We start from the raw sequence: 115,343 nt of genomic DNA, 5'->3' as shown, positions 1-115,343 counted from the left end.
GGGTCGCGGTTCGTCGCCGATCCCTTCGCCGGACCGGGACAGCGGATGTATCGGACCGGGGATCTGGTGCGCTGGTTGCGGTCACCGCACGGCACTCCGGCGCTGGAGTATGTGGGACGGGTGGATTCCCAGGTCAAGGTCCATGGTGTCCGCATCGAACTCGGCGAGGTCGAATCGGTGCTCGGGGCCGCTCCCGGTGTCGCCGCCGCGGCGGCGGCCGTGCACCCGGACACCGCGACCGGCGGCCGGTTGATCGGTTACGTGGTGCCCCGGCCCGGCGCGGACGTCGACCCGGCCACGGTCCTGGCACACGCCGAAGCGCAACTGGCTCCGGCTACGGTGCCGGCGAAGGTGGTGGTGCTCGACGCGCTGCCGGTGACCGCGAACGGCAAACTCGACCGCACCGCGCTGCCCGAACCCGAGTTCGCCACGGGCCGAGCCGATTTCCGGGCGCCGGCGACCGAGGTGGAGAAAACGCTGGCGGGATTGTTCGCGGAGGTGCTGGGAATCGACGAGGTCGGGCCGGACGATTCGTTCTTCGCGCTCGGTGGGGACAGCATCATGTCGATCCAGCTGGTGACCAGGGCGAGAGCGGCGGGGGTGCTGTTCTCCACCAGCGAGGTGTTCGACCACAAAACAGTCGCCGGGCTGGCCCGGATCGCGGTGCGCGACGAGGGTTCGGCGGTGGCCGCCCGGCCGGCGGAACTCCCCGGCGGCGGGATGGGGCCGGTACCGCTGACACCGATCATGTGCTGGATGTTCGAGCGCGGTAGTTTCGACCGCTTCTGCCAATGGGTGCTGCTGACACTGCCGTACGGTATCGATATCGCGGGTATCGGTGCCACCGTCCAGGCGGTGATCGATCACCACGACATGCTGCGGGCCCGGCTGGTTCCGGACCCCGGGCATCCGTCGGGCCGGGGGTTACGGGTGCAGCCGACCTCGATGTCGGCCGCCGGACTGATCCGGCATGTGCCGGTGGACGTGGCGCCGGACAGTGCCGCGTTCGCCGCGATCGCCGATTCCGAGGCGAACGCGGCGGCCGAACGCCTCGACCCCGACGCGGGAATCGTGCTGCAACTGGTCTGGTTCGAGTGGTCCGGACAGCCGGGCCGGCTGCTCGTGGTCGCACACCATCTGGTGGTCGACGGTGTGTCGTGGCAGATTCTCGTGCCCGATCTCGCCTCCGCATGGGCTCAGGTCAGTGCCGGGCACCGGCCTCGGCTCGCGCCCGTCGGTACGTCGATGCGCCGCTGGTCGGCTGCGTTGCAGACCGCCGCCGAGAGCCACGACGAACTGGAACTCTGGCGGTCCACCCTCGCCGCCGACGATCCACCGATCGGCTCCCGTCCGCTCGACCGGGATGTGGACGTGCAGGCCACCGCCGCCGCAGTCACGGTTACGTTGTCCACCGCGGTGACCCGCGACGTACTCACCACCCTGCCCCGGGCATTCCACGCCAATGTGGACGACGCCCTCGTCGCGGGGCTCGCGCTGGCGTTGACGCGGTGGCGCCGCGACCGCGGCGAAACCGGTTCCGAGACCCTGCTCACCGTCGAAAGCCACGGCCGGCACGACACCGTCCTGCCCGGTGCCGACCTGACGCGCACCGTCGGCTGGTTCACGACCACCTATCCCGTCCGGCTCGACCTGTCCGGTACCGATATCGACGACGCGTTCGCCGCCGGGCCGGCCGCCGGGACGGCTGTCAAAACCGTCAAGGAACAACTCCGGCAGGTACCCGGACACGGAATCGGCTACGGGCTGCTGCGCTATCTCGACCCCGCCACCGCCCGCGTCCTGAGCGCGCTGCCCACCCCGCAGGTGAGTTTCAACTATCTCGGCCGGTTCGACATCCTGCCCGCGGCCGCGCGCGACGCCGGGTGGATGCCGGCCGGCGACACTCTCTCGGCGGGCGGGGTGCAGAACCCGGACGCGCCCGTCGCGGCCGTGCTGGGCATCAACGCCGTCACCACCGATACACCCGACGGACCGACACTCACCGCCGTCGCGGACTACCCGACCGGACTGCTCACCTCGGCCGAGGTCACCGACCTCATGGACCGGTGGCGCGACGCCGTGACCGCGCTGGCCGTCCACGCGGCCCGACCCGGGGTCGGTGGGCTGACTCCCTCCGACCTGGATCTGGTGGATCTCGACCAGGCCGCGATCGACCGGCTCGAGGCCCGGCAACCGGGACTGGACGATATCTGGCCGCTCACACCGCTACAGCAGGGACTGCTGTTCCACGCCGAGCTCGCCGCCGGCGATCTCGATGCCTATGTGGTGCAACTCTGCCTGGAACTGGGCGGGGACGTCGACGCCGACCGGCTGCGCCGTGCCGCCGGGACTCTCGTCGGGCGGCATCCGAACCTACGGACCGCATTCGTGCGCGACGGTGCCGGGGAACCGCTCCAGGTGGTGCACCGGCACGTCGAGGTGCCGTTCACCCGGATCGACTCGGCCGACGATGACGAGCCCGCGGCCGCACTCGAACAGATCATGGATGCCGACCGCCGGGCCGGCTTCGACACCGGATCGGCGCCGCTGCTCCGCGTCACCCTGATCAGCACCGGTCCCCAGCGGTACCGGCTGGTGTTGAGCATGCATCACATCCTGATCGACGGGTGGTCCACACCCCTGCTGATCCGGGAACTACTGATGCTCTACGCCGGCGACGGCGATTCCGCGGCGCCGGCCCCCGTCCGCCCTTACCGCGACTACTTGACGTGGCTGCGAACGCAGGACCAGCACGCGGCGGAAGTGGCATGGGCGCGGGCACTTTCGGGCACCACCGAGCCCACCCTCCTGGCGCCCGCGGACCGCGGTCGTCGGCTCGCCGTCGGCGCGCGCGAGGTTGATCTACCGCTGAGCGAGGAACGTACCGCGGAGTTGGTCGCGACCGCCAACCGGCAGGAGATCACACTCAATACCCTCTTCCAGGCCGCCTGGGCGATTGTGCTCGCCACCGAGACCGGCCGCGACGATGTCGTTTTCGGCGCCACCGTCTCCGGTCGCCCGGCACAGATCCCCGGTATCGAATCGATGATCGGACTGTTCGTCAACACGGTGCCCGTCCGGGTCCGTCTCGATCGCCGGGAAACCCTCGCCGGGTTGTCACGGCAGATCCGAAGCGAACAGACCGCATTGCTCGACCAGCACCACCTCGGCCTCGCGCAGATCCAGAACACGGTCGGGCCGGGCGCGATGTTCGACACGGTGACCGTCTTCGAGTCCTACCCGGTCGATCGGGCCGGGCTGTCCGAATCCCTCGATATCGCCGGGATGCACGTCCTGGACGTGCACGGACGCGACGCCGCGCACTATCCGCTCGGCCTGATCATCCATCACGAGGCCGGCCTGCACCTGACCTTCGAGTACCTGCCCTCGTTGTTCACCCGCTCCCGGATCGAGGCCCTCGCCGACCGGGTACGGCGAGTACTCGACGCCTTCGTCGACGATATCGATCGCCCGCTCGGGCACCTCACCCTGCTGTCACCGGAGGAGCACACCGCACTGGTACCCGCTCGCGGTCGGCCCGGCGTCGTGACTTCGGTGCTACCGCAGGTGCTGACCGCTGCCATGACCCCCGACACCGAAGCGGTGGTGTGCGACGGTGTCGGCCTGTCCTACCGCGAACTCGACGCGACCTCGAACCGGTGGGCGCGGGTTCTCATCGATACCGGGATCGGACCGGAATCGATGGTGGCCCTCGCATTACCGCGTTCCCTCGACGCCGTAGTCGCCGTATGGGCGGTCGCGAAAACCGGCGCCGCGTTCGTGCAGATCGACCCCGCGCACCCGCGCGACCGGATCGCGCGAATTCTCGCCGATTCCGGTGCCGCCACCGGGTTGGCGCTCGACGCCTGCCGAGACCGGCTGCCGGAGAACATCGAATGGCTCGTCCTCGACCGCCCCGCCTTCGCCGCGCAGGCGGCAGCGGCATCCGCCGTCGCCGTCACCGACGCCGAGCGCACCACGGCGCTACGGCCCGAGCACCCGGCGTACCTGGTCTACACCTCGGGCTCCACCGGGACCCCCAAAGGGGTGGTCGTCACCCATACCGGGATCGCGAACCTGGCCGCCGAGGAGCGGGAACGCTTCGGTCTCACCGCGGCCGCCCGGGTACTCGCCGCCGCCTCGCCGAGCTTCGATGTCTCGATCCTCGAATGGCTCGGCGCCGCGGCCGCGGGAGCCACCGCGGTGCTCGCGCCCGCCGCGGTGCTCGCGGGCGCCGAACTGGCCGAAACGATCGCGGCCGGACACGTCACCCATGCGGCTCTCACACCGACAGTCCTCGCCTCCCTGGACCCGGGCACCGTCGGCACGCTCGGCACAGTGATTCTCGGCGGCGAGACCTGCCCACCGGATCTGGTCGCCCGATGGGCACCGGGTCGTACGGTGATCAACAGCTACGGGGCCACCGAAACCACGATCATGAGCTGCGCCGCCGCCGCGCTGACCACAGCTCCGGACGGTCCGATGACGATCGGTGGTCCGGTGCGTGGGTTCACCGCCGTCGTACTCGACCGCGGATTGCGCCCCGTCCCACCAGGAGTGGTCGGCGAACTGTACCTGTCCGGGCCGGGTCTGGCCCGTGGTTACCACCGGCAACCCGCCACCACCGGAACCCGGTTCGTGCCGGACCCGTACGGGCCGCCCGGGACCCGGATGTACCGCACCGGCGACCTGGTCTCCTGGACCACCGACCGGACACTGCACTACCGCGGCCGCAACGACCTGCAGATCGAGATCGGGGGCAACCGCATCGAACCCGGCGAGGTCGAGGCCGCGCTCCGCGGCCATACCGACGTCGCCCAGGCCGCCGTCACGGTCCGCACCCGCCCCGATGGTACCGACCAGCTCGTCGGCTATGTGGTGCTCGAACCCGGCGCCACGCTCGACACCCCCGCGCTGACCACCCACCTCGCTGCCCGGCTTCCCACCCAGATGATCCCGACCGGCCTCGTCGCTCTCGACCGGATCCCGCTCACCGCCAGTGGCAAACTCGACTACCGGGCACTGCCCGTGCCGGGCCGGCCGTCCGTCCCGTTCCGGTCGCCGTCCACTCCGCTCGAGGCCACGGTCTGCACGGCCTTCGCCGATACGCTGGATATCGAACGAGCCGGTATCGATGACGGCTTCTTCACGCTCGGCGGTAACTCGCTGGCCGCTGCCCGACTGGTGGTCCGACTGCGCGAATCGACCGGTTTCGACGTCCCGGTCCAGTGGATCTTCACCGATCCGACGCCGCAGGCGCTGGCCCGCCGCATCGAGACCCGCCGCCGCGGCCTCGACGAACCGGAATCCGGTGACGGACTCTCGGTCCTGCTCGCGCTACGTGCCACCGGCGGCAGTCCACCGCTGTTCTGTGTGCACCCGGCCATCGGCCTGGCGTGGTGTTTCAGCGGACTCGTGCAGCACCTCGACCCCGACCGTCCCGTCCACGGGCTGCAATCCCCGGTATTCACCGAACCCGACACCCGGTTCGCCACCCTGGACGAACTCGCCGCCCGCTACGTACAGGAGATCCGCTCCGTCCAGCCGCGCGGTCCGTACCATCTGCTCGGTTACTCGCTCGGCGGCACCATCGCCCACGCGATCGCCGTCCAGCTCCGCCGGGACGGTGACCGCGTCGCCACGCTGGCCATGATGGACACCCGGGTCGTCACCGCCGACAGCGTCCGGGCTCCCACACCCACCATCGGGGAGATGCTCGCCGAGGTCACGGGCCTTCCTGTTCCCGAGGACTCCGCCGAGCCCGCCCTGGCCGCCGTGGCCGATCCACCGGCCCGGTACGACGGACTCGGCGCAGCCCTGACCCCGGAGCATCTCGAGGTCCTGCACCGCGACTACACCCGGCTCGTCGACCTCACCTGGAACCACCGGCCGGCGCCGTTCGACGGTGACCTGATCTACTTCAGCGCCGCCCCGGGCGACGAAGACAACGAAGACACCGGCTCCTCTCCGGCTCTCGAATGGGCCGACCACATCACGGGTCGTATCGCCGAGCACCATATTTCCGCCCGGCACGACCGGATGACCGCCCCCGACGCACTGCGCGCAATCGGACTCGTCCTCACCGAACACTTCCGCTCCACCCCGACTCCTGCGTCGGAGACCCCGACTCCAGCAAGGGAAACCCGATCATGACCACCGACCCCGCTGTAGGTACCCGTTCCGGCATCGAGCCGGTCAACCTGTTCGCTGCCGATCCGGTGAGTGGTGTCACCGAGCATCCGATCGCCGCCGAACTACGACAGTGGACAACCGAGTACCTGTGCCGGTCCCATCCGGATCTCGGCCGCCACGGCCCCGTCTGCCCCTATATGAGCCACGCCGTCAACCGCCGGTTCCTGTGGGCCGCATTCCTGGCCGGTCGACATTTCGAGGTCGAGCGGATAGCCGACGTCGTCGACGACCTCTACGACCTGTACCCCGCCCTGCCGCCCCAGGACCCGCCCGATTCCGGTTTCAAAGCCGTACTCGCGGTCTTTCCCGATCTCACCGAGTACGGCGGCATCGAAGCCGTGCAACGCGATCAGAAATCCCGGTTCGTGGAACACGGCCTGATGCTCGGCCAGTTCTATCCGGGTTGTACCGTCTCCGGGCTGCACAACCCCGACTTTCCGGCTCTCGATTCGCCGCTGCCGCTGCTCGCCGTCCGCCATATGGTCCCCACCGATTTCCCCTTCCTCAAAACTCGCCCCGACTGGATAGACGCCTACCTCAAGATCTTCGCCCCGGCGATACCCGAGGTCATCACCACCGCCATGGCCGACGAACTCGCGCACAGCGCCGACGGCGCGTAAGAAATCCGATCACCGCGATGCTCCCACCCGTAACCACGGCCGGAGCAGGTTCTCCTCGGTGGACGGACCCGGCTGCCATTCGGCGATCCACGGACCGGTGCCCTCGCTCGAGTCGAGCACCCCCTCCTCCAGCCATCGGTAGCGGCCGTCGAGCACGTTGAGTGCCGCGCGCACATCCGCGTCGTCGGTGTTGTCCCACAGTCCGTCGAACAGCTGCCGCACCCGAATGCGTGCCTGGCGGCAGAAGATATCGGCCAGTTCTCCGGCGGCATCCGCTTGCGGCGTGCCGTCGACGCGCTCGGCCTGCGCTCGTACGCAGGCCGCCGACATCGCGAAGAGTTCCGCGCCGATATCGACGAGGCGGCCCAGGAACACCTGCCGGTACTCGAGTTTCGCCTGCCAGCGCGCCATCCCGTACATCAGGGCCCGGGCCTGTTTGCGGGCCATCCGCTCGACGAAGCGCAGATGGTGCGCCAGTGGTCCGAAATCACCGAACGCGCCCGGTGCGCTGCCGGGGCCGACGGCCAGTTGCGGGAACCATTTCGCGTAGAAGCCACCCGCGCCCACCGCCGCTCTGGCCTTGTCCTTGAACTCCGCGTGCCGGTCGACGAGGGCGCCGGCGGCGGCCATATGCGCATCGGCCATCTCCCGGGCGATGAGCAGCCGCATGATCTCGCTGGAGCCTTCGAAGATCCGGTTGATCCGCAGATCGCGTACCAGCTGCTCGGCGCCGACCGCACGTTCGCCCCGGGCTCGTAGCGACGCCGCCGTCTCGTATCCGCGCCCGCCGCGAATCTGTACGAGTTCGTCGGCGATCCGGCAACCCATCTCCGAGGCCCACAGCTTGGCGAGTGCCGCCTCGATCCGGATATCGTTGCGATTCTCGTCGCACATGGCCCCGGAGAGGTCGAGTACTGCCTCCAGGGCGTAGGTCGTCGCGGCGATATAGGACACCTTGGCCGCCACCGCGGCATGTTCGCCGACCGGCCGTCCCCACTGCACCCGCGCGGAGCTCCATTCGCGTGCGATTTTCAGCGACCATTCGGCGGCCGCGGTGCACAGTGCCGGGATAGCGAGACGTCCGGCGTTCAACGTGGTGAGAGCGATCTTCAACCCGTCGCCTTCCCGGCCGATCAGATTCTGCACGGGTACCCGCACGTGGTGCAGGCGGGTGACGCCGTTCTCGAGGCCCCGCAGACCCATGAACGAATTGCGCCGCTCCACCGTGATGCCCGGGCTGTCGGCTTCGACGACGAAGGCGGAGATACCGCCGCGGTGTCCATCGCTCTTCGGTACCCGGGCCATCACCACCAGCAGTTCCGCGACCACGCCGTTGGTCGTCCACAGTTTGACGCCGTCGAGCTCGTAGGCTTCGCCGTCGGTGGTGGGGGTCGCGGTGGTGGCCATCCGGGCCGGATCGGAGCCGACATCGGGTTCGGTGAGCAGGAAAGCGCTGATCGCGCCTTGCGCGCAACGCGGCAGGAATCGGTTCTTCTGTTCCGGAGTGCCCGCCAGCTTCAGTGGTTCGGGGACGCCGATCGATTGGTGCGCGGACAACAGCGCCCCCAGGCTCGGGTGTACGGAACCGACGAGCATCAGCGCCTTGTTGTAGCCGACCTGGGACAGCCCCTGCCCGCCGTATTCCTCGGGAATCTTGAGGCCGAAGCAGCCGAGTCGGGCGAGGCCGCGTACGTACTGCTCCGGAATACGGTCCTGCGCCTCGATCACGCTGCCGTCGAGGGTCGCGCAGTAGTCCCGGAGCCGGGTCAGGTACGCGTCGGTCTTCGCGGTGTCCTGCGCGCCGGGTCGCGGAAACGGATGAATCAGATCCACGCGGTAGCGGCCGAGGAACAACTCTTTGGCAAAAGACGGTTTGGACCAGGTGACTTCGCGAGATTCCTCGGCCAGGCGGCGGGCCTGTTCCTCCGTGGCGTCGACTTTCGCGGCAGTGGACATGCTGTCCTCCTCGGAAGTGGTGACAGTCACATCCGAGTGTAGGAGTTCTTGTTACTCGCCGGTAGTTTGGATTGACGAATACGCCGCGGCGTCGGGTCCGGCCGCGTGGGCGTTACCGCGGTGCTCGGCGTTCGCGGGCGCGTCCTGCGTAGATACGGAGTATTGCGGCGTCGAACCCGTCCGGCGCATCGGTGTGGGCGGCGGTCTCCATCGCCCGCGAACCGAGCCGGTCGGCTATTCCGGACCCATTCGGCCCGTCCCGCACATCCGCTCGGGATCCAGCCAACCGGCCACCGCGATCCAATCGGCAGTGGTCATCCGTTCGGAAACACGTTTCTCCCGTCCGGCGCATCTCGCGTGCAGCAGCCGATGTCGATCGAGACTCGAGCGCAACGCCCCGCCACACCGCGAGCATTTCAACTCAACCATTTCTCGTCTCCGGGTTCACATCGTTGTGACCACTTCCGGCGCCGTTGCCGGACGGCGCGGAATTGCTTTCCGCGCCCGGGGCGAGTGCATGAACTGCTGGGCGAGGGCGAGTCCAACTCTGTTCGAGTAGCTCCGTTCCGATCGTGACCGTCTGCTCGGGACCGACTGTGCCGCGTGAACCTCCCGAACGGATGCCGGGGCCGTCCGGGGGATGTACCCGCGACCGTGGCCGCTGCACGATCATGCCCACACCCGACACTCGGTGACCGGCCTCCGCGGCGGGATGAGTTCGCCCCAGAAGGCGTGCCGGACTGCATCCCACAGCCTCGCCAGTTCCGGATGAAGTTCACGTGCTTGCGCGAGATCCGGATAGTTCCCGGGCCCGAAGCGCAGCACCGAACAGGTATCCGAGGTGTTCTCCACGGCCGCGATCGCGATCCGGTGCGGCCGAATCACCCACCACGTCGCATAGAGACCGTCGACTTCTGTTCGCCGTAGGTCAGCCATTGCCGGTGCGCCGTCGTTGTCCGAGTGCCTCGTTTGTCCGGTGACCGCTGTCGACCGACCTCGCGCGGATGCGCGCCGACGTCCCGGTCGGGAACCCGGCGCGACGGCGGATGCGCAGCCGGTGGCCACCTGCATGGGGCGGGTTCTCGCGCATGGGACGTTCTCCTTCGATCGTGACTTCCTCTGAAGGTGTCTGGGGGTGATGTACGTCCCTAAAACTAATACATTAGAGTTCATAGTTCAATGGTTCAGAGCGAGCTTCTTTTCGATCCCGGTGGGCCGGCATCGCCCACCCAGGCGACAGCCGGCTGAAACGGATCGGTATATCTCTGACTTGATAGTTCATGTTTCAAGGTTTTCGGACATAGAATCGGTACTCGTAGTGCCACCCGAGGAGTCGCGTTGTCCCAGCAAGAACGCGCCGGCCTGTCCGCGCTCGGCGTCGTGCTCTCACCACTCGAAGGCAGTGGTCCGAAAACCGAGGCCGTGGTGCAGCGGCTGTCCGCCGCGATCAGCCTCGGTGTGATGGCCGACGGCCAGCAGTTACCGAGCGAGTCCGATCTCGCCGGCCAGCTGGGCGTATCGACGATGACCCTGCGAGAAGCGCTGGCTGTGCTTCGGCAGCAGGGAATTGTGCGCACCACCCGCGGCCGTGGCGGCGGCAGCTTCGTCTGCGCTTCGGGACAGGCCCTCGAGCACTCGTCGCAGGCGCGCCTCCAGCAGATGAGCCTGGCCGAGTTGCGTGACCTGGGGGATGAGCAGTTCGCCGTGGTCGGCGCCGCCGCCGTATTCGCCGCGCGCCGCGGGTTGCGGGCCGATGTGGCCCGGCTCCGCGCCTTGGCCGACCGGTTGAAGGTGAGCGCCGAGCCGGTCGCGGCCCGCCGGGCCGACAGCCGTTTTCATATCGAGATGGCGGTCTGCGCGCAGTCCACCAGGCTCACCCGCACCCAGGTCGGCCTGCAGGCCGAGCTGTCCGCACTGCTCTGGCTACCCCGCCTGGAACTGGATCCGGCCGCAGAGGCCATTGCCCATCATGACCTGGTGGACGCCATCGAACGGGAGGATGATGGCCGGGCGCGAGAGCTGGCAGAATCGAATACGGAGAATCGTATCCGCCGACTCGTCGCCCTGCACGTGGAGCTCAATGAACAATGAGTGGCACCGACAATTCTTCCACCCCGGGAACCATCGAGTCGCTCGCATCGGTGATCACCGAGCTGGTCGATGACATATACGCGTCGCTGACATCGATCGGGGCCGCGCTGACGAGCCTGTGGACCGATCTCACCGGGCGGCCGCAGCGGCCTCCCCGATCCACCGACCTCGCACCCTTGCGCGAGACCATCGTCGGCGAACTCGAGCGGCGTGGACGACTGTTCGACGGAGCCGGTGTGGTGATGGCCGACGGAGTTCTCGCCGACCGCCCCAGGTACCTGCAATGGTGGCTTTCCGACCCGGTACGCGGACCGCAGCTCCATAAGCTGGAATTGAATCCGCAGAGCGAATATTTCTACGATTACACCGCAATGGACTGGTATGTGATCCCACGCGACCAGGGACGGCGATGGGTGCACGGTCCGTACATCGATTTCGCGTGCACCGATCAGTATGTGTGCACCTTCGCGATCCCGGTGGGCGCCGGATCGGGCCGCTTCCTCGGAATCGCCGGCGCCGATGTGCCGGTCGGCGCGATGGAAGAAGTCCTGCTTCCGCGATTCCGGGCATCGAGCCGGCGGGTCGCCCTGGTCAACGACGAGGGCCGAGTCATCCTGGGGACCGATTCCGCATACCCACCCGGATCGAGGGCAATCCGGGGAGGCGGCTCCGGCGCCGAAGTGCCCATCGCCGCTCTACCCTGGTCGATACAACAACTGGGACCCACAGCGCCGCCGCGTGCGCCATGAGGGGTGAGAATCACCGCCGAGCCCTTCGGTGCCGGTTACGCCGCCTCCGCCGGTGTGGCGGAGGCGTTCGTTCCGGTGCGGTCAGCGAGTGAACAGTTCGAACCGGTCACCGGACTGACGGCAGAACCAGGTTTTGCCCAGCCCTTCCTGACCGAATTTGCCCACCCCATTCGCCACACATGCGCCTTGTGTGGGGTAATAGTCAACGGTTGTATCGGCCGCCGCGATGCCGGCCGCGCCGAAGGTGAAGGCCGCGATCATCGCCCCAGTGATCAGATGCTTCATCATGGCGGGAAGTCTATAGCGGGAGGCCACCGTTCCGCTCTCGAATTATATTGGCCGGCCGCGAGATTCGCAGTTCGCGAGGGTGGCGCCGCGTGGGGGTCCGCTGTACCGGACCCCGGACTCACTGGGCCTTCGGGTGTTGTGGTGCTGATTCACTTCGGCGGGCGGTGGTTGTGAAAGTTTCGCTACGCCGGTCTCTTTCATCCGATTCGTCAGCTTCTGTCCACACTCTGGATGTGGTGGCCGAGTGGAGTCTGCTCGGTGAGCCGGCGGAGGCGACCGTTCGCTGTCGCCGTAGTCGCCGACAGCCCCGTTCCTGCCCGGGAACGGGGCTGCGCTGTACCGTCGGGGATGGAAAGATGGACCGGAACATTCCCGCGGTCGACCAGTGGAGCTCAGGAGAATCCATGCCTACATCAGAAGAGTTCCCCGGCATCGGTATGCCGAATATCGAAGCGTCCTCGTCTTTGGACGGCCTGGGGCCGGTGGAAATGGAATCACCCACCCAGGATCTCGTCGTCGACGGCATACTCGATACCTTCGTCACCACCGGTCCCGATTCGATGAGTGTCTGGACCGATACCGATCTCGACGGATACGCCGACCGGCTGAGCGTGGTGGAGAACGACGGCGACTACTCGGCTTGGGAATACCACCGCAATCCCGACGGGACGGGCGAGTGGCGGCAGACCGATCAGGGGAAAGTGGGGGAGTGAGCGGGCGCCGGCCGCGCGGAGCGAGATGGAACCGGTGCCCGAGCCGCCCGTCGAATCGGGTTGATATGCAGGACATGTCCGCCCGGTGAGCGCGTGGGCGTAGTGGTCGATTCCCCCTCCGGACACAGTATTTACGCAGTTCAGGGGAATCTCTGAGCACAGTCTCCGCTCTGCGTCCACAGCGAGGTCCCGAAACAGGGAATCCGAGGGGACTCGGCCTGACGCAAGGACCTATGTCACGGCTACTACTCCCCGCGTGCGTGTGCGCAAGGACGGCACAACGTACAGCCGAGTGCGCTTCCGGGTGCCCCGCGCCGGCAAGACCGTTCGATCCTCGCAATCGTTCGACGACCACAGCGCCGCTCCGCTTCCGATCCCGCCGGCGGATACCTCGACGGATCCGCGGCCTTCGGGGCGAACCGGTCACCGTGTCGGATCCGTTGCCGCGCCCGGTAGTTCCCGGCGGCATCGACCGGGCTGTCACCCCGGCCACGGCAGCGCCGGCCGGTGCCGTAGGACGCCGGGCGTCCCCTCGAAGAAGGGCTCCTGAGCAACGCTCGCTGAGTGCGCTGGGACGGGATGAGACCATAACAGCCGTGACAGCACCGCTTTCCGGACCGGTGCCGCAGTCTGCGTCCAGGGTAGTGGTGAGGTCCGAGTGAGCAACGGTGTAACCAGGGTCCTGGCCCGGGTCCTGAACGATTTGAGACGCCTGACCGGTCAGGGATCCGGCGGCCTCGCGGAGTACCCCAGGGGCGCGGCACGCATTGCCCGCCGCGATGTCGATGAGAAGGTGCCCGCCGACCAGCGCGGCGAGGACGAGGTCGACAAGGCAGTCGAGGCGCTGAGCACACCGGAACAGCGGCGGGCGGCCCCGCTCGACTCCCGTGCGGGCGAACACGGTGGTTCCCCGGCGACTTACCGGGAGTATTCGCTGGATGAATACATCCGAATGCTGGAAGAGCGGGAAGGCCGGGCGGTGAGCCCCGAGCGGCGAAAAACTCTTCGCCGGGGATGTGTCGGTCTCGTACAGGACCGTATCGGCAGAACCGACGGGCTGCCGCCGATGCATATCGCGTTCGGCGATGTCGAGTCACACGGCAGGATCGCGGACCTCGGGAAGGCCCTGGCACATGTCGAGGCCGCCGAGAAAGATGTTCTGCATTGGCAGCGACAGCTGGATATATCGGAAGACGCAACGAGGAAATACGGAACCAGGTGGTCGGCCGAGGATCCCTACACCGGAATAACGCGAAACGCGACCGAGAACATGGAATGGATCAGAGAAAATCTCGATACAGCTCAGGAGAACGCGCGGACAGCGTTGGCCCGCGTGCCGGAGGGTCATAATCTGGAAGAAATGAAGGATGCCAAGAGCGCGGCAAAGCTCGAAGGCAACAGGCGGGTGTTCGACAGGGTCTCCGGCTATTTGGATGAGTTGAACAAAATATTCGCGGCGAATCCCGGAGACGCCGCAGAAGTCGCCCGCCTGATCCAATCGCACCCCGACCTCGGTCCGCTGCAGGGTATCGAGCGATTCCTACCCACCGGCGGCAGGCCCGAAGAATTCGAAGCGGTGATCACCTACAAAGATCTGTGGTCCGGTCAAAAGGATTCCGGTGTTCGCACGATAGACCTCGGAAACGGCGCATTCAATTACGACGACGGCACTGATACCCCCGATCCGAGCAGATTCCGGCCGAATCCCGAGACGGGCCGGGTGGATATGTCTCGCGACCTGCACCAGGGCAGGCCGAACAGCATGAACTTCAATTACGCATACTACGACCGGGAAACGAACAGCTGGTGGGGTGCGGATCAAGGTGATCACGATCCGAACCGTCCGATGCGTGTCAAACAGATGACACCGGAATATCTGTGGGCCGATCGTCTGGAATACGATACACCGGTATTCGGCGTCGATATCGTCGACAAGTCACGATGACGGCATCTGAATAAAAACTGTGGACCTGCGGTCACGTCGATAAATGTCGGCGTTTTCTACGGTATTGCCGATATCGCTACGGCCGGTGCCATTATTCCATGCGGAGCCGGCTCCGGGACGGCTTCTCGATGCGCTGTGCCCCCGTCCTCTGTCTGATACGCAGGGCTTGTTTCCCGGTGAGCGCGTGGGCGTAGTGGTCGATTCCCCTCCGGACATGAGCTACCGGGGCCACGGCAGACCGAAATCGATACCGGCCGTTGAACTGTCGCCGCTGGGTGGGCGCGGGCGTGCTATACCGAGCCTGCCGAACTGCTTTCCCCTGAAACAGAAGTCAGATAATCGGACGCTTCGGCCAGCGAACAGACTTCGCCGACCTTCGCGGCGATATCGCGCAGGTTCGATTCGTGGGCGTCGGGATGGCGGTCTCCGACGCATTCGCGTACCACGATCGGGACGAATCCGTTCTGTAGCGCATCCAGGGCGGTCGCCCGGACGCATCCGCTGGTCGACAGGCCCGCGATCAGGACGGTGTCGATTCCCCGCACGGTCAGCGACGCCGCGAGGGAAGTGCCCGCGAAAGCGCTCGGGTAATGCTTGGTCACGACCGTTTCTCCGCGGCGTGGTGCGAAACCGTCGACGAACTCGGCGAGGGGATTGCCGGCGACGAAGCATGTCAGACTCGGGACCTTGCGGAAGAACAAGCCGCCGAGCGCACCGTCGGCGTGGTCGTAGCGGACCCGGGTGAGGTATACGGGAATTCCCGTCGCGGTGGCCTGCTCGCGGAACTCCAGCATGGCCGCCACGGCGTCTTCGACGCCCGCGTACAACGGTGAGGCGGGATCGGTGTACGCGCGGGCCGGGTCGACGACGACGAGCGCAGGCCGCGTACCGGGTTCGAGGTGCCCGCCGAACGCGTCGTCCGCGGCGAGCGTTGTGATGAGCGGAGCGTCGGTCATGCCACCGCTCTCTCGTGCGTGCGTACCGTGTCGTCGTCGTACTGCACGAACGCCTTGGCGGCGAGTACCGGCGCGATGTGATCGCTGATCACGGCGAGATGCGCGGGATGGGCGCGGTACGCCTCCCACGCCGGCTGCCCCGCGAATCGCAGGTGGAAGCGTAGTGACGCGTTACCGTCGGACAGTCCGGCATCGCGCACGACCTCGGCGCGGACCAGTCCGTCGATCCGGTCCGGAAGGGTTAGCAGCGCGGCGGCGATTCCTTCGATCTGCGCGTCGGTGGCTTCGGGGATCAGGGTCAGATGACCCACGTGATTGAACATGTCTTCTCTCCTCGATTCGTCAGAATCGCTCGAGTAGCGAACCGTGACCGACGATCCTGTCGTCGATCCCGTTGGTGCGCAGCGCGTGCCACACCGTCGCGGCATTGATCGCTATCACCGGTTTGCCCAACTCGCGCTCCAACTCGGCGGCGACCGCGACAGCCTCGAGGTTGGTGCCACATTGGATGAGTGCGTCCACGTCGGGACCGTCCACCGCGCGGAACGCGGCCCGGATGGCGTCGGGGGATTCGTCGGCGATGGAGGTCGCGGACGCCGACTTCAAACCGTGGATGGCCGCGACCTCGAAACCGAGTTCGGTGAAGTAGGCCACCACCTGCTCATCGCCGACCGGCTGGTACGGGGTGACCACCCCGATCTTCCTCGCGCCGAACGCCTGTAGCGCGCGGCCGGCCGCGGTCGCTCCGGTGGTGACCTCGAGCCCGGTGAGCGTGCGCACCAGCGATTCGAACTCGGCGTTGCCGGCCACCCCACCCCAGAAGGTCTCGGCGGACATCCCCATCACGACATAGTCGGGCAGCGCGGTCATCACCGTCTCGAGTGCCGCCGGCAGCGCCGCGTTGAGATTCTCCCGGAACCTGCCGAAGGCGTCCGCCGAGTCCAGGGCTACGGCGTTGATCATGATCCGGCCGGTGTGCCAGGAGCAGTCCTGTGGGCGCAGCCGGTGGAATTCGCGCTCGACCGAGGTATTGGTAGAGGGAATGATCAGTGCGAACTTGAGTCCTTTGCGGGTGGGCGAGCCCGCGCCGGTCAGGGTTGGTGCGGTCATACGAAGCTCCTCTGATCGTCGATACCGGAAGTGATTCGGCCGGCTGCGTCACCGGACAACGCGTGTGCGGCGACGGCGGCGTACTCGGCGGCCGCCAGCCGATCGCCCTGCCCGAGCAGTTCGGTCAGGGCCTGCCACTGCGCACCACTGTGACCGGACGCGCCGGTGGCGCGGATTCTCCGATAGGTATCGGCGACCGCTTCGGCCGCGGCCAGCAGGGGCGCGACCGGGTAGATCAGCACGGCCACACCGCATTCGGCGAGGACCTCGGCAGGGGGAAGCTCGGAGTGATCACCGGCTTCGGAGAGATTGACCAGCAACGGGACACCGGGGACGGCGTCCCGCACCCGCCGTAGCGCCTCCTCCGAGTAGACCCCCTCGACGAAGAGGAGGTCCGCGCCCGCCGCGGCATAGGCGCGGGCACGAGCGAGTGTGGCTGCCTCTCCTTCGACCGCGAGTGCGTCGGTGCGGGCGATCACCAGTGCCGAGGTCCGTCCCGATACGGCGGCCCGCACCTTCGCGATCATCTCCTCGACCGGTACGAGCTGTTTCCCGGCGAGGTGCCCACAGCGCTTGGGCGCGACCTGGTCTTCGAACTGCACCGCCGCGGCGCCGGCCGCTTCGAATCGGGCCATCGTCTCCTCGACTTGCAGGATTCCGCCGTAGCCGGTATCGGCGTCCACGATCAGCGGCAGCTCGCTGACCGAGGTCATCCGACGCACCTGCTCGGCCATCTCCGCGAGACCCAGATAGCCGAGGTCCGGCCGGCCCAGCGCGGTAGCCGATACGGCTGCGCCCGAGACATAGGCCGCGCCGAAACCCGCTGCCTCCGCGGCGCGAATCGTCACACCGTCGTAGACGCCGGGTGCGGCGACCGTTCCGTAGCACAGCATTTCCGACAGCCGCCGCCCGGCGGGGCGGGCCGTATCGGGAACCGCACGCAGTTCCCGTGCGAGTCGCCCGCGAGTGATTCGCAGGGAGGTGAACATCGCGGCCCGCCTCTGATGTTCCCGCTTGTCGAACAGGTCGCGGTCCAGTGCCGACAGCGATTCGGCGCGTGCCTCACGGGCCGCCGAATCCGATTGCCGCATACCGTCGTAGTTGTTCTGCGCGCGCGCCTGCACATGGTTGAGCGCGGCGTCACGGCGGAGTTCGCTGTACAGCCGGCCCACATGGGCGTCATCGGTGCCGGTGAGGGCGGCGTCGATGCACCGGGCGGCGGCCCACGCGTCGTGGATACCGCTGTTCATTCCCATCCCGCCGAGTGGGTTGTTGACGTGGGCGCTGTCACCGGCGAGCAGGATGTGGCCCACCGTGAAAGTCGCGGCGACACGCATGTTCACCGAGTAGACGTTCGCGTGGGCGATCTCGTAGGCGCCGGGCTGTGCGGCGACCCGTTGCAGACGCGCCTGCAGCGAAGCGGGGTCCAGCGCCTGCTCGTCGGATTCGTCGTCGCCGATCGGGAACAGTGCCCGCCAGTGTTTCGGTGTCCGCAACAGCACACCCCACTCCTCGGGGTCCGATATATAGGACACGTAGGCGAGGTCGGGGAAGTCGTCGCGGAACTCGTGTGTGGTCGATGCGACCAGGAAACGCTCGTCGTAGGTACGTCCCTCGAAGGAGACGCCCAGCGACTTCCGGATCACGGAGCTCGCTCCGTCGGCGGCGACCAGCCACCGGGCCCGTATCGGATGGTCGCGATCGGTATCGGGCAGGAAGATCCGCACGTGGGCATCGCCCTGCTCGACCCGGACGACCGGCGTGGAGTACCGCAGCGTGACATTGGGCATCGTCACCAGGACATCTCTGATGATCCGGGTCAGGTTGTCCTGTTCACTCTGCAATCGGTAGGGATACTTCGTCTCCGGCGCGAGTAGTCCCATATCCATCTCGGAGAGCACGGCGCCGCTGCGTTCGCGGTATTGGTACACCGGTGCTTTCAGCCCGACCTCGTGCAGTGCGTCGACCACTCCGAGCTCCTCGAGCAGTTCGAGGGTGGACGGGTGGAAGGTCGAGGCGCGCGATTCGGTGGACAGTTCGCTGCCGGCTTCGAGTACCAGGACCTGGTGACCCAGCTGCGCGAGCGTGAGCGCGGCAACCATTCCCACCGGGCCCATACCGGCGACGACCACGGTGTTCATCCCGGCGTTGTCGGGGTCTGTCATGGTCGAATCACGCCTTCTCGGTCAGCAACGGGCCGTACAGTTTCGGCTGCCGGGTTCCGACGGGGTCGAGGTGGTAACCCATCATCTTGTTATGCGATTCGCGCAGGTCCAGGCGCACGATCAGCTGCTCCTCGAACCCGTGCCGGGTCCACTGGGCAGACGGATAGCGCATCAACGCAATCGGCTGGCCGGGGACGAACGGATCGGCCCGCACGATCTGGCTGCCGACCTTCGCGGGACTGTCGAGTCGATTGACCGACACCAGATGCACCCGGTTCTCCTCGGTGCGCTCGGTCGCCGCCATATCCGCCGCTTCGCGACGGTCCCAGCTCGTGGGGTGGGCGACGATCTCCGCACCGCGCAGGGCGAGCAGCCGCATCACCTCCGGAACCCACACCTCGTTTCCGATCATCACACCGATGGCGCCGATCTCGGTGTGGGCCACCTCGATCGCGTCACCCGCACTCGCCCAACGGGATTCGACAGCATCGAGATGGGTCTTGCGATAGGTGAACGCGATCTCGCCGCCCGCATCGATCAGGTATGCGGTCGAGTAGAAGGCCGTGTCCGCGTGTTCGACGAGATGGGCGACCACCCACAGGCGGTGCTCGCGTGCCGACTCGCCGATTCTGTCGAGTACGCGTCGCGAGACGGCCGCGGCGGCCGCGGGATCCGCGGCGACCTCGCCGGGCCGGAAGCAGAACAGCTCCGGCAGCACCCCGAGCGTGGCGCCCCGGCGGGCCGCGTGGGCGATCTGCCCGAGGGCGCGGGTGATCGTCCAGTCCTGGTTGTGGAACCACGACACCTGCAGAGTGGCCACATCGAGTGGTTCGGCGGGTATCTCCGGATCGTCCGGGCCGAGCATGGGTGCGACGGGAAGGCTCTCGTGCGGGGTCATCAGGTCGCCGTAGAGGTCCGGTCGGCGCCAGCCCATGACATCGGCGAACCCGGGAACGTTCTTGTCGTCGGCGGCGGCCGGTTCGATATCCGCCCAGACCAGACCCTCCTGGACCTCGCCGGCCGCGGCGAGTACCGCACCGCGTGGGGAGACGATCTGCGAGCCGCCCATCCACGGGTAGGCGTCGGCGGGCCCGCCGACGGTGTTGGCGGAGATATGCCAGACATGGTTCTCGAGGGCCCGCAGCGGAACGTGCACCCGCACCTCGTCGGGGCCGCGGGAGTTGAGGGAATTGCACAGGATCTGGGCGCCGAGTGTACCGAGCACTCGCGGTACATCCGGCACGATTCCGTCGGCGCACATCAGCAGGCCGAGTCGGCCGATCGCGGTGTCGACCACCTCGAGGGCCCGGTGCCCCGGCACGAACAGGGTGTATTCGTAGTCCCAGAGCACGGTCTTGTGGTGGATGTGCAGGATCTCGCCGTCGGGTCCGATCAGAACCGAAGCGATCCGCACCTCCGGTGCGGTGGCGGTGCGCAGGTCCACGCCGACGACGGCATGGATACCCGCCGAGCGGCATGCCGCGCGCACTCCGACGACGAACTCGCCTTCGAGTTCTTCGCAGCGTGCGTAGCATTCGGCGCGATCCGCGTAGTCGCGGACGCGATTGCTGTTCTCCGGCAGGACGATCAATTGCGCACCGGCCGCGGCGGCGGCGTGGATGTAGCCGCTACAGAGTTCGGTGTTGGCCGCGACGTCGGGGCCCGAGAAGAATTGCGCGGCGGCGACACGCACGACGTCACCCTCGCGTTCACAACTGTCCAGTGTCTTCATGCTGTGTCACATGACCTTCCGCGGTACGGACGAACTGTCCGGAAGTAGGTGGTCGGCTGCCCTCGCCCGTCAGGCACTTCGATCGACGGTGAGCACCGCCGACAGCAGTCGGCGGGTGTACCGGTTGCGTGGATCCCGCCGGACCTCACGCCACGGACCGGCCTCGACTACGCGCCCGCGGTAGAGCACCGCGACGTCGGTGGCCAGCGCCGAGACAGTCGACATATCGTGGGTGATCAACAGGTAGGACACGTTCGTCGCCTCCTGGACCTCGCACAGGGTGTCGAGGATCCGCGAGCGCACCGACAGGTCCAGCGAGGCGGTGGGCTCGTCGAGCACCACGAAATCGGGTTCGGTCACCATGGCGCGTGCGATTCCGACCCGCTGCTGCTGACCGCCGCTGAGTTCGGACGGGTAGCGGTCCCACAGGGCCGGGCTCAGATGCGCGAGTTCGAACGCCTGCTCACCACGGGCCCGTCGATCGGCCTTCGACATATCCCGGAAATGCACGTCCAGCGGCTCGGACACCGATTGTCCGATGGTCCGGCGCGGGTTGAGCGCGAGTTCCGGCTCCTGCAGCACGATCGAACTACGTCGGCGCCACCGGCCGAGACCGGCCTTGTCCAGCGTGGCGAAGTCGATACCGTCCATGACGATCCGGCCGCTGTCGGCGGCCTCGGCGCCCAGGCAGATGCGGCCCAGGGTCGACTTCCCCGAACCGCTCTCACCGATCAGCCCGAGAGTGGAGCCCGCGGCGACGGAGAACGAGACATCGTCGACGGCCTCGACCCTCCGGTCGCCCCGGCCGTAGACCTTGTGCAGATGCTGAACTTCGAGCCTGCTCATGCCACACCGGCTTCCGTCGCGGTGCCGGACGGTTCGTCGAGGTAGCGGGTGGACGCCGCGACCAGCAGCTGGGTGTACTCGTGTTGCGGTCGGGAGAACACCGAGCGGGTCGGTCCGCTCTCGAGCACCCGGCCGTCGCGCATGACATAGATCCGGTCGCAGTAGGTCGACACCACGCCCAGGTCGTGGGTGACCATCAGGATGGCCTTGCCGTCTTCCCGGCAGATGCGGCTCAGTAGATCGAGGATCTCCTTCTGCACGGTCACGTCCAACGCGGTGGTCGGTTCGTCGCCGACTACCAGGTCGGGTTGCAGCATGAGCGAGAGGGCGATCACCACGCGCTGTGCCATACCACCGGACAGGGCGCCGGAGTGGCCCGCCAGTACCCGCTCCGGGTCGGCGATCTCCACCCGGCGCAGCATCCGGCGCGCGGTATCGCGGATCCACGCCTTGCTCTTACCGTGTGAGCGGCCGACCGCGAGGAACTGCTTCTCGATGGACTGCACCGGATTGAGCGCACTCCAGGGCTGCTGGGGAATGAATCCGATATCGTTGCCCTTCACCGCGCGCAGCCCGCGGGTGCCGAGCGCGTGCAGATCGCGGCCCTGGAACAGGGACCGGCCGTCGACCATCCGGCCGGTCGCGGGCAGCATCCCGAGCGCCGCCCGCAGGGAAACGGATTTGCCCGACCCGGTCTCGCCGATGATGCCGACGAACTCGCCCGCGCGTACCTCGAAGGACACATCGTGTACGACTCGGGCCGCGGTATCGCCGCGGCCGAATTCGACGGCCAGATCGGTGACCTGGAGGAGCGGTGGTGCTGTCTCGGTGCTCATTTGACCTCCTTGGCGAAGTGGGCGTCGAGGCTGTCGGAGATCAGGTTCAACGCGACGATCGAATACACCAGTGCGAGCGCGGGGAAAGCGATGGGCCACCACTGGCCGGTGGTGAGCCCGGCGGAACCCGCCTGGATCATCGATCCCCAGCTGGGGATCGGCGGGGCGATACCCAGCCCGAGGAAACTCATCGCACCGACCGCCGACAGGGCCAGTGCCGCACCGGTACTGGCCTGCGACAGGATGGTGCCCGAGATATTCGGCAGGATATGGGTGCGCAGCCGGTAGAACACCGAGGTACCGATCACCTGCGAGTAGAACACGTAGCGCGACTCACGCAGGTGCATCGACTCGGCGCGCGTGAGCCGGATGAAGCGCGGGATGTTGAGAATCGCGATGGTCGCCAGCAGCACGGTGGTGCCACCACCGCTGATCTGCACGATCACCAGGATCAGGATGAGTAGCGGGAAGGCGTCGAACCCGTCGACTATCCGCATGATGTAGCCCGAGCCGCGCCCACCCGAACCGGCCAGCAGGCCGAGCGCGGTACCGGCGATCATGGCGACGGCGGTACCGCCGAGCGCCAGCGGCAGATCCGCCGCGGCCGCGGCGAAAGTACGCAACAGAACATCGCGGCCCGCCGAATCCGTTCCGAACAGGTGCTCGCCGCTGGGCGCCGTGAGCACCGACATCGGGTCGATACGGCCCGGGTCGAGGAAGAATCGGCAGACGATCGCCGCTACGGCGAGCGCCACCAGCATCGCCGCGCCGATATACGCGCCGGCGAGTCCGCGGCGGCGAGTCTTCTTCCGCGCCCGGTCCGCGCGGTCGGCGGCCGGATCGGTGACCCCGCCGGCCGCAGTGGTATCCGATGAAGTGCTGGGGGCGGCGCCCGCCCCGCTATGGCTGGTCATGGTGGAGGCCTCAGGACTTGTGACGGACGCGCGGGTCGAGGAGCAGGATGAGGATGTCGATGACGAGGAACGCCAGTACGGTCAGGCCACCGAGCACGATGACGATTCCCTGGATGACGGGTAGATCGAATTTGAAGATGGAATCGACGCCGAACGCTGCCGCGCCGTCGAGGTTGTAGATCTTCTGCATGATGGCGCCGCCACCGATGATGGCTCCGGTGATCACCGCGATCGTGGTGAGAACAGCGGTTCGTGCGACCGTGAACGCCGACCAGAACACCCGTAGCGGGGTCAGTCCGCACGCTCGCGCGTACTGGATCTGCGGAGACGACAGCACGGTGGCGAAGTTCGTCCGGGTGACCCGGGCGAAGACCGCGGAGAGCACCAGTCCGAAGCTCAGTACCGGGAGTACGAGCTGCTGCGCGGCTTTACCGAAGGTGGCTGTATCGCCCGCGAGAAGCGCATCGATGACCACCACCCCGGTCGGGCCGTCCGGAACCGCGGTACGCAGGGATACCTGACCCACCGGGGCGGGTGCCACACCGAGAAGGTAGAAGAACACGTACACCAGGACGAGGGCGAATACGTATTCCGGTAGCGACTGCAGCACACTGACGATCACCCGGGTCGTGTGATCGGCGGGCCGGGTGCGGAAATAGGCGCCCACGGCTCCCATACCGACGCCCACGACGATCGCCACCACGAGGGCGAGCAGGCCGACGGTGAGGTCGAGCGGCAGCCGTCCGAAGACCTCCGCGGAGACCGGTCGGCGGGTGAAATACGACGTACCGAGGTCACCGCGCACGAGGCCGGTGAGGAAATCGGTGTACTGCGACCACAGCGGCCGATCGAATCCCAGCTCTCGCTCGATCCGGGCGATGGCCTCCGCGTCGGCGTACTCGCCGCCGATCGCGGCCGCGGCATTGGTGCCGGGCAACCGGACCAGCCAGAACGCCAGTGTCGCGACCGCGAAGATGGATACCGGAATCGCTACGAGCCGACCGAGCAGCATCGTCACCGGAATTCGGCGGGGCGCCCCCGCGGAGCCCGGTGCGGGCTCCGCGGGCGATGTACCGGGTGCGGAGGTGGTTTCCGTCCCGTCGGAGCCCGCGGAAACGGACCGGGTCTCTACTGGCATCGGGTGTTCGCCTCGGTGTAGTCGGTGCCGAACGACGAGGCAGGTACCTGCTCGGCGCAGACGCCGCGAATATTGATCGTGGAGCGGTCGGCGAGATATACGGCGGGTTGTTGTCCGGCGATCAGTGCGGCGACGGCGTCCGTTTTCGCCCGGGTCTCGGGTCCGGTGCTGTCGGCCATCAGTTCGGCGGTCAGCGCGTCGAACCCGGGATCGCAGTAGCCGGCGTAGTTCTGCAGACCCGCGCAACCGTTGGTCAGCCAGCCGGAATAGCCCGCGTTGGCGAACGCCGGGGTTTCCGCCAGCAGCCAGGACTGAATGGTGTGCGCCAAGCCGTCGGAACGGAACTGCACCGCCGAGGGCACGGTCACCACGTTGACGCGGATTCCCACCTCGCCGAGCTGCTGCTGGACGATCGCGGCGAGGTTCGCCGAATGCGGTCCCGGCTGGGCGGGGGAGACGCTGAGATTCAGCGTGAAACCGTCCGGATGTCCCGCCGCGGCGAGCAACTTCCGGGCTTTGTCGAGATCGCGAGTGTACGGGTCGGGATTCGGTGTCGGTGCACCGAACTGGGCCGACAGTCCGCTCGCGGACGGCGCGGCGAACCCGCGGTAGACGGTCTGGTTGATCGCCTCGCGGTCGAGGGCGTACGAGATAGCCTGCCGAACTTCGGGTTTACCGACGATCGGATCGGCGGCGTTGAGTCCCAGCCAGTCGCGGGCGGGGTTGGCGCATTCGGCGAGATTGACGGCGTCGCTGTCGCGGAGGTGCTCGAGCTGGGTGTAGTCGAGGTTGGTCACCTCGGCCACCTGCCCGGTCTGCAGCAACTGGATCCGCGACGAGGCGTCGGCGACGGTCTGGAGCAGGATCTGGTCGATATTGCCGCGCGCACCGGCGAAGTTCGGGTTCCGGTCGAAGGTGAGCTGCTGGGAGGTGAATCCGGTCAGGTCCCACGGACCGAAGTTGGCTGTGTTATCGGTGAGATAGTCCTTGCCCCACTGGTCCGTGGGGGTGGAGTGGGCACGCACATCGGTGCTGTCCAGAATGATGCCCGCGACGCTGGCCAGCACATACGGTGCCATCGCGTTGGGTGCGACCAGGTTCATCCGCAGGTGCGCCGGATCGAGTACCGTGACGGGTTTCGCCCGGTCGAAGCCGCCGACTTTGAAGAACAGGGTCTGGGCCCCGGCGTCGATGGCCACGGCCCGATCGAGGGTCCACTTCACGTCTTCGGCGGTGAGTGTGTTTCCGGCCGAGCTGAGTACTCCGTTACGGAGGGTGATGTCGATGCCGAGACCGTCCTGGGTCACCGCCCACTGCTCGACGAGAGCGGTCTGCGGCTTCAGCGGGGTGGGTACCTCGGACAGGCAGGAGGTGGGTGTGCTCGCGTCGGTCTCGAACTCGAGCAGCCGACTCTGCATGACATCGGCGAGGACCTTCGACGCCTCACTGGAGTAGGCGGCCCGGTCGACGCCCTGGAAATCCTGCGGGATGGCGATCACATAGGTGGAGGACCCCGGCAGGTCGCCGCCGGTGGCGGGTCCGCCGCCACCGCCACACGCGGACAGCAGGAGCGCGGCTGCGGCGGCGGTGGCACCGGCCACCGCGAGTCCGGCGCGACGAGAAGTTCTGGCGTACATGGATTGTCCTTGGTCTGACTCAGCGGAGAAAAGGGGGCCGATCACTTCGAGGTTCCGGCGCGGCTGTCGTCGCGCAGCGCGGTCAGGTAGTTCAACGCCACCGGGATATCGGCGACGACCGTGCCGTGGGCGGGCGCCAGCATCGACGGCTGGAACTCTTCGATCAGCTGCGTGAACCGCTGGATCCGCGATTCGACGTCGAGATGTCCGATGCCGCTGACGATCTCGGTCATCACCGAATACATTTCGGCGGTCGGCTCGATACCGGACTCCTCGGCGGTGAAGCCGCAGGTGTCCTCCCGGTGCCAGTGGAAGAAGGCGAACCCGTCGGCGGGGAACAGCACCCGGGAGCCGTGGTCGAATCCCCATATCGTGTTCGGCAGATCGCGGAACACCGAGTCGACGAACTCGAACTCACGGCCCCCGAGCTCGAGCTTCGTCCCCGGTGCCATCGCCTGATACGCCGAATCCGGTACCGCCGGGTGGTAGAGGAAGTAGTCCCGGACGTCACCGACCACCTTCAGGTCGGGATACGCGTCGTGGAGCATGGACAACGAACCGCCGTGCGGGATCTCCGGGTGGGTCGGCATCACGTAGTCGAGCGGGCGTCCGCCGAGCGCCTTTTCGAGCGCGGGGCGGTAGGTGTTCCACAACCCCGGGTGCCCGGTGTCGACCAGCAGGGTCTTGTCGGACCCGGTGATCAGGTAAGTGTTCAGGGCCGAGTGCACGAGGTCCTGGCGTTCCTCGTCCATGAACAATGCGGAACAGCCGCCGATCCATTGCACGCCGTCGGCGATCGGCCGTGGGAACCGCTCGTGGACGAAGTAGGTGCCGAAAACATCGAGCAGGTCGTCGAGATCAGGCATGGTGGGTGCTCTCCTGCGTCGAAGTCGGGGCTGCGGCGGGTGCGGAGGGGGAGGCGAGCACATCGAGTGCCATTCGCAGATGACGACGGACCTGATCCGCGCCCTCGATGACTGTGCCGTGACAGGGAGCGAGACGGTCGATCTCGACGCCGTCGAAGAACTTGTGCAGGTCCTCGATCAGCGGCCCGGTATCCGCGTCGGCCATCCATTCGAACCGGGTGTGGATGTGATCGCGTACCTGGTCGAGAGTCACTCGCTCGTCGGCGGACATCACGGGGGAGCTGTCCGCGGTATCGAGTTTGCCTTCGGAGAAGAAGTCACTGCAGAACAATGTCCTGGTCCCGCGATCGTAGAGCCACGCGAACCCGAGCACCGTCAGCCGCGTGTTCATGAGTGTCAACTGGTGGCCCGGATCGAAGGCCACTTCGCTGGGGCGGTTCAACTCCCGGATCAGCGTCCGGCCCGGGTTGTCGGACGGCATCATGAAATGCATGGTCACCTGGTCGGCACCCGGTGCGGATCCGCCGAAGTCGTCGTGTTCGAACCATTTGAGCAGATGGCCGGCCCCGGCGAACCAGATGTGCCCGACGCCGAATTCGCTGACGAGTGCGGCCAGGTTGCCGATCTCGTCGGCCTCGTTGCGGTCGGCGTAGAGGTGTAGTGCGCGCTCACCGAGGAGTTCGCGGATCTGGTCGATGATCAGCGCGCGATGCAGTTTGACCCCGGTGCCCACGAGGAGTGCGTTGTTCTCCGCGAGCAGTAGGTAGGCGCTGATCGGTTCGAATCCCGTGACCTCGGGGCGGCGCCAGCTCAGCCGGCCGTCGATCGGCACTACACCGCCCAGCCGGTAGAGCTTGTCCGGTACGAGCTCGACCGCCGGAGCAGCCACCGTCGTGGAACGAGTAGGCATGGGTCGTCCTTTCTTGTGCGGCATCCGGGACACCCGAAGTCGCAGCCGAGAACCGGGGCGCGGGAATACCGGGCCCTGTCGCATCCCAGGGGCGGAGCTGTTGTGGGAGCGGTACTTACCCGCCGGGTGCTCCGATCGGAGCCTGCCCGGTGCTGCGGACCGCCGGCCCAGCCCGAATCCTTTCTCTCATATTGTGAGAGATAAGAACCTGCAATGTGGGAATGAGATTATGCGAAGTGCGGGGGGTCGTCAAGAAGTCGATGAGGTGTTAATCACGTGTTTCGTGGAGGTTGCGGCGCCGGTCTGGTCGCCGCGATGCGCTTCCGGGGTTCTCAAATTTCCTGGCAGATTCCATATATTGACTGGTAGAAGCAATTCATCCGCGCTGTTCGGTGCCGCGGGGCGGTTGATTGATCGGCGCTGCGGCCTCTTCACTTCCGTGAAGTGAGGGGCTGGTAATCGGTGCGGAATTCAGCTGTCGCGCAATCGAACTTCCATGTACTATTCTCACATAGTGAAAATCGAGCATTGAGGGGATGAGTATGGTTCGACCTCGGGAGTCCGGTCAGGTGGCGGGGGCGGAGAGCGGACGCCGCGTGCTGGCCACCTTGGGCGCCTTCACCGCAGCGAACTCGGTCTGGACCGCCACCGAGCTCGCGGATCACCTCGGGTACAAGCAATCGACCGCCTACCGCTATCTCGGAATCCTGCGTGAGACGGGCTTTCTGGAGACCTGTCCGAGTGGCGGCTACCGGCTCACCGACAAGGTCCTGGCGCTGGCCGAGGCGCACGACGAAGCGCGAAACACTCTGGTCGAAGTCGCCCGGCCGATCATCACCCGGCTGCGTGACACTGTCGACGAGACCGTCCTCATCGCCCGGCGCCGAGGCGACTTCGCCTTCTGCGTCGATCGGGTCGAATCCACCCGGCCGGTCTCGTTGCAGTTCGACCGAGGGCAGCCGATGGCGCTGCATTCCGGCTCCATCCCCCGACTGCTGCTGGCCACCATGCCCGGACCCGAGCGGGGCGAGTACCTCGACCGGACCCGGCCACTACTCGCGGCCACGCACGGACGGCTGATCTCCGACGAGGCGCTGCGGGCGGTGCGCGAGGCCGGTTTCAGTCAGTCCAGTGAGGAGATCGATCAGGGTATCTGGGGAACCGCCGCGCTGATCCGCCGCGCGGGCAGGCCGATCGCCGCAGTCGGTACGGCGGCGCCGGTGTCCAGGTTGACCGAGCAACGCCGGGCGGAACTCACCCGGCTGATCATCGGCGCCGCGGAGGAGATCTCGGGTCGTCTCGCCGATGGATACTGACCGCCGCGGCGCCGGGAATCCACTCGCCGGTATGCGGTGCTCCGCCCGCATCGAGGCGGGGTCTCATATCGGCCGGATACTGATCGGCCGCATAGCGGCGGCAGCTGCGCACGCACTACGTGACGGGGTCGCGTAGCCATTTGTTGTGTTCAGCGCATCGCCGGGCGGTGACGAGGACATTGGCAATGGCGGGCGAGGGATCGTTCGCGGGCCACAGCATCGAGAGTTCCGCCAGGATCGGCGGATCGACGACATCGCGAACAACGATACCGGCGCCGGTCGTCGCGATGTGTTCGGCGAACGAGGAAGGAGCCAAGCCGATCTCGCGTCCGCCGGCGAGGCGGGCGAGCATGGCGTACACCGGAGGCTCGTCGAATGCGCAGATCTCGGGTGCGAAGCCCGCTGCGCGGAAGGCGGCGACGATGCCGTCGTAGTAGACCGGCGCGAGGTGGCGCGGGAACAGCAGCAGCGTCTCGTCGCGGAGGGCGGTCACCGGGATCCTCGCTCTGTCGGCGAGGCGGTGGCGAGTGCTGAGGAGCGCGGCGACCGGTTCTTCGCGGAGGATCTCGCCGGCTACCCCGTCGACGGGCGGTGGTGAGAGCGCGAGACCGATATCCAGGTCGCCGGCCCGGAGCCGTTCGGGGATCTCGGCGCTGAAGAACTCGCGCGGGTCGACCACGAGATCGGGGTGGTCTTCCCGGAGCGTGTCCAGAAGTGTTGTGAGTGTGTCGAAGCCGGTGACCGGGGTGTAGCCCAGCCGAATGGTCGTCGCGATCCCCGCTCCGGCCAGGCGGGTGCGTTGCACGGCTCGCTCCAGGGCCGCCAGTGCTTGCGGCGCCTCGCGGACCAGCGTCCGGCCGGCGGCGGTGAGCTGCACCTGGCGGCTCGAACGCGCGAACAGTGGGGTTCCGAGGGTCTCCTCGAGTTTGCGGATCTGATGACTCAGGGACGGCTGGGCGATGTAGAGACGTGTGGCCGCGCGACCGAAGTGGAGTTCTTCGGCTACGGCCATGAAATAGCGGAGCAGGCGCGGGCTGATATCGATAGACAAATCCTACCGATGGGCGTCCGGATAGGTCTTGGACGTCCGCCGGGCGGCGGCCGTACGGTCGTTTCCGGGCCGCGGGAGATGCTCCGGCCCACCCCGTCGACCCGGTCGGAGCCGGTCTCTGTTCGCGTGACCGGCCGCCGTCGCCCGTCTGCAAGGCAAGGAGACCGACTCCGACCTGTCACCGTCGAATGTTCAACCATCACACAGAAGGAACAGCGTGACGCGCACCGCGAAGGTCGGACTCGAAGCACTGCTCACCCCCGAGGAGAGCGTTCTGGTGCTCATCGACCATCAGCCCTACCAGTTCGCGAATCTCCACAGCCATGAACCGACCATGATCGTCAACAACGTCGTCGGTCTGGCCGAGCTGGCCAAGGTGTTCGACGTCCCGACGGTGCTGACCACCGTTATCGAAGAACGCGGCGGTAACCTCATCGAGGGTATCCAGGACGTCTTCCCGGAGCAGAAGCCGATCAACCGCACCTTCATCAACACCTGGCAGGACCGTCGCGTCGTCGACGTCGTGGCGGAGACGGGGCGCAAGAAGCTGATCATCGCCGGGCTGTGGACGGAGATCTGCGTCGCCATGCCCGCTATCCAGGCGTTGGACCAAGGGTACGACGCGACACCCACCCCCGATGCCGCTGCGCGGTAGCGCCCGGCTGCCGAGCCGGGGCCGGTGTACGCCCGGCTCACGATTGTTTCGCTGAGGGAGTTACATGATGGATGTTTCGCAGATCGAGTTCGGTATCGACAGTTTCGGCGACCGGCCGCGCGACGACCGGGGTGAGATCGTCTCGCACGCGCAGGCGATCCGCGCCGCGGTGACCGAAGCGGTCCTGGCCGATGAGGCCGGCATCGATGTGATCGCGCTCGGGGAGCACCACCGACCGGAGTACGCGATCTCCAGCCCGGAAACGGTACTGGCCGGCATCGCGACCGCCACGAAGCGCATCCGGCTCGCGTCGGGCGTGACGGTGCTGTCCTCGGACGATCCGGTGCGGGTCTTCCAGCGGTTCGCCACTGTGGACGCGCTCTCCGGCGGCCGGGCGGAGGTGATCCTCGGACGGGGGTCGTTCACCGAGTCGTTCCCGCTGTTCGGGTACGACCTGAAGGATTACGAGGTGCTGTTCGAGGAGAAGATCGATCTGTTCCACCGGCTTCTGGACGAGACGCCGGTGACCTGGGAGGGCACCACCCGTGCCGCCCTACGCGATGCGGATGTGTTCCCGAAGACCGAATCGGGACGTCTCGATACCTGGGTCGGGGTCGGTGGAACACCCGAGTCGGTGCTGCGCACCGCCCGCTACGGCTTCCGGCTCATGCTCGCTGTCATCGGCGGTGCCCCCGGTCGCTTCGCCCCCTATGTGGACCTGTACCGGCGGGCGAGCCAGGAATTCGGTACGACCGCGCGACCGGTCGGGATGCACTCGCCCGGTTTCGTCGCCGCGACCGACGACGAAGCCAGAGAGCTCTTCTACCCCGGATACCGGGAGATCCGCGACCGTATCGGTGCGTTGCGCGGCTGGCCGCCGCTGCGCCGGGAAGAGTTCGACGCCGAGGTGGACCACGGGTCGCTGTATGTCGGTTCGGTGGACACGGTCGCGACCAAGATCGCCGAGGCGATCCGGGCGCTGGATGTCGGCCGGTTCGACATGATCTACTCGGCCGCCGGCACCGTTTCCGCGAGCGCCCGGCTACGTTCGGTCGAGTTGTACGGCACCCGGGTCATCCCCCGGGTCCGCCAGATTCTGGCCGAACAGCCCACTGCCACTGCTGGGACGACACGATGACCTGGGGATCGATCGATAACACCGGGGCCTCCGTGACCGTCGAACTCGATATCGCCGATCCGATCAGTTCCTACATCGTGAGCCTCGCCTACGGATCACCGGCCGGCCGGGCCGACTTCGTCGACTCCGGAGACGACGCCGAGCGGATCTTCTTCCACACCGAGGTAGATCAGGAGTTCGGCGGACGAGGTCTGGCCGGGGTGCTGGTACGCGAGGCGCTCGCCGACAGCGTTCGCAAGAAGCTCACCGTCGTGCCGGTATGCCCGCTCTTCGCTCGCCATCTGAGCACGCACGGCGATGAATTCGTCGCGGCCGGCGGTGTGTTCCGGCGGCCGACCCGTGCCGATATCGCCCTGGTCACGCGCGCTTCTCGGAGCGGGGCATGAGACAGTGCCGGCGATACCGAGGTCACGATCCGATCGATCTCCGAGCAGAGTGAACTCGACTCGATGACACCGTTCGAACAGGGCCGGGCGGCCGGCGCCGGGCTGCCGAACACGAGCCTGATCGCAGTCGGCGACGAGAGCGTCCACGGCGTCTTCCCCTACGGCACCGCGGAGGGGACCGTCCGGTGATCGACTTCCTCCTCGGCGGCGATCGGCCCGCGCAGACGATCGCCGCCATGGGTGAACCCTTGCCTCTGGAACGGGTCACGTACGAGTCGTGGACACCGCTCGACGAGAATGCCGAGCACACCACCGAAACCCCCGTGTTCACGGATCCGACGCAAGTCGCGCCAGGATAGATGTACCGGAGAGCGGAAGGCGGACGTGTGCTGTCACCGCGGAAATGGAGACACCATGCGTCCGTCCTTGGACAAAGTCGTGCCCGAGGCATGGAAGGCCGCGGAAGCGTTCGCGTCGGCGATCCGCGAGGCGGCAGCACAGCGCGGACTCTCGATCCAGGAGGCCGAGTTCATCAAACTCCGTGCGTCGCAGATCAACGCGTGCGCGTTCTGCGTGGATCTGCACTCGCGCGAGGCGAGACGGGCCGGGATAGCGCAGCAGCAGCTGGACCTGCTGCCGGCATGGCGGGAGAGCGGATTGTTCGATGACCGGCAACGAGCGGTGCTCGCGGTCGCCGAGGCCGCCACACTACTTCCCACCACCGAAGAGTCGGACGCCGATCTCGCAGGCGCCCGGTCGGTGCTCGGTGAGGAGGCATTCGTCGCCGCCGAATGGGTGGCAGTCACGATCAACGCGTTCAACCGGATCTCGATCCTCAGCCGGCATACGGTGCGTCCGCGCGATACCGAAGGGAAGATCATCCGATGACCAACCTCGACCGACGCCCTGATCTGGAAATCCTGGATCACGGGCAGCCGTGCACTGCGATCGAGGTCCTCGAACCGCGCCTCGTCCCCCTCGGCGGCGTGCGGGAGATGACCGTGTACCGGACCCTCCCGCAGCGGCAGCGGTCACTGGTGGGGGCGTGGTGCTTCCTGGACCACTACGGTCCCGACGACGTCTCGCGGACCGGTGGCATGCGGATGCCGCGGCATCCGCACACCGGTCTCGCGACGGTCTCGTGGCTGTTCACCGGACGTGTCGAGCATCTCGACTCGGGCGGCAACGCGGCCTCGGTCGTACCGGGAGAGCTCAACCTGATGATCGCGGGCCGGGGCATCACCCATCAGGAGATCAGCGATCCCGGGACGAGCACCCTGCACGGCGTGCAGCTCTGGTACGCGCTGCCGGACGAGACGCGATTCAGCGAGAACGCATTCGCGCACTACGTACCCGAGCCGGTGACACTGCCCGGCGTCACCGCGCGCGTGTTCATCGGAGCACTCCTGGGATCGGTCTCCCCGGTCGGCACGCGAACACCCGATCTGCTCGGCGCCGAACTGATCCTCGATCCCGGCGCCTCGGCACGGCTCACCGTACGGGCCGATTTCGAGCACGCCGTCCTCGCCGAGAGCGCCGAGGTGACGGTGAACTCGGCTGCCGTCGCCCAGCGATCCCTCGCCTACATACCTCCCGGATCCGAGACGTTGGTGATCACCGCGACCGGCGCCGGAGCCCGCGTCGTCCTGCTGGGCGGCGTCCCGTTGCGGGAGCGGATCGTGATGTGGTGGAACTTCATCGGCCGCGATCACGACGAGATCGTCGAGTACCGGCGTCGCTACCAGGCCGAGCTCGGTTTCGAGTCTGCCGATCCCGGGGATGCCGGCAAACCTGCCCTGTTCGGCGAGTTCCCACCCGGTGTACTACCGCCACTGCCGGCTCCGCCGCTACCGAACACCAGGCTCCTCCCGCGCGAGTAACACGCGCGGGAGCCCGTTCGCTCGGTGAGCGGGCCGGTACGCCGGCGGTGTCGCAACGGTCGTACCCGTGAAGCCGGTTGCCCGCCGGAGCCGTGTTTCCCGTTGGGCCACGAGCGTGCAGGCTTCTGTACCGAAGCCGACGTTCGCGGCGGGTCCGAAACTTCGGTAACGAGACGGGAGCCGGCGGAGATCAATCAGCCGAGGCCGCACCGGAGCCCGGCGTGCAAGGGAAGGCCAGCAGGCGCCCTATGCCTCACCACGACTGGAGGAGGTAGGCGTCACCGTGTCCTGTACCGATCTGAGCGCTTGGTCGAGCAACTTCTCGGTTCTCGGGGAAATGCTCGACGACTACGAGACCGAGGCGGCCGAGGTCGACTCACCGGTCCCGAATCGTGGTACCGGCCAGCTGGTCGGGTTCCAGTACGGAACCGCCCTGGATATGCTCGGTTTCGCTCCGTGGGTCCGGAAGCCGTCGTGGCTGGACGGACCCGACTTCGGTCCGACCGCGGGGGCCGAGTACAAGCTCCTCGCCTCTCACTATGTGCTGAGCGCGATCGTCCAGTACGTGAACGATGTGCCGCTCGACGAAGCGCGGGCCGACCTGCGGGATCTCACCGATCGGCTCTCGGTCCTGGCGGCGACGTGGGCCGAGGACGGCGTGGACCCCGCCGAACTCCGACAGATCCTCGCCGAGCGCAAGGATCTCGCTCAGCAGGCTGCTGCTGCCGTGGCCTTCCAGTAGGCGTTCTTTCCGCCACCAGCGCCGCTGCGCGGATCTGGTCGCGCAGTCCGCGACCGACGCACGTCTCACTCGCCGATGATTCGCGTTGTTCGGCCGGTTACCTTCGAGTCGGCACCCGATGCGCTGCTCTCGGCAGACACCTGCTTGCATGGGTTCGACAGGAGGTCGACGACGACAATGCCGAATTCAGTGGGTGTGCTGCGGAACCGCCCCATCGGTGCCGAGCTCGTTCGCGGTGTGGCCGAGCTGGAGCGGACCGAGCGCGGGTGGCTTTCGCACCGACTGCCCGCAGCGGCCCGAGCACAGTGCGACGATCCGCAGCTGGCGGCCGCGGAGGCGCAGCCAGCGGGAGTGCGGCTCGTCTTCCGGACTTGCTCGACTGTTGTCGAGGTCGACCTGCTGCGGACCCGCAGCCGCATCGTCGGGGTACCGGATCGCCCGGACGGCACAGTGGATCTGCGGGTGGACGGGGAGCTGGTCGCCGGCGCGCGGACCAGCGGCGGTGACGTGGTGTCGACCGATCTGGTGTCGGGGGCGACCGGGTTGCAGCGCGGTCGCGTCGGCACCGTACGTTTCGCCGGATTGCCCGCGCGAGAAAAGCTGGTCGAGATCTGGTTGCCGCACTATGAGCGCATCGAAATCGTCGCGTTGCGAACCGACGAAACACTCGTGCCCGTCCCGGCGGGAGAACGCCGGGTCTGGTTGCATCACGGCAGCTCGATCAGCCAGGGGTCCAATGCCGCGAGTCCGAGTACCACCTGGCCCGCGCTGGCCGCCGGGCTCGGCGGTGTCGAGCTGATGAACCTCGGGCTGGCCGGTAGCGCGATGCTCGACCCGTTCACCGCGCGCACGATGCGCGATACGGCGGCCGACCTCGTCAGTGTCGGCATCGGCATCAATCTCGTCAATGCCGACGTCATGCGGTTGCGCGCCTTCGGTCCCGCGGTCCACGGATTCCTGGACACCATCCGTGACGGACACCCCGATGCACCGCTGGTCGTCATCGGTCCGATCTACTGTCCGATTCACGAAAACACTCCGGGCCCGGGCGCGTTCGATACGGCGGCCTTGCGTGCGGGGAAAGTCCGGTTCGTCGCGACAGGCGATCCGGCGGATGTCGCGCACGGCAGCCTTACCCTGTCGGTGGTCCGGGACCGGCTCGCCGACATCATCGAGGATCGAAAAGCCCACGACCCCCACCTGCATTACCTCGACGGCCGCGATCTCTACGGAGCCGACGACAGCGCCGAACATCCCCTGCCCGATAATCTGCACCCCGACGCCGCGACACACGAGCTGATCGGTACACGCTTCGCCCGGCTGGTCTTCCGGGACCACTTCGACGGCGGCATTTCCGGCGATCGCTCTCGACAGGTTCGGGTGTGGGGCCGGTGAAGGTGATCGCGAGCGCGTCGACCGCGAGTGCCCAGCGCATGGTGCTCCGTCCCCCGGCCGGCAGCGGTGAGCGGCTACCGATCGTGGACCGGATCGGAGCAGCACAGGAGCTCGGCGACCGTCCGGGGGCTCCGTGGTGCGAGAGTCAGCGCAGTCGGGCCGGCCGGTCGGCATCGGCGACGCGCAGTTCGAGTACGACCGTGATCTCGTCGAGCTCGAGGGCGTGACGGAGAGCGGTTACGGCATCGTCGGCGATGCGGCGCCGCACAGCCGCCGTATCCGCGTCGGGTTCGGTGGTCACGATCAGATACAGCTCAGGGGTTTCGCGGTGGCCGGTCAGCCGAGCGGAAGCCGATCTGACACCGGGGAATTCCGCGATATCGGCGGCCACCGGGTCTGCGGCGGTTCGCGAGGCCAGCGTCGTGTGGCCGGCTGCACCGGCGGTTTCGATACGCCACATCCGGGAGGCCGGCATCCGGAAGGCCTGGGCGAACAGCCAGCGCAGGCACAGCAGGGCGAGCACGGTCGCGGCGGCGATGACCGCCACGAATACCCAGGTCGGTGGGGCGGCGGTTCCCGGCACCAGTCGGGCGTCGGTGTCCACCCAGTTCAACCCGTCGAAATGGGCGGCCAGCGCGAGGCCGCCACCGGTGGCCAGGACCACGCCGAGCAGGGCGAGCACGGTCCTGTTGGTGACTGCAGGGTGGTTGGACCGAGCCATCGTCATGCTCCTGTTCGCGGTGACGGTACGCCGGTTGTGGGTGGCCCCGTAGCGGTGGAGGTGCGCACGGTCTCGCCGGACTGTCGATCTCTCCCGCGCTGCTGTGCCTCGGGTTCTGGTCCGCGCAGCCTGACACCCACCTTCTTCACGGGGCGTCCTATCTGCTGTATTCGCGTACCGACCACATCGCAGATCTCCTCGGCCAGACCTTCGCGGTCGTGGAGGTCGGTGCGTGCGACGACGGTCACCCTGGCGCGGCGGATCTGCACGTGCGCCGAACGCACCCCGGTGACCGAAACCGCGGCGACGCGCAGTATCGACCGCAGGTCCCGGCGGGCGACTCCGGCCTCGATACCGTCGTCGGCGGCGGCGTTCAGCGGCAGCACCAGCGCCCGACCCGGGATCACCGCGGCCAGCAGCATCCCCGCGCCGAGCGCAATCGCGGCCACGGCCACCGCGGCGACCAGCGGGTCGTCCCAGGTGAGCCCGTGCAGGTAGCCGGCGATGTCATCGTAGGAGAGGTATTCGCGAGTGCCGGTCAGCCGCTGGACCAGCGAGACGATCACCGCGATGCAGACGGCCAGCAGCGTTCCCGCGATCAGTGTCGCGGGAACGACCCGCCGCGGCCGGCGGATCACCGCACCCTCCCGGTCGCCGGGGCCGATCTGGTCATCTCGCTGACGACGATATCGACGCGCGCCACCCCGAGGCCGGTGAGTTCCTCGGTGCGCCGGATCAGGTGGTCCCGGCAGTCCCGGGTGACTCGTCCGACCGGTTCGGGGTAGCGCACGGGCAACCGGACCTCGAGTGCGGTGCGGTCACCGGAGACCGTCGCGTTCACCCGGGGGTGCTCACCGACCCCGCTGACCTCGCGTGCGGCTTCGGCGGCGATACGCCCGATCGCCCGTTCGCTGACGGTGGTTTCGCCGGGGAGCTCGGCGGCCGTCGCGGTCACCGCCGCTCCCTGTCACGCCTGATATTGCGTCCCAGGGTGTCGAGGTCGATCGCACCGTCGAGCCACCGGCCCACCAGCAGACCGGCCGCGGCGAATACGAGCACGATCGCGAAGGCCCCGAATCCGCCGAAGGCGGCGGCGAATCCGAGCGCGAGACCGACAACAAGGCATATCGAAGTGGCATTCACGACTCGACTCCTCTCCGCGGCTGCCGGGCCGGCTACTGGACCCGGCCGCTGGGAACGTCGGCCTCGTCGTCGTCACCGGGAACATAGACATCGTTGACATTGATATTGACCTCGACGACCTCGAGCCCGGTCATCTGCTCGATCGCGGAGATCACGTTACGGCGTACCACGCGTGCTACTTCGGCGATGGCGACGCCGTATTCGACGACGATCTGCAGATCGACCGCAGCCTGGGTTTCGCCGACCTCGACCGAAACCCCCTGCCCGATACTGGCGGATGCGCCGGGAATCCGATCGCGCAGCGCGCCGAATGCCCGCGCGGTGCCGCCGCCGAGTTCGTGGACACCGTTGACCTCGCGCGCAGCCAGGCCGGCGACTTTCTGCACCACGATATCGGCGATGGTGGTGCTGCCCTGTTCGGTAACCAGGGCATTCTTGCGGACAGGTTCGCGTATCTCGGGTGTCTTCGCCGTCTCGGGCGTTGCGGTGGAGTTCTTTTCGCTGGTCGGAGTGGTCATCGTTGCTCCTGTCGTGTAGCAGACCCACTGTGGCGCACGCGGATCCGGTTATCCCTGTTTGTGTTGGACACTTGCGGGTCGGAAACCTCACGCTCCGATAGAGTGATCTGGGTCACCTCCGATGGTGAGGGCGGTGGCATCGAGTTCGGTGACCACCAAGCGCAATTCGGCCGATTCCCATCGTGTGCCCGGCAACAGCGGGCGGATGGCGGCGGCGAGGCTGTCCAGGAGCGGAGCCAACGGCAAGCCGGTGGCGACCACCCGGACTTCGACTACGGTCGCGGACAATCCGACCGCGTATCTGCGCGGGTCGAGGGGCCACCAGCCGGCGTGCTCGCAGATGATCGGTGCGGCCGGGCGCAGCTCCGGAGTGGCCGCCACAGCGTCGATGATCTTGTCGCTCAACTCGGTGTCGGCGGTCACGGCTGTCGTCCCGTGATATCGATGATGTTCACGCATACCCGATCCACCTGCTGGCCCGTATGCTCGAGCACGGCCTGGGCGATCTGTCGTTGGACGGCGTGCCCGATCGCGATCGCCGGTCCGTCGGCGGTGATCGTGATGTCGGCGGTGACGACCAGCCCGGTCGGCGTCCGCCGGATGCGTACCCCGTCGGCCGGTGCCGGGTCCGTATCCGACCACCGTTGCCGGCCCGCGCGGACGAAACTGTTCAGCAGACCTCGGACCCCGGGCTCCAGTCGCACCACACCGGGTGTCCGTGCCGCCGCGTGGGCCGCGACCGCGGCGATCACCGGCGCCTCCACCACCGTGGTGTGCTCAGCGGTCATCGGTCGTCTCCGGGATCGGAATAGAGGTCGGCGATATGTACGTCGAGTCGGCGCAGGCCGACTCCGATGCGGTCGGGCAGCGCCGCGGCGATTCGGGCCCGCACCAATGGCAGCAACTCACCGACGGGCGGTCCGTCGGCGCGGATGGCGATACTCATCTCCACATCGACCAGCCGCCCACCCGACTCGCTTTCCGCCTCCTGGATCCGGCATCTCCGGGCTCGTACGCCGGATACCGAATCCGCCGCGTACCGCAGGACCGCGGCGACAGCCTGTTCGCTGATCTCCACCGTGCCGGGATGTGGTGTCGGAAGGTCCAGGGTGCGTCCGCGCCGAATCTCGGCGCGGACGGCGGACATGATGCGGCCGGTGAGATCGGGCGGGGTCGGTTCGGGTGCGGCGATCAGCTCCTGTGTTGCCGTTCGCAGCGCGAGCAGGCTTTCGCGTGCCGTGCGGCAGTGGGGGCATATCGCTTCGTGGGCGTCGGCGTGTCCGTCCTCGACCGCGTCCAGGCGTTCCCACACCTGTTCCAATTCGCGACCGCACGGAAGCCGGTAGTCCTGTTCGGTCGAGTTGTTCACCGCCATGGCCTCATCACCTCGGACAGTTGGGCGCGCGCCCGCGCGATACGACCGCGGACGGCGGTGACGTTCGCGCCGACGATGTCGCCGATCTGTTCATACGACAATCCGTGCACCTCCCGTAACAGCCAGCAGGCGCGTTGTTCGGCAGTCAGCGTCTGCAACGCGTTGTTGAGCGCTTCGAGCTGGGTGCTGATCTGTACCGCGTGTTCGGGCTGGATCTCGGTGCGCGGCGACTCCGCGGTCTCGAGATCCACGTCGACCTGTGGGCGGCGGGCGCGGATGACATTGAGACAGCGGTTCGTCGTCGTCCGATACAGCCAGCCCACGAAGGCCGCGTCTTCGTGGAGCTGCGGTAATCCTCGCCAGGCGCGGAGGAACACCTCCTGGACGACATCCTCGGCCTCGCCTCGATCGGCCAGCATCCTCGTGGCCAGCCCGAACATCTGCCCCTGATAGCGCACCACCAGTTGCTCGTAGGCATGCACATCGCCGTCTCGGGCGCGGCCGACGAGAGTCCCGTCGTCCAGCCTCGCGATCGGCGCGGGTCCGAGCGCGGTCACACCACCACCTCCTCCCAGAACAGCCGCACATACGAAGGACACCGCAGCCCGGCGATCGTCACGCACGAATATCGCATGATCAGGGTCACAACGACTGCGATCGTTCATGACTTACCCATTCGGGCGCGTCATAGGCGTACCGGCCCGCCGGGATCCGTGCGCAACTGTCCGTTGCAGACCGGAGTCCCTGTCTTCGCCGGCGGTGAGGGGATGCTGTCGCCGTGACCGGCGTCGCCACTGCGGTCTGCTACACGTGACGACGCTCACTACGAAACGGGCGTGCCGTTTCGCGCGCGACCGGGTCGTTATGTCCAAGCACCGAAACGGGTGCGGAACGGACACGGAAGGTTTCCGACATGGCTCTCCGTATCACCTCCCGGGATCGAAATGCGCGCCCGCGGCCGGTACGGGTCGCGGGCATGGAGTGGGGCACCGCTGTGCTCGCGGCCATTGCCTGCCTCGTCGGCGCCGTAGGAACCGCCGTACTCACCGGCTCGATCGTCGCTGCCGTGCTCGCCACCGCCGTCATCGCGCTCGGGCTGGCTCTCACACTGCGAATACTCCGTTTTCCGGGCTGACTCACTCGCTGCGGGTCGACTCGAGGAAGGTGTGGATCGCCGTATCCGCCGCGGCCCGGCCTTCTCCCTTGGTGATCGCGAGCTCGAAGAGCAGGCCACGTGCCATCGCGAGTGTCATCCGGGCCAGTAACGTCGCTCGGTCCCGGCTGCGGCCGACCCGGATGAAGAGCGTTTCCAGAACGGTCTTCCATTCCATGACCCATTGCCCGAGGGGCGCGGCCCATGACTTGCCCTGCATCGCGGCCGCCGCTACTTCGAAGAACAGCGGCCCCAGCCGCGCCGCTTGATCGGCCATCCGGTCCCAGAGCTCGTAGGCCGCGGTGTAGGGGTCGATGGGTGATTCGAGGAGTTCCGCCAGAGCGCGATATTGCTGACCCCATGTCGCCGTGACAACGGCGGTGAGAAGTCCCTCACGAGAACCGAAGTGATAGTGCAACATTCGATGACTGGTATCGATGCCATCGGCTATAGTGCGCAAACTCGTGTCGCCCACACCGTGCTCGGTGAACCACTCGACCGCGCGTTCGAGGAGGGCTTCACGCGGGTTGTTCATACCGCTGGGTCGCCATCGGTGGACAGCGCGAGGGTGTGGCGGACTTCAGCGGCTTCGCGTCCGCGATAGGCCAGGTAACCGTCGGGACGGATCAGAACGAACTCTCCCCTGCGTATCGAGTATCGGTCGCGCGCCTCGCCGGTCGGGTCCGTTTCGTCATCGATCGGAACCACGGTCATCCGCGCGGTCGAGCCGATCATATCGAGGGATTCGTTCGACGCGTCCACCCGGTGTCCGGAGCGGAAGTGCAACAGTGTGAAGTGATCGACGCCCAGGCGGTCGTGCACAGTTCCCTCGGCGAGGGTTGCGTCGGGCGCCCGGTCACCGATCCCCGGGCGGCGCGACAGCGGCCACCGTGGCCCGCCGCCGTAGCCGATCGCGAGTTGCGAGTTCTGCAGACTGGCTCGGCGGGCGGCCCCGGGGATGCGGGTCCCGAGCCGGAGAACGCCGTCGCGCACCGATCGGGCGAGCGGATGACGGAGCGCATACATGCGCCGTCGGCTTTCGACATCGCGGATGGTCGACGCGGCAACCGGCCGGCGCTCGGTTTCGTAGTCGTCGAGCAGCTCGGGCGGTGCGCCCGATTCCGCCCGCGCCAGCCGCCACGCCAGGTTGACCGCATCCTGAATCCCGAGATTCATGCCCTGGCCGCCGAACGGAGGGAAAATATGGGCGGCGTCGCCCGCCAGGAACGCTCTGCCGCGTCGATACTCATCGGCCAGGCATACGCGGGTACGAAATATCGACGTCCACTGGAGCTGCGCGATCCGCATACCGCTCGCGCCGCGTTCGTCGAGGAGCCGTTGCAACTCCAGGAGGTCCGGCTCGGGCAACTCGGTGCGCCGCGCTCGATCGGTCATATCCGCGAAGATCCGCCAGAGTCCCGCTCCGCCGGGTAGGCGCATCAGCATCAACGGGCCCGCGGGACCGAGCCACATGGCACTGTCCTGGAACGGCACCGTCGACTCCAGAACGATATCGGCGAGATAGTAGGTTTCACCGGTCGCGCCACCGGCGAACGGGATCCCGAGAGACCTGCGGATACTGCTGCGCGCGCCGTCGGCGCCGACCAGCCACCGGGCATCGAGGCCACGCCCATCGGTGAGTTCGACGCCGATACGCTCATCGTCGCGGACAACCGCACGTACTTCCGCGCCGTACTCGATGTCCACCCCGACTGCACGCAACCGGCTGCGCAGTATGTCCTCCAGCCCTGGCTGCGGAAGGACATACGTATAGGGATACCGACTCCGCGGGGGTACCCAGGTCAAACGGGAGAATTCGGTGCCACCACGCATGATGGAGGCCCCGCTGAGGGGGTATGCCACGCGCTCCAGCTCTTCGGCAAGCCCCAGTTCGGCGAGCAGTTCCATCGACCGGGCCTGCAGCCCGAGAGCTCTGGAGCCGCCGCTGGGGTGAGTCTGTCGTTCCAGCACGCGGCACGGCACACCGTTGGCGGCCAGAACCAGTGCTGTCACCATGCCCGTCGGACCGGCACCCACAACGAGAACGCTCATCGCACACTTCCCCGGACTCGGCCCCTGGGGGCAATACGTTTCGGCATGTACCAAATGGTACATGCCTGATCGTATTCGCGGTCCGGAACTCATCAGGGCGCTGCGGGCGATACCCGATCGAGTTTCGGTGGCGCGAAAAGCCTCGGCAGGAAGAGCTTTCGGATGAGGGGTCGTGGATCCCGGCGTGGGGTCGGCCGAACATCGTTGTAGCTCGGGACTTTCGCAAATCCGGTGGTCGACGACAGCTCCGCGGAGTCGGCGACAGCGCCGACGCTACTGATTTCTTCTGCGGCACATCGGGTGGGCCGGCGGTTGCAGAAGATCTCGAAGGTTACGGGGTGGACGGCATGCTGGATATCGGCGGAGTTGCCGACGGCGGTCCGGTCCCGACGGGGATGTCGCCGAGTGGGGTCGGCTGCGGGTCGGTCCAGTCGCCGGGTCGGTCGGGTAGGAGTTGAGCCGCGAGTGATCGTGCCGTGGCTGTGAGTGTGGCCGTGTCCAGCCGGGCCGACCAGGCTGATGCGACGCAGGCGGCGGGCCTGATCCACCGGGTGGTTGAGCAGTTCGGAAAGCTGGACATCCTGGTCAACAATGGGGCATCACCGTCGCTGCCCCGATCGACAGTGAGTCCGCCGACGAGTCCGCGCTCGACCGCCAGCTCGCTGTGAACTACACCAGCGTGGTGGCCGCGATCCGGGCGGCGTTCCCACTCCTACCCGACGGCGGGCGGATCGTGAGTATCAGCTCGGGCGTGGCAACACGCGTGGGTTTTCCCGGGATGACCGACTATGCGGGTACCAAGTCGGCGCTCGAGGGCTACAGCCGGGGCGCCGCCCGCGATCTGGCCCACCGAGGTATCACGGTCAACATCGTCCAGTCCGGGTTCGTCGACACCGAGATGAATCCCGCCGACAGTGCGGCGGCACCGGTATTCCTTCCGACAACGGCGATGGTGCGGTACGGCAGGCCGGAGGAGATCGCCGCGGGCGTAGTCTTCCTCGCCGGCCTCCTATGTCACCGGCGCAGTGCTGCGAATAGATGGCGGATACGGCGCATAGCGCGACCGTGCAGTCGACGGCGGGCGGCCACGAACGGCGTCGGTGCAGGGGTAAGTGACACCTACGGGCAAACCCTCCTGGATGCGCAGATCTGCTTCGGGCTCGACGCCGCCGGGCGGGATTCGTATCCGCGCCGTGCGCGCCCGCCGCGCCCCCGACGCAGTCGGCGCCGGGGGCGCCCTGTCGCGCAGGAGATTTCCTCCACTGTGGCGATCCGTGGTGCCGAATTCGATCTGCGGGTGTCGGCCTCCGGCTTCATCGCGGGGTCAGCGCAGACGCGGGTTCGGGCGGCCGCGCTGTGGCCGGCGCGCCGCTTCGTCACGTACCTGGGCTTGCCGGTCGGCGGGTACGAGGGAGCCGATGGCCGATCGGGAGTCGATCATCAATTTATGTAGTACAGAGGCCATCTGAGCGTCGACGGTTTTGGAGGAGCTGCCGCGCCGGGCGGCAATGGCGGTGTTGGTCCAGCCCGCCGCGGCGAGTACGGCGACCTCCTGCTCGGCCGCCGACAGTTGCTGCCACGGCGAGGGGCGGGTGCGCCGGATCGGATGTTCGACCGGCAGTCTGTCCATGGACAGGTTTCCCAGTGCCAGCTGCGCGACTTCACCGAGTTCGGGCCGCAGCAGCGCACCCTCCCGCTCGGCCTCCGCGAAAGCGTTGTCGTTCAGTATTCTCCGGGCGGTATTCGCGGCGAATTCGGTTTCGGTGGCGAACGGGCCCAGGTGGGCGATATCCACCCCGAGCCCTTCGCGGAGCGTGGCGGCGCCGCCGATCAGGCGGGCGATATCGCGCGCCCGGGCCGCCACAGCCGCGGCGGGCTGGTCGCCGGGGGCGCCGATCAGGCGGGCCAGGGTCCATGCCTGGATATGGACAGCCCACACCGCGCCCCACCGGTCGCGCATCGCGAGCTGATCCGATAACGTCTCGCGTCCCACGGCGAGCGCCTCGTCGGCGTCGCCGTGTTTACTCGACGCGATCACCCAGGCCATCCGCGCCCAGCAGATCGCCCACCGGGCACCGGAACGTTCGGCATTGCGGAGGTGGGCGCGGGAGGTTTCCAACGCTTGTTCGGGTGCACCGAAGAACGCGGCCGCCAGCGCTTCGAACAGTTCGCTCATCGCGGCACCGCCCGCGTCGCCCGCGGCGTCGAAACGTGCCCGGGCCCGGGCCAGGACGGTGATCGCCTGGGTGTCGCGGCCGATCAGCATCAGCTCGGCACCTCTGGCGAAGTCGACCGAGGGGGGCAGACCGAGGTCCACGTCGGGGTCCTCGCGCCACCGCAACCGGTCCGCGGCATCGGGCACGCAGCGGGCCACGCATTCGTCGAGCATCCGTTCGGCCTCGATGTGCAACCCCTGGCACATGCTGATCCAGGCGATCAGGGACATCGCCACGACCTGCAACGGCACCGGCTCGGGATCGAGGTCCCGGGTTGCCGCGAGTGCGCGCTCGGCCCACCGGCGTGGTTCCCGCAACGAGCCGGTGAAGAACGGGATGCGCAGGGCGATCAGCCCGGCGGCGATTTCGAGGCCGACCGCCGCCTCGCCCGGCGTGGCGATACTGCTCTCCATCGCCGACAGCAGGTTGTCCCAGGCCACTCGCGCCCAATCGAGCAGAGCCTGCTCATCGGGTCCGAACCAGCCGTTGCGGGCCGCGGCCACCTTGTCGCGGTAGTAGCGGCGGTGCCGGCCGGCCAGCCGGTCGGCGTCCGCACCGTGGTCCCGTAGGCGTTGCTGGGCGAAGAGTCGAATCGTTTCGACCATCGAATACCGCACCGTGGTCTCGGTCAGGTGGATCGACACAAGAGACTGATCCACCAAACGCTCCAGCAGGCCCGCGATATCGGCCCGGGCCAATCCGTCCACGGCGCCGGGATCGTCGTCGGCGCAGATCGCTTCGATGGCTTCCAGTTCCGCGCCGATATCCTGTCCGGCCGCGCCGGGGCTGTCGTTGCCGACGTCGTACCCGGCCGCGAACACCGACAGGCGGTCGAACAGCAGCTGTTCCTCGGGCCGGCAGAGATCGTAGGACCAGGCGACGACATCGCGGATACCCCGGTGCCGGACATCCGCCCCGACTCTGGGCCCGTTCTGCCACTGCAATCGCCGGTCGCTGTCCGCACCGCTGAGATCGCGCAGGATCATCGGCAGCGGCTGACGCGACAGTCGTCCGGCCGCGAGCCGGATATAGAGCGGATGATTGTGCACCCGGCGGCAGATCGCGGCGGCCAGCTCACCTTCCGATTCGGCGAGGGTATGCCCGACCAGATCCGCGCGGGCGCGGAACATGGCCAGCGCCTGCTCCTGCGACAGCGCGGGCACCGGCACCAACTGTTCGTCCACCCACCCGATCGCCTCGCGGCTGGTGGCCAGCACGGTGAGCCCGGGCGCCGCGTCGAGCAGGCCGGTCAGCACCGCGCCCGCACCGTCGAGCACGTGTTCGCAGTTGTCCATCACCAGGATCGTCTGCACATCCCGCCCGGCCGCGTCCCGGCGGCGCAGTGTGTCCACTACCGCGTCCCAGGCCGACCTCCCGGAGAAATCGACCTCGATGACCGAGGCCGCGACCTGTTCCTCCACCGCTGTCGCCGCCGCGCCCCGCGGCAGTACGGCCAGCCGTACCCAGTGCACCGGGACGTGCCGCGCCCGTTGGAAACGCCGCACGGCCTCGGTGGCCAATCGGGTTTTTCCGATGCCGCCCGCACCGATCAAGGTCACCAGGCGGGTACTGCCCAGCAGCGCCATCGCGATTTTTTCCAGCTCCCGGTCGCGGCCCACGAAATCGCTGGCCGCCGCGGGTGGCATTCCACTGACAGAAGTTCGTCCTGCCGACACACGCAGGCAGCCTAGCGGAGTCCGCGCGCGAGTCGGGTCACACCTGCCACCACCAGTCGATCGACGGCAGTCCGGGACTGTCGGGTGCGGAATCGGTGGGGGAGTCGCCGATGGTGAAACAGTCGGCGACGGTTCGACCGTCGACCGCGTACCGCTCGACCTCGAGGGCCCAATCGAGATTGCCGCGGACCACGTGCCGCAGGCCGTGGAGATAGTGCCGGGTGTCCGTGCTCAGCCCGCCGGTCCGAGCACCCGCCACGAGGAACCGGCACATGATCCGGTCGCGCAACCGCACGGCCCGTACGACGGCCTCGTCCAGCCCGCAGGTATCGCGTGCCGCGATCACCGTCAGCAGATCGAACTGGTTGCTCTCGTTCAACGCCACTGTCTTGCGGTGGGAGTGCAGGTCGTTGTCCAGCGCCGCCAGCATCCGTGCCATCTCGGTGAGCGCCCGGACCCGGGGCAGCTCCAACTCCGCGGCCGGCGGCTCGTACTCGTTCACCAGTTCGGTAGTGGCGGTCACGACTTCGCCCGCGGCGTTGTTGATCCGGATGGTGAGGTATTCGTCCACGGTCGGTGTCGCGGTCGTACTCATTTCGGCGCAGACCCCGAACAGCCAGGCACGGTGGGCCTGCGTCCATCGGCGATGCTGAACCGGTGTCACACATTCGGCGAACCGTGTCGAGATATCGATCAGGCCGCTCAGCAGCGGATCGGTCCGCACCGGATTCGAGCCGGGTGCCTCCAGCGCCCGCACGATCCGGTTGGCACAGGACACGAACCCACCGAGATCCCGCGACAGCGGGCCCCGGTCGAAGCGGTCGTCGAAGGCGAATCCCCAATAGGCCCAATCCGCGGCGATCTGCAATCGATCGACGCGGCCGTGCGGTGCCATCCTCGCCATGAACTCCGCCGATCTGGTCGCGACCAGCGCGCGTCCCAGGTACGGATCGTCGAGGAAGTCGCCGGCCCGCAACCACTCGATCGACCGAGCTTCGATCCGTTCGACCGCGGGATGAGCAACGGGCTCGATAGGGCAGAAGATCCCGGGCAGCGCGGGCCGTTCGAGATCGGTCATCGGTGACCTGCCGCCGTCGGCCGAGCGTCGCCGCAACCGGCGGAGCGCAGACATATCCGCAGTTCGCGGGGACGCAGTGCCATCGCCACCGCCGGACGGCCGCGGGTACCGACCCGGTGGCGGATTCGCCAGCGGCCGGCGATCGTAGCCAGTGCCAGCGTGAGTTCTGTGACGGCGAAGGCGTCGCCGGCGCAGCGCCGCGGACCGGCACCGAATGCTACGAACGCCTTCCGTGGAATCGGCGGTTGCTCCGGGTCCCATCGATCTGGATCGAATCGATCGGGGTTCTCGTAGAGATCTCCGCGACGATGCAGGAGATACGGGCTGTACACCAGCGAGGTTCCGGCGGGCAGGTCGTAACCGCCGAGGCGTGTATCGGCGGTGACCGTCCGGGTGAACAGCCAGCCGGGCGGATAGAGCCGCAGCGCTTCGGTGACGATATGTCCCGTCAGCGGTAGGTCGGGCAGGTCCCGGTAGCGGGCCGCGGTGCCGTCGAGGACCCGGCTCGTTTCCCGATGCAGGCGTTCCTCGATCTCGGGGTGCTCCAGCAGCAGATCCAATGCCCAGGCCAGCGCGCTCGCGGTGGTCTCCGATCCGGCGATGAAGAAGGCCATGAGCTGATCGCAGATCCGGCTGTCGGTCGTTCCGTCGCCGAGGCCGGCGGATGGGCCCGTCTCCCCGGGATCTCGGGCCGAGAGCATGGCCGACACCAGATCCCCGTGGTCGGTGCCGTCGATTCGCCGTTCGGCGACAATTGTCATCATCAATTCGCGAAGCCGCGCGTGCGCTCGCTCATAGCGTCGGTTGCCGGGCGTCGGTAGCCGATTCAGCAGTGGCGGTGACAGCATCTGCCGGTACAGCCCGGTGACGACAACCGTGACATCGGCCAGTGCGCGCTCGCGGATGTGCGGTGCGAGGGTGCCGGAGAACATGGTCGCCGTCACCGTCCGGGTAGCCAGGCGCAAGGTCTCGGCGGACATATCCACGACCTGACCGTCGTACCAGCCGGCGGTCACCGCATCGACCTCCGCCGTCATCGCTCGGCCGTAGCGGGTGAGCCGGGCGCGGCCGAACGTCTGCCGGATCGAACCCCGCTGCCGACGATGCATACTGTGCGGGCAGGTGATCACATTGTCACCCACCGCTCTGCGCGCTACGTCGAACAGCGGGCCGCCCTTGTCGAACGTGCGATCGTCACGCAACACTCGATCGGCGAGGTCCGGATCGCAGACGATGACCGCGTCCCCGGGACCTATCCGTATTCGTACGAGTGCACTGCCGGTACTCGCCAGAGACGACAGGAACGCCAGCGGGTCGCGCAGCAGCGGCACGATATGACCGGACAGCCGGGCCGCGCCGGGCGCCGACGGGACCGTCGGCCGGGCCGAGCCGGGCGACCGACCGAAGGTGCGGCCGGGTAGGCGTACTCGGTCGCGCAGGCATCTGTGGGCCGGCTGCGGTACTTCGGTCATCGCAGAAATCATTTCCGTTCGTGTCGGCCGGCACGGACGAACATGTGCTTCCACCGACGGCAACCCGTCTACCGATCTCCCGACAGCGCGGAGGCCGGCCTTCGATATCCCGAGCCCCGGCCGGCGCGGCCGACCGGGGATCTTCGTCGGTGTCAGCACGCTCTCCGGTGCGCGACCACTCTCGGCGAGAACCCCTCGATCCCGCCGGGGTCGTCGCCGCTGACCGCCGACGAACCGAGGATCGTCGAATAGGTAGAAACGGCACATCGGCAACCGGGATGCCGGTCAGCAGGGATGACCGGCCGGGGTCGGCCTCGACGGTGGTGCCCGGTCTCGCCGGCCGTACGAATATCGCGGGCAGCGGAGAACGCGAAGTCCCGACCGCGAGTGTCCGCACGCCCTATCGGCGCGGGGTTCCCTTCCGCCGCACCACTGCCACAGTTCGGCGGCGAGGTGCCTCCGAACGGCGGCCGGCTCGGTGGTGGAGCGCGACCGCTCCGCTCAGGAGCACGGCGGCGGCGGCGAACGAGACGGCGAGGACAGTGAACGGGGTGGAGCCCAGCGCTGTGGTTCCGAGTACCGCGGTGCCGGCCGCGGTGCCGGCGTAGAGCGCGGAGTTGTTCCAGGAGACCGCGGGGGCGCGGAGATCGCCCATTGTCGCGGTGAGGTATTCCTGGCCGGTACCGACATACGCCGCGCCGGCCGCGAAGGTGACCACCCACCCCGCGACGCAGACCCAGGCGATATCCGAGCTCGTTGCGGCATACAGCCCCACGATCATCAGCGACCCGTAGCCGATGTTCAGGATGAACTGGTCGCGACCGCACCGGTGGAAGAGATCGACGAGGTACCCGGCCACCAGCGCGCCGATCATCGACCCGAATCCGACCGCCGCGCCGACGAGGCCGAGCCGAGTGGTGTCGAAACCGAACCGGTGCAGGAGCAGGGCACCGGCAAAGGTGTAGGTCGCGTACCGGGCGGCCTGGGCGAAGAAGTTCGCGGACACCACCAGGGTGAAGTCGCGGTTGCGCCACAGCCCGACCGATGCCGCCAGCACCCGCCGTGGACTGCGGTTTCGTGGCGGAACGCGGGTCTCGCCGGTCAGCTCGAGGCCCACCAGTACGGTGGCGACGGCCGCGGCGATCGCGATGGCCGCGAATACCCACCGCCAGCTCACGGTATCGGCGACGGCCGCACCGGCGGGGACACCCAGGATCTGGCCCGCCGCGAAGAACGCGGAGACGCGTGACACCGCGCGACCGCGTTCTGTCGCGGCGGCGGTCTCCGTGACATAGGACCACACCGCGGGACCCATCAGCGCGGCGCCGGCACCGGCGAGTACTCGTCCCGCGATGAGGAACTCGTACCACGGTGCCAGCGTGCTGAGCATTTCGCCGGCGACGAATACGCAGGCTCCGGCCACGATCGTCGTCCGGCGGGTCCACCTGTCGGCCAGGGCCGCCACCAGCGGACTGACGGTGGCGTAGGTCAGCGCGAAGGCGGAGACCGATACGGCCGCGCGGGCGGTGGAGACGCCGAACTCGTTCGCCAGCACGGGGATCAGCGGGGACAGGACGAACATTTCCGAACCCAGCAGGAAGAAGAGCACGCTCGCCAGCGCGTGTTTGCCCCACGGGGTCCGGACGACAGCGGCCCGTCCATCGACGACTTCCACTTCGCCCGACAGCGATTCGGTAGCCATACCCTTTCCCTCCATCGCTCGATATCGCCCGGCGGAAGGCGTCTGTCGGCAAACCGTCGGAATTACCGCAGCGGTGTGCTCGAATACATGGACGACGCCGCCCGGCCCCGGACGAAGTGGAATTCGGCCGATTCCGCTTACGGGTGGCGCGCCCGGGCGTCGGCCGCCCACGGACCGATCATCGGGATCCACTCTGTGATCTCGTACGAGGCGATGTATCCGTGCCGGTAGAACGGGTCTTCTTCGACGACTGCGACGATGTCGTCCTTCCGGTGGGCCGAATAGATCATCGCCGCGCCGGCCTGCTCACCGGCGGCGAAGGGCCCGGATCCGAGGATCAGCCCCCGGTCCGCTGCCGCGGCGAGGTGATCCTTGTGCGCGGGGCGCCGCGCGTCGCGGCCCGCGCGGTCGTCGGTATAGCGATACCGGACCAGGAAGAACGCCACGTCACGCACCCTTCGAGGGCTCGGCGGCCGCGGCACCGTGGGACTGCCGGGCGAGGCCGGCGGCGTCGCGGCCGATGGTGTAACCGAAGACGAGGGCAGGTCCGATGTTCGCGCCGTATCCGGGATAGCCGCCACCGAATATGCTCACCGCCGCCGAACCGGCCGCGAACAGTCCGGGAATGGGCCGGTCGTCCTGATCGAGTACCCGGCTGTGTGTGTCGACGGCCAGACCAGAGTAGGCGCCGAGATCGCCCATCTGGATCCGCGCCGCGTAATAGGGGCCCTTGTCGATCGGTTCAAGGTTGGGATTCGGGGTATGGGCCATATCGCCCTTGAAGTGATGGAACCAGTTGGATCCCCGGTTGAATTTCGGGTCCTCGCCCCGCGCTGCGCCGCTGTTGAACTCCGCGAGCGTCTTCTTCAGGCCGCGGGCATCGATGCCGATCTCGTCCGCGAGTTCGTCGACCGTGTCCGCTCGGTGGAGGAACCCGGTCTTCTTGAAGTAACCCTGTGGGATCGGCCAGGGCTTGGCATAGCCGATACCGTACTTCCGCATCGCTTTCGAGTCGGCGATGATATAGCCGACCGTACCGTCGGCGCCGGTATTGTCCCGGATCATCGCTACGCCGAAATCGTGGTACGAACTAGATTCGTTGGCGAAACGCTCACCGCGGCGGTTCACCGCTATCAGACCCGGCAGCCCGAAGGCGCGCAGGTGCGGGAAGATACGCTGCTGCCCGCGCAGCCCGGTGAACACGGTGACCGGTGCCCAGGCGGCGGGTTCGTGCACTGCGGTATCGACGTGCCCACCGAGCGGCGCGGCGAGCCGGACATTGTCGCCGTCGTGACCCACCGTCGGCGTGAAGTGGTTGTGGCCCTGCGGGTCGTGCTGCCAGTATTCGCCGCGCAGTGCGGCGTCCGCCGAGTATCCGCCCGCGGCGATCACCACGCCGAGCCGCGCCTCCACGGTGCATGCCTGCGCGCCGCCGAGTACGGCGCCGGTCACGATGCCGTGCTCGTTGCGGACGATCTTCGTCACGGGGGTGCCGGTCCACATCCGAATGCCGAGCTTCGCGGCCGACGAGACCATCCGCACCATGAGCGAGTTGCCATTGGTGCGATCGAAGGAGCGGCGGAATACGGCGGTCTCGGTCCAGGTCTTCAGCAGTTTTCTCGTCACATATACGAACGACTTCCACGATTGGTTCGCGTGTAGGAATTCCGCGATATCGGGCCCGACCTCGGGCATGTAGCCGAACACCGTATAGGTGTCGAGGTAGGGGCGCAGGCGCAGCCGGTTCGCGCCGAGCATGCGTGCGTCCGCCATCTTGCCGGAGATCGCCCGGCCGGAGGCCTTGGCGCCGGGGACATCCATCTGATAGTCGGGTGCCATTTCGGGGTAGACGAATTCGACATCGGTTTCCCGCTCCAGCCAGTCGATGGCCTCCGGTACTTCGTCGAGGAAGGTCCCCACCATTTCGGCCTTGAAGCAATCCTCGGCGAGCGCCCTGATGTAGGTCTCGATTTCTTCCCGGGTGTCACCTTCGGCAACACCCTGTTTGTTGCCGGGAACCCATGCCCAGCCGCCCGATATCGCGGTGGTGCCGCCGAGCCACTGCGACTTCTCGGCGACGATCACGCTGTGGCCTTCGCTCGCCGCCTTGAGCGCCGCGGCCATCCCGGCCGCGCCGGACCCGGCGATCAACAGATCGCATTTGACGGTTTTCGGGCTCATACTTCGTTTCCTTTCCGCTGAGCGTTATCCGGGCGCGGCCGTGGTTCGCGCGGCGTTGCCGGATGAGGGAGTACTCGGAGGGGTGGGGTTACCGGGCCGGTGCGGGCCCGGGGTTACCGGGCCGGTCGCCGGTGCCGACGGGCCGTGCGGCGAAGGACATCCGGTCGGTGTAACGGAGGGCGACGATCTCGACTCGATCGTCGGGCCGGACCTCGGTGTCGCCCCACAAACGAGTGGCCAGGCGCAGCCCTTCGTCGAGGTCGACGACGCATACGCGGTAGGGCACCTCGTCGACGAACGCGGTGGGCGCGGCGTGGATCGTGGTGAACGAGTAGAGGGTGCCCAGGCCGGACAGTTCGATCCAGGTGACCTCCGGATCCCAGGTGTGCGGGTCGATCGGTTTCGGCGGGAAGGTGGGCCGGCCGGTGGCGGTACTCGCGGTCGTGATCAACCGGCCTTCGCGCAGCGCGGTCCAGAACGGCTCGGTGGCCTCGGTGATACGCGGCGGGTAGGGATGCCGAGCGGGGATATCGACGATCGGGATCATCAGTGCACGCCTTCCAGAATGTGGACCAGCGCGGCGTTGTAATTGCCGAGTTCGGCGCTGGTGAGCGCTAGTTCCGCGTCGTGGACCTGGCGCGCGCCGGCCGCTCCACACAGCTGCTCGAATGCTTCGACGAAGCTGTAGAGCGGGGTGATGTAGGCGGGGTGCCCGCGTGAAGTGAGACCACCGGAGGTGCAGATCGGGATATCGCCGCCGAGGCCGGTGCGACCCTCGGCCGCGTATTTCGCCCCCATGCCACGAGGTGTCAGGCCGAGGGCTTCCGCGGCCAATACCTCGACTATGGTGCACGGCGCGTAGATTTCGGCCAGGTCGATATCGGCCGCAGTGACCCCGGCGTCGTCGTAGGCCTGCCGCCCGGCGACTCGGGCGGCCTCGAGCGCGGTCATATCGTTGGGTGTTTCGCTGATCTGGTGTGCTCCTTCGTGATAGAAGCCGCGCGAGCGAACGCGCACATACGGTCGGCCCGTCGATCGGGCAACCTCCTCTTCGGCGAGGACGAGGCAGACGGCGCCGTCACTGCGCGGTGGTACCTCGAAGAGTCCGAGCGGTTCGACGATCATGGGCTGGGCCAGTACCTCGTCGAGGGTGATCGGAGTGCGGAACTGCGCCAACGGGTTCAGTTCGGCATGACGGCGATTCTTCACCGCGACGGTGGCCAGCTCCGCGCGCGACGATCCGTGGTCGTGGATGTAGCGTGTGGCATCCATCGCGTACCAGGCGATCGGCGTGATCCCGAACGGGGCCTGGAAGTCGACATCGCCCACGGCGCGCATCGAACTCATCATGTGTTCGCGTGCGGGGATGGCCGTTTCGAAGTTGACACCCAGTGCCAGCGAGACTTTCGAGCGCCCGAGCAGGATGTCGTTGGCGGCGTGCTCGAAGGCGAAGCCGCCGGTCATCCCGTTGCCCAGTACTTCGCAGACGTTTCCCGCACACGGTAGCCGCAGATAGTGCGCCATGAAGGTGGCGAAGTACTTCTGTGCCGTATAGGGCCGGGGCTGCGCGAAAGCCATTCCCTGCACATCGCTTTTGTCGATTCCGGCTGCCGCGGTGGCTTGCAGTACCAGCCGGGCCAGGACCTCGTGTTCGAGTACGTGGACAGCCGAGTCCGGCGTGCTCTGCCATTTGCCGACGGGCAGGGCGGCGGCCCCGATGATGGTCACGGTTTTCTCCACGGGCGAGTCCCTACTTCTCGACGGCCTGAAAGCACTGTCGGTGTGATGCGGCCTCTTGACAGATCGGTTTGTGACTCACAACATATCAATGGAAGGACCAATGCGCCACTTGTTCAGAAGGAGGATTCTGTGACCCAGCCGAACGGGAGAAGTCTGTTTCTCCACGATGACCTGGAAAAACTCATCGATCCCGCGGTGATCGCGGTGGTCGGGGCCTCGACGACCCCGGGTGGTTTCGGTCATCGCACGATGGAGAACCTGCGCGGCTTCACCGGCCACGTCTACGGAGTGAACCCCCGCTACGACAGTGTCGAAGGCCGGGTCTGCGTACCTACGCTGGGTGATCTTCCCGAAGTGCCCGACTGCGTAATTGTCTGTGTGGCAAGGCATCTGGTGTTGGAGACACTGGAGGAAGCCGCTCGGATCGGCGCCCGCGGCGCCATCGTCTACGCCTCGGGCTTCAGCGAAACCGGTCTCGACGAGGGCATCGCCGCACAGCATGCCATCGCCGAACTGTCCCGGCGCACCGGCCTGCGGGTCGCGGGACCGAACTGTGTAGGCCTGGTCAATGTCGCCACCGGCGGCGCCATGAACTTCATGACCGACTCGGGGGCGATCACCGCGGGCGCGGACGGGGGAATCGCGATCGTGTCCCAGAGCGGCGCACTCGGTTACACCGTCCTGCAGGCTGTCGCGCGCGGCGTCGGTATCAGCCATTACCTCGCCGCGGGGAATTCCGCCGATGTCGATGTCTGCGACTACATCGCCTATCTGGCGGAAGAGCCCACGGCCGAAGTGATCATCTGCCTGCTGGAAGGGGTCGGGAGCGGCGAGCGCTTCCTGCGGGCCGCCGGACTCGCCGCGGCCGCCGGTAAACCGCTCATCGTCTACAAGGCGGGTAACAGCGAGAAGAGCGGTCGGGCCGCGCTGTCGCACACCGGCACCCTGACCGGTTCGACCGCGGCCTATCGCGCGGCCTGCGAACAGGTCGGTGCCATCTGGCTGGACGACCTCGAAGCGTTGACCGAAACCGCCGCGTTCTTCGCCAAGAATCCGAAGGGTCCCGACAGGCCCGGGGTCGGCATCATGTCCACCTCCGGGGGCGCCGGCGTGATCAACGCCGACAAGGCGGAGGACAACGAACTCGACCTGCCCGATCTGCACAAGCGCACCCGCGATGTCCTCACCGAAGTCGTACCGGTGTTCGGGTCGATCGGTAACCCGGCCGATCTGACCGCCGAAGTGCTCAAGGACGCGGCCACCTTCTCCCGCTGCCTGGACGCGTTCGCCGCCGATCCGGGCCTCGGCGTAGTTGTGGTGCCGCTGGTATTCGTGCACGAGTCGACGACCGGTGTGCGCGCGCCGCTGCTCAGCGCGGCCGGGGCCCGCACCGATACCGCCCTCGCCGCGGTGTGGATGAACGATTGGCTGGAGGGTCCGGGCAGCCGCGTCCTCGACGGCGATCCGAACGTCACGCTGTTCCGTTCCCCGGCACGGTGTATGCGTGCGATCCGGTTGTGGCAGGGCTGGCATGCGCGACGCCGGCACCTGGCCGGCACCCGCCGCGCGAAGCGCGTCTCGGACGCCGCCGCCGCGGTAACCGCCCGTGGCATTCTCACCGCAGGTGGTATCGGCGCGACGGCGCCGACCGAACAGCAGGCGAAGGCCATCCTGTCCGCCTATGGGATCGCCGTTCCCCAGGACGTGGCGGCCCGCACCCCGGACGAGGCGGCGCAGGCGGCGGACCGGATCGGCTATCCGGTGGTGCTCAAGGTCGCTTCGCCCGATATCCAGCACAAAACCGAAATCGGCGCGGTCCGGCTGGATCTCACCTCCGCCGAGGAAGTGCGCCGCGCAGCGGCGGAAATCCTCGACAGCGTCGGCCTGTTCGCGCCCGGCGCGCGGGTCGAGGGTCTCAGCGTGCAGACAATGCTGGACAGCGGGGCGGAGGTCCTGCTCGGCGCCCGGATCGATCGACAGTTCGGTCCGCTGATCACCGTCGGTTCCGGCGGCATCCTGGTGGAACTGCATCGTGATATCTCGACCCGGCTGGCGCCGGTATCGGTGGACGATGCCCGTCGGATGATCGAATCACTGCGGCTGCACAAGATCCTGACCGGTGTGCGGGGCGATCCCGGCTACGACATGGCGGCCCTGGTCGACGCCGTCGCCCGATTCTCGGAGCTGGTCGGCGACCTCGCGGACATCCTCACCGAGGTGGATGTGAACCCGTTGATCGTCGGCCGTTCCGGCGCCACCGCCGCCGACGCCCTCGTCGCCGTACGCGATACCGAAGCAGCGACCGTCTAGGAGGACAACAGAACATGGGCAAATGTGTCGAAGAATTCGTAATCGGTGAAGTATCGGTCAGTCCCGGGCGCACCGTCACCGAAACCGACGTGGTCCAGTATTCCTGGGTTTCCGGCGATACGAACCCGATGCACACCGACGCCGAATACGCCGCTCGCTCGCCGCTCGGCCGGCGCATCGCGCACGGAACCCTGGGCATGTCCATCTGCACGGGACTCAGCGCCCGGATGGGGCAGTTCGACGGCACCTCCATCGCCGCCCTCGGCGTCGACGAATGGCAATTCCTCGCCCCCGTTTTCATCGGCGACACGGTCCACCTGCGCACCACCGTCGTATCGAGCCGGGTGAGCTCGACCAAACCCGATCGCGGGGTGGTGGTCCGGCGGATGGAGCTACTCGATCAGAACTCGCAGATCGTCCAGCGCGGGCTGATGAAAACCATGGTGTACAGCAAGGCCGGTCTCGCGGCCGCCGCATCCGGCAACACCCCTCGCTGAATCGAACAGACCACAAGGAGTAACCGTATGACCACCGCAGTCGTCCGCCAGCACGGCGGTCTCGTCAACACTGCCGGGCTGTCCGAGGAACAAGTCATGATCCGCGACAGTGTGCTGGACATTCTGCACCGCACGCTGCCCCTCGGCAGTATTCGTGAACTCGACGAGAACCGGCAGTTCCCGGAAGAGGCGTACCAGGCGCTCGCCGCATCCGGATTCCTCGGTATTCCGTTCGAGGAGAAATACGGCGGGGCCGACGGGTCGTTCAAGGATCTGACGGTTCTCATGGAAACCCTCGGATACCACTACACCGGTATCGGCCAGGGGGTGATGACCACCTCGATCTACGCGGGTGGCCACGTCGCCAAGTTCGGCTCCGACGAACTGAAGAGTCGCATCATCCCGCAGATCATCGAGGGAAAGGTCAAGCTCGCGCTGGCCATGTCGGAACCGGGGACCGGCTCCGATGTGGCGGGTCTGAAGACGAAAGCGGTCCGCCGCGACGACGGGTACGTGCTGTCCGGGACGAAGGTGTGGATCACCTGCGGTCATGTGGCCGACTATCTCGTCGTCATCGCCAAGACCGATCCGTCCGCGCCTCGCCACCAGGGGCTGAGTACGTTCCTCGTCGACGCCCGGGCCGCGGGCGTGACGATCAACCCGCTCTCGATGCTCGGCCGGCGCACCACGCACGCGAACGAGGTGATACTCGACGAGGTCTTCGTGCCCGCGGCGAACCTGATCGGCGAGGAGAACAAGACCTGGAAGAATCTCATGAAATGCCTGGCCGTCGAGCGGCTGGCGCTGGCGTCGATCTCGGCCGGGCACTGCTTCCGGATCACCGAGTACGCCCAGGAATACGCGAAGAATCGCATCCAGTTCGACCAGCCGATCTCGAATTTCCAAGTGATTCAGCACAAGCTGGTCGATATGCGGATCATGGCCGAAACCGCACGGCAGTCGGTCTACCGGGTCGCCGAACTCCTCGATGCGGGCCACGACGCGATCGAGGAGACATCGATCGCGAAAATCGTCTGCACCGAGAACAACTTCAAATGTGCCGATATGGGATTACAGATTCTCGGTGGCGCCGGTTATTCCATGGAATACGATATGCAGATGTTCTTCCGCGACTCCCGGGTCGGTCCCATCGGTGGCGGAACGAACGAGATCCAGCGCAATGTCATAGCCAAACGAATGGGACTCTGAGCCCCCGTGACGAGAGGTATCACAATGGGGCGAAGAATACCCGCTGCGCGATTCGGGAGGTGTCTGCGCCGCGGTGCCGTGGCAGCGGCGATACTGCTGCTCGCCTCGGCCTGCGGCGCCACGGTCGGGCAGCGGTCCGGCGAGGCGCTGGTGCTGCGTTACGCGGATTACACGAGTGCGCAGTCGGGCGACGGTTTCCGTGCCTTCGCCGCCGAGGTCACCGACCGTACCGGCGGCCGCATCACCTTCGACGCGTATTGGGGCGGGAGCCTGCTGTCGGGTACGGATATGGCCTCGGGTGTGCGCGGCGGCGTCGCGGATCTCGGTATGTTCACCGCCACCTACTACGCGAGTGAATTTCCGGTCACCGACTGGCTTTCGCGTCTCGGCAACTCGGCCGATACCGACTATCCCCGAGGCGTCATGCAAGCGAATGCTGCCCAGTCCGATTTCGCGATGTCCAGCGCGGATGTCAATCGGCAGTTCGAGAATCGCGGAATGAAGCTGCTTTTCTCGGCGCATCCCATCACCAACTACGACATCCTGTGCAAGACGCCGATCACCACCCTCGCGGATGCTGCCGGCAAACGTGTCCGGTCCGGTGGCGGAATGTGGGACGACGAGGTCCGGGCGCTGGGGATGACCCCGGTCAGCCTGTCCATCGGCGAAACCTACGAGGGACTCGAACGCGGGGTCATCGACTGCGCGCTCGCCTCGCCCAAAACGGTGACCTCCTACGGATTCTGGGAGGTCGCCAAGCACTACACCCACCTGCCGCTGACCGGTATCAATGCCCAGTACGTCGTGATGAATCAAGAGGTCTGGGATGCACTGCCGGTCGAAGATCAGCGGGTGATATGGGATGCCGCGTACCTGTGGTTCCAAGGCTATCTCGAATACGAAGGACTGGGTCTGGAAAAGATCCTCGTCGATACCGGGATCTCGAAACACGGACTGAAGTTTTACGATCCGGCCGACGAAGTAACAGCAGTTCTGAAAGATCAGCAGGCAGCGGTGCGGGCGGAATTACCTGCCGTCGCCCCCGACCGGATCGAATCGCCGGAAACGATCGTCCGCGACTACGCGAACATCATGCGTATCTGGCACGATCGGCTGGCCACGATGGACCTGGGTGCCGCCGGTAACAACGGAGATATCGATCTGACGGAGTACGCCGCCGAGGTACGTCGTGAAGTTTTCGACCGCCACCGTCCATAGAATTCCCGTTCTCCGAACCGCCGGGTGGCCGGTCTGCCTCCGGCCGGCCCCTGAAATCTCTATTGCCCGAACCGCATCGATGCGGAAAGTGAGCCTGTTATGGAAGCCCCTGCCACGAGTTTGTCTCCCTTGAGTGCGTTATCGCGCAGCCTGGCTCGATTCGCGGGGGTCGTGGCGGGAGCCATCGTATTGCTGCTGACGGTTCAGATCACCGCCGATGTCGTATCCCGGAATCTCTTCAACGAGCCGATCCCGGGAACGCTCGAGCTGACGGCATACCTGTTCATGCCGTTGATCGTCTTCCTGTCCCTGGCCTATGCCGAGTACGCCGATGAACATATCCGGGCGACGATCGTCGTCGCCCGGCTGCGCGGGCGGATCGCGCAGGTCACCGAACTCACCGGCCGGATCGTCACGCTGGTGGTGGTACTGACGCTGACCTACTACGCCGTGATCGGTGCGATCTATGCCACCGAGATCCGGCTCGAGGCGCTCGGCGCCGTCACTCTGCCGGTATGGCCGGTGAAGATCCTCACGGCCGTCGGATGGGCACTGTTCGCGCTGCAACTGACCGTCTCGACCGCCACTCTGTTCATCCGCTCGACGACGAGGAACGATCATGGCTGACAGTCTGACCACCGAAACCCGCTCGGCGAAAACCACGCCCGAGGAACCAGCGGGTGCCGCGAACCGGGGGCCGCGGGCCGACCACGTGATCCTCGTCGTCGCCGTGACCACGGTGGCGGCGCTGGTGGCTCTCGGACTGATCCCGATGGCCGACTCGGTGGTGGGTCTCGTCGTGCTCGCCATGACGGTACTTCTCATGCTGGCCGGGGTTCCGGTCGGGATCGCGATCCTCGCGGCGGGCGGGGTAGGGCTGTGGCGGTTGGCCGGATTCGACGCCATGGCGGTGACTTTCGAAGATGTACCGTTCGCGACAGCGGCCAGCTGGAGCCTGAGCGTCATCCCCCTGTTCATTTTCATGGGCATCGCGCTGGGGAAGTTCAACCTCACCACCAAACTGTTCGACGCGGCCCAGCAGTGGATGGGCAAGTTGCCCGGGGGACTGGCCATCGCGACGAACTTCGCCGGGGCCGGACTCGCGGCCGCCAGCGGCAGCTCCATCGCGATCTCCTACGCCCTCGGCCGGATCACCATCCCCGAGATGTTGCGCGCGAACTACAAGCCCTCGCTCGCCGTGGGTGTGGTCGCCATGGCCGGTACGCTCGGGATGCTCATCCCACCCAGCGTCGTCCTCGTCGTCTACGCCGGGGCGGCCGGTACCGCGATCGGGCCGCAACTCCTCGCCGCGCTGGTGCCGGGGCTCATCCTGGCAGTGGCGTTCGCGGCGCTCATCCTGATCCGTTCGATGCTCGATCCCGGCCTGGCGCCCCGCGTGGAGTCGACCGAGGTCACCTGGCGCTCGCGGATCGCTTCGCTGCGCGGCGTCGCCCCGATGGTGGTCATCATCGCCGCGATCATCGGCGGCATGTACACGGGTTTGTTCACCCCGACCGAGGCCGGTGCCTTCGGTGCGCTGCTGGCCGTATTGCTGGGCTGGTTGTTCGGCGGCGACCGCAGTGTCCGCAAGCTCGGCGTCACGCTGGCCGCCTGCCTGCGGGAGACCGTCGCCGGGGTGGCCTCCATCTTCCTGCTGCTGATCGGTGTGCACGTCCTGACCCGGGTGGTCGCGCTCTCGGGCCTCGCCGACATCATGGCGGATACCGTGACCGGGATGGGCCTTTCACGGGTCGGTTTTCTGTTCGTCCTGATCGTCGTATTCCTGATCCTGGGCATGTTCATGGACAGTCTGGCGATGATCCTGCTGACCGTTCCGGTCCTCCTGCCGGTGCTCTCGGCACTGGATATCGATATGATCTGGTACGGCGTCTTCATGGTGATCCTGGTGGAGATCGGGCTGGTCACGCCGCCCATCGGCATGCTGAGCTATATCGTGCACCGGCTGGCCCAGCATCCCGACGTGAACCTCGGCCGCACAATTCATCTCACCGATGTCTTCAAGGGCACCGCCTGGTTCATCATCGCCGCGCTCGTCGTCCTCACGGCACTCATCTTCTGGCCCGATCTCGCGTTGTGGCTGCCCGGACGCTCGAATGCCGCATAGGAATGCCACACCACGATTCGCCTCGAAGGACCACCGAATGACCGACCCGGCAACCGAACTGCCAGCGGTTCCGCACGCGACGCTCGAAGATCTGCTCACCGCCCGCCACAGCTGTCGTGCTTTCCGGCCCGCCGCGGTGCCGCGCGCGGATATCGAGCGGATACTCCTGCTCGCCCAGCGTGCCCCCTCCTGGTGTAACGCCCAACCGTGGCAGGTGCACGTGCTCAGCGGCGCGGCGACCCAGCGGTTGGCGGCGGCGCTCTACGAAGCGGCCCGCCGCGGTGAACGCCGGCCCGAACTCGAGCCGCCGCGCGAGTACACCGGCGTCTATCGGGACCGGCGCCGCGAATGCGGTCACGCGTTGTACGACAGTCTCGGCATCGCCCGAGCGGACCACGGCCGCCGAGAAGAACAGCGGCTGGCGAACTTTCGATTCTTCGGCGCTCCCCACATCGCCCTGATCACCACCGACGAGCAACTCGGCACCTATGGCGCCGTGGATTGCGGCGGCTATGTCACGACACTGCTGCTCGCTGCCCAGAGCCTGGGCATCGCCGCGGTCCCCCAGGCGGCGATCGCCATGACGTCGGCGACCGTTCGCGAACAGCTCGCGATCCCGGCGAATCGCCGCATCGTCTGCGCGGTCTCCTTCGGGTACGCGGACGAAGCGCACCCCGCCAACAGCTTCCGGACGTCGCGTGCGTCCTTGCGCGAAGCCGTCGAGTGGATCGATACGTGAACCGGCACCGACCTCGAGTAGAAAGAGCCCGGATCCGCCCATGACCAGTCCTACTCCACCCGCTGACGCGCCGGGCCCGCTCGCCGGGATCCGCGTCGTCGAACTACTCACCCTCGGCCCCGGTGCCCATGCCGCCACCATGCTGGCCGATCTCGGTGCGGAGGTCGTGCTCGTGGCCCGGCCCGGCTGGCTCGCCCAGCAGGGTGCCGACCCCGACCACACCCGGCGCGGCCGTGTCCTCGTCGAAGCGAACCTCAAGGACCCCCACGCCCGCGACGAGATAATGGCACTGATCGACCGTGCCGACGTACTGCTCGAGGGATTCCGTCCCGGTGTGCTGGAACGGCTGGGCATGGGCCCCCGCGACTGCGGTGCGCGGAACCCGCGGCTGATCTATGCGCGAATGACCGGTTGGGGGCAGACCGGCCCGCGGGCGCAGCAGGCCGGTCACGATATCAACTACGTGGCGCTGACCGGGCACCTGCACGCCATCGCTCGATACGGGCAGGCGCCCGTGCCGCCGCTGAACCTCGTCGGCGACTACGGCGGCGGGTCCATGTTCGTCACCCTCGGCATCACCGCCGCCCTGGTCGAAAGGCAATCCTCCGGTCGCGGTCAGACCATCGACGCGGCCATGGTGGACGGCGCGAGCATGCTCGGCCATTGGATGTGGGCGATGCGGCCCCGCGGCCGATGGTCCGATATCCCCGGCACGAACCTGCTCGACACCGGTCGTCCCTTCTACGATGTCTACGAAACGCGGGACGGCGGGTACATGGCGGTGGGAGCGCTGGAACCACAATTCTTCTCGGCGTTCGTCGCCGGCCTCGGGCTCGGCCCCGACGAGGTACCCGATCAGCACGACAGCGACCGGTACGGGGAACAGCGCGAGATCTTCACCCGAGTTTTCGAGACCCGGACGCGGCAGGAATGGACCGAGATATTCGCCGGCACCGACGCGTGCGTGACACCCGTGCTGTCGTACGAAGAAGCGGCGCGTGATCCGCATCTGGTGGCCCGGGGGACGATCGTCGAATCAGAGGGAGTAACTCAGCCCGCACCGGCTCCCCGGTTCTCCCGTACCGACCGCAGGACTGTGGCGGGCCCACCCCGGACCGTCACACCCGTTCGGGAGATCTGGGCTTCGGCGAATCCGGGATAGCTCGATTCACCCGGCGGTGCCGGGGCGGCTGCCGACCGGTCGTCCCGGACACCGGCCGGTGCCACGACTACATCTGTTTCTCGGCGGAGTGCGTGCGGTTCGTGCCCTCGATCCAGCGGCTCTGCAGCTTCGACAGATACCATTCGAGTTCGGCGGTCGCCGCGCCCGAATCGCGTTTACGCAGGGCCGCGAGCAGTCGATACCGGGACTCGATGATGTAGTCGTCGGCGGCAGGGCCCACCCGTAAGGTCAGATCGTGGGTGAGCTCCATCAACGGCCGGTTCAGTATCGACAGGATGGGGTTGTGCGCCGCGTCGGTGAGCTTCTGGTGGAACTCCAGATGCACCGTCATCTTGTCGCGCCAGCGGGTGGTGGCATCGATGGCGGCGGTGCGCTCCACCACTTCCTCGAGCGCATCGATTTCGGCTTCGGTGGCCCGTTCACAGACTTTCTCGATGATCAGGCTTTCGACCCCGATCCGCGCCTCGGTCAGATCGGACAGCGAGTACTGGGTGAGGGTCATCCCGTCCAGAATCCCGCGGGCGACGGCCCCCGAGGTGGAATCCGCGACGAAGGCGCCGCCCGTATGGCCCTTCTTGAGGGTCACCAGCCCGGAGATCTCCAGCATTCGCAGCGCTTCGCGTACCGTGTTCCGGCTGACCCCGAGCTGCTCCGCGAATTCACGCTCGCTGGGCAACTTCTCACCGGGCCTCAGGTCTCCCGACTGGAGACGGTCACGGACCTGCTCGATGATGTCATCGAAGGCCCGCCGAGTTTTCGCGGGCTCGAATTTCAGCCGCGCATCCATCAGATCCTCCCTGTCGCGACTATTGAGGGGAGTTGGTTCAACCATTGACTCCAGTGCCGCCCAGTTTAGAGGTTCCGCCGGCGAAGTGCACAATTCGCGGCCCGCGGCGAGCCGCGGTAGCGGGGGTATGGATCGTGGTATCAGGGCACCGGCAGTTTCAGGACCCGGTTGTCGTGGGGGTTGGTGACGTAGAGGCTGCGCGACTCATCGATCGCGATGCCCACCGGTTTGTTGAGACCGGTCAAGGGCACGGTCTCGGTAAAGGACGATCCAGCGGGAAGTTTCACCGCGCGGTTGTTCGAACTGAGGACGTAGAGAGTGTCGGCCGCGTCGACGGCCAGGCCGTACGGCTTGTCGATGTCCTGGAACGGCAACGTCGTGGGTGCGGTCGAGCCGACGGGCAACGCGAGCACACGATCGCGGCCGGCTTCCGCCGCGTACACGGTGCCCGCGGAGTCGACGGCGACACCGGTGGCGTGGTCGAGCTCCGGGAACGGCAGTGCGGTCGCGTTCGTCGAGCCGGACGGCAACTTCCAGATCTGTCCGGTGTCGTTGTCGGAGACGTGAACGTCGCCTGTCGTGCCGACGGCCAGACCGGCCGGGTTTCCCAGGCGAGGGAACGGCAATACGGTCGGGGTCGCCGATTCCGGCCTCAGCTCGAGCACGTAATGCCGCTCGCTGTCGGCGATGTAGAGGTTGTCGGCTCGGTCGACGGCCAGGGCGAGCGCGAGCCCGAGGTCGGGAATCGGGATCTCCTCCGGTGTGGTCGCGTCTTTCCTCAGTCGCCAGAGTCGGCCGGCGGTGGAGTTCTCCGCGGTGGGGTCGGCGAGGTTCTGGAACGGCAGGCCGGCCACGTAGACGGTTCCGGAGTGGTCGACGGCGATGCCGGCGGGATAGGCCACGTCCGGGAACGGAAGCACCGTCGCGTTGGTGCGCATGAGCGTGGCGAGGCGCTCGTGCGCGTGGTACCCGAGCACAGCGCCGGTCGACAGCACCACGGTCATGGCGGTGACGAGTACGAGTGCGGCTTTCGCGCGGTCGTGGTGAGCGGTGCGGTGGATGCCGGCGGCGAGTCGGTCCTGCAACAGGGCATGCCGGAATTGGTAGACGCTGCCGACTTGGCGCAGCATTCCGCGGTGGTGCGCGTCGCGGTAGAAGGCCATATCCCGCAGCGGCATCCGCCCGGCCGCCCACAACCAGGTCGACGCGATCGTGTGGCGGCCGGAGGCGGTGAGGAAGTAGGACATCACGAAGAGTCCGGCCGCGAACACACCGATGTACTCGGCGCCCAGGGTCGTACTCGGGTTGATCGCGGTGTGCAGCCAGGTCGCGGCACCGGCGGCGACGGCGTAAGCGAGGCTGTAGAGCACGGCCGCTCTCCGGTCCAGCTGTAACGACGCCGATGGTCCGATCGGCCGGTCGAGTGCAACAGGCCGATCCAGGGCGACCGCGAGGACGGCGACGGCGGTACCGAAGAGCAGACCGACGACCACGCAGTACCACGTCTCTTCGCCGACATCGGTGAAGTCGAGTGCGAACGAGAGCGTCGCCGCTCCGATGGCCCCGGCGATCGTGGTGACGGTGAGCAGGCGAAGGATCCGGCCGCGCAGTCGCAATTGCAGCGTCATCGGCCGGGACTCCCAGGGTAGGAATCCCACGATCACCGCCGGTCCGAGAGCGAATTGGACGCTGTCGGTCACCTTGATCCGCACCGATTCCCATCCGCCCTGTCCGATACCGAACAGGTCCCGTACCGCCGGGAGCAACGCCGCGCCCGCGAGTGCGCCGATCATGGTGACGGTGATCGCGGCGAAGATCCGCAGTCGGTGTTCCGGCGTCCGCTCCGGTCCCGCGGCGAAGACCGGTCGCAGGAGCCGGCGACCGGCCTGTACCGCGATCGCCGAGCTGATTCCTGCGAGCAGCCCGACGATCAGCCACTCCCGGACCGCGACGAGAAGTCCGTGGCGAAATGTGTCGTGCTCGAACAGAACCTGCTCGACGAAGGCGCCGACTGCGACTGTCGGTCCGAAGACGATCGCGACGACCGCGGTGATACGCGCCGTGCGGATGAGTCGCGTGCGGAGATCGTTCCGTGGCTCCGCCACTTCGGGGACACGTAAGAAGCTTGCGACGAGCCCGAGCAGCAGATACATCGGTGTCACCGCGATGGCATTGTCGATGGCGTTGTGCAGTGTCGTATTGACCTCGCTGGTTCCCGCCCGGTAGGTCAGTGCGCCGGTGATGAGCGCGATACCGGCTCCGAGGGTTGTGATCACGGTGAAACGCCCTGCTCGGCGGCGGAAACTCGGCGTGGCGCGATCGAGCGATACCGGATCCAGGAAGCCGACGATGACAGCCGCGAGGAACCCGAGCCGCACCGCGTGCTCGACGCCGTCTCCCCAACTCACCGCCGAGAAGTCACGGGTCGCGAACGCCGCCACCGCTGCCACCGCCGCCACGGCTGTTCCGACGATGATCCCGGAGACCACACGAAACATCGGTGAGGGGATGGCCAGGTGCTGCTCCCACCACGCGAGGTCTCGATCACCGCATTGCCCGAGAGCGCCGGCCAGAAACCGCATCCGGCGTTCGGCGTCGGCCGCGCCGTCGCCGTCGCTCCCTGTGGGCGTGGGTTCTGCCTCGTAGCTGGCGGGGATCAACTGGTCGAGGAGATGGGCTTCGATGGTCGCGGGGGTATCGAAGGTGACGGTATCGAGCAATTCACCGGGGTCGGCGCGCCTGTCGCTGTAGGCCGTCCGGGCCAAGGAGGCCATGAACGGCGTCGACAACACCGAGACCAGCCGATCCCGCGGGTGCGTGTGCAGGTGCGTGAAAACCGGATCCCACTTGTCCGCTCCGCGCCCGGGTGCGGTGGTGATCCGCAGATAGGATACGACTTCCTCGAGATCGAGCGGGGTCAGCTCGATCACCGCCGCGGCGGTCACGACGTCACCGGCGGCGTCGATCGCCGCCTCGTATTCCGCCGACCGGCAGGTCAACAACAGCGGGTCATCGGCGGCCAGGGTGCGATTGACCGCCGTGATCACTTCGCGGCGAACCTGTTCGGGGGCTTCGTCGAGCCCATCGAGCACCGGCCAGATCCGGCCCCGGGCCACCAGATCGTGCGCCACGGTGTGCCCAGTGGCGGTGCGGCCGCCGAGCAGTGGATAGTCCACGCACAATCGTGTCTCCATCCACGCCGTCAGACGCGCGGTGCGTGGGTTCCACGACGCGACCGGAAACAACACAGGGACTGGATCCCCGGCACTCCGACGGCGCACCGCGGAGAGGACGAAGTGCATCGCCAGCACAGATTTGCCGGCGCCCGGTTCGCCCAACACCACCAACCGCCGGGAGGGGATCCGCTCGAACACCTCGACGATCTCCTCGAGGCGCCCGCCGAGTTCGATCGGGGCGTCGCCGCCCTCGATACCCCGGATCGCTTCCCAGTAGTCCATCACCCCGTCACGGCGACACCTCTCCCAGCGCAGGGGCAGCGGCCGCGGGTCGGCCAGCCGCCGCAATTTCTCCTCGCTCTGCCACTGGTCACGCACTGCCGCGGCCAACGCCTCCAGCGCGGCGTCGGCGTCGACTGCCGACGCTTGCCGCCACGGCCACCTCGCGACTACCGCACTGAACACGCCGATGAGCGCGGTGGTCAGGCCCGCGACTTTGCCGAGGGTTTCCCAGCCGGAGGCGAACCAGACCCACACGAGAAGCCCGGCCACTCCGGCCAGGGCAACCCCGACCGGTGGCCGTCGCAACCATGCAGTGAGCACAGGATCATCGTTTCTCGAATGACCGTCGCCGTATCCGGCACCGGCTTCGGTTCGGAAGCCGGTCGGCAGACGACGGTGTTGTCGGCAACTTCTTCACCACCGGATATCGGTGGGCGCATCCAGCGGTTGCCGCTGCTCGATCGCTTCCGGCGCCGTGAATGTCCCGGCCTCGCGGAGCTCCTCGTCGAAGCGCACCCGCGTTCGGGTCTCGATCTCGGCGATCGCGACCTGGTAGACGCGGAACTCGTCGAGTTCGAGCGCTTCGAGCTGGTTCAGGTTCTGCGTCAGCAGGAACCCGCGCGCCTTCAGTTCGCCGTTCTCGACGAACGCCAGAATCTTGAAGAATTCGCGCGGCACCCGGATATCGCGGTAGAGGCGGTCGTCCTCCCGGAACACCGGCCCCCCGAACACGCTGACCCGTAAGTCCTCGATATCGACGTCTGCGAACACGGCATCCTCGAGTTGTCCCCATACCCCGTTGCGTCTGCTCTGGTTGAAGTCGTCCATCTGCGGAGTGATATTGGTGAAGAAGAACGAATCGGTATTCGCGCGCTGCGCTTCCGGTAGTGTGGCCCACAGCAGGTCGGCGCGCCGAGCGATATGCCCGCGGTCGACGCGGTTGGCACGATAGAGCTCGTTACCGACCTGGAATTCGGCCGGTATCCGTGGATCCTCGACGAATTCGATTCCGGAGCGGTTGATCCGCTTCAGCGAGCCGCCGTCGATATTCCACCCCACCCAGCGCGCGAAGCGTCGCGATTTGCTCAGCACCAGCGAGAAATGGGTGTACGGGATGATCTCGGACCCGTCGAGGACGAACAGGTCGTCGTGTACGGCGGGGTCGACGGTGGGGGTTCCGATCCGGGTGGTGAGGAAGTTCGGATCGTATCCGGTTCGGACCGCCCCGACCGCGGCGGTCGGATACTGCTGCAGCACATGCCGATCGCTCGACACCGGTGGAGTGCCGTCGTACTCGTCGTACACGATGGAACCGATCGTGCCGGCGCTGAGCTCGGTATCGGCGACGCTTGTGCCGGGGGCGACCGGATCGAGGCGCACCTCGGACCGGGGTGATGTCGCTTCGCCGACCACCCGGAACGACGGCTCGTGGCCGCGCTGCAGGACGTCAGTGGTTATCGTCAGCCCCTCCACCTCGATCGACTTCGGGATCCGGGTGGTTTCGAGCGCTTCGAGGGCATCGGGCCCGACCTCGGCGTCGACGGTGAACTGCAGCGAGATATCACCGGTCGGGTTCCCGTCGGTGATCTTGTAGCCCACGCCGATCGATGAGATGTTCGGATCATTCAGGAACTCGACGCCCTCGGCGCGGATGTATCTGTGCAGGGCGGCCGACAACATATCGTTGTCGCGGGGTGACGGTTGGGTGACACCGTTCTCGGTTGCCATAACGGTTCCTTTGCGACGTCCGGGTTCGGCAGAACTCCGTTCGGACCGCGGTCGGGTCGGTCGGAAGCCGGTCGAAATCCGGCTACGGCCGGCCCGGTCGCACCAGGCGCTGCTGCCCCGCAACTCGGATCGGAACAGAAGTTCCTGGGCGATGAGGTCGGGCACGACGTCAACCCTCGGGGACGGTCGACGTGAAATATCGCCCGCGCTCCCCCGGGAACGACGCCGGGTCGTATCCGCCGCCGAGAAGAACCTTCCTGGGAAAGGCGCGTATCCGTTGGTTCTTGCGCAACTCGATGTTTCCACGACGGGACCGGTCGGTCGCGAGTAGCGAGATACCCGAACCGGGCCACGGACCTACCCGCGTGCCCGGTCCTCGGCCCCGGGGCGCATATGTGCCGGTCGTCGATACGATTCATGCCGATGCATTCGCTGGGCCGACAACAGACCCCGTAACCGCCGACGGACCGAAGGCGAACCCGGTTGGTCGGGTGACAGCGGCGACTCTCGTCGGGCTGTACGGGTAGGTTCGGGTGGTGCCCAGTGATCTGATCGTCCACCTGTCGCGCCTGTCGGACCTCCGGGCACCCGGTGGGGCCATTTCGGGTGCATCGATGGCGACCGAAGGTTTCGTCCGGTGCGCGCCGGACGAGGCGACAATGCTGGAGATGGCGAACACGTCCTATCGAGACGAGAGCGAGCCCATGGTCGCGCTGATACTCGATCCGGCGAAGATCGGCGCACCGGTGCGTTTCGAAGGTGCGAGCTCCGCGGCGGCGGGTAGCGAGAAGCTCCTGTTCCCGTCTGTACACGGGCCGATCGATCGCGCCGCGATCACCGGAATTCGCTACGCGCGCAGGGATGTCAGCGGCACCTATATCAGCCTCGACCGCCGCTCGCCGCTGGTCGAATCCCTCGATCTGCTGCCGCATGTCGAGGGCGGATGGTTCCGCGAAACCTGGCGCAGTGCGCACTCGTTCACTCCCGCGGGCTATTCGGGGGCACGGGCCGCGGGGACGGCGATCTACTACGTGCTGGGTTCCGGCGAGCGATCCGTATGGCATCGGGTGCGGTCCGACGAACTGTGGCTGTGGCACACCGGCCTCCCCCTCGGCCTGACACTCGGCGGCGACGGTCCGCGGCCCGACCCCTGCGAACGCCACGTTCTCGGCGGTGACGTGCTCGATGGCCAGCAGCCGCAATTGCTCGTCCCCGCTGGTTCGTGGCAGTGCGCGGAACCGCTGGCGGGGGCTGCGGACGAGGTGCTCGTCAGCTGTGTGGTCTCGCCGGGCTTCGATTTCGCCGATTTCGATCCGACGGACTCGGCGTCGTGATCCCCCGCGCCGGGGTCACCGAGCTGTAGAACGTTTGCGATCAGCCGGAGAGTCGATCCGTCGTCCGGATGCGGCGCTGCGGCAGCCGGTTTGCGTCTCGTGGCCGACGAACGGGTTCAGTCGGCCGCGCGGGAGAGCAATTCGTCCGCGGCGGTGAGCCCGGCGTCGAGTGCTTCGACGATCCGGTCCAGTTCGGCGTGGGTGATGATCAGTGGAGGAGCGATGAACAGGGAACCCGCCTCGTCACTGGTCCCGATCTGGACACCGTGGGACCGGGCCACGGCGACCACATGATCCGCAGGCTGTGGGAGGCCGGTATCCGAGAACCACCTGTGCCAGTCGGGTCCACGGAGTTCCACCGTCCAGTGCAGGCCCTGTCCGGCGATCCGTGCCACGCACGGGTGCCGGTCGGCGAGTTCGACCAGTGCGCCCGCGAGCCGGCGCCCGCCCGCCGCGGCGCGGTCTACGAGCCCATCCGTGTGCACTACCCGCAGGTGGGCGCGTACGGCGTGGATCATCAGGGGATGTGCGCGAAATGTGCTGTAGTTCTGCCATTTCGCCGCTCGCAGCAGATCGAGCATTCGTTTCGACAGCACTACGGCACCGGCCGGTGCGGCGCCACCGGCGAGGGGCTTACCCATGGTGACCAGATCCGGTCGGCTCGGCGCGCCCTGGAATGCGAACCAGCTGCCGGACCGCCCCAGTCCGGTGACCACCTCGTCGGCGATCCACAGACAATCGGCGGCACGTGCCGCGTCCGCCACCCGCTGCTGGTATTCCGCGTCGTAGTAGCGCCCGCCCTGGGTGTAGTCGATGATGACCGCCGCGGCGCCCGGAAACGCTCCCGCCAGTTCCGGCTCGTCCGGTTGCCGCGGCGCGGTGGTGCCGGCGGCCCGCCAGAGACCGCCGTCGGGTCCCGCGATGGTCCTGACCTCGGTGGTCCGGGCGGGTGCGCGCACACCACCGTCGAGCAGGGAGAGGCCACCGTGCCACTGCGGCTGCAGGGTGACATCGCGGGAGAGGCCGACCAGACCGTGGTAGGCCCGTTCCCGGGCGACGATCGGTACCCGCCCGGTGAGGGCCTGGGCGAAGGAGAGGGCGATATCGTTGACCTCGCTACCGCTGAGACCGAAGCGCACACCGCCGATCCACTCGGTTTCGCCGGCGAACGCGATATCGACCAATTCGTCGGCCGCCGCGTCACGTTCGGCCCACAGCTGTCCTTCACTCGCCACCGGGTAACGGGCCGCTTCGACGACGGCGGCCACCATCGCCGGATGCGCGTGCCCGAGTGGACCACCGGTATTGGACGCGTCGAGCAGGACCGTCCCGTCCGCGTACTCGAGGTACACCCCGCTGCCGCCCACCAGTGCCGGTGAACGGGCCGCGCCGGAATTACCTCCGGCCCGGATCAGATTCTTACCGCGACTCATTCCGTGCATGCTCATATCCTTTGTCGAGTTCTTTCCGCGTCGGCGTCCGCGCAGGGTCGCGGAACGGCCTGTCCGCCGCCGGGTCGGCGTGACCGGCCCGGTCGCGGCGGCCCCGGTGTCAGGGGCGGGTGACCACGAGTTCGCCGTCCGCCCGATCCGGGTCGACCCGGATCGTGACTCCGTAGTCGCGAGCGGCCGCGGCCGCGGTGATGTAGCCGTCGTCGAGGTCGCTCTGGATATCGGCCAGTGGCCGTTCGGCCGGGGCACCGTAGCCGCCGGCGCCCGCGCACTGGACCCGCAGTACCGATCCCGCGCGGACACTGATCGGCGGTGTCTTGCTGGACAGTTCGGTCACCGTCGCGTCGGGGGCGGTGAGCACGAATCGAGCCCGGGCACCCGCGGCGCCACCGGACAGACCGTAGGGGGCGCTGACATCCCGGTCCGAGACGATGGTGACGGTGACGTTCTCGGTGAACTCCAGTTCGCGGGTGATGCCGTTACCGCCGCGGTATTTCCCGGCGCCGCCACCGTCCACCGTCAACCCGTAGCCGACGATGCGCACCGGATGCGCGCGTTCGAGCAGTTCGTTGGGGGTGTTGCCGGTATTGCCGATACTGGTCCGCCGGGCGTGTGATCCGTCCGCGCCGGCGTTCCCACCCTGACCCGCCCCGTGTACCTCGTACATGATGGTGTCGTCGACGGTGTCCTCCCGCCCGACGAGCAGGACCGTGGCACTACCCGTACCCGCCGCCGGCACCCGGGCGGGGACGGCCTGTGCCAGACATCCGAGCACCACATCGGCGATCCGCGAGGACGTTTCGTGATTACCCGAGACCACGGGCGCGGGTTCGCCGGGATTGACGATGGAACCGGGCGGCGCCACGATGGTGACCGGCCGATAGGAGCCGGAATTCGAGGCGCTGCCGGGTTCGGCGATCGCCTTCAGCGCGAACAGCGTCGCCGAATGGGTCACGCCGAGTGGACTGTTCATTCCGCCCCGCGATTGCGGGGCGGAGCCGGTGAAATCGATGGTCACCTCGTCGTGCGCGACGGTGAGCGTGCCCTTGATCGGAATCGGCCCGGGATCGAAGCTGTCACCGTCGCAGACGTCCTCGAATACGTAGGTGCCGTCGGGGATCTCGACGAACGCGGCCCGGGCCCGCTGTTCACTGATATCGAGGACCTGGGCCATCGCCGCTTCGACCGTATCCGTGCCGTACCGCTCGCAGTAGTCGAGCAGCCTGCGTTCGGCGGCGACGCATCCGGCGTACTGGGATCGCATATCGCCCAGCCGTTCCGCGGGGTTGCGGACATTTGCGGTGATGATGTCGAAGATCTCGGTACTGGGTTCACCCGCCCGGTAGAGCTTCACGGGTGGGATCCGCAATCCTTCGCCGTGGATATCCCGGGCGAGGGTGTAGTAGCTGCCGGGTGTCGGCCCGCCGATATCGACATAGTGGCCGCGAACGGCGGCGAAGCCGATGATCCGGTGCTCGGCGAAGATCGGCTTGGCCATGAAGAAATCCGGCATGTGATTGTTGCCCTGGTAAGGGTCGTTCTGCAGGAGCACATCGCCCGGCCGGATCGTTTCGGCGGGAATCCGGTCCAGGATGCCGCGCAGCGACATCGCCATACTCGCGAGGTGGATCGGTATATCGCCGACGCCCTGCACGACGATTTCACCGGCGGGGTCGAGCAGGCCGCACGAGAGATCACCGGCCTCTCGCCAGAGGTTGGAGTAGGCGGTGCGCAGGACGACGGCCTTCATCTCGGCCACCGCGGTGCGGAGACCCGAATCGAGCACCGACAGGGTGATCGGGTCGAGGCGGGTGGGTTGCTGCGTGGTGGTCATACCTGGCCCTTCAGATCGATCAGAAGATTGCCGTAGCCGTCCACGCGGGTCACCGATCCCGGGGGCACGACAACGGTCGTATCGGCCGAATCGACGACGGCCGCGGCGTCGAAGAAATCGCCGGGGCGCAGCTGTTCGCGCAGATAACGGGGGACAGTGAGAGTTTCGGTCGCCGAAACGATCAGCTCCCGTGTTCCGGTGGCCGCGGCCGGCGCCGGCGTGGTGATATCGCTCGCCGGGAGCGAGCGGTCGCCGAGCAGGCCGACTCCGGCGACGCGGGCGACGGCGGTGTCGATCGGTTCGTGGTCGACCCGGAATCCGTTGGCCTTCTCGTGCATTGCGTGGAAACATTCGGCGACCGTCGCGGTCCACCCGGGCCGGGACGGATCACCCACCGGCACGGTGATCGCCGTGTTCTGTCCCGCGTAGTGCAGATCGAGTTCGAGTACGAGCGAGCGACCCTCGTCGGGCACGCCCTCGGCGGCCAGATCCGCCGCGGCCTGCCGGGACAAGGTGGCGAAGACCTCGGCGAGGGGCGCTTCCACCGCGGGCCCGAGCCGATTCGGGAAGCTCGTGGCGTGGTTGTGCACTACATCGGAGACGACCAGCCCCACCGCGGACAGGACCCCCGCCACCGGCGGGATGATCACGGTGGGGATGGCGAGTTCGCGCGCGATATCGGCGGCGTGCATCGGGCCCGCACCGCCGAAGGCGTTCATCGCGAAGGTGCGGGGATCGTGGCCCTTGCCGACACTCATCGCGCGGACCGCGCCCGCCATGGCCGCCGTGCTGATCCGCCGGATGCCGAGAGCGGTCTCGACGCCGGACAGTCCGAGTTCGCGTCCGAGTCGTTCGCAGGCGGTGAGCGCCGCGGCCCGGTCGATCACCACATCGTCGCCGAGTACCGTGCCGTCGGCGAGGATCCCGAGCACGATATTGGCATCGGTGACCGTCGGCTGCTCGCCGCCACGTCCATAGGCGGCGGGTCCGGGAAACGCCCCGGCGCTGGCGGGCCCGACCTGGAACTGCCCACCGGAATCGATATGCGCGATACTGCCGCCGCCGGTGCCGATGGTCTCGATATCGACGGTCGGTATCTGAACGGGTAGGTCCAGTGCGGAGGAGGTCGTCGTCAGCGGGATCTCGTGATCGGAGACCAGGCAGACGTCGAAACTGGTGCCGCCCATATCGACGGTGACGATATTGCGCAGTCCGGTCTGCCGGGAGATCAGCCGGCTGGCCACGACCCCACCGCTCGGCCCCGACAGCAGGAGATTGACCGGTGTCCGCGCGGCCCGGTCGGGAGCGGTCACGCCGCCGTTGGACTGCATGATCCAGGTCCGGATCCGGGGGTGCCGATCCTGCACCCGCGCACCGAGTTCGGCGAGGTAGGGCGCGCAAACGGGTTTCAGGTAGGCGTTGAGCACGGTGGTCGATGTCCGTTCGTACTCTCGCACCTGTGGCATGACATCGCAGGACAGGGAGATCGCGAGCTCCGGTGCCACCTCGTGGACGAGTTCGGCGGCGCGGCGTTCGTGGGCATCGTTGAGGTAGGAGTACAGGAAACAGACGGCGATACTGGTGATTCCGCGGGCGGTGATCGTGCGGACCGCGGACCGGACAGCGTCCGCGTCGAGCGGGGTCACCACCGTACCGGTGTGGTCGACGCGTTCGGCGACTTCGAAACGGTCCCGGCGGGCCACCAGCGGCGCGGGGCCGGTATCGAGCAGGTCGTACAGGCTGTGCGCGGGCCGGGTGAGGCGGCCGATCTCGAGGATATCGCGAAACCCGTGGGTGGTGAGCAGCGCGATGCGCGGGCCGTTGCGTTCCAGACTCAGATTCGTCCCGATGGTCGTGCCGTGCACGAGGTCCCGGATATCACCGCGCGCCCGCTCCGGCGCCAGTTCGATCACCCGGGCCGCGGCGGCGAGGACCGCGGCCGCGGGGTCACCGCTGCGGGAGCTCACTTTGGCGCTGCTGACGAGCCCGGTCTCCTCGTCCCAGAGAACCGCGTCGGTGAATGTTCCGCCCGCGTCGATACCGATGCGCTTCACGTCGTACCCTTCGTCCGAATCGCCGAGATTCCATCTGATAGAAAGAGAATCTGTACTATGGAAATAGATTAGGTGCTGAGTTTGCCGGTGGTCAACTGGAAGGGGAGGTTCCGGTGTAATAAGTTCTTGTTCTGCGGAAAACTTTCCCACTGAACGAACGCCTGGATTCGCTGAACAACCAGCTCGGCGACCGGACCCGATACCACCCGCCGAGCACGAGGAGGAACATGCCACCCGCCGAATCGCAGGGAATGCTGTCGAAGGGGCTCGTCCTGCTCCAGACCCTGGGGGAGCATCCACGCGGCGCGACGGCCACCGATATAGCCCGTTCCACGGCACTGGCCGTCAGCACGGTGCACCGGCTGCTGCATACGATGGCCGAACACGGTTTCGTCAGTTTCGATCCCTCGGACAAGACCTACCGTCTCGGTGTCCGCGTTTTCGAACTGGCCACCAAGGTCTCCGGTGTGCTCTCCATAGCCGAAACGGCCCGGCCCCTGATGCGCGAACTGCGCCACCGGACGGGGGAGACGGTCCAGCTGTCGGTGCTGAGCAACAGCCGGGCACTGTTCATCGAGAAGATCGGCACCGAGCACGCGGTCGGTATCCGCGGGTCGGTAGGGGAGAGCGAACCCCTCTACGCGACCTCGACCGGGAAGGTGCTGCTCGGCCAACTCGATCCCGAGCGGCTGGCGGCGGTGCTCGCGGAGATCACCCTGGACGCGTGGACCGCGAACACGGTGACCGACCGGGCGCGGCTGACCGCCGAACTGGATCGGGTGCGCGCGGACGATTTCGCCACCGCGAACGAGGAGTTCGATCCGGGGGTCCGGGCGATCGCTGTACCGGTGCGCAACGGTCGCGCGGAAACCATGGCGGCGCTGTGTATCTCCGCACCGGTGTTCCGCGTATCCCAGGACCGTATGCTCGGCTGGCTGCCCGAACTACGCGAGACGGCCGCGGCGATCGGTGTCCGGCTACCGATGAGCGCGCCGCTGTTCTGATCCGGCCGGCCCGGACGGATGTGATACCCGGCCGGGACCGCCGGAGTGGCCGGGTCAGGGACTCCACCTCGTGACCCGGCCGACCAGTACCCCGACGAGTTTCATGGTGGCCAGCGCGAGCGCCGAGAACACGACGGCGACGACGAACATCCGGTCGATCAGCGAGAAGCGCAGCGTATCGCTGAGCATCCAGCCCAGCCCGGATTGCAGACCGTACATCTCCGAGGCCAGCACGCTCGTCCAGGCGACGAGTCCGGCGAACATCAGCGGCCCGCGTAGTTCGGGCAGGATCGCGGGAAGTACCACCCGGGTGTACAGCGACCGGTTCGACAGGCCCAGCGTCCGCGGATACTCGGTGAGTTCCGGCGCCAGATTCGCCACCGCGTTGACCACCGCGATCAGCACGATGAACGCGGCGGCGAAAACGATGAACACCACACTGGCGGTGGAGGTCGCACCGAACCACAGGGTGAACAGCGGCGCCATCGCGAGCGCGGGCAGCATCCGCATCAACTCGGCCACCCCGGACACCCCGAGCCGGACCGGCCGCACCGCCGCGACCAACAGGCCCAGGACCATACCGAGCGCGACAGCGAGCGCCAGTCCGGCGGTCACCCGCCCGGTGGTGATCAGGCCGTTGTAGACCAGGGCGGCGGTGGCGGAGACGGGATCACCGTCACCCGCCCCGCTGACACCGAGCCCGCCCGTGTAGTAATGGCCGAGCCCGGTGAAACCCTCGCGCGCGATGGTCACCAGCGAAGGCAGTACCCGATCGGCCTGGGCGTCGGTCGCCGCCGCCAGCCGGGCCGCGATTTCCCAGATCGCCAGTCCGGCGACCAGCCCGATCAGGATGCTGTATCCACTGGCCCGGGTGCGCAGCACCAGTCTCGGACGCCGGGTCGTCGCCGGTGTCGTACCCGCCGTCACGACTGCATCCTCGCCGGTGCCCGCAGCACCTCGAGCAGCCCGCGCCGGATCGCATCGGCCGCGGGATCCATCCGGAGTCCGTCGTCGCGGGGCCGGTCGAACGGCAGCTCGATATCCGCCCCGATCTTCCCGTCGGTCACCACCACGATCCGATCGGCGAGCAGTAGCGCCTCGTCCACATCGTGGGTCACGAAGACGATGGTCTTACGCGTCTCGACCCACAGCTCCAGCAGCGTGGTGTGCAGTGTCGCCCTGGTGAAATAGTCGAGTGAGCCGAACGGCTCGTCCATGAGCAGGATATCGGGATCGTTGGCGAAAACCGCGCCGATGGCGACCCGTTTCCGCATACCACCGGAGAGCTCTTTCGGCCAGGCGTTCTCCCGGCCGGTCAGGCCCACCGCCGAGATGAAATGCTCGACACGCGGCTTCCATTCGGACGCGGGGACCTTACGCATCCGCGGCCCGAACGATACGTTGTCGCGCACGCGCAACCACTGCGGAACAGCGTCCTGCTGGAATACCATGCCCAGATCGGCGGTGGGCCCGGTGACCTCGCGTCCAGCCGCTTTTATGGTTCCCGAGGTCGCCTCCTGGAGCCCGGCCATACACCGCAGCAGGGTGCTCTTTCCCTGTCCGGAAGGTCCCAGAATGCAGAGGAATTGACCGTCCGGGACTTCGAGGGACAATTCCTTCAACGGCGTCACCGCTGCGGCGCCCTTTCCGAAACGTACCGTGAGATCGGTGATATCGAAGGCCGGGGCCGTGCGGGTTCCGCCGCTCGCGGTCATTGTTCCTGTCGTCATCGTTTCCACTCCTGTCGTCACTGCCAGCGGGTGAGGATCCGGATACCCCGGCGCAATAGGAAGTCCAGCGCTATCGCCACGACACCCAGGGCGATCGATAGTCCGAGCACACCGGATACATCGCCCTGCCCGGCGCGGAGGGCGATCAACCGGCCGATTCCGATCTGCGAGCCGAGCAGTTCCACTGTCGCCTGTACCGCGATGGCGGTGGCCAAGGCGATGCGCAGTCCCGACAGCACCGCCGGTAGCGTGCCGGGCACCAGAACGTGCAGGAACCGGGCGCGCGCGTTCAAACCCTGTGTGGCCGCGTACTCCTCGGACGACGGCGGGAGCGCCGCCGCGGCGGACTGCGCGACCAGGCCGACCGATACGAAACAGTAGAAACCGACCAGCAGCACTTTGTTCAGATGCCCCTGCCCGAACCAGACCAGGAAGAACGGTGCCAGCACCAGCGCCGGAACAGCGCCGAAGACGAAGAACAACGGTTCGCAGGCATTGCGGATCCAGCGGACCCGGGAGCTGAGCAATCCGGTCGCGGCGCCGAGGACGCTGCCGGCCGCCCAGGCCACCACGGCCAGGCCGACCGTCCAGACGAGATTGATCGCCACGCCCGGTGATCGCACGCCGAGGTAGCGCAGCCCGGGATCGTCGGCGAAACTGCTCGTGAAGTCGATCCACACCCGCAGTGGTCCCGGCAGGATCGCCCGGGAGTCGACTCCCAGCGCGATCAGGTGCCAGGCGGTGAGGAATACGATCACCCCCAGCGCCCGCCAGCCGAGCGCGCTGCCCAGGCGCCGGCCGCGGCGGGCGCGGTCCCGGGGCCGGCGCTCCCCGGAACCGGATGCGTTCGCGGCGTCCAGGGGGGACGCGGTGGCCCGGTAGGTGGTCGTCATGACGCGTCGTTCGCGGCCGCGGCCAGGCGATAGGCGTCGAGATAGTTGCGGGCGTCGTACTGGGCTCGCGCCGCTCGCGTCAACTCGCTGTCCGGTGCGGCGGCCAGAGCGGTATCGGCTTTCGCGCGGTAGTCGGCGAGTGCTCGATAGATATGGCCGGCGATACTGAGCTGGTCGGCGCTGTGGTCCGCGCCGATCACCTGCTGGGCGGCGAGTTCGGCGATCTGCGCTCCCGCTACCTTCTGGAAATTGAACGTGTCGTCCCCGTCGTCGTAGAAGGCGGCGGCGGATTCGAAATCACGCAGGGCGTACAGGCCGTCGAAGGTGGCGGCGAGTTCTTCGGCGGTGAGCGAGGACCCGGTGTAGCTGTTGACGTAGCCCACGAAATCTTTCGCGGTTCCCACCGGATCCGCCTTCATATCGTCGATCAAGCGGTACACGACACTGGTGAAGCGCAGCAGCGTGTCCCAGTTCTGCTCCGCGTAGCCGGTCGTCGTCAGATATCCGGAGAACGTCGACCGCAGCGAAACCGTATCCGCGGCAGGCATATTGTCGATGACCTGCCGCAGATCGATCAACGGCTCCCAGCCGTCCATCTGCAATCGGACGATCTCGACCGCTCCGGTCGGCGAGACGAAATCCGCCTGACCGGACTGGGCGGCCCGGACGATATCGGGATTGCCGAGGTACTGCACGTTCCAGTCGGTCATCGAACCGCCCGCAGTACCGGTGATGAGGTTGTAGAAGGTAGGGGCCACGCCCTGGCGCAGGATGACGTCGTGACCCTTCACCTGGTCCAGCACGATCGCTACCGCCTCCTCGTAGGAGCGGCCCGATTCCATGACCTGGTCGAGGGTTTTGTATTTACCCGCCGGAGCGAGGATCCGGTAGCCGTAGAACACATCGCTGATCCCGAATCCCACCACATTGTCCACATTGTCGAGCTGCGGCGGGATCGCGGAAAGATACCCGGAGCCCAATTCGATCTGCTGGTTGATCAGCGGTGTCAATGATCCGATCAGATCTGTCTGCGCGCCGTGCGGGGCCGGATCGATGGAGATGCCGACCTGGTCGAAATAGCCTCGGGTGACACCGGCGATCCCGAGCAATTCGTCACCGTAGGGGGAGAACCCCGCTTTCACCGTGACCTCCGGGATCGTTTCGCCCGGGGTGGCCGTCACGGTGGGCGGGACGAACGCCGCGGCACCGCTCCCGGAATCGTCGAGTCCGGACGCACATGCGGTGAGCATCGACACCGTGGCCGCGGCGGCGACCAGCGCGCCGAGGCGACCACGTAAGAGCTTCTTCATCGTTCTCCTCTGTTGGGCGGTACTGCTTTTCCGGCGGCCGGCGGGACGCGTCTCTCAGCTCGCGTGGCGCAGCGGCCGCCGGACGATCTCGAGCACCCGGACGGAGTCGGGCGCGGTGCCCCGGTAGACGTCGTCGACGACGCCGCGCAGATGCGCCAGGACGGCCGGCCGGACGGTTTTCCCGCTGTCGGTGAGTTCGCCGCCGGCTCGGGACAGGGCCCGGTCGACCACGGCGATCGTGCGAATACGTTCCGGTGGTGACACCCCGGAATTGATCAGGTGGGCGGCGGCGGTGAGCTCGTCGTCGTCGACGGTGTGCTCGCCCGCGAGGACGAGGGCGATGAGATAGGGCCGGTTGTCGCCCGCTACGACGACACCGTCGAGGCGGCAGGTCTGCCGGAAGATGTTCTCGGCGTACTCGGGCGCGATGTTCTTGCCCGTGGAGGTGACGATGAGATTCTTCTTCCGTCCGGTCACGGCGAGATAGCCGTCGGAGTCCAGATATCCGAGGTCACCGGTGTGGAACCAGCCGTCGCGCAGTGCGTCCGCAGTCGCTTCCGGGTCGTCGAGATAACCCGCGAATACATTCGGGCCGCGTGCCAGGATCTCGCCGTCGGCGGCGATCCGCAGTTCCACCCCGGGCAGGGCGCGGCCGACCGTCCCCGGCCGGTTCGCATGCGGGGTGGCGATGGTCAGTGCGGTCGCGGTCTCGGTGGATCCGTATCCCTCGACCAGTGGGATACCCGCGGCCGCGTAGGCCGCGAGTAGGTCCGGTGCGATCGGCGCGCCACCGGTGAGCGCGTACACCAGCCGATCACCGAACATCGCGCGCAGTACCCGCGGGTCACGGTTCGCCCGCAGCTGCGCGCTTTCGAACAGTCTCGGCATTCCCGGGACGTAGGTCGGTCTCGTCTGTGCGGTCTGCGCGAGGATCCGGGCGGTGTCACCGTGGCCGTAGACGAGTTCGCCGCCCGCGGCGAAGGTGGTCAACTGCTGTAACCGGGCCGAGGCATGTGCCAGGGGAAGGAAGACGAACGAGACAGCGCGGTGCGCGAGCCCCCGTTCCGGATGAGTTTCGGCGGCGATCGCCATGGTGACCACCGCCGCGAAATTGCCGTGGGTGAGCAGGCACCCCTTGGGCTTGCCGGTCGAACCCGAGGAGAAGGAGATGGAGTACAGATCGTGCGGCTCGACCGCGGGGGCCGGGCGGTCGGCGATATCGCCGCCGTACACCAGCTCACCGAGGTCGCCGTCCTCGGCGCCGACCCGCACGACGGCGGGGCCCGGGCGGGCCGGGTCGGGGATATCGTGCCCCGCGTCCACGATGAGCAGGACGGGCCGGGTCCGTTCGACGATATCGCGGAGCTGGGCGGGGGCGCTCGTGGGATAGACCGGCACCAGGGGCGCGCCGAGTGTTGCCGCGGCCAGGTCGATGACCGACCAGTCGGCCCGGGTCCGCAACTGCACCGCAATCCGGTCGCCGTGCCGGACACCGAGCGCCCGCAGGGCGGCGGCTGTGGACCCGATCAGATGCCACAGATCGGCGTAGCTGCGCTGCGCCCAACGTCCCGACGAGGTGAAACGCTGGGCGGGAGCGTTGTTGTCCGGCCGGATGTGCGCGGCGAGCAACGCGGGGATGCTACTGACCATTTTTCCACCTGATAGAAACTGTATCTGCTACGTGGTAGAAGGGTAGGTCTGTATTTCGCGCCGGACAATCGCGGGCAGCATTTGTAACGAGCGATTTACACTGTGGTTCCCGGGGGTGCCGGCCGCCCGCTACGCGACACCGAGCCCGGCGCGCTCGATCTCCACGGCATCGAGTGACCGGCGCCGACGGCTTCGGTCTGTGGGAATCCGTGCGTCGACCCCGACGGCTACCGAAGCGGCGGCAGCGGCTTCGGTGGTGGCGATTTCGGCGGATGTGGTGGTGACGGGTAGCGCGGGACGAGCGGCGCTACATGAGCACATAGAGCGAGAACGTGACGATGAGGCTGCTCACCAGACCGGCAGTGATCTCGACAGTCAGATAGCGGCGCGAATACGTACCCTGCATCCACAGTGCCCACACCGGTGCGCTGATTCGTAACGCCGTGAAGAGCGCGGCCAGGGCCAACGCACCCACCGGGCCACTCGACGGAAGAAGCGGATACAACCAGGCGTAGCCGATGGTCATGGCGTACACCTCGATCTGGTCGCCCAGGAAATGAGCGGCGGGACCCCGTGCGCCCGAGCGTCCGTTCCGGTCGCCGACACCGGTTCCCCGCTGCTCGGCATGGATGCGCGCAACCCACGGGTTTCCGTACAGGGCCGCCATGGCGACGGTGTTGACCAGTCCCGCGACCAAGCCCCACGCGAGAATTTCTATGGCGAGCATTTCCTCGTTCCGGTGATCGGTTCCGCATGTCACACACCACCGGTACCCGAGGTGTTGTGGTCTCCTCGCCTGGGCGAGCCCGGCAACGGTATCGCCGCGATATCGCACCGGGCACATCCCGGTTCCCAGCGGTGGCGGCCATCTGCCGCGCGAGGATACGGGCAGCGTCGAAGGCGCTGGGTGACGAACATGTGGCGAGGGATTCCGCGGCCGCGGAGGGCCGGACGCATTGTCGGTAGTGGGCACAATCGCGCGTGGCCGTCCGCCGGAGGTTGTAGGCTACCGCCGAAAGTTCTGCCGCCTGTATTGCCGGAAGGGGGACGTTCCGGGCATGAGTGAGGGACCGCTGCCGTGGCTGTCCGCATCGCGCGAGCATCAGGTCGTGGTGCTGCAGAAGACGCCGGTCGTCTCCTATCCCTTCGGGAAACAGGAGCAGCCGGAATCCGATTCCGGCAGCGGTGTTTCGACGGAGGATCCGAGAATCATGCACGGCCGGGTCTCCCCGTGGTCACAGGTGGATTCCCCCGTCGGTGAACCGGAAAGCAGGGACGTATCCGCGCCGGGAAAGCGCGCTGTGGGGCGCGGGCGCACCGGCGCATTCGACAAGGTATCTCCACCGACCGTCGCAACCGGGAACGAAGCCGAAGGTGCCCCCGGGCCGATGCCGCAGGCACTGGCCCTGGCGCAGGTGCGTAAGGACATACTCGTCGGCGATTCCGGCGTCGGCCTGGAATCCTCCGGCAGGCTGGTGGCCGAGCGATTCGGTGTCGGCTGGGTCGTCTGCTCACCCGCGATCGGGGGACAGCGCACCACCGTGATCTACTACGTCACCGACGACGGAGAGCTCGAAAGGACAACTTCCGTGGCAGATCCGGCCGCGTATCTCGAGCACGTCGAGCAGCGGTTCTGGCAACGCCAGGCCCTGTTCGGGTAGATCGATCCGGTCCCCGGCGGTCCGGTGGCGACCTCGGAACCGGTCCGGGCTCGCCGTTATGGCACCGGCCCCGGACGACACCCCGCCGTCCCGTAACGGCGCCGGGTCGGCGGCCTTGCTGCTCGGTATCTTCGCGGTCGCATTCTGCTTCATCCCCTTCGCCGGCGAGATTCTCACCGCACCGGCCGGGCTGGCCGCGATGGTGGCGGGTTTCATCGGCTGGGATCGGGTGGACCGCGGTATCGCTACCAATCGGGCCGACGCGCTCATCGGTGGCGTACTGGGCGCTGTCGCGTTGCTGATGACGCTGCTGGTCTACGCGGCGGCAAATGGGGTCGGCTGATCCGTCGACGGAACCTGCACGGTCGAGTCCGGGCCGTGGCCGGTGGCGTGCGGGCCGGCGCATTGCGACGGGGTGTCCGAGTAGTAGCCGGCGACCGGCCATTTTGATGAAACGGCAACATTTCGCATCTTCTCCGGTTAGGTTTCTGCTACGCCGGACAGTCGGCGCCGAGAAGTCGGAGGAATATCGTGGAATTTCTGGGCTCTGTCGCCGGGATCTTGCAGATGGTAATCGGCACCATCCTTGCCAACACCGGATCGGGCGGTTCGGGCTCCGGCTGGTGAGCCTCGCGGATTCGACTCGTCATTCGCGAGCCGAATCCGCTTCCGATCGGCGCGGCAAGCGATGAGCGTGCGGTAGCCGAAGACGGCCGAGCGCTTCGATATCGGCGGTTCGACCCCGGCCCGGAAAGGGCGGCGCCGGTCCGCGGTTGTCACGTCCGGTTCATGAACCGGGGAACGAGCGGCTCGGGTCTACGGCAAGCACGGTGCCGCAACGGGGTTCCGGGGCCGATTCGTTCATATCCCGACAGGACGCAAATTCGACGAAAAGTTCCCCGCACGGCTTTCGTCGACGAATGGATTGCCCACGACCACTGCCGCCCGAGCCCTCGGCAGAGGGCCGGCATCGAATTCGGCGACCGACATCTCCCGTGCGGCGCAGGTCCGACGTGAATCCGCTCGGAGGCCGCGGCACGGATACGCGGTATCGATCGCCGATCGGAAATACTCGGCGGCAGCGTCGACGCGGTGCTGCCGGCCGGTACCCGCGCGGCCCGTCGTGGCTGCGGACGAGCGACCGGTGTTACGCCGAAAGAATCTGTGGTCCGGCCACAGGGACAATTCGGGGGAGGCTTCCGTAGCGTGAAATGCATTGTAAAACAACGCTATTGAACGAATCGCGGAGGGAACATGGCCGAGAAGCCGGTGGCATTGATCAGCGGGGCCGGACGAGGCATCGGCGCGGCGACAGCCCGTGAACTCGGACGTCGGGGATACCACGTCATCGTGAATTTCCGGCAGAACACCGACGCCGCACGGGAGGTGGCCGCCGATATCGAGAACGAGGGCGGCTCGGCCGAGATCCGGCAGGCGGATGTGTGTGACGCGCGGCAGGTCGCGGACCTCGTGCGCCGCGCGTACACCGATCACGCGAACATCGATCTGCTGGTGTGCAACGCGAATACCGTCGATCCGCCGTTCCAGCCGCTGCTGTCGCTGTCGTGGGAGGCATTCATCGCCAAGGTCGACGGTGAACTGGCGGGCGCCTTCTTCCTGACGCAGAACGTACTGCCCGCTATGCAGATGCGGCGGGCCGGCCGGATCGTCTACATATCCAGCACGGCGGCGGACTGGGCAGGTAGCGTGGCCGCCCACTCCACGGCCAAGGCCGCGCTGAACACCTTCGGCCGTCATGTGGCGGCGACCGCCGCCGAGCACGGGGTGGTGGTCAATACCATCGCGTTCGCGACGGTTCGCACCGACGCGACCGCCGCGGTGCTCAATGATTCCCTTCGCGCCTACACCGAGCAGCGTTCGGTGCTCGGCCGCCTCGTCACACCCGCCGATGCCGCCAAAGTGGTCGCCGCCGTCGCCACCGACGAGGGGTTCGGTGCCGCGGTCGGGCAACTGATCCGGGTCGACGCGGGCTACGAACTCCTCGACCAGCAATTGCACCCGACTCGGACCTTCTTCGAATGAATCGGCTCTCATACCGGTGCGCGCGCCGCCGTCCGGCGGCCCACGAGATACACCGCTACGGCGGCGCAGCAGGTCGCGCCGCCGCCGGTCCACAGCACTGTTCGTACACCGGCACGGTCGGCGAGATAGGCGATACCGAGTACGGCCAACGGTGTCGCGCCCTGCACGATCGTGGTGTACACGGCAATGACGTGGGTACGGTCCTCGGGGCTGCTGCTCAGCTGGAGATGGTGATTGGTCGACTGGAGGAAGGCCGTCATCGCGACGCCGCAGCCGACGAGCACTACGAGGAGGAGCGTCAGGTTCGGCGCGCTGCCCAGCGTGGCCTGGCCGAGACCGAGTGTCGCGGCGAACAGCGTAGCGGTCCGCAGCGTCGGGGTGTCCCGGCCGCCGACGAGCAGTGCCGCGAGCAGCGAACCGCCGGCCAGCGCCGAGGTCACGACGCCGAACGCGGTGGGTGAGACACTGAACTCGGTCTTGGCCAGCAGCGGTGCGGTGACCCGCAGATTGAGCGCGAAGAAGCCGACCGCCGCGAGCAGCGCGACCGCCGCGGTCAGTTGCGGATCGGCCGCGATACGCCGCAGACCACGGGAGATGTCGAGCCGGTCGCGGCGCGATCGACGTGCCGGCATCTCCGCCGGTCGCATCAGGAGCAGCCCGGTCACTGCCGCCAGGTAGCTCACGGCATTGATCGCCATGGCCGTGCCGGGGCCGGTCACGACGATCAGCACACCGGCCGATGCGGGACCGAGCAGCTGCGCGACGCTGAAGTACATGGCGCTCAGCGAAGAGGCGTCACGAAAAGCCCGGTCCCCGACGAGTTCACCGACGAACGCCATGCGGGTGGGCGCTTCGATCGCGCTGAGCATGCCCGCACCGAGAGCGAACAGCCACAGGTGCCACACCTCGGCGTGGCCCGACAGAACGAACGTCGCCTGTACGGCGGTCAGCACCGCCGAACAGCTGTTCACGAAGATCAGCAGTGTCCGCTTGGGATACCGGTCCGCCAAGGCTCCGGCGCCGAGCGGGATCAGCAGGGCCGGGGAGAACTGGCAGACAGTGATGATCGCCAGCGCGAAGGCCGAGTTCGCGGTCCACTCCAGGACCAGCCAGTCCTGCGCGGCGACCATCGTCCAGGTGCCGGTGACAGACAGCACCTGGCCCGCGACGAACAGCCGGAAGTTCCGGATCGCGAGCACGGCGAAGCGCGCACCGGGCCTCCGCAGCATTCGCCGCACGGCGGAGACCGCCGCGCCGCGGTCGAATATCTCGATCACAGGATCACGCGCATTCTCGCAGGCTCAATACGCGGGGCAGCTGCCGTCGCCCGGAAACGCCCAGTTTGCGATACACATTCGACAGGTGGAACTCGACCGTGCGGACGGTCAGGAACATCGTCTCGGCGATCGATTTGTTGCTGTAGCCGCGCAGGGCCATATCGGCTATCTTGCGCTCCTGCTTCGTCAGCCGCGCCTCACGAGTGCGATTGTCCAGATCGCCGAGTACCGAGTCCGCCCATCGCATCACCTGCGCGCTGCCGGTGGCGCGGGCCAGTTCGGTGGCGGCCGCCACCGAACTGCGGGCGCGCACGATATCGCCGGTGGTCGCGCACAGCTTTCCCAGATCGCACAGCGCGCCCATCAATTCGTAGCGTGCGTTCGTCAGGTCGAGCAGCTCCACGGCGCGTTCCAGTGCGTGGGTGGATTCGTCGTCCTGACGGCTCACGCCGACCGCGCGCAGTGCGCGGCCGACTGCGCAGGGCGAGCCCCAGCGCCGGGCCAGGGCGAGTTCGTCGTCCGCGAGTACGTTGGCCAGATCGTGGCGGCCGAGTGTGGTCGCCACCAGCGCGGCCCGCGATCGCCACGGCACCACTGCCGGATTCGCCACGCCCAGTGCGGTGAGGATCTTGCCGGCGGCCAGGTAATCGGCAAGGCTGCGTTCGAGATCGTTCTCGGCCCGGCGGAGCGCGGCGCGGGCGGCGAGTACATGGGCGCGGTCGGGCAGTGCGTCGATCGAATCCATATGCTCGCGCGAAAGATGTCGCGCGGCGCGGAGATCGCCGGTCTGGACAAGTGCTTCGAGCAGCCAGGCCACCGCGATGCCGCTCAGCGGGCGGGATATCCCACCGCGCAGCATCGGCAGTACGGCGTCGACGGCGGGCGCGGGCCGGCCGTTGAACGAGTGGATTCTGGCGCGGATGAGAATCATCGCCTCCGTACTGCGCCGGGGCAGGTCGCCGTGGTCGGCGGCCAGAAGCCGATCGCAGAACGCGGCGGCCTGTGCACCGCGGTCGGCGTAGAACAGTGTCAGCAGGGACAACCACAGGCACCCCGGGTCGCGGCGGCAGGTCTGCGTATCGAGCGCCGCTTCCGATCGCCGGATCAGGGCTTCCCGGCCCATGGTGCCGCAGTGCAACAGCAGCATGCTCTGCGCGCTACCGCAGCGGCGGTCGGCTTCGCCGAATCGCCGGTGCGTTTCAGCGGTGCCGATACCGGGAAGGTATCGGGCGGAGCCGGATAGAGGTAAGTCCGCGATCTCACACCACTGACCGCCCGGCGATCGGTCTCCGCTGTTCGGTGTGCTCGCCGATATGGTGGCCGGTAGCTCCTGGCGTCTCGATATCTCGTTCATCACGGCATGGCACCGTGAGATCTCGAAGCCGGGCAACGGCGCAAAGGACTGCCGAGAACATCTCCGTCTTCCCGGTACCGACAATCGGTCATGAGTCTCCCCTTATGAATCATGAGAGGCGACGGCGGCGATGCCGACTGCCCGGATTTGTTCTCCCCCGGGGGGCCGGAACCTCGGCCGAGTAGGGGATTTCGCAGAGTCAGGGCTTCTATTCGATTTTCGCGAGAGTATCTTCTACGGTTTGCGCCGAGTGTTGCGGAGAATACGTAGCGTTCCGCCGGCCGTGTTTCGGGTTCGCTGTGTGATTCCGTCTACTGCCGGCTTCACCACGGCCAGGTCCAGCCTTCGTTGTTCGGTACGACCCAGTAGTGTTCCAGGGCAACCGATTCGAATAGCCATATGCCGTCCCGCAGGGTATATCTGTCCGAGAACCGGCCGACGCTGAGATGGATGAAACTGGCGTCGTCGAATCGGATCATCTCCTGGAAGTAGCACGAACCGGTGGCCGTATCCGAATTCTCGTCCAGGCGGATCCGATGTGCCGAGTGCAGATTCTTGAGCACCGCGCGGGAGGCGCCCGGCATGAACTCGACGATCTTGTCGAGCAATATCGAGTAGTAGTCGATGATCGGCTGTCTGCCCACCGCACGCCCGAACTCGCCGTAGTCGAGAATGCCGTCCTCGGTGAACGATCCGGCCAGCCCCGGCCAGTCCTGATCGTTGAGACAGTGGTGGAACGAAGTCCGCAGAGCGGTGATCTGCTGGATGTGTTCGATGTGCCGGAGGCGTTCGGTCAATTCGGCGACGCTGTCCCGGTGTACCGGCCCTGCGGTCATCCCCGTACCACCTTTCCTGTTGTCCCACAGTGGGTTTGAGAAGATCATTCCGCCGGGAACCTCGATGGCGCAAGATGGTCCGCCGAAACCTACGGTCGGACCGAAGGTTTACCGCGCAATATTGTGGGTGGGTAGATGATCGACGAGGAGAACGAAGTACCGAGAGTTCGCCCCGAGGCTCCGGGCGGCGAATCTCGTGATATTTCTGTGATCGGAACTATTTCGCGGCGACGGCGGGCCACATATGTAATGTGGCCCGCCGTCACCCGGATCTCGGCTGCGGTATCCGTCATAGGACAGCGGTCGGCAACACTCCGCGGAAGTGGGTAACCCGCTGATAGGCGCCGACCCGGGTTTCACATCGGCCGGATTCCCCTACGGTGTAGCAACTCGTTCGTCAGCGAATCGAGTCGTGCCGCGTCATCCGGGTCGAACGACGGATGTTCGAGGGCCAGCGAGCGACCTTCCACATAAGCGCTGAGCGGCTGCTCCGGTGGGCTGTCGATGATCTCGATCAACGGGGCGACCGCGACCGCGACCGGTTGTCCTTCTTTCCGCATGCTCTCGGCCCGGATCGCCGTGGCCGGGTCGAACTCGCCCACGAAGCCGGTCCTGGTGTTACCGGGAAACACGAGGGCATAGCGAGTTCTGTACCCACGATGGGCGGCGGCGAACGAGACCCCGAGAAGATCGTTCAATTTGCCGCCGTGGAACATGGCCGACCAGCCGTCGTACCCCTGCTCCATCTCCAGGTCGTTCCATCGGACGCTGCCCGGTGTGACGCCGGGGCCGGCGATATTCACGATGATCGAACGATCGGATTTCTCCAGCTGACCGACCAGGCCGTAGCCGAGCAGATAGCGACTGAGGTAGTACAGCGCGAAATTGTGCTCGAAACCTTCGGGGGTCACTCGTCGGTAACTGCGGAAGAATCTCGCGCAGAGCACGAGTGCGTCCAGAACCGGGAACCGATCCCTGATCTCTTCGACGACTCGCAGGTTCTCCGAGACGAGGCCGAGGTCCGCCTGGATGAAGAACGCATTCGCTCCCGAACCCGTCCGGTCCGCTTCCTCGAGAAAGCCGCGGCCCTTCGCGGCGTCGCGGCCGATGATGATCACGCGGTCGCCCCGGCCGAGGTAGGTCGATGCCAGTTCTCGACCGATGCCCGTGGTTCCGCCTGTGACAACGATTGTCCTCAAGCTGTCCTCCTCTGCCCGCAGTTCACGGCTGTTGCACGGTGTTCTGCGAAGGTGTTGTGGGCGCGCCGGCTCGGGTCGTCGCGGAATGCATCCGATACGCCACGATCGCCGCCGGGATGATGATCAGGACCATGGCCAGGAAGGTGTCGGAGAACGCCGCGCCTCGATCGCTGAAGTGCAGGGGGCCGAGGGCGGCACTGTCGCTGTGCTGACGTGCGGTGAGCAGCACGCCGAACAAGGCCGGGCCCGCGCCGGCTCCGAGGAATTGGGCTCCCTGGAGGATGCCCAGGCCGACGCCGACCTGGTCGGGCGGCAGTACGCCCGCGGAAGCGTTGATGAGGGGGGTGATGACGAGTACGAAACCGACGCACAGTCCGAGCGCCCCCGCGCCGGCCGGGATCACGGATGTCGATCCGGCGGATATGGACAGGAACAGTGCGGACAGGCCCATCACCGCCAGGCCGGTCAGTGCCAGCGCGCCGGTGCCGACGCGATCGGTGAGCCGGCCGATCAGCGGTGAGAACGCCGCGACAGCTATCCCGGCGGGGATCATGACGAGAGCCCCCTGACCCGGATCGAGATCGTTGACGTCGATGACCAGGAGTGGCACGAATACCAGACCGCCCAGATTGACCACCATGGCCAAGAACGCGACGACGACCGCGGACCGGTAGGTCCGGTTGGCGAAGAGTGCGGGCGGGACGAACGGATGTGCCACTTTCATCGTGCGCCGCGCGAACAGCCCCAGCGCCACGACGGCGACGACGAGACTGCCCCAGGTGGTGGGCGCGCCGATTCCGGCGGCCTGTGCCTGGGTCATGCCGAACAGGGCAAGGCCCGCGCCGACGCCCAGCAGGACACCGCCGATGATATCGAAACGGTCCGCGCCCGACGGTGCGTCACCGGGCAGCATCCGCCACGCCGCGGGAAAGAGAAGCAGCGCGAGGACGAACATGAGCCAGAACAGCGCGGGCCACCCGAGCCACTGGCCGATTCCGCCGCCGATGGCCGGGCCGGCCGCCGTGCCGATGCCCGAGGCGGCGGAAACGACGCCGATACCCATTCCGCGCTGGGATTCCGGCATCAACCTCGTGACCGCGATGATCGACAGCACGGGTAGTGCGGCGGCGCCGCCGCCCATCACGATCCGGCCGATCACCAGAACCGCCAGGTCCGGGGCGAGTGCGCAGATCAGACTGCCGGCGGCGTAGGTCAGCAGGGCGAAGCAGAAGAGCCGCCGCAGACTCACCCGGTCGGAGATGCGGCCGTAGAACGGAATACCGATCGAGAACACCAGCAGGTACCCGGTGACGACCCAGGCCGATTGGGCCTCGGAGGCCCCGAATTGTTCTCCCATCGAGGGCAGTACGAGATTGACCATGTCGGCTGCGATAACCGTCGCGAGCATCGCTGTCATCAGTACCGCCAGCAACGGTATCGACGAAGTACTGCGAACAGAGGTGGTCGACGTTGCCGTCATCAATGTTTCCTCCCCATCTTGACTGATACCAATATGGTTGCAGTTAAGGTATGAAAAAGGCGGAGGGTGCCCTCCGCCACGGTTCGATCAGTGCTGTTGTGTTGCGAGTTCATGCTCTTTGGCCAGCACTTGCCGGACCAGGTGTGCGATTGTCGTGCGGCCGAGCTGTTTCTCCATGGCCACCTCCGCGTCCTGGAACTCCTTCTCGAGGAGTGCCTGCATATGGCGGCCCACCTCGCAGGCGTCGTTGGCCGGATGGGCGTGTCCCGACAGGATCGGCCTGGGCTCGACCGCGGCGAACGCGTCGCAGAGGGTGATCGTATGCGCGGCGCGAGCGAGGATCCAGCCGCCGCCGCGCCCCTCGGTGGATTCGACGAGGCCGGCTTCGCGCAGGCTGCCGAGGATGCGCCGCACCAGCACCGGATTGCTCGCGAGACTCTCGGCGATCTCCGCGGAGGTGAGTGTGCGATTGTCCCAGCGTGCCAGCATCGTCAGCGCGTGCGTCGCGACCGCGCTCCTGCTGCTGAGCCCCACTCCGCCTCCTCGATCGGTCGATTCTGTCGTCGAACTGCAACCAGGATAGTATCAGTTGAAGGTGGACGTCAACGCCGGCGACGAGCGCCGGGTTCGCTGTCGTCCGCCGTGTTTCGCGACGAGCTCCGTAACCGGCCGATCTCTCGGCCCCGGCACAGGTCGATCTGTGAGCGGATCGCGGACCGGTGGGCGTTGTCGACAGGCGCCCGCCGGTCGATGCAATCGGCTGTGTCGGCAATCACAGAGGCCTCGTCCTGCCGAGGCATCTTCGTGGCAACAAGGTCCTGTCGAACCGGCCTCCCCGGGACGCGCAGTGCGGCCCGGATCATGGGCTTGCTCGCCATTCCGGGGGAAGGATGTGGCGGCGACCGATCGGCAACTCCGCATCGCTGCTCCTCACTTGACCTTCGGCTCGGACTCTCTTCCAATTGAAGCGGTTTGTGGTTGTCGGGCACCATATCCCGCTCGCGGCGGGCGGCGGAGTGGTGACCGTTCGAGCGGCTATCGGGTCCGCGCCGACAGCGACATTCCCACGAATGGGGTCGAAATGCGTTCCTGCTGCGGCAGTTCCGGGACCGTCGTTCGGGCCCGTGCCGAAATCGGCCCGTCGCGATCGGTTCATATCGGCGAAACAATGTTCGGAAACTGCGTTTCGTCATTTCTGAATCGGCCGAAAGCTCTTATCGGATGCCTCGGCATTGCGATTCTTGTTGTCTGTGGGGGAATCAGATGGATTTGCGGAATCGGAAGTCGTCCAGCGTGTCCGTGCGTGAGTTCCGGGGGAGTCACCCGGGTTCCTCTCGCGCCGTCGCGGATTCGACGCAGCTCGACGATGGTGCTGTGCGAGGGAGTGTGGCCGATCCCGAATCGGATTCCGGCAGCCGGCCGGGATCACCGATCGACAGGCCGGGGCGCGGGGAGCGGATCTACTTCCCCGGCATCACCGGTGATCGTCACGAGGTGCGAGGGCGTTCCGGGCAGGTGTGCCCGGCGGTTCGAATGATCGAGATGGCCAATCTCGGAGTGGATCGTACATCGGTCTCGTGCTGTGCCCGGCGCATTCTGACCGACCGTGATCCGGCGGTGGATCGTGACGCCGTGTGGCTGGCGATACTGGCCCTGATCTACGCGGGCGATATCGAGGTGGCCGCCGCGCACTGTGCGCAGTTGGAGTTCTCGCCGCGGTGGGCGCAGTCACCTCGCCATCGGCAGCGGCTGGCGTACCTGCAGGCCCGTACGGCAATGCTGACCGGCGACAGTGCCCGGTCGGCCCGGCTGCTCGGTCAACTCCTCGCGGAGAAGCCTTCCCGACTGCCCACCCATCTGGTGGTCGCCTGCTCGGTGGAAGCGCTGGTGCTCAGCGGTGACTTCGTCCGTGCCGAGAGAATCCTGGCCGACTACGGCCTGACGGGCCGGTTGACGGCGGATTGCCCGGACCTGCCACACGTGCTGGCGGCGCGCGGAACCCTGTATCTGGCCGTCGGCAGGTTCCAGCAGAGCGTCGACGACTTCGTGGCCTGTGGCCGCGTGCTCACCGAGAAGAAGGTGTTCAGCCCGGCGGTGATCCCCTGGCGGTCGCGCGCCGCGCACGGTGCGGTACGTGCCGGGCACGTCGATCTGGCGGTCGCACTGGCCGAAGACGAGCTGCTGGCCGCCCGGCGGTGGGGTTCGCTGCGCGCGATCGGTACGGCTCTGCACGCGACGGCTGTCGTTCGCCGGGACAGCCCGACGAGACTGGCCGACGCGGTGGAACTGCTGGAGTTGGCGGGTGCGAAGGACGACCTGCTCGAAGCGCTCTACGCGCTGTCGGCCCGGTATGCCGAGCGCGACGAATACCTCGAGAGCCGGCGAATGCTGCAGCGCGCGGGTGCGGTGGCACGGACGATTCGCAACCGGTACTGGTCCCAGCGGATCGAGTCCGGCCTGGCGCGGATGGCCGCGCCGGACACCACCGGCACACTGACCCGGCAGGAGGACAAGGTCGCCCGGCTGGCCCGGGCCGGCCACAGCAATCGCCGGATCGCCGAAGAGTTGTTCGTCACCGTGCGAACCGTCGAGTTCCACCTATCGGGTGTGTACCGCAAACTCGGTATCTCGGGCAGACGAGAGCTGGCCGGCGCGCTGGGCGTGACCGAGCTCTGAGTTACCGGAAAGTCGACGGGCCGGTCCGGTTTCGTGCACTCGCGTATGCGGTCGAGCGGTTCGCTCCGCGTCGGCCGGCCATGGTGGGGGACGCTCGGGCGGACTCGGCCGATCGGCCACCCTGTGGTCCGCCGTCGGCGAGTACGTGGTCTCCGCTGGGATCCCACGGGAAACTCTACGGGCCGACCGTAGAGTCGCGCCGCTGCTGTTGAACAACCGCCGATTCTCGTGCGAGGTTGGAAGTCGACCGGCGAACAGCGTTGTCGCGGAGTCTCTTCAGAATCTCTCATTCAGTCCATTCGGAATTCACCAGCCATTCTTCGGTGAGAGGAATAGACATGCCCGGCAGCGCACAAAATCGTGAACTTCACGTCGGAATTGCCTCGATAAAGGCACCACCTTTGTGCCCCCGGTTCCCGCGGGTCGATGAAGTCCGCGTTTCCCGGACGATCTGGTGGCCGTGTCACCGGCGCGCGGCCATCGATACCGCCTATCTGTGACGACGGGACGCCAGTGATGCACAAGGTACTCATAGCCAATCGGGGCGAGATCGCGGTCCGGATCGTGCGCGCCTGTCGTGACGAGGGGCTGGTCAGCGTAGCCGTCTACGCCGATCCCGATCGGGACGCACCGCATGTTCGCCTGGCCGACGAAGCGTATGCGCTCGGCGGCGACACCCCCGCCACCAGCTATCTCGTCGCCGCCGCGTTGTTGCGTGCCGCCGCGGCCGCCGGGGCCGACGCGGTACACCCGGGCTACGGGTTTCTTTCCGAGGACGCGGATTTCGCGCAGGCGGTGGTCGATGCCGGACTGGTCTGGATCGGTCCGCCACCCGCGGCGATACGCGAGTTGGGAGACAAGGTGTCGGCTCGGCGGATCGCCCTCGAGGTCGGCGCACCGCTGGTCGCGGGCACGCCGGAACCGGTGGCCGACGCGGCGGAGGCGGTGGCGTTCGCCGACCGCTACGGATTGCCGGTCGCGATCAAAGCCGTCCACGGTGGCGGTGGGCGCGGCCTGCGGGTCGCTCGGGTTCGCGCGGAGATTCCCGAGCTGTTCGGCGCGGCGGTGCGCGAGGCGGTAGCCGCCTTCGGCCGCGGTGACTGCTTCGTCGAGCGGTACCTGGACCAGCCACGGCATGTGGAAACGCAGTGCCTGGCAGATGGTTTCGGGCAGGTGGTCGTCGTATCGACCAGGGACTGCTCGCTGCAGCGACGGCACCAGAAGCTGGTCGAAGAGGCACCCGCACCGTTCCTCGGCGATGCGCAGCGCGCCGAGCTCTACCGGGCGTCGAAGGCGATCCTCGCGCGGGCCGGCTATATCGGTGCCGGTACCTGCGAGTTCCTGGTCGGGCGCGACGGCTCACTGTCCTTTCTCGAGGTGAACACCCGCCTGCAGGTCGAACATCCGGTGAGCGAAGAGGTCACCGGTATCGACCTGGTGCGGGAGATGTTCCGGATCGCTCGTGGGGAGCGCCTCGGTTATGACGACCCGCCCTCGCGCGGGCACGCGTTCGAGTTCCGGATCAACGCCGAAGACCCCGGGCGCGGCTTCCTGCCCGCCCCTGGCACCGTGACCGGGCTGATCGCGCCCTCGGGCCCCGGCATCCGCCTCGATTGCGGCGTCGAAACGGGCACGGTGGTGGGTCCCGCGTGGGATTCACTGCTGGCCAAACTGATCGTGACCGGAGCCGACCGCGGCGCGGCGCTGGCACGCGCCCGGCGTGCGCTGGCGGAGTTCACCGTGCACGGTGTGCCGACGACCCTGCCGTTCCATCGGGCCGTGACCGATGAGCAGGCGTTCACCACCGAGCCGTTCACCGTGCACACGCGGTGGATCGAGACGGAGTTCGACAACCGGATCGCCCCGCAGGACTACGCGGCGGAAAGTCCTGCCGCGGAAGTCGAACGGGAGACCGTGGTGGTGGAAATCGGCGGACGGCGGCTCGAGGTGTCACTGCCCGCGCAACCCGGGCACGCGGTGGTCGGCGCCGCGCCGCCGCGGATCGGTCGATTCGGCCGGGGCAGCGGGCCGGGCCCGGCCGCCGTCGACGCACTCGTCGCGCCCATGCAGGGGACCGTCGTGAAAATCGCGGTGGCCGAGGGCCAGCGGGTGGCCGAGGGCGATCTGATCGTCGTGCTCGAGGCGATGAAGATGGAACAGCCACTGACCGCGCATCGCGCAGGTGTCGTCTGCGATCTGTCGGCGACCGTCGGCGCGACGGTGGGCTCCGGCGCCACCCTGTGCCGGCTCGACGATTCCGGAAGCCACGCGGCATGAGCGGGTCTGCGCTCGAGCCCGACCGGCACGGCACGAACGGAATCCAGGAGGTAAGTATGGATACAGCGGTCATCGTGGCCGGCGCCGGCCCGACCGGCCTGACATTGGCCGGGGAACTGAGACTGGCGGGTGTGGACGTGATCGTCCTGGATCGCCTGCCGGCCCGTACCGGTGAGTCCCGCGGCATCGGTCTGACATTGCGCACCACCGAGGTATTCGACCAGCGCGGGCTGCTCACCCGATTCGGTGCCCTGGAGACGGGCTCCGCGGGGCATTTCGGTGGTATACCGCTCGATCTCTCCGTACTGGACGCACCGGTGGAAGCCGCACGCACCGTGCCCCAGGCCACGACGGAGGCGGTGCTGGAGAACTGGGCCGTGGAACTGGGCGCCGATATCCGGCGCGACCACGAGGTCACCGGACTCGACAGCGACGATACGGGCGTCACGGTGCATATCGCGGGGCGCGGCTCCCTGCGCGCTCGGTACCTGGTGGGCTGCGACGGCGGGCGCAGCGTCGTCCGCAAAAGTGCCGGATTCGACTTCCCGGGCACCGCGGCCACCACCGAATTGCTGCTGGCGGACCTGCGCGGGGTGGAGATAGCACCGCTGCCACCCGGACAGCAGGTACCGGGCGGAATGGCGATGAGTGCCCGGCTGCCCGGTGGTGAGTACCGGATCATCGTCGGTGAACGCGGCGCACCGCCCCGGCGGCGCAGCGGCCCGCCGTCGTTCGCGGAGGTCGCCGATGTGTGGAAACGGCTGACCGATGAGGACATCTCGCACGCGGAACCGGTCTGGGTCAGTGCCTTCGGCGACGCGGCGCGCTTGGTCACCGAATACCGGCGTGGCCGGGTGCTGCTCGCAGGTGACGCCGCGCACGTGCATCTGCCGGCGGGCGGGCAGGGTATGAACGCCGGTGTCCAGGACGCGGTGAACCTCGGCTGGAAACTGGCGGCGGTGGTACGCGGCACCGCGCCGGTCGGGTTGCTCGACACCTATCACACCGAACGGCACCAGGTAGGGCAGCGATTGCTGGCCAACACGCGGGCGCAGAGTCTCTTCATCCTCGGCGGTGCGGAGGTCGCGCCGCTGCGCGAGATCCTGCGCGAACTCACCGCCTACCCGGACGTGGAACGCCACCTCGCCGGACGGGTCACCGGTCTGGATATTCGCTACGACGTCGGTGCCGGTACCCATCCGTTGCTCGGTGCGCGGCTCCCGCGTCGCGCACTCACCCGCGGCGACCGCGTCACCGATACCGCGACCCTGTTGCGGGCGGGCCGGGGAGTCCTGCTCGACCTCGCCGACAACCCGGTGCTGCGGCGGCGGGCCCGGCCCTGGGCCGACCGCGTCGATGTCGTGACGGCGACCGCGACCGAAGCCATCGATCCGCGCGCCCGCACCGCGGCGCTGCTGGTCCGTCCCGACGGCCATATCGCCTGGGCGGCACCGGGTACCCAGCACGACCTGCCGACCGCCCTGGACCGCTGGTTCGGGCCGGCTCGACGAGCACCCGAGAGAAGGGGAAATCAATGTTCAGCACACTGATCGTGGCCCGCATGGACCCCGCGTCCGCGGCCGACGTCGCCGGCCTGTTCCGGGAATTCGACGGCACCGAGATGCCCCGTCGAATGGGTACCCGCCGGCGCCAGTTGTTCCACTACCACGGCCTCTACTTCCATCTGCAGGATTTCGATACCGACGACGGCGGGGAGCGGATCGAGGACGCCAGGACCGATTCGCGGTTCGTGCGGATCAGCCAGGATCTCACGCCGTTCATCGGCGCCTATGATCCGCAGACCTGGCGTTCCCCGGCCGATGCGATGGCGCGGCGTTTCTACGACTGGGACGCGCGATGAGGGCCGGCGAGCGCCGCGTCGTGATCACCGGGGTCGGTGTCTGCGCGCCCGGCGGTGTGGGCACCAAGAGTTTCTGGGACCTGATCTCCGGTGGTCGTACCGCGACCGGACGTATCTCGCTGTTCGATCCCGGTCCGTTCCGCTCACAGGTGGCCGCGGAGATCGACTTCGATCCGGAATCGCACGGGCTCGGCCCGCAGGAGATCCGGCGGATGGATCGTGCCGCGCAACTCGCGGTGGTCAGCGCCCGGGAGGCCGTGGCCGACAGCGGGCTCGAATTCCACGCCCTGGATCCGTATCGGACGGGCGTCACCATCGGCAGCGCGGTGGGCGCGACGATGGGACTGGACCAGGAATACCGCACGGTGAGCGACGGTGGCCGGCTGGACCTGGTCGACCACACCTACGCCGTACCGCACCTCTACAACTACTTCGTCCCGAGTTCGTTCGCGGTCGAGGTGGCGTGGGCGGTGGGCGCACAGGGGCCGTCCACGGTGGTCTCGACCGGATGCACCTCCGGGCTGGACGCCGTGGGCTACGCGGCGGAGGTACTGCGCGAGGGCGGAGCCGACGTAATGGTGGCGGGTGCCACCGACGCGCCGATAAGTCCCATCACGGTGGCCTGTTTCGACGCCATCAAGGCGACGACTCCCCGCAACGACGATCCGGAACACGCCTCGCGTCCATTCGACGCCAGCCGTAACGGATTCGTCCTGGGGGAGGGTGCCGCAGTATTCGTACTCGAGGAGCTCGCCGCCGCCCGCCGCCGCGGGGCGCGCATCTACGCCGAGGTGGCCGGACACGCGACGCGCAGTAACGCCTTCCACATGACCGGTCTGCGTCCGGACGGCAAGGAGATGGCCGAAGCGATCCGGGTCGCTCTGGATCAGGCGCGTATCGACGGTACCGAGATCGACTACATCAACGCGCACGGCTCCGGAACCAAACAGAACGACCGGCACGAGACAGCCGCGTTCAAACGCAGCCTCGGTGACCACGCCTATCGCACCCCGGTGAGTTCGATCAAGTCGATGGTCGGGCATTCGCTCGGTGCGATCGGCTCGATCGAAATCGCGGCCTCGGTGCTGGCACTGGACAACAATGTGGTGCCCCCGACCGCGAACCTGCACCACCCCGACCCCGAATGCGATCTGGACTATGTGCCGCTGACCGCTCGCGACCACGAGATCGACGTAGTGCTCTCGGTCGGTAGCGGCTTCGGCGGATTCCAGAGTGCGGTGGTACTGGCCGATCCGTTCCGGAGCCACCGGTGACCGCGACCGTGGTGACCGGGCTCGGGGTGGCCGCGCCGACGGGGCTCGGCGTCGAGCAGTACTGGAGCGCTACGTTGGCGGGCCGGCGCGGAATCCGCCCGATCACCCGCTTCGATCCCAGCTCGTATCCATCGCGTCTGGCCGGGGAGATCACCGGATTCGCCGCCGAGGACCATCTGCCGGGCAGACTGCTCCCGCAGACCGACCGGATGACGCGTCTCGCCCTGGTCACCGCCGACCGGTCCTTCGCCGACGCCGGGGTGACACCGGCCGAACTGCCCGACTACGCGGCGGGAGTGATCACCGCCAGTAGCTCCGGTGGATTCGAATTCGGCCAGAACGAATTACGCGCACTGTGGAGCAGGGGCGGCGAGTATGTCAGCGCCTATCAGTCCTTCGCCTGGTTCTACGCGGTGAACAGCGGGCAGATCTCCATCCGGAACGGGTTGCGTGGGCCGAGCAGTGTGGTGGTCAGCGATCAGGCCGGTGGCCTGGACGCGGTCGCGCAGGCGCGCAGGCAGATCCGGCGCGGTACCGCGCTGGTGATGGCCGGCGGCGTCGATGCCTCGATATGCCCGTGGGGCTGGGTGGCGCAACTGGCCGGCGGCGGTCTCAGCACCGTCGACGACCCGGATCGGGCCTATCTGCCGTTCGACTCCGCCGCCAGCGGTTACGTCCCCGGTGAGGGCGGCGCGCTGCTGGTGCTGGAGAACGCCGAGCATGCCGCGCGACGCAACGCGCCGCGGATCTACGGTGTGATCGCCGGGCACGCGTCCACGGTGGACCCGCGTCCCGGCGGCGGCCCGCCGGGTCTGCGCCGCGCGATCGAACTCGCCCTGCGGGACGCGTCGGCCGAACCGGCCGATATCGATATCGTCTTCGCCGATGCCGCCGGCAGCGCCGCCCTCGATGCGGTGGAGGCGCAGGCCCTGATCGCGATATTCGGGCCGGACGGAGTTCCGGTCACCGCCCCGAAAACGATGACGGGGCGGCTGTACTCCGGCGCGGCCCCACTCGACCTGGCTGCCGCGTTCCTGTCGATACGCGACGGCGTGATCCCGCCGACCGTCGGCACCACCCTCGCCACGGCCTACCGGCTCGATCTCGTCACCGAGCCCCGGCGGGCTCCGGTGCACACCGCGCTCGTCCTCGCCCGCGGTGCGGGCGGATTCAACTCGGCCATGGTCGTGCGCGGCCCCGAACCCTCTCGTCCCCGAGGAAAGGAAAACCCGTGACCACACCACAATTCACCCTCGACGATCTGCGCCGCATCCTGCGGGCAGGATGCGGTGACAGCCCGGGACTGGACGGCGATTTCGCCGAGCTCGGATTCGAAGAGCTCGGTTACGAGTCGCTGGCCCTGCTCGAAACCACCGGGCGGATCCGCCGTGAGTTCGGCGTCACGCTCGACGACGACGCGGTCATCGCGGTGACCACCCCCGCCGAGCTGGTGGCGCTGGTCAACGAGCAGCTGCTCGAGACGCCGCAGCCCAGTTGACCGCCCACGCAACCGGACGAGGAGAAACAGATGTCTGCAGACGAGAACAGGGTGGCCCTGATCACCGGCGCCACCAGCGGAATCGGCCTGGCCTCGGCCCGGCAACTCGCGGGCCAGGGGTATCGGATCTTCCTGTGCGCCCGCGGCAAGGAGGCCGTCGCCGATACCGTCGCGCGACTGCGTGAAGAGGGTTTCGATGCCGATGGGGTGACCGCCGATATCCGGGTGCCCGAGGATATCTCGGCTCTGGTGCGGGCCGCGAGGGACCGATACGGTCCGATCGGTGTACTGGTCAACAATGCCGGGCGGTCGGGTGGCGGGGTCACTGCCGAACTGACCGACGAGCTGTGGGCCGATGTGATCGCCACCAACCTGAACAGTGTCTTCCTGGTGACCCGGGAGGTGCTCACCGCCGGCGGTATGCAGGACCGGAAACAGGGCCGCATCATCAATATCGCCTCCACGGCGGGCAAACAGGGAGTGGTGCTGGGCGCGCCCTACTCGGCCTCGAAACACGGCGTCGTGGGTTTCACCAAAGCGCTCGGCAATGAGCTGGCACCCACCGGGATCACGGTCAACGCGGTATGTCCCGGGTATGTGGAAACACCTATGGCGCAACGGGTCCGAGCCGGCTACGCCGCGGCCTACGACACCACCGAGGACGCGATCCTGACGAAGTTCCAGACCAAGATCCCGCTGGGCCGGTACTCGACACCCGAGGAGGTGGCCGGACTGGTCGGCTACCTGGCCTCCGATCTGGCCGCCTCCATCACCGCGCAGGCACTCAATGTCTGCGGGGGTCTGGGCAACTTCTGACATCGATGAGCACTGGGAGACGAGATGACCACACAAACCGTTCGCGAGGTCGAGCACACCGTCACGATCGCGGCACCGCCCGGTGAGGTGTACCGCCTGCTGGCCGATGTGGAGAGCTGGCCCCGGCTCTTCCCGCCGTCGGTGTACGTGACCCGACTCGAACACGAGGGCAACGAGGGCAACGAGGGCAACGAGGGCAACGAGGGCAACGAGGAGCGTATCCAGATCTGGGCCACCGCCAACGGTGAGCCGAAGAACTGGATTTCGCGCCGCATCCTGGACCCGGCGGAACTCCGGATCACTTTCTGGCAGGAGGTGTCCGCCCCACCGGTCGCGCAGATGAACGGAACCTGGATCATCGAACGACACGGCGACCGGACCGAACTGCGGCTGTTGCACTCCTTCCGGGCCGTCGACGACGACCCCGTCGGGCTGGCCTGGATCGAGAAGGCCGTCGACGAGAACAGTCGCGCCGAACTCCCCGGCCTCAAGGCCGCGGTGGAATCGGCGGTCGGCGCCGGCGACCTCACCCTGTCGTTCGTCGACTCGGTCGAAATCGCGGGCGCGGCGGGCGATGTCTACGACTTCGTGAACGAGGCCGATCTGTGGACCGAGCGGTTGCCGCACGTGGCGGCCGTCGAACTCACCGAAACAGCACCCGGTATGCAGATACTGCGCATGGATACGCGTACCCGGGACGGTTCCAGCCATACCACCGAGTCGGTACGTGTCTGTTTTCCCCAGCACCGGATCGTCTACAAGCAGACCACCCTGCCCGCGTTGATGGCACTGCACACGGGCTGTTGGGAGTTCCGTGAGAACGCCGCGGGTGTCACGACCGCATCCGCACAGCACACCGTGATCATCAGGGCCGAGCGGATCACCGAGATCCTCGGGCCCGATGCCGGGGTTCCGGAGGCACGCACATATCTGCGTGCAGCCCTGGGCGGTAACAGCCGTGCCACGCTCACCCACGCCAAAAACTATGCCGAAGCACGACGGTGATCTCGTCGTCCCGGGCGATACCGATGTCCTGATCACCGGAGCGGGTCCGGTCGGGCTGCTGCTCGCCGGCGATCTGGCCGCCGCCGGGGTGCGGGTGACAGTGCTGGAACAGCTCGTCGAACCCACCACCGAATCGCGGGCCTCGACCCTGCACACCCGCACCATGGAGGTGCTGGCCGAACGGGGTGTTCTGGACCGGCTCGGTGCTCTGCCGACCGGCGGTCCGGGACATTTCGGTGGCCTCCGCCTCGACTTGACCGCGGCCGACCCCGGTCACCGGTTCGCCGGCCAGTGGAAGTGTCCACAGACCGAGCTGGAAGCGGTCCTGCAAAAGCGGGCGGCGGGGGCCGGTGCCCTGCTCCGGCGCGGGCACCGGCTCACGGACCTGGACTCGGACGATACCGGGGTGTGGGCCGAGACCGTCACCGGGACGGGTACGCGCCACCGATATCGCGCGGCCTATCTGGTCGGCTGCGACGGTGAACGCAGCACAGTGCGCGAACTCGCGGGATTCGTATTCCCGGGCGCAGCGGCGAGCCGGGAGATGCTGCGGGCCGATGTGGCCGGAATAGATATCCCGGCGCGCCGCTTCGAGCGTTTCCCGCACGGGTTGGCGGTGTCCGCACGCCGGCCCGACGGGAGTTCCCGGGTGATGGTGCACGTCTACGGAAGTACGCCCCGCGAGGTGGCGGGCGAACCGGGGTTCGCCGAGATCGCCGCAGCCTGGAAGCAGGTGACGGGGGAGTCGATCGACGGTGGACAACCATTGTGGCGCAACGTGTTCGACGATACGAGCCGGCAGGTCACCCGCTACCGGCGGGGCCGCGTACTGCTCGCGGGCGATGCGGCGCACCGGCAGATGCCGGTGGGCGGTCAGGCCCTCAACCTCGGTCTGCAGGACGCGGCCGACCTGTCCGGCAGGTTGATCGCCGGTCTCGCCGGGGCCGCCGAGGCGACGGAACTCGACGCCTATCACCACGCCAGGCACCCGGCCGGTGCCCGCACCCTGAGCAATATCCGCGCCCAGACACTGCTGCTGCTGGGCGGGCCCGAAGTGGAGCCCGTCCGGCAGTTGTTCGCCGAGTTGTTGCGCCTGGACGTCGTCCGCGCGCATCTCGCCCGCATGATCAGCGGCCTGCCGGGTCCCGATCACCCGGCCCCGCAGCTACATCCGAAGAGGGAGAGACCCATGGATCTGACGAACAAAACCGCACTGGTCACCGGATCCAGCCGCGGTATCGGCCGCGCGATCGCCCGGCAGCTCGCCGCCAAGGGGGCGCTGATCGCGGTGCACTACGGAGGTAATCAGCAGGCCGCTCGGGAAACGGTGGAACTCATCGAGAACGACGGCGGCCGCGCCTTTTCCGTTCGTGCCGAGCTGAACGGCCCCGGTGGAGTGCACGAACTCTTCTTCGGGCTGGAGCAGGGCCTCAAGGAACGGACCGGGGATACGACACTGGACATCCTGGTCAACAACGCGGGCGCGCAGACCGCGGCGGGTACGGCCCCCGAGGATGTGACGCCCGAGGAATTCGACCGGCTGTTCGCGGTCAACGCCAAGGCCCCCTTCTTCATAGTGCAGCGCGCACTGACGCTGCTGCCCGAGGGCGGGCGCATCATCAATATCTCCTCCGGGCTGACGCGTTTCGCCAATCCCGAACAGGTGGCGTACTCGATGACCAAGGGGGCGGTGGAGCAGCTCACCCTGCATTTCGCCCGGCACCTGGCACCGCGCGGCATCACCGTCAACAGCGTCGCACCCGGTATCACCGACAACGGCAGTGCCGTGTTCGGCATCCCGGAAGCGGTGGAGCAGATGGCGCAACTCTCGGCCTTCAAACGGGTGGGTGAGGCGGTGGACGTCGCCGATGTGGTCGCCTTCCTCGCCACGGGCGAGGCGCGCTGGATCACCGGTGCGTTCATCGACGCCACCGGTGGAACGCTACTCGGCTGACAATCCGGCCGGCCGGCGACGGCGGGCCGCCGACACAGGAGAGATCCGATGACAACAGTTCATCAACCCACCGGCTACACCGCGCGGCTCGACGAGCTGGACGCGATCAAACGTACTGTCCGGCTCGGCCCCGACCCGGCGGGCACCGAACGACAGCATGCCAAGGGCAAACTGACCGCCCGCGAACGGATCGACCAGTTGCTCGATCCCGGCTCCTTCGTGGAGGTGGAGCCGCTGCGCAGACACCGCGCCACCGGATTCGGACTGGAGGCACGCCGCCCCTATACCGACGGTGTGGTCACCGGATGGGGCACCGTGTACGGGCGCACGGTCTTCGTCTACGCCGGCGATTTCCGGATCTTCGGTGGTGCGCTCGGTGAGGCGCATGCGCAGAAGATCCACAAGATCATGGATATGGCCATCGGCGTGGGCGCGCCCCTGGTCTCGCTCAACGACGGCGCGGGAGCGCGTATCCAGGAGGGCGTTTCGGCGCTGGCCGGGTACGGCGGTATCTTCCGCCGCAATACTCGGGCATCCGGGGTGATCCCGCAGATCAGCGTCATGCTCGGACCGTGCGCGGGCGGTGCGGCGTATTCGCCGGCACTGACCGACTTCGTCTTCGTCGTGCGCGATATCTCACAGATGTTCATCACCGGCCCCGATGTGGTGCGCACGGTGACCGGTGAGGAGGTGACGCACAACGAACTCGGCGGCGCGGATGTGCACGCGTCGGTATCGGGTGTGGCGCATTTCCGCTACGACGACGAGGCGTCCTGCCTGTCCGATGTCCGGGTGCTGCTGTCGATGTTGCCGGCCAACAACAGGGAGTTGCCCCCTGTCGCGTTCGGCACCGACCGGCCCGATCGGCAGACGACCACGCTGACCGATCTGGTGCCGCTGGATGGTAACCGTCCGTACGACATCCGTGACGTACTGGCCGAAATCGTCGACGACGGCGAGTATCTGGAGGTGCAGGCCACCTGGGCGACGAACCTGGTGTGCGCGCTGGCCCGGCTCGACGGGAAAGTGGTCGGTGTGGTGGCCAGCCAGCCGCTGAGCCTGGCCGGGGTTCTCGATATCGATGCCAGCGAGAAAGGAGCGCGTTTCGTCCAGTTCTGCGACGCCTTCAATATTCCACTGCTGACCCTGGTCGATGTGCCGGGTTTCCTGCCGGGGGTCGACCAGGAACACTCCGGCATCATCCGGCGTGGTGCGAAACTGCTCTACGCCTACTGCAACGCGACCGTGCCGCGTATCTCGCTGATCCTGCGCAAGTCCTATGGTGGCGCGTACATCGTGATGGATTCGCTGTCGATCGGCGCCGACCTCGCGCTGGCCTGGCCGACCAACGAGATCGCGGTGATGGGCGCCGAGGCAGCCGCCGATGTGGTGTTCCGGCGCGAGATCGCCGCGGCCGGCGACCCCGCGGCCACCCGAGATCTCAAGATCGACGAATATCGCCGCGAACTCGTGCACCCCTACTACGCGGCCGAGCGCGGGCTCATCGACGATGTGATCGACCCGCGCGATACGCGCAGCGTGCTCATCCGCGCCTTCGCGATGCTGGCGGACAAGGACACCGATCTGCCACGGCGTAAGCACGGGAACCCGCCGCAATGAGCGCCGTTACAGCCGGTCCCTTTCTCCGTGTCGAGAAAGGCAGTGCCGATCCGGAAGAGATCGCCGCCCTCGCGACGCTGCTGCACGCCCGTCGTCACCTCGCCCGGCCACCCGCGCGCGCCCGGACCGGAGCCCGCTGGCGGCGCCTCGAACGCCGCCCCGCGTTCACCGACCCCCGCGCGTGGTCCAGCACCACCCGCTGACGAACGGAGCCATCCATGGATGTCGGACTACTCTTCGACCTGCGCAACCCGGCGCAGTGGCAGCGGCCCTGGCCGGATCACTATGCCCGCGCACTGGAATTCTGCGAGGAAGCCGACCGGCGCGGCGCGGGCGGGGTCTGGTTCACCGAACACCATCTGTTCGACGACGGTTACCTCCCGCAACCGCTGACCTTCGCCGCGGCCGCCGCGGCCCGGACCACGCGCGTGCGGATCGGCACGGCGGTGGTGCTGCCCGCGCTCCGGAAACCGGCACAGCTCGCGGAGGAAGCAGCCCTGGTGGACCTGATCAGCGGCGGCCGGCTCGAACTCGGGCTCGGCGCGGGCTACCGGCTTCCCGAATATCGGCTCTTCGATGCCGATTTCGGTCGCCGTTTCGCCCGGACGCAGGAGACGATCGCCGAGATCCAGCGACTGTGGGCCACCGGCGGCATCACCCCCGGCCCGGTCCAGGACCCGCTACCCCTGTGGGGCGGGTTCTACGGTCCGCGCGGTGCCCGGCTCGCCGGGCGGCTCGGCCTGGGTTTCCTGCACATCTCGCATTCGCTGTTCCCGCTCTATCGGGACGGCCTGATCGAGGGCGGTCACGACCCCGCCACCGCGCGCGTGTCCGATCTGCTGCCGATCGTGCTGGCCGACGACCCCGAAGCGGCATGGGACCGGGTGGCTCCGTATCTGGCCCATCAGATGAACTCCTACCGGAGACTCTCCGTGGCGGGTACCGAGGCACCCGTACCACCGGATCTCGGGGCCGGCGAGGTGCGGCAGCAGCCGGCCGACGGGTCGTGGGGCCTGCTGGAGATCCTCACGCCGGAACAGGCTGCCGCGCGCATCCACGAACGTGCCGCCGGGCTGCCGCTGCGGCACCTCATATTCTGGGCGAGTATCGCCGGAATGCCCGACGATCTGGTGGCGCGCAATATCGAATTGGTGAGTGAGCAGTTACCGCCGCTGCTGGACAAACAGTTCGGATCGGATACGCCGGAGAGCGGTCATGGCTGAGGCGGGTCCGGCGGCGGTCACGCCCTGGGATCGTCGCCGCTGGGCGCTGCTGATCGTGCTGTCGGGCAATATGATCCTGGACGCGATCGAGGGGTCGATCCTCGTACCCGCACTCGGCACACTCACGGCCGCGCTGGGGCGATCGGTGACGCAGACCCAATGGCTGCTCAGCGGTTTCGCCGTCGGTTTCGCGTTACTGCTGCCGGTGGGCCCCGCGCTGGCCGCGCGATTCGGGCGCCGGCAGGTCTATCTCGCGGCCATGGCGGTCTTCGTGCTCGCCTCGGTGATCGGTGGTCTCACCGACAGCATGGCAGTACTCGTCGCGACCCGGGTGGTGAAGGGCGCCGCCGCGGCATCGACAGCCCCCGCCGGGCTCGCGGTGATCGCCGCCGAGTTTCCCGCGGGTGCGCAACAGCGCCGCGCCGTATCGGTCTACGCCGTGTTCGGCGCGGCCGGATTCACCTCCGGGCTGCTTCTCTCGGGTGCTCTCGCCACGATCGACTGGCATCTGGTGTTCCTCTTTCCCGCGCCGGTGGCGCTGGCGCTGCTGGCCGTCGCCTGGCGCGTGATCCCCGACTCGCCCACCACCGCCGTACCCCGTTCACCGCACGTACTGCTGCGCAATGGTTCGCTGGTGCGCTCGGCCGTCGGCGCCGCCGCGCTGAACGGCGGGTATCTCGCCCTGCTCGTGCTGGTCTCGCTACAACTGCATCAGCTGCCCGGCTGGTCGCCGTGGTACACGGCACTCGCCCTGCTGCCCGCGAGTGTGCCGCTCGCCCTGTCGGTTCCGTTCGCCGCACGGCTGGTCGCCCGATTCGGCACCGCCCGGTTGATCCTCGGTGGTGCGGTGGCCACCCTCGCGGGACAGCTCCTCCTGCTGGCCCGCCCCGAGATCCGCAACTATCCGGCCGACGCGCTGCCGGTGCTGATCCTGATCGAGGCCGGCTTCGTCCTGTCGTTCGCCGCATTGAACATGCAGTCGACCACGACGGTGCCCGCCGGACAACAGGCCGCTGCCGTACCGCTCTATCAAACGGGTGTCCAGCTCGGCGCCGCGGTCCTGCTGCCGATTTCGGTCGCGGTGGCCACGGGTCTCGACTCCTACCGTCCGGCCGCGGTGGTGATCGCCGGAGCCGGGCTGATCGCGGTGGCCGCGGCCGCTGCGGAACTGCGCGTGACGTCGCGGAACACGACGGTGCGGCAACGAATCCGCGTCCGATGAAACCCGAACCGAGTCCGGACCGACCGGAGGTCGCAGTTATGTCCCACAGTATTTCCGCCGATCCGTCGCAGGGACGAAGAGCCCTGGCACTGTTCCCGGGCCAGGGCTCCCAGCGTCCCGGGATGGCGGCCTGGATTCGCGATCACCCGGTCGCCGCGGACGTCTTCCGCCGGGCCGACGAAATCCTCGGGATCTCGCTGACGCAACTATGTGTTCACGGCACGGCCGACGAACTGCGCGCCACCGATGTCACGCAGCCGGCCATCGTCGCCACCAGCCTGGCCCTACTGGCGATCCGCCGCGAACAGGGTCTGCTACCGGCGGCGGTGGCCGGTCACAGTCTCGGTGAGTTCACCGCCCTCGCCGCGGCGGGCGTGCTGGGCGAGGAGGCTGTGCTGCGGCTGGTGCACCGGCGCGGTGAGTTGATGGCCGAGGCCTCCCGCCGCTACGACGGGGCGATGAGCGCGGTGATCGGACTGCCGGCGGTGCGGGTCGACGCGCTGTGCGCGGCGGTGGGCGCGGGCGTCGTGCAGGTCGCCAATTACAACCAGCCCACCCAGACGGTGGTGTCCGGTGCGAGCGCCGCGGTCGCCGAACTCGAGGAATCCGCTCGTGCCGCGGGGGCGGCGAAGGTCGTTCGACTGAAAGTGGACGGGGCGTTCCACTCGCCGCTGATGGCCGGGATCGCCGACGCGTTCGGCGCCGAACTGGACCGGTACGCACTGAACCCGCCGCGAGTCCCGGTGTTGAGCGCGGTGACCGCCGGATACGTCGAGGACCCCGCCGAAATCCGCGCGCTCCTGCGTGGCCAGCTCCTCGCCCCGGTGCGCTGGGTGGACACCATCCGGCGCGCGGTGGGCGACGGCTACGACGAGTTGATCGAGCTGGGCCCGGGCCAGGTGCTCACCGGGTTCTCCCGGCGGATCGCGCCCGATGTCAACGCGTCGGCGGTTTCCGGCCCGTAGTCCAGGGGCCGACCACGGTGGGGGAGTGACTGTTCGGCACCACCGGATGGGCGGTCCGCTGCCGGATGGGGTTTCGGTACCGGTGGCAGACGGCCCGATCGGCGTGGGGTCAGGGTTCGTAGGTGTTGTCGGTCCGCGCCGTGAAATCGCCATGACGGCGGGCTTCCCGGGCGAACCGGTTCGCCACGCTCACGCCGGTACGTCCACTGCGGACACTACCGACGACAACGACCGGCTCGAGTGTCCTGGCTGAGCCTTTCCGCACCGGTCGATTCACTCGTCGGCGATATTGCCGGCGATCTTCGCCAGCACCGCGTTCGCGGCGAGGAACTCGGGTTCGGTGATACCGCGCAGCGATTCGGCGGCATGCGCGTTCACGAGTGCTTCCGCTCGTTCGTGTGCGGCGATGCCCGCCGCGGTGAGGCGCACGATGCCGTCCGCCACCTCGACCCAGCCCCGGCCGCGGAACTCGTCGACGATCGGCCGGTAGGACTGTGCGCCGTCGGCGCGCAGAAACGGCGCAAAGGCCCGGTCGAGTTCCGCGACGGTACGCAACCCGATCTCCAGGGCGTGCAGAATCTGCCATTGCCGGCGGTTGAGCCCTTCACCCCGCAGGACCGCGGCGGTGGCGGCGTCGAACTGCTGATGCAAGTGCAGCAACCAGTAGCCGATGCGTTTGGTTGTGTTCTGCTGCAGCATAACGGGCCCTTTTCTGCTCCGCATGCGCGAATCCCCGTATCCGGCGACAGTGCCGGGCCGACGCGGAGCACTTGTTCTTCCCGGCTCGACAACCTTGACATGCCCTGTTCGGGGGTCACAAGACAGCGGGCGAAAACCTACGGGCGGCCCGTAGGTTTTCACCGATTTTCGTGACCCGAATTTCGTCGGAGAAAAACAGCTCGGGTCGGCAAGATAAACCCCGGACTCGACCCGCAGGATTTATCCGAACCAGTCTCGCGAATTACGGGTCATGGATATTCCGGAAGAATTATCGGCAGCAGAGTCGGATATCCGGACGTACGCCGCAGCCCGCGCCGGCTCCTTCTCCGGAACGATCGGTTCCCGCGCGGGACCCGGTCGCTGTCCCAGCGATGCGGCCTGCGCGTTTCGGGTCGGAGGCCGCTGCTCCCGCCGCACACATGCGGCGCGTAGCCCCCTCATTTCGGCTACGCGCCGCATTCCGGTGAGCGCGGGATCCGGCTGCTCCGCTACGGATTCGGTACCCGCAGGATGAGCGCATCGCCCTGGCCGCCGCCCCCACACAGTGCGGCCGCACCGATGCCACCGCCGCGCCGTCGCAGTTCGAGCACGAGATGCAGCACGATGCGTGCGCCCGACATGCCGAGCGGGTGGCCGAGCGCGATGGCCCCGCCGTTGACGTTGACTTTTGCCGGGTCGACCCCGAGTGCGCGCGTCGACGCGATACCGACAGCTGCGAACGCCTCGTTGATCTCGAGCAGATCGAGATCCTCGGGGGTCACACCTTCTTTCTCGCATGCCTTCCGGATCGCGTTCGCCGGCTGGAGTTGCAGTGTCGAATCGGGTCCGGCGACCACACCGTGGGCGCCGATCTCGGCGATCCACGAGATGCCCAGTTCCTCGGCCCTGGCCTTGTTCATCACGACCACCGCGGCGGCACCGTCGGAAATAGGCGAGGCACTGCCGGCGGAGATGGTGCCGTCCTTCGTGAACGCGGGGCGTAGCCGGGCCAGAGTCTCCGTGGTCGTATCGGCCCGCACGCCCTCGTCCCGCGCGACGACGACCGGGTCGCCTTTGCGCTGTGGTATCGCCACCGGTACCACTTCGTCGTCGAACAATCCGTCTTTCCAGGCCCGAGAAGCGTTCTGATGGGAGCGCGCGGCGAAACCGTCCTGATCCGCGCGGGTGATCGGTTCGGACGCGGTGGTGTTGGTGGTATCGGTCAGGTTGCCCATCGCCTGGTCGGTGAAGATATCGTGCAGGCCGTCGAAGGCCATATGATCGCGCAGGGTCACATCACCGTATTTGAATCCCGACCGGCTCTTTTCGAGCAGGTGCGGGGCCCGGGTCATCGATTCCTGGCCGCCGGCGACGACGATGTCGAACTCTCCGGCGCGGATCAACTGATCGGCCAGCGCGATCGCATTGATACCCGACAGGCACACCTTGTTGATGGTGAGTGCGGGCACGTTCATCGGGATCCCCGCGGCGGCAGCGGCCTGACGTGCCGGAATCTGCCCGGCGCCGGCCGTGAGTACCTGTCCCATGACGACGTACTCGACCTGCTGCGGGGCGATTCCCGCTTTCTCCAGCGCACCCTTGATGGCCGCCCCGCCCAGCTCCGACCCGGACAGCGCGCTCAACGATCCCGCCAGGCGTCCCATCGGTGTGCGTGCTCCGGCGACGATGACAGAAGTGGTCACGAGTGCGCCTTTCCGGTCGTGTTCTCGTGCAGGGCCACTTCGACCTCGGTGCCGGTGGCATCGATTACCCGGCCGACGCTCACATCGGGCGCGGTTTCGCGCAGGATCACCCGGCCACCGTCGATATCGAGGACCGCGAGGTCGGTGATCACCCGCTGGACCACCCCTTGACCGGTGAGCGGCAGCGTGCACGAGTCGACGATCTTGGCGGATCCGTCCCGGGCTGTGTGTTCCATCAAGACGATCACGCGACGGGCTCCGTGGACGAGGTCCATCGCACCGCCCATGCCCTTGACCATTTTGCCGGGCACCATCCAGTTCGCGAGATCGCCCTGCCGGGAGACCTGCATGCCGCCCAGAATCGCGGTGTCGATATGCCCGCCGCGAATCATCCCGAACGACAACGCCGAATCGAAGAATGCCGCACCCGGATTGACTGTCACGGTCTCCTTGCCCGCGTTGATCAGATCGGCGTCCACGTCGTCGGCAGCGGGGTACGGGCCCGTACCGAGGATGCCGTTCTCGCTGTGCAGGACCACGCGGACACCGTCGGGAAGATGGTTCGGGATCAATGTCGGCAACCCGATCCCCAGGTTGACGTATTCGCCCGGCGACAGCTCCCGGGCCGCGCGCGCCGCCATTTCATCTCGTGACCAGCTCATGCCGCCGCCTCCTGACGCACCGTGCGCTTCTCGATCCGCTTGTTCTGGGTTCCGGTGTGCACGACGCGCTGGACGAACACGCCCGGCAGGTGGACGTGTCCCGGGTCGAGTTCGCCCGGTTCCACCAATTTCTCGACCTGCGCGATGGTCACACGACCGGCCATCGCCGCGAGGGGGTTGAAGTTCGATGCCGATTTCTCGAAGACCAGATTGCCGTCGGTATCGCCGACTGCTGCGTGGACGAGCGCGAAATCGGCGACGATACCTTCT

101 protein-coding genes and 1 pseudogene (2 of these 102 running past the window's edge) are annotated in these 115,343 nt (G+C 67.3%); 46 read left to right on the top strand and 56 right to left on the bottom strand.

Annotation, left to right across the window (positions count from 1 at the left end; all coding sequences use genetic code 11):
- Both ACWEWT_RS11715 and ACWEWT_RS11710 read left to right on the top strand, forming a co-directional pair.
- On the top strand, nucleotides 1–6,153 hold the 3' portion of the coding sequence (locus ACWEWT_RS11715) for an amino acid adenylation domain-containing protein (protein ID WP_452558293.1). It extends 11,067 nt beyond the left edge of the window; the window shows 6,153 of its 17,220 coding nt (coding positions 11,068–17,220); the start codon falls outside the window, past its left edge; the stop codon is at nucleotides 6,151–6,153.
- The gene (locus ACWEWT_RS11710) at nucleotides 6,150–6,812 is read left to right on the top strand and encodes a DUF6875 domain-containing protein (protein WP_452558292.1); all 663 of its coding nucleotides are present in this window, start codon (nucleotides 6,150–6,152) and stop codon (nucleotides 6,810–6,812) included. Before ACWEWT_RS11715 ends, ACWEWT_RS11710 begins: the two co-directional genes overlap by 4 nt.
- 9 nt (nucleotides 6,813–6,821) lie before the next feature.
- Here ACWEWT_RS11710 and ACWEWT_RS11705 read toward each other — a convergent pair whose 3' ends face one another.
- Complete coding sequence (locus ACWEWT_RS11705; protein ID WP_452558375.1) at nucleotides 6,822–8,768, bottom strand: acyl-CoA dehydrogenase family protein; 1,947 nt, start codon at nucleotides 8,766–8,768, stop codon at nucleotides 6,822–6,824.
- A 1,338-nt stretch (nucleotides 8,769–10,106) separates the two neighbouring features.
- On the opposite strand from ACWEWT_RS11705, the gene ACWEWT_RS11700 reads away from it, so the two are divergent.
- Complete coding sequence (locus tag ACWEWT_RS11700) at nucleotides 10,107–10,859, top strand: FadR/GntR family transcriptional regulator (protein ID WP_452558291.1); 753 nt, start codon at nucleotides 10,107–10,109, stop codon at nucleotides 10,857–10,859.
- Nucleotides 10,856–11,608, top strand: coding sequence for a cache domain-containing protein (locus ACWEWT_RS11695; RefSeq protein ID WP_452558290.1), 753 nt, complete (start codon nucleotides 10,856–10,858; stop codon nucleotides 11,606–11,608). The genes ACWEWT_RS11700 and ACWEWT_RS11695 overlap by 4 nt, the downstream gene beginning before the upstream one ends.
- 81 nt (nucleotides 11,609–11,689) lie before the next feature.
- Here the strand turns inward: ACWEWT_RS11695 and ACWEWT_RS11690 are convergent, their stop codons facing one another.
- A complete protein-coding gene (locus ACWEWT_RS11690; protein WP_452558289.1) occupies nucleotides 11,690–11,896 on the bottom strand; it encodes a hypothetical protein in 207 nt (68 codons plus the stop codon).
- A gap of 404 nt (nucleotides 11,897–12,300) precedes the next feature.
- On the opposite strand from ACWEWT_RS11690, the gene ACWEWT_RS11685 reads away from it, so the two are divergent.
- The gene (locus tag ACWEWT_RS11685) at nucleotides 12,301–12,609 is read left to right on the top strand and encodes a DUF6802 family protein (RefSeq protein ID WP_452558288.1); all 309 of its coding nucleotides are present in this window, start codon (nucleotides 12,301–12,303) and stop codon (nucleotides 12,607–12,609) included.
- 952 nt (nucleotides 12,610–13,561) lie between these two features.
- Nucleotides 13,562–14,554: a hypothetical protein gene (locus ACWEWT_RS11680; RefSeq protein WP_452558287.1), complete on the top strand. Its 993-nt coding sequence runs from the start codon at nucleotides 13,562–13,564 to the stop codon at nucleotides 14,552–14,554.
- A 290-nt stretch (nucleotides 14,555–14,844) separates the two neighbouring features.
- On the opposite strand, the gene ACWEWT_RS11675 is transcribed toward ACWEWT_RS11680, so the two are convergent.
- The 12 genes from ACWEWT_RS11675 to ACWEWT_RS11620 form a co-directional block, all read right to left on the bottom strand.
- Nucleotides 14,845–15,510: an isochorismatase family protein gene (locus ACWEWT_RS11675; protein WP_452558286.1), complete on the bottom strand. Its 666-nt coding sequence runs from the start codon at nucleotides 15,508–15,510 to the stop codon at nucleotides 14,845–14,847.
- The gene (locus ACWEWT_RS11670; RefSeq protein WP_452558285.1) at nucleotides 15,507–15,833 is read right to left on the bottom strand and encodes a Dabb family protein; all 327 of its coding nucleotides are present in this window, start codon (nucleotides 15,831–15,833) and stop codon (nucleotides 15,507–15,509) included. Before ACWEWT_RS11670 ends, ACWEWT_RS11675 begins: the two co-directional genes overlap by 4 nt.
- Before the next feature lie 19 nt (nucleotides 15,834–15,852).
- Nucleotides 15,853–16,620, bottom strand: coding sequence for a maleate cis-trans isomerase family protein (locus tag ACWEWT_RS11665; RefSeq protein WP_452558284.1), 768 nt, complete (start codon nucleotides 16,618–16,620; stop codon nucleotides 15,853–15,855).
- Entirely contained in the window at nucleotides 16,617–18,785 is a 2,169-nt protein-coding gene (locus tag ACWEWT_RS11660) for an FAD-dependent monooxygenase (protein ID WP_452558283.1), read from the bottom strand. Before ACWEWT_RS11660 ends, ACWEWT_RS11665 begins: the two co-directional genes overlap by 4 nt.
- A gap of 7 nt (nucleotides 18,786–18,792) precedes the next feature.
- Entirely contained in the window at nucleotides 18,793–20,517 is a 1,725-nt protein-coding gene (locus ACWEWT_RS11655) for a nitrilase-related carbon-nitrogen hydrolase (protein WP_452558282.1), read from the bottom strand.
- A 69-nt stretch (nucleotides 20,518–20,586) separates the two neighbouring features.
- Nucleotides 20,587–21,363, bottom strand: a complete 777-nt coding sequence (locus ACWEWT_RS11650; RefSeq protein WP_452558281.1) for an ABC transporter ATP-binding protein — start codon at nucleotides 21,361–21,363, stop codon at nucleotides 20,587–20,589.
- Complete coding sequence (locus tag ACWEWT_RS11645) at nucleotides 21,360–22,199, bottom strand: ABC transporter ATP-binding protein (RefSeq protein ID WP_452558280.1); 840 nt, start codon at nucleotides 22,197–22,199, stop codon at nucleotides 21,360–21,362. The genes ACWEWT_RS11650 and ACWEWT_RS11645 overlap by 4 nt, the downstream gene beginning before the upstream one ends.
- The gene (locus ACWEWT_RS11640) at nucleotides 22,196–23,113 is read right to left on the bottom strand and encodes an ABC transporter permease (protein WP_452558279.1); all 918 of its coding nucleotides are present in this window, start codon (nucleotides 23,111–23,113) and stop codon (nucleotides 22,196–22,198) included. Before ACWEWT_RS11640 ends, ACWEWT_RS11645 begins: the two co-directional genes overlap by 4 nt.
- A gap of 10 nt (nucleotides 23,114–23,123) precedes the next feature.
- Complete coding sequence (locus tag ACWEWT_RS11635) at nucleotides 23,124–24,125, bottom strand: ABC transporter permease (RefSeq protein ID WP_452558374.1); 1,002 nt, start codon at nucleotides 24,123–24,125, stop codon at nucleotides 23,124–23,126.
- 116 nt (nucleotides 24,126–24,241) lie between these two features.
- Complete coding sequence (locus tag ACWEWT_RS11630) at nucleotides 24,242–25,888, bottom strand: ABC transporter substrate-binding protein (protein WP_452558278.1); 1,647 nt, start codon at nucleotides 25,886–25,888, stop codon at nucleotides 24,242–24,244.
- Nucleotides 25,889–25,929: 41 nt separating this feature from the next.
- Nucleotides 25,930–26,754, bottom strand: a complete 825-nt coding sequence (locus ACWEWT_RS11625) for an MBL fold metallo-hydrolase (protein WP_452558277.1) — start codon at nucleotides 26,752–26,754, stop codon at nucleotides 25,930–25,932.
- Nucleotides 26,747–27,664 (bottom strand): hypothetical protein, encoded by a 918-nt coding sequence (locus tag ACWEWT_RS11620; protein ID WP_452558276.1) that lies wholly within the window; start codon nucleotides 27,662–27,664, stop codon nucleotides 26,747–26,749. Before ACWEWT_RS11620 ends, ACWEWT_RS11625 begins: the two co-directional genes overlap by 8 nt.
- 536 nt (nucleotides 27,665–28,200) lie before the next feature.
- Here ACWEWT_RS11620 and ACWEWT_RS11615 point away from each other — a divergent pair.
- Nucleotides 28,201–28,980 carry an IclR family transcriptional regulator gene (locus tag ACWEWT_RS11615; RefSeq protein WP_452558275.1) on the top strand — a complete coding sequence of 260 codons (780 nt, stop codon included), beginning with the start codon at nucleotides 28,201–28,203 and terminating at the stop codon, nucleotides 28,978–28,980.
- Nucleotides 28,981–29,095: 115 nt separating this feature from the next.
- Here the strand turns inward: ACWEWT_RS11615 and ACWEWT_RS11610 are convergent, their stop codons facing one another.
- Nucleotides 29,096–30,031 carry a LysR family transcriptional regulator gene (locus ACWEWT_RS11610; protein ID WP_452558274.1) on the bottom strand — a complete coding sequence of 312 codons (936 nt, stop codon included), beginning with the start codon at nucleotides 30,029–30,031 and terminating at the stop codon, nucleotides 29,096–29,098.
- Nucleotides 30,032–30,248: 217 nt separating this feature from the next.
- On the opposite strand from ACWEWT_RS11610, the gene ACWEWT_RS11605 reads away from it, so the two are divergent.
- From ACWEWT_RS11605 to ACWEWT_RS11565, 9 genes are all read left to right on the top strand, one after another.
- Nucleotides 30,249–30,686: an isochorismatase family protein gene (locus ACWEWT_RS11605; RefSeq protein WP_452558273.1), complete on the top strand. Its 438-nt coding sequence runs from the start codon at nucleotides 30,249–30,251 to the stop codon at nucleotides 30,684–30,686.
- A 64-nt stretch (nucleotides 30,687–30,750) separates the two neighbouring features.
- On the top strand, nucleotides 30,751–31,824 hold the full coding sequence (locus ACWEWT_RS11600) for an LLM class flavin-dependent oxidoreductase (protein ID WP_452558272.1): 1,074 nt from the start codon (nucleotides 30,751–30,753) through the stop codon (nucleotides 31,822–31,824).
- The gene (locus ACWEWT_RS11595; protein ID WP_452558271.1) at nucleotides 31,821–32,210 is read left to right on the top strand and encodes a GNAT family N-acetyltransferase; all 390 of its coding nucleotides are present in this window, start codon (nucleotides 31,821–31,823) and stop codon (nucleotides 32,208–32,210) included. The genes ACWEWT_RS11600 and ACWEWT_RS11595 overlap by 4 nt, the downstream gene beginning before the upstream one ends.
- 63 nt (nucleotides 32,211–32,273) lie before the next feature.
- On the top strand, nucleotides 32,274–32,399 hold the full coding sequence (locus ACWEWT_RS11590; protein ID WP_452558270.1) for a hypothetical protein: 126 nt from the start codon (nucleotides 32,274–32,276) through the stop codon (nucleotides 32,397–32,399).
- Nucleotides 32,396–32,569, top strand: coding sequence for a hypothetical protein (locus tag ACWEWT_RS11585; protein ID WP_452558269.1), 174 nt, complete (start codon nucleotides 32,396–32,398; stop codon nucleotides 32,567–32,569). The genes ACWEWT_RS11590 and ACWEWT_RS11585 overlap by 4 nt, the downstream gene beginning before the upstream one ends.
- Before the next feature lie 55 nt (nucleotides 32,570–32,624).
- Nucleotides 32,625–33,098, top strand: a complete 474-nt coding sequence (locus ACWEWT_RS11580; protein WP_452558268.1) for a carboxymuconolactone decarboxylase family protein — start codon at nucleotides 32,625–32,627, stop codon at nucleotides 33,096–33,098.
- Nucleotides 33,095–34,090 carry a pirin family protein gene (locus tag ACWEWT_RS11575; protein WP_452558267.1) on the top strand — a complete coding sequence of 332 codons (996 nt, stop codon included), beginning with the start codon at nucleotides 33,095–33,097 and terminating at the stop codon, nucleotides 34,088–34,090. Before ACWEWT_RS11580 ends, ACWEWT_RS11575 begins: the two co-directional genes overlap by 4 nt.
- 283 nt (nucleotides 34,091–34,373) lie before the next feature.
- Nucleotides 34,374–34,832: a hypothetical protein gene (locus ACWEWT_RS11570; RefSeq protein ID WP_452558266.1), complete on the top strand. Its 459-nt coding sequence runs from the start codon at nucleotides 34,374–34,376 to the stop codon at nucleotides 34,830–34,832.
- Between the two features lie 177 nt (nucleotides 34,833–35,009).
- Nucleotides 35,010–36,227, top strand: coding sequence for a GDSL-type esterase/lipase family protein (locus ACWEWT_RS11565; RefSeq protein WP_452558265.1), 1,218 nt, complete (start codon nucleotides 35,010–35,012; stop codon nucleotides 36,225–36,227).
- Nucleotides 36,228–36,372: 145 nt separating this feature from the next.
- On the opposite strand, the gene amaP is transcribed toward ACWEWT_RS11565, so the two are convergent.
- The 9 genes from amaP to ACWEWT_RS11520 all read right to left on the bottom strand — a co-directional run bounded on the left by amaP (nucleotide 36,373) and on the right by ACWEWT_RS11520 (nucleotide 40,541).
- Entirely contained in the window at nucleotides 36,373–36,948 is a 576-nt protein-coding gene (gene amaP, locus ACWEWT_RS11560) for an alkaline shock response membrane anchor protein AmaP (RefSeq protein ID WP_452558264.1), read from the bottom strand.
- A gap of 2 nt (nucleotides 36,949–36,950) precedes the next feature.
- Entirely contained in the window at nucleotides 36,951–37,586 is a 636-nt protein-coding gene (locus ACWEWT_RS11555; protein WP_452558263.1) for a DUF6286 domain-containing protein, read from the bottom strand.
- Nucleotides 37,583–37,903: an Asp23/Gls24 family envelope stress response protein gene (locus ACWEWT_RS11550; RefSeq protein ID WP_452558262.1), complete on the bottom strand. Its 321-nt coding sequence runs from the start codon at nucleotides 37,901–37,903 to the stop codon at nucleotides 37,583–37,585. The genes ACWEWT_RS11555 and ACWEWT_RS11550 overlap by 4 nt, the downstream gene beginning before the upstream one ends.
- Nucleotides 37,900–38,091 (bottom strand): hypothetical protein, encoded by a 192-nt coding sequence (locus ACWEWT_RS11545; RefSeq protein ID WP_452558261.1) that lies wholly within the window; start codon nucleotides 38,089–38,091, stop codon nucleotides 37,900–37,902. The genes ACWEWT_RS11550 and ACWEWT_RS11545 overlap by 4 nt, the downstream gene beginning before the upstream one ends.
- Nucleotides 38,092–38,123: 32 nt before the next feature.
- Nucleotides 38,124–38,609 (bottom strand): Asp23/Gls24 family envelope stress response protein, encoded by a 486-nt coding sequence (locus ACWEWT_RS11540; RefSeq protein WP_452558260.1) that lies wholly within the window; start codon nucleotides 38,607–38,609, stop codon nucleotides 38,124–38,126.
- 87 nt (nucleotides 38,610–38,696) lie between these two features.
- Nucleotides 38,697–39,032, bottom strand: coding sequence for a hypothetical protein (locus ACWEWT_RS11535; protein ID WP_452558259.1), 336 nt, complete (start codon nucleotides 39,030–39,032; stop codon nucleotides 38,697–38,699).
- The gene (locus ACWEWT_RS11530) at nucleotides 39,029–39,397 is read right to left on the bottom strand and encodes an Asp23/Gls24 family envelope stress response protein (RefSeq protein WP_452558258.1); all 369 of its coding nucleotides are present in this window, start codon (nucleotides 39,395–39,397) and stop codon (nucleotides 39,029–39,031) included. Before ACWEWT_RS11530 ends, ACWEWT_RS11535 begins: the two co-directional genes overlap by 4 nt.
- Nucleotides 39,394–39,984 carry an Asp23/Gls24 family envelope stress response protein gene (locus ACWEWT_RS11525; RefSeq protein WP_452558257.1) on the bottom strand — a complete coding sequence of 197 codons (591 nt, stop codon included), beginning with the start codon at nucleotides 39,982–39,984 and terminating at the stop codon, nucleotides 39,394–39,396. The genes ACWEWT_RS11530 and ACWEWT_RS11525 overlap by 4 nt, the downstream gene beginning before the upstream one ends.
- On the bottom strand, nucleotides 39,975–40,541 hold the full coding sequence (locus tag ACWEWT_RS11520) for an RNA polymerase sigma factor (RefSeq protein WP_452558256.1): 567 nt from the start codon (nucleotides 40,539–40,541) through the stop codon (nucleotides 39,975–39,977). Before ACWEWT_RS11520 ends, ACWEWT_RS11525 begins: the two co-directional genes overlap by 10 nt.
- 356 nt (nucleotides 40,542–40,897) lie before the next feature.
- Here ACWEWT_RS11520 and ACWEWT_RS11515 point away from each other — a divergent pair, with 356 nt between their 5' ends.
- On the top strand, nucleotides 40,898–41,119 hold the full coding sequence (locus tag ACWEWT_RS11515; RefSeq protein ID WP_452558255.1) for a hypothetical protein: 222 nt from the start codon (nucleotides 40,898–40,900) through the stop codon (nucleotides 41,117–41,119).
- Nucleotide 41,120: 1 nt separating this feature from the next.
- Here ACWEWT_RS11515 and ACWEWT_RS11510 read toward each other — a convergent pair whose 3' ends face one another.
- Nucleotides 41,121–41,672, bottom strand: coding sequence for a TetR/AcrR family transcriptional regulator (locus tag ACWEWT_RS11510; RefSeq protein WP_452558254.1), 552 nt, complete (start codon nucleotides 41,670–41,672; stop codon nucleotides 41,121–41,123).
- Complete coding sequence (locus ACWEWT_RS11505; protein WP_452558253.1) at nucleotides 41,669–43,189, bottom strand: FAD-dependent monooxygenase; 1,521 nt, start codon at nucleotides 43,187–43,189, stop codon at nucleotides 41,669–41,671. The genes ACWEWT_RS11510 and ACWEWT_RS11505 overlap by 4 nt, the downstream gene beginning before the upstream one ends.
- A 664-nt stretch (nucleotides 43,190–43,853) precedes the next feature.
- On the opposite strand from ACWEWT_RS11505, the pseudogene ACWEWT_RS11500 reads away from it, so the two are divergent.
- A pseudogene (locus ACWEWT_RS11500) lies at nucleotides 43,854–44,132 on the top strand (SDR family oxidoreductase); the annotation flags it as partial.
- Between the two features lie 381 nt (nucleotides 44,133–44,513).
- On the opposite strand, the gene ACWEWT_RS11495 reads toward ACWEWT_RS11500, so the two are convergent.
- From ACWEWT_RS11495 to ACWEWT_RS11460, 8 genes are all read right to left on the bottom strand, one after another.
- Nucleotides 44,514–47,051, bottom strand: coding sequence for a helix-turn-helix transcriptional regulator (locus ACWEWT_RS11495; protein WP_452558252.1), 2,538 nt, complete (start codon nucleotides 47,049–47,051; stop codon nucleotides 44,514–44,516).
- A 67-nt stretch (nucleotides 47,052–47,118) separates the two neighbouring features.
- Nucleotides 47,119–48,159, bottom strand: a complete 1,041-nt coding sequence (locus ACWEWT_RS11490; protein WP_452558251.1) for a terpene synthase family protein — start codon at nucleotides 48,157–48,159, stop codon at nucleotides 47,119–47,121.
- Nucleotides 48,156–49,631 (bottom strand): cytochrome P450, encoded by a 1,476-nt coding sequence (locus ACWEWT_RS11485; RefSeq protein ID WP_452558250.1) that lies wholly within the window; start codon nucleotides 49,629–49,631, stop codon nucleotides 48,156–48,158. The genes ACWEWT_RS11490 and ACWEWT_RS11485 overlap by 4 nt, the downstream gene beginning before the upstream one ends.
- Before the next feature lie 400 nt (nucleotides 49,632–50,031).
- Nucleotides 50,032–51,333: an MFS transporter gene (locus ACWEWT_RS11480; RefSeq protein WP_452558249.1), complete on the bottom strand. Its 1,302-nt coding sequence runs from the start codon at nucleotides 51,331–51,333 to the stop codon at nucleotides 50,032–50,034.
- Nucleotides 51,334–51,470: 137 nt separating this feature from the next.
- Nucleotides 51,471–51,779, bottom strand: coding sequence for a YciI family protein (locus ACWEWT_RS11475; protein ID WP_452558248.1), 309 nt, complete (start codon nucleotides 51,777–51,779; stop codon nucleotides 51,471–51,473).
- 1 nt (nucleotide 51,780) lies between these two features.
- Nucleotides 51,781–53,514, bottom strand: coding sequence for an FAD-dependent oxidoreductase (locus ACWEWT_RS11470; protein ID WP_452558247.1), 1,734 nt, complete (start codon nucleotides 53,512–53,514; stop codon nucleotides 51,781–51,783).
- Nucleotides 53,515–53,602: 88 nt separating this feature from the next.
- Nucleotides 53,603–54,061, bottom strand: coding sequence for a Zn-ribbon domain-containing OB-fold protein (locus ACWEWT_RS11465; RefSeq protein ID WP_452558246.1), 459 nt, complete (start codon nucleotides 54,059–54,061; stop codon nucleotides 53,603–53,605).
- Nucleotides 54,061–55,242 (bottom strand): thiolase family protein, encoded by a 1,182-nt coding sequence (locus tag ACWEWT_RS11460; RefSeq protein WP_452558245.1) that lies wholly within the window; start codon nucleotides 55,240–55,242, stop codon nucleotides 54,061–54,063. Before ACWEWT_RS11460 ends, ACWEWT_RS11465 begins: the two co-directional genes overlap by 1 nt.
- A gap of 141 nt (nucleotides 55,243–55,383) precedes the next feature.
- On the opposite strand from ACWEWT_RS11460, the gene ACWEWT_RS11455 reads away from it, so the two are divergent.
- The 8 genes from ACWEWT_RS11455 to ACWEWT_RS11420 all read left to right on the top strand — a co-directional run bounded on the left by ACWEWT_RS11455 (nucleotide 55,384) and on the right by ACWEWT_RS11420 (nucleotide 64,514).
- Complete coding sequence (locus tag ACWEWT_RS11455) at nucleotides 55,384–57,564, top strand: acetate--CoA ligase family protein (protein WP_452558244.1); 2,181 nt, start codon at nucleotides 55,384–55,386, stop codon at nucleotides 57,562–57,564.
- Between the two features lie 14 nt (nucleotides 57,565–57,578).
- The gene (locus ACWEWT_RS11450) at nucleotides 57,579–58,061 is read left to right on the top strand and encodes a MaoC/PaaZ C-terminal domain-containing protein (RefSeq protein ID WP_452558243.1); all 483 of its coding nucleotides are present in this window, start codon (nucleotides 57,579–57,581) and stop codon (nucleotides 58,059–58,061) included.
- Nucleotides 58,062–58,088: 27 nt separating this feature from the next.
- Nucleotides 58,089–59,270: an acyl-CoA dehydrogenase family protein gene (locus ACWEWT_RS11445; protein WP_452558242.1), complete on the top strand. Its 1,182-nt coding sequence runs from the start codon at nucleotides 58,089–58,091 to the stop codon at nucleotides 59,268–59,270.
- 78 nt (nucleotides 59,271–59,348) lie between these two features.
- Nucleotides 59,349–60,488, top strand: a complete 1,140-nt coding sequence (locus ACWEWT_RS11440; protein WP_452558241.1) for a C4-dicarboxylate TRAP transporter substrate-binding protein — start codon at nucleotides 59,349–59,351, stop codon at nucleotides 60,486–60,488.
- Between the two features lie 129 nt (nucleotides 60,489–60,617).
- Complete coding sequence (locus ACWEWT_RS11435; RefSeq protein ID WP_452558240.1) at nucleotides 60,618–61,115, top strand: TRAP transporter small permease subunit; 498 nt, start codon at nucleotides 60,618–60,620, stop codon at nucleotides 61,113–61,115.
- Nucleotides 61,108–62,613, top strand: a complete 1,506-nt coding sequence (locus ACWEWT_RS11430; RefSeq protein WP_452558239.1) for a TRAP transporter large permease — start codon at nucleotides 61,108–61,110, stop codon at nucleotides 62,611–62,613. The genes ACWEWT_RS11435 and ACWEWT_RS11430 overlap by 8 nt, the downstream gene beginning before the upstream one ends.
- 37 nt (nucleotides 62,614–62,650) lie before the next feature.
- Nucleotides 62,651–63,352: a nitroreductase gene (locus ACWEWT_RS11425; protein WP_452558238.1), complete on the top strand. Its 702-nt coding sequence runs from the start codon at nucleotides 62,651–62,653 to the stop codon at nucleotides 63,350–63,352.
- Nucleotides 63,353–63,392: 40 nt separating this feature from the next.
- Nucleotides 63,393–64,514, top strand: coding sequence for a CaiB/BaiF CoA transferase family protein (locus tag ACWEWT_RS11420; protein ID WP_452558237.1), 1,122 nt, complete (start codon nucleotides 63,393–63,395; stop codon nucleotides 64,512–64,514).
- Between the two features lie 67 nt (nucleotides 64,515–64,581).
- On the opposite strand, the gene ACWEWT_RS11415 is transcribed toward ACWEWT_RS11420, so the two are convergent.
- From ACWEWT_RS11415 to ACWEWT_RS11405, 3 genes are all read right to left on the bottom strand, one after another.
- Complete coding sequence (locus tag ACWEWT_RS11415; RefSeq protein ID WP_452558236.1) at nucleotides 64,582–65,322, bottom strand: FadR/GntR family transcriptional regulator; 741 nt, start codon at nucleotides 65,320–65,322, stop codon at nucleotides 64,582–64,584.
- Nucleotides 65,323–65,462: 140 nt separating this feature from the next.
- Nucleotides 65,463–69,101: an NACHT domain-containing protein gene (locus tag ACWEWT_RS11410; RefSeq protein ID WP_452558235.1), complete on the bottom strand. Its 3,639-nt coding sequence runs from the start codon at nucleotides 69,099–69,101 to the stop codon at nucleotides 65,463–65,465.
- A 93-nt stretch (nucleotides 69,102–69,194) separates the two neighbouring features.
- Nucleotides 69,195–70,508: a DNA/RNA non-specific endonuclease gene (locus ACWEWT_RS11405; protein WP_452558234.1), complete on the bottom strand. Its 1,314-nt coding sequence runs from the start codon at nucleotides 70,506–70,508 to the stop codon at nucleotides 69,195–69,197.
- Nucleotides 70,509–71,041: 533 nt separating this feature from the next.
- Between ACWEWT_RS11405 and ACWEWT_RS11400 the strand changes: the two genes are divergently transcribed.
- On the top strand, nucleotides 71,042–71,842 hold the full coding sequence (locus tag ACWEWT_RS11400) for a cupin domain-containing protein (protein WP_452558233.1): 801 nt from the start codon (nucleotides 71,042–71,044) through the stop codon (nucleotides 71,840–71,842).
- 116 nt (nucleotides 71,843–71,958) lie between these two features.
- Here ACWEWT_RS11400 and ACWEWT_RS11395 read toward each other — a convergent pair whose 3' ends face one another.
- From ACWEWT_RS11395 to ACWEWT_RS11385, 3 genes are all read right to left on the bottom strand, one after another.
- Nucleotides 71,959–73,284 carry an aminotransferase class III-fold pyridoxal phosphate-dependent enzyme gene (locus ACWEWT_RS11395; RefSeq protein WP_452558232.1) on the bottom strand — a complete coding sequence of 442 codons (1,326 nt, stop codon included), beginning with the start codon at nucleotides 73,282–73,284 and terminating at the stop codon, nucleotides 71,959–71,961.
- Between the two features lie 109 nt (nucleotides 73,285–73,393).
- Nucleotides 73,394–75,127 (bottom strand): hydantoinase B/oxoprolinase family protein, encoded by a 1,734-nt coding sequence (locus ACWEWT_RS11390; RefSeq protein ID WP_452558231.1) that lies wholly within the window; start codon nucleotides 75,125–75,127, stop codon nucleotides 73,394–73,396.
- Nucleotides 75,124–77,181 (bottom strand): hydantoinase/oxoprolinase family protein, encoded by a 2,058-nt coding sequence (locus ACWEWT_RS11385; RefSeq protein WP_452558230.1) that lies wholly within the window; start codon nucleotides 77,179–77,181, stop codon nucleotides 75,124–75,126. The genes ACWEWT_RS11390 and ACWEWT_RS11385 overlap by 4 nt, the downstream gene beginning before the upstream one ends.
- Nucleotides 77,182–77,408: 227 nt before the next feature.
- Between ACWEWT_RS11385 and ACWEWT_RS11380 the strand changes: the two genes are divergently transcribed.
- On the top strand, nucleotides 77,409–78,185 hold the full coding sequence (locus tag ACWEWT_RS11380; protein WP_452558229.1) for an IclR family transcriptional regulator: 777 nt from the start codon (nucleotides 77,409–77,411) through the stop codon (nucleotides 78,183–78,185).
- A 54-nt stretch (nucleotides 78,186–78,239) separates the two neighbouring features.
- Here the strand turns inward: ACWEWT_RS11380 and ACWEWT_RS11375 are convergent, their stop codons facing one another.
- From ACWEWT_RS11375 to ACWEWT_RS11350, 6 genes are all read right to left on the bottom strand, one after another.
- Nucleotides 78,240–79,112, bottom strand: coding sequence for an ABC transporter permease (locus ACWEWT_RS11375; protein ID WP_452558228.1), 873 nt, complete (start codon nucleotides 79,110–79,112; stop codon nucleotides 78,240–78,242).
- Nucleotides 79,109–79,915, bottom strand: a complete 807-nt coding sequence (locus tag ACWEWT_RS11370; RefSeq protein ID WP_452558227.1) for an ABC transporter ATP-binding protein — start codon at nucleotides 79,913–79,915, stop codon at nucleotides 79,109–79,111. Before ACWEWT_RS11370 ends, ACWEWT_RS11375 begins: the two co-directional genes overlap by 4 nt.
- A 17-nt stretch (nucleotides 79,916–79,932) precedes the next feature.
- Nucleotides 79,933–80,808 carry an ABC transporter permease gene (locus tag ACWEWT_RS11365; RefSeq protein ID WP_452558226.1) on the bottom strand — a complete coding sequence of 292 codons (876 nt, stop codon included), beginning with the start codon at nucleotides 80,806–80,808 and terminating at the stop codon, nucleotides 79,933–79,935.
- A complete protein-coding gene (locus tag ACWEWT_RS11360) occupies nucleotides 80,805–82,118 on the bottom strand; it encodes a hypothetical protein (protein ID WP_452558225.1) in 1,314 nt (437 codons plus the stop codon). Before ACWEWT_RS11360 ends, ACWEWT_RS11365 begins: the two co-directional genes overlap by 4 nt.
- A gap of 54 nt (nucleotides 82,119–82,172) precedes the next feature.
- Complete coding sequence (locus ACWEWT_RS11355) at nucleotides 82,173–83,768, bottom strand: AMP-dependent synthetase/ligase (protein ID WP_452558224.1); 1,596 nt, start codon at nucleotides 83,766–83,768, stop codon at nucleotides 82,173–82,175.
- A gap of 307 nt (nucleotides 83,769–84,075) precedes the next feature.
- A complete protein-coding gene (locus ACWEWT_RS11350; RefSeq protein WP_452558223.1) occupies nucleotides 84,076–84,495 on the bottom strand; it encodes a hypothetical protein in 420 nt (139 codons plus the stop codon).
- Between the two features lie 331 nt (nucleotides 84,496–84,826).
- On the opposite strand from ACWEWT_RS11350, the gene ACWEWT_RS11345 reads away from it, so the two are divergent.
- From ACWEWT_RS11345 to ACWEWT_RS11335, 3 genes are all read left to right on the top strand, one after another.
- Nucleotides 84,827–85,429, top strand: a complete 603-nt coding sequence (locus ACWEWT_RS11345; RefSeq protein WP_452558222.1) for a hypothetical protein — start codon at nucleotides 84,827–84,829, stop codon at nucleotides 85,427–85,429.
- 58 nt (nucleotides 85,430–85,487) lie between these two features.
- On the top strand, nucleotides 85,488–85,772 hold the full coding sequence (locus tag ACWEWT_RS11340; protein ID WP_452558221.1) for a hypothetical protein: 285 nt from the start codon (nucleotides 85,488–85,490) through the stop codon (nucleotides 85,770–85,772).
- 911 nt (nucleotides 85,773–86,683) lie between these two features.
- A complete protein-coding gene (locus tag ACWEWT_RS11335) occupies nucleotides 86,684–87,472 on the top strand; it encodes an SDR family oxidoreductase (RefSeq protein ID WP_452558220.1) in 789 nt (262 codons plus the stop codon).
- An 8-nt stretch (nucleotides 87,473–87,480) separates the two neighbouring features.
- On the opposite strand, the gene ACWEWT_RS11330 is transcribed toward ACWEWT_RS11335, so the two are convergent.
- The 6 genes from ACWEWT_RS11330 to ACWEWT_RS11305 all read right to left on the bottom strand — a co-directional run bounded on the left by ACWEWT_RS11330 (nucleotide 87,481) and on the right by ACWEWT_RS11305 (nucleotide 94,152).
- Nucleotides 87,481–88,749, bottom strand: coding sequence for an MFS transporter (locus ACWEWT_RS11330; protein ID WP_452558219.1), 1,269 nt, complete (start codon nucleotides 88,747–88,749; stop codon nucleotides 87,481–87,483).
- Nucleotides 88,750–88,753: 4 nt separating this feature from the next.
- Nucleotides 88,754–89,896: a helix-turn-helix transcriptional regulator gene (locus tag ACWEWT_RS11325; protein WP_452558218.1), complete on the bottom strand. Its 1,143-nt coding sequence runs from the start codon at nucleotides 89,894–89,896 to the stop codon at nucleotides 88,754–88,756.
- Between the two features lie 530 nt (nucleotides 89,897–90,426).
- Nucleotides 90,427–90,939, bottom strand: coding sequence for a nuclear transport factor 2 family protein (locus ACWEWT_RS11320; protein ID WP_452558217.1), 513 nt, complete (start codon nucleotides 90,937–90,939; stop codon nucleotides 90,427–90,429).
- Between the two features lie 356 nt (nucleotides 90,940–91,295).
- On the bottom strand, nucleotides 91,296–92,138 hold the full coding sequence (locus ACWEWT_RS11315; protein ID WP_452558216.1) for an SDR family NAD(P)-dependent oxidoreductase: 843 nt from the start codon (nucleotides 92,136–92,138) through the stop codon (nucleotides 91,296–91,298).
- Between the two features lie 22 nt (nucleotides 92,139–92,160).
- Entirely contained in the window at nucleotides 92,161–93,618 is a 1,458-nt protein-coding gene (locus ACWEWT_RS11310) for an MFS transporter (protein ID WP_452558215.1), read from the bottom strand.
- A gap of 87 nt (nucleotides 93,619–93,705) precedes the next feature.
- Nucleotides 93,706–94,152, bottom strand: a complete 447-nt coding sequence (locus ACWEWT_RS11305) for an Rrf2 family transcriptional regulator (RefSeq protein WP_452558214.1) — start codon at nucleotides 94,150–94,152, stop codon at nucleotides 93,706–93,708.
- Nucleotides 94,153–95,160: 1,008 nt separating this feature from the next.
- Between ACWEWT_RS11305 and ACWEWT_RS11300 the strand changes: the two genes are divergently transcribed.
- From ACWEWT_RS11300 to fabD, 15 genes are all read left to right on the top strand, one after another.
- On the top strand, nucleotides 95,161–96,294 hold the full coding sequence (locus ACWEWT_RS11300; protein ID WP_452558213.1) for a LuxR C-terminal-related transcriptional regulator: 1,134 nt from the start codon (nucleotides 95,161–95,163) through the stop codon (nucleotides 96,292–96,294).
- Nucleotides 96,295–96,810: 516 nt separating this feature from the next.
- On the top strand, nucleotides 96,811–98,571 hold the full coding sequence (locus ACWEWT_RS11295; protein WP_452558212.1) for an acetyl/propionyl/methylcrotonyl-CoA carboxylase subunit alpha: 1,761 nt from the start codon (nucleotides 96,811–96,813) through the stop codon (nucleotides 98,569–98,571).
- 56 nt (nucleotides 98,572–98,627) lie between these two features.
- Complete coding sequence (locus ACWEWT_RS11290; protein WP_452558211.1) at nucleotides 98,628–100,121, top strand: FAD-dependent monooxygenase; 1,494 nt, start codon at nucleotides 98,628–98,630, stop codon at nucleotides 100,119–100,121.
- Entirely contained in the window at nucleotides 100,106–100,432 is a 327-nt protein-coding gene (locus tag ACWEWT_RS11285; RefSeq protein ID WP_452558210.1) for a TcmI family type II polyketide cyclase, read from the top strand. Before ACWEWT_RS11290 ends, ACWEWT_RS11285 begins: the two co-directional genes overlap by 16 nt.
- A complete protein-coding gene (locus tag ACWEWT_RS11280; protein WP_452558209.1) occupies nucleotides 100,429–101,706 on the top strand; it encodes a beta-ketoacyl-[acyl-carrier-protein] synthase family protein in 1,278 nt (425 codons plus the stop codon). Before ACWEWT_RS11285 ends, ACWEWT_RS11280 begins: the two co-directional genes overlap by 4 nt.
- Nucleotides 101,703–102,941 carry a ketosynthase chain-length factor gene (locus ACWEWT_RS11275; protein ID WP_452558208.1) on the top strand — a complete coding sequence of 413 codons (1,239 nt, stop codon included), beginning with the start codon at nucleotides 101,703–101,705 and terminating at the stop codon, nucleotides 102,939–102,941. The genes ACWEWT_RS11280 and ACWEWT_RS11275 overlap by 4 nt, the downstream gene beginning before the upstream one ends.
- On the top strand, nucleotides 102,938–103,204 hold the full coding sequence (locus ACWEWT_RS11270; RefSeq protein ID WP_452558207.1) for an acyl carrier protein: 267 nt from the start codon (nucleotides 102,938–102,940) through the stop codon (nucleotides 103,202–103,204). The genes ACWEWT_RS11275 and ACWEWT_RS11270 overlap by 4 nt, the downstream gene beginning before the upstream one ends.
- A gap of 30 nt (nucleotides 103,205–103,234) precedes the next feature.
- Nucleotides 103,235–104,020 carry a 3-oxoacyl-ACP reductase FabG gene (gene fabG / locus ACWEWT_RS11265; RefSeq protein WP_452558206.1) on the top strand — a complete coding sequence of 262 codons (786 nt, stop codon included), beginning with the start codon at nucleotides 103,235–103,237 and terminating at the stop codon, nucleotides 104,018–104,020.
- Between the two features lie 24 nt (nucleotides 104,021–104,044).
- Nucleotides 104,045–105,025, top strand: coding sequence for an aromatase/cyclase (locus ACWEWT_RS11260; RefSeq protein ID WP_452558205.1), 981 nt, complete (start codon nucleotides 104,045–104,047; stop codon nucleotides 105,023–105,025).
- Nucleotides 105,006–106,979 (top strand): SDR family oxidoreductase, encoded by a 1,974-nt coding sequence (locus ACWEWT_RS11255; protein ID WP_452558204.1) that lies wholly within the window; start codon nucleotides 105,006–105,008, stop codon nucleotides 106,977–106,979. The genes ACWEWT_RS11260 and ACWEWT_RS11255 overlap by 20 nt, the downstream gene beginning before the upstream one ends.
- Before the next feature lie 48 nt (nucleotides 106,980–107,027).
- A complete protein-coding gene (locus tag ACWEWT_RS11250) occupies nucleotides 107,028–108,599 on the top strand; it encodes an acyl-CoA carboxylase subunit beta (RefSeq protein WP_452558203.1) in 1,572 nt (523 codons plus the stop codon).
- Complete coding sequence (locus ACWEWT_RS11245; protein WP_452558202.1) at nucleotides 108,596–108,802, top strand: acyl-CoA carboxylase subunit epsilon; 207 nt, start codon at nucleotides 108,596–108,598, stop codon at nucleotides 108,800–108,802. The genes ACWEWT_RS11250 and ACWEWT_RS11245 overlap by 4 nt, the downstream gene beginning before the upstream one ends.
- Nucleotides 108,803–108,817: 15 nt before the next feature.
- Nucleotides 108,818–109,822, top strand: a complete 1,005-nt coding sequence (locus tag ACWEWT_RS11240) for an LLM class flavin-dependent oxidoreductase (RefSeq protein WP_452558201.1) — start codon at nucleotides 108,818–108,820, stop codon at nucleotides 109,820–109,822.
- Nucleotides 109,815–111,044, top strand: a complete 1,230-nt coding sequence (locus tag ACWEWT_RS11235) for an MFS transporter (protein WP_452558200.1) — start codon at nucleotides 109,815–109,817, stop codon at nucleotides 111,042–111,044. Before ACWEWT_RS11240 ends, ACWEWT_RS11235 begins: the two co-directional genes overlap by 8 nt.
- Nucleotides 111,045–111,082: 38 nt before the next feature.
- Nucleotides 111,083–112,009 carry an ACP S-malonyltransferase gene (gene fabD / locus ACWEWT_RS11230; protein WP_452558199.1) on the top strand — a complete coding sequence of 309 codons (927 nt, stop codon included), beginning with the start codon at nucleotides 111,083–111,085 and terminating at the stop codon, nucleotides 112,007–112,009.
- 273 nt (nucleotides 112,010–112,282) lie between these two features.
- Here fabD and ACWEWT_RS11225 read toward each other — a convergent pair whose 3' ends face one another.
- From ACWEWT_RS11225 to ACWEWT_RS11210, 4 genes are all read right to left on the bottom strand, one after another.
- The gene (locus ACWEWT_RS11225) at nucleotides 112,283–112,708 is read right to left on the bottom strand and encodes a MarR family winged helix-turn-helix transcriptional regulator (RefSeq protein ID WP_452558198.1); all 426 of its coding nucleotides are present in this window, start codon (nucleotides 112,706–112,708) and stop codon (nucleotides 112,283–112,285) included.
- Between the two features lie 509 nt (nucleotides 112,709–113,217).
- Nucleotides 113,218–114,411, bottom strand: coding sequence for an acetyl-CoA C-acetyltransferase (locus ACWEWT_RS11220; RefSeq protein ID WP_452558197.1), 1,194 nt, complete (start codon nucleotides 114,409–114,411; stop codon nucleotides 113,218–113,220).
- Nucleotides 114,408–115,073 (bottom strand): 3-oxoacid CoA-transferase subunit B, encoded by a 666-nt coding sequence (locus ACWEWT_RS11215; protein WP_452558196.1) that lies wholly within the window; start codon nucleotides 115,071–115,073, stop codon nucleotides 114,408–114,410. Before ACWEWT_RS11215 ends, ACWEWT_RS11220 begins: the two co-directional genes overlap by 4 nt.
- Nucleotides 115,070–115,343 carry the end of a CoA transferase subunit A gene (locus ACWEWT_RS11210; protein WP_452558195.1) on the bottom strand. 482 nt of this gene lie beyond the right edge of the window, so 274 of the gene's 756 nt are visible here — the last part of the coding sequence; the start codon falls outside the window, past its right edge; the stop codon is at nucleotides 115,070–115,072. The genes ACWEWT_RS11215 and ACWEWT_RS11210 overlap by 4 nt, the downstream gene beginning before the upstream one ends.

It is taken from the genome of Nocardia sp. NPDC003963, assembly GCF_053605105.1.
The sequence above is the reverse complement of the archived record's forward strand: the minus strand, read 5'-3'. Positions and strand labels throughout refer to the sequence as shown.

Coding starts and splice junctions, on each gene's coding strand:
- ACWEWT_RS11465 (WP_452558246.1), bottom strand. CDS start 54,061: ATGATCCCGATCGTCGATATCCCCGCTCGGCATCCCTACCCGCCGCGT.
- ACWEWT_RS11695 (WP_452558290.1), top strand. CDS start 10,856: ATGAGTGGCACCGACAATTCTTCCACCCCGGGAACCATCGAGTCGCTC.
- ACWEWT_RS11240 (WP_452558201.1), top strand. CDS start 108,818: ATGGATGTCGGACTACTCTTCGACCTGCGCAACCCGGCGCAGTGGCAG.
- ACWEWT_RS11370 (WP_452558227.1), bottom strand. CDS start 79,915: ATGACGACAGGAACAATGACCGCGAGCGGCGGAACCCGCACGGCCCCG.
- ACWEWT_RS11505 (WP_452558253.1), bottom strand. CDS start 43,189: ATGAGCGTTCTCGTTGTGGGTGCCGGTCCGACGGGCATGGTGACAGCA.
- ACWEWT_RS11625 (WP_452558277.1), bottom strand. CDS start 26,754: ATGCCTGATCTCGACGACCTGCTCGATGTTTTCGGCACCTACTTCGTC.
- ACWEWT_RS11415 (WP_452558236.1), bottom strand. CDS start 65,322: ATGGATGCGCGGCTGAAATTCGAGCCCGCGAAAACTCGGCGGGCCTTC.
- ACWEWT_RS11340 (WP_452558221.1), top strand. CDS start 85,488: ATGGCACCGGCCCCGGACGACACCCCGCCGTCCCGTAACGGCGCCGGG.
- ACWEWT_RS11485 (WP_452558250.1), bottom strand. CDS start 49,631: ATGACCGAAGTACCGCAGCCGGCCCACAGATGCCTGCGCGACCGAGTA.
- ACWEWT_RS11490 (WP_452558251.1), bottom strand. CDS start 48,159: ATGACCGATCTCGAACGGCCCGCGCTGCCCGGGATCTTCTGCCCTATC.
- ACWEWT_RS11245 (WP_452558202.1), top strand. CDS start 108,596: ATGAGCGCCGTTACAGCCGGTCCCTTTCTCCGTGTCGAGAAAGGCAGT.
- ACWEWT_RS11425 (WP_452558238.1), top strand. CDS start 62,651: ATGACCGACCCGGCAACCGAACTGCCAGCGGTTCCGCACGCGACGCTC.
- ACWEWT_RS11405 (WP_452558234.1), bottom strand. CDS start 70,508: ATGGCAACCGAGAACGGTGTCACCCAACCGTCACCCCGCGACAACGAT.
- ACWEWT_RS11285 (WP_452558210.1), top strand. CDS start 100,106: ATGTTCAGCACACTGATCGTGGCCCGCATGGACCCCGCGTCCGCGGCC.
- ACWEWT_RS11345 (WP_452558222.1), top strand. CDS start 84,827: ATGAGTGAGGGACCGCTGCCGTGGCTGTCCGCATCGCGCGAGCATCAG.
- ACWEWT_RS11620 (WP_452558276.1), bottom strand. CDS start 27,664: ATGCCTACTCGTTCCACGACGGTGGCTGCTCCGGCGGTCGAGCTCGTA.
- ACWEWT_RS11665 (WP_452558284.1), bottom strand. CDS start 16,620: ATGACCGCACCAACCCTGACCGGCGCGGGCTCGCCCACCCGCAAAGGA.
- ACWEWT_RS11495 (WP_452558252.1), bottom strand. CDS start 47,051: ATGCCACCCGCGGCGGCCAGCGATTTCGTGGGCCGCGACCGGGAGCTG.
- ACWEWT_RS11710 (WP_452558292.1), top strand. CDS start 6,150: ATGACCACCGACCCCGCTGTAGGTACCCGTTCCGGCATCGAGCCGGTC.
- ACWEWT_RS11660 (WP_452558283.1), bottom strand. CDS start 18,785: ATGACAGACCCCGACAACGCCGGGATGAACACCGTGGTCGTCGCCGGT.
- ACWEWT_RS11640 (WP_452558279.1), bottom strand. CDS start 23,113: ATGACCAGCCATAGCGGGGCGGGCGCCGCCCCCAGCACTTCATCGGAT.
- ACWEWT_RS11260 (WP_452558205.1), top strand. CDS start 104,045: ATGACCACACAAACCGTTCGCGAGGTCGAGCACACCGTCACGATCGCG.
- ACWEWT_RS11420 (WP_452558237.1), top strand. CDS start 63,393: ATGACCAGTCCTACTCCACCCGCTGACGCGCCGGGCCCGCTCGCCGGG.
- ACWEWT_RS11320 (WP_452558217.1), bottom strand. CDS start 90,939: ATGACCGCAGGGCCGGTACACCGGGACAGCGTCGCCGAATTGACCGAA.
- ACWEWT_RS11595 (WP_452558271.1), top strand. CDS start 31,821: ATGACCTGGGGATCGATCGATAACACCGGGGCCTCCGTGACCGTCGAA.
- ACWEWT_RS11670 (WP_452558285.1), bottom strand. CDS start 15,833: ATGTTCAATCACGTGGGTCATCTGACCCTGATCCCCGAAGCCACCGAC.
- ACWEWT_RS11635 (WP_452558374.1), bottom strand. CDS start 24,125: ATGCTGCTCGGTCGGCTCGTAGCGATTCCGGTATCCATCTTCGCGGTC.
- amaP (WP_452558264.1), bottom strand. CDS start 36,948: ATGGCTCGGTCCAACCACCCTGCAGTCACCAACAGGACCGTGCTCGCC.
- ACWEWT_RS11565 (WP_452558265.1), top strand. CDS start 35,010: ATGCCGAATTCAGTGGGTGTGCTGCGGAACCGCCCCATCGGTGCCGAG.
- ACWEWT_RS11360 (WP_452558225.1), bottom strand. CDS start 82,118: ATGAAGAAGCTCTTACGTGGTCGCCTCGGCGCGCTGGTCGCCGCCGCG.
- fabD (WP_452558199.1), top strand. CDS start 111,083: ATGTCCCACAGTATTTCCGCCGATCCGTCGCAGGGACGAAGAGCCCTG.
- ACWEWT_RS11355 (WP_452558224.1), bottom strand. CDS start 83,768: ATGGTCAGTAGCATCCCCGCGTTGCTCGCCGCGCACATCCGGCCGGAC.
- ACWEWT_RS11650 (WP_452558281.1), bottom strand. CDS start 21,363: ATGAGCAGGCTCGAAGTTCAGCATCTGCACAAGGTCTACGGCCGGGGC.
- ACWEWT_RS11540 (WP_452558260.1), bottom strand. CDS start 38,609: ATGACCACTCCGACCAGCGAAAAGAACTCCACCGCAACGCCCGAGACG.
- ACWEWT_RS11445 (WP_452558242.1), top strand. CDS start 58,089: ATGACCACCGCAGTCGTCCGCCAGCACGGCGGTCTCGTCAACACTGCC.
- ACWEWT_RS11470 (WP_452558247.1), bottom strand. CDS start 53,514: ATGAGCCCGAAAACCGTCAAATGCGATCTGTTGATCGCCGGGTCCGGC.
- ACWEWT_RS11430 (WP_452558239.1), top strand. CDS start 61,108: ATGGCTGACAGTCTGACCACCGAAACCCGCTCGGCGAAAACCACGCCC.
- ACWEWT_RS11310 (WP_452558215.1), bottom strand. CDS start 93,618: ATGACGGCAACGTCGACCACCTCTGTTCGCAGTACTTCGTCGATACCG.
- ACWEWT_RS11580 (WP_452558268.1), top strand. CDS start 32,625: ATGCGTCCGTCCTTGGACAAAGTCGTGCCCGAGGCATGGAAGGCCGCG.
- fabG (WP_452558206.1), top strand. CDS start 103,235: ATGTCTGCAGACGAGAACAGGGTGGCCCTGATCACCGGCGCCACCAGC.
- ACWEWT_RS11250 (WP_452558203.1), top strand. CDS start 107,028: ATGACAACAGTTCATCAACCCACCGGCTACACCGCGCGGCTCGACGAG.
- ACWEWT_RS11515 (WP_452558255.1), top strand. CDS start 40,898: ATGGCTCTCCGTATCACCTCCCGGGATCGAAATGCGCGCCCGCGGCCG.
- ACWEWT_RS11480 (WP_452558249.1), bottom strand. CDS start 51,333: ATGGCTACCGAATCGCTGTCGGGCGAAGTGGAAGTCGTCGATGGACGG.
- ACWEWT_RS11630 (WP_452558278.1), bottom strand. CDS start 25,888: ATGTACGCCAGAACTTCTCGTCGCGCCGGACTCGCGGTGGCCGGTGCC.
- ACWEWT_RS11215 (WP_452558196.1), bottom strand. CDS start 115,073: ATGAGCTGGTCACGAGATGAAATGGCGGCGCGCGCGGCCCGGGAGCTG.
- ACWEWT_RS11380 (WP_452558229.1), top strand. CDS start 77,409: ATGCCACCCGCCGAATCGCAGGGAATGCTGTCGAAGGGGCTCGTCCTG.
- ACWEWT_RS11600 (WP_452558272.1), top strand. CDS start 30,751: ATGATGGATGTTTCGCAGATCGAGTTCGGTATCGACAGTTTCGGCGAC.
- ACWEWT_RS11615 (WP_452558275.1), top strand. CDS start 28,201: ATGAGTATGGTTCGACCTCGGGAGTCCGGTCAGGTGGCGGGGGCGGAG.
- ACWEWT_RS11645 (WP_452558280.1), bottom strand. CDS start 22,199: ATGAGCACCGAGACAGCACCACCGCTCCTCCAGGTCACCGATCTGGCC.
- ACWEWT_RS11390 (WP_452558231.1), bottom strand. CDS start 75,127: ATGACCACCACGCAGCAACCCACCCGCCTCGACCCGATCACCCTGTCG.
- ACWEWT_RS11335 (WP_452558220.1), top strand. CDS start 86,684: ATGGCCGAGAAGCCGGTGGCATTGATCAGCGGGGCCGGACGAGGCATC.
- ACWEWT_RS11225 (WP_452558198.1), bottom strand. CDS start 112,708: ATGCTGCAGCAGAACACAACCAAACGCATCGGCTACTGGTTGCTGCAC.
- ACWEWT_RS11510 (WP_452558254.1), bottom strand. CDS start 41,672: ATGAACAACCCGCGTGAAGCCCTCCTCGAACGCGCGGTCGAGTGGTTC.
- ACWEWT_RS11280 (WP_452558209.1), top strand. CDS start 100,429: ATGAGGGCCGGCGAGCGCCGCGTCGTGATCACCGGGGTCGGTGTCTGC.
- ACWEWT_RS11395 (WP_452558232.1), bottom strand. CDS start 73,284: ATGCACGGAATGAGTCGCGGTAAGAATCTGATCCGGGCCGGAGGTAAT.
- ACWEWT_RS11350 (WP_452558223.1), bottom strand. CDS start 84,495: ATGCTCGCCATAGAAATTCTCGCGTGGGGCTTGGTCGCGGGACTGGTC.
- ACWEWT_RS11685 (WP_452558288.1), top strand. CDS start 12,301: ATGCCTACATCAGAAGAGTTCCCCGGCATCGGTATGCCGAATATCGAA.
- ACWEWT_RS11590 (WP_452558270.1), top strand. CDS start 32,274: ATGACACCGTTCGAACAGGGCCGGGCGGCCGGCGCCGGGCTGCCGAAC.
- ACWEWT_RS11235 (WP_452558200.1), top strand. CDS start 109,815: ATGGCTGAGGCGGGTCCGGCGGCGGTCACGCCCTGGGATCGTCGCCGC.
- ACWEWT_RS11675 (WP_452558286.1), bottom strand. CDS start 15,510: ATGACCGACGCTCCGCTCATCACAACGCTCGCCGCGGACGACGCGTTC.
- ACWEWT_RS11575 (WP_452558267.1), top strand. CDS start 33,095: ATGACCAACCTCGACCGACGCCCTGATCTGGAAATCCTGGATCACGGG.
- ACWEWT_RS11655 (WP_452558282.1), bottom strand. CDS start 20,517: ATGAAGACACTGGACAGTTGTGAACGCGAGGGTGACGTCGTGCGTGTC.
- ACWEWT_RS11300 (WP_452558213.1), top strand. CDS start 95,161: ATGGCCAATCTCGGAGTGGATCGTACATCGGTCTCGTGCTGTGCCCGG.
- ACWEWT_RS11530 (WP_452558258.1), bottom strand. CDS start 39,397: ATGACCGCTGAGCACACCACGGTGGTGGAGGCGCCGGTGATCGCCGCG.
- ACWEWT_RS11290 (WP_452558211.1), top strand. CDS start 98,628: ATGGATACAGCGGTCATCGTGGCCGGCGCCGGCCCGACCGGCCTGACA.
- ACWEWT_RS11255 (WP_452558204.1), top strand. CDS start 105,006: ATGCCGAAGCACGACGGTGATCTCGTCGTCCCGGGCGATACCGATGTC.
- ACWEWT_RS11690 (WP_452558289.1), bottom strand. CDS start 11,896: ATGATGAAGCATCTGATCACTGGGGCGATGATCGCGGCCTTCACCTTC.
- ACWEWT_RS11705 (WP_452558375.1), bottom strand. CDS start 8,768: ATGTCCACTGCCGCGAAAGTCGACGCCACGGAGGAACAGGCCCGCCGC.
- ACWEWT_RS11525 (WP_452558257.1), bottom strand. CDS start 39,984: ATGGCGGTGAACAACTCGACCGAACAGGACTACCGGCTTCCGTGCGGT.
- ACWEWT_RS11365 (WP_452558226.1), bottom strand. CDS start 80,808: ATGACGACCACCTACCGGGCCACCGCGTCCCCCCTGGACGCCGCGAAC.
- ACWEWT_RS11450 (WP_452558243.1), top strand. CDS start 57,579: ATGGGCAAATGTGTCGAAGAATTCGTAATCGGTGAAGTATCGGTCAGT.
- ACWEWT_RS11680 (WP_452558287.1), top strand. CDS start 13,562: ATGCTGGAAGAGCGGGAAGGCCGGGCGGTGAGCCCCGAGCGGCGAAAA.
- ACWEWT_RS11295 (WP_452558212.1), top strand. CDS start 96,811: ATGCACAAGGTACTCATAGCCAATCGGGGCGAGATCGCGGTCCGGATC.
- ACWEWT_RS11325 (WP_452558218.1), bottom strand. CDS start 89,896: ATGCTGCTGTTGCACTGCGGCACCATGGGCCGGGAAGCCCTGATCCGG.